The organism is Mycolicibacterium obuense, from assembly GCF_055397605.1.
The window spans coordinates 2,669,061-2,784,403 of sequence record NZ_AP043663.1 but is presented as its reverse complement, the minus strand read 5'-3'; the positions used below and the strand labels follow the sequence as shown (position 1 = coordinate 2,784,403).

The window sequence follows — 115,343 nt, the reverse complement described above, 5'->3', positions numbered from 1 at the left end:
GCGACCACGATGTCGGTGGCCTGCGGCACCAGTGTGCTCGACGAGTACAGCGCCAGCGTCAGCACCGCCGCCGACAACGCCACCCCGAACATCGCCGGCATGAACACCCACGCGATCGCTGCAGGCAGGCCCTGCTCGAACCGGAAGCCCAGCGCGAACCCGACGCCCATGACGACGAGCGTGATCACCACGATGCGAACCCACTCGGCCAGCATCCGCGACAGCAGTCCGGCCGCGCGGTGCATCGGCACGACCCAGAACCGCGACAGCAGACCGGTGTCGCGTTCCCGCATCACGCTGATCGCCCCGATGATCGCGCCGGTCATGCCGCCGACGAGCGCGACGAGAGGAACCTGGCCGTACAGGCCGCTCTGCCCGCTCACCTGTTTGATCACATCGCCGAAGACGACGTCGAGGGCGGCGAGGAAGCCGGCGGGCATCACGAACGACTGCACCAGCGTCGCCGGGTCGCGGCTCCAGCGCCGCAGGATGCGGAAGGTCAGCAGCAGCACCTGTGGCACCAGCCGCCTCGGCGAGTTCTCCCACACCCGCGCGTCACGGTGCCGGCCGCCGGGGCGGTACGGCGCCTTCGCCACGGGTTCCTGCGCGGCTGCCGAGCGGGCCATCAGCGTCTCCTCCTGCTGACGATGCGGTGCAGCACGACCGCGACGACCCCGGCGCCCAACGCCCACGCCAACCCCGGCGCGAGGACCGCCCAGGTGACCTTCGGCGCCGCGTCGGTGGTGTCACCGGCGAACGCCTGCAGCCCGTACACCCACTGCGAGAGCGGCTGGTTGCGTACGAAACCCTGAATCCAGTCGGGGAACTGCTCGACCGGCTGCAGCCCCACCGACGCCAGCCCCAGCGTCAGCTGCGGCACCAGCATCATCGGCGCGGTGGCCTCCGATTCTGGGTGGCGATCCCGATGAGGTCACCGATGATGGCCAGCGTCGCGCCGATCAGCAGGACCAGGCCGGCGAAGCCGAGGATGTGCCACACGGGTCCGTGGAACCGAAAGCCGATGACGTGACCGCACGCCACCGAGACGACCAGCGCGACGACGCAGCGGTACATGCTCGCGGTCAGGCGGGACGCCAGCGGCATGATCGCCGGGATCGGCATCGCGCGGAACCGGCGGTTGATGCCCTGGATGGAGTCGGTCGCCGAGCGGAACGCGGCCGACACCGCGGCGAACCAGATGGCCTGCAGGATGATCAGCGGCGTCAGGTACTGCGCGTAACTCGACAGCGGCTGGACCGCGCCCATCATCTGCTTGAGCGGCAGGTAGTAGCCGATCGTGAACACGATCGACCCGATGATCTGCGTGGCCAGTTCGCCGTTGCGCAGCGTCGGGGTGATCATCCGGACCGTCAGCACCCACCACTGCTGCAGCGCGCGCACCGGCGGCCGCGACGCCGCCGGCACGGTGGACCGGGCGGGCGCGGTCGAGACGGCCCCGCTCACGCGTAGGCGCCCGCCGCCGGGACTTCGGTGCGCTCGGCCGGATCACGGGCGTGGTCGCCGGTCAGCGCCAGGAACACCTCGTCGAGCGACGGGCGACGCAGCGCGATGTCCATCAGCTCGATGTCGGCCTCGTTGAGCTTGGTCAGTGCCGCCATCAGCGTGCGCGGGCCCTCCGGCGCCGGCATCGAGATGCGGTCCGAGGTCTCGGTCAGCGCGGCGCGGTTGGCCTGCGGCAGCAGCGGGCCGAGGACACGGACCACCTCCGGGAGGTCCTTGATGTGGCGCGGCACGATCTCGCAGTACGTTCCGCCGGTGCGCTCCTTGAGCTGATCGGCGGTGCCCTCGGCGATCACGGTGCCCTTGTCGATCACGATGATCCGGTCGCTGAGCAGGTCGGCCTCTTCCAGGTACTGCGTGGTGAGCAGCGTGGCGATCCCGGCTTCCTTGAAGTCGGTGACCAGCTCCCAGATCGCCTGGCGGCTGCGCGGATCCAGCCCCGTGGTGGGCTCGTCGAGGAACACCACCTCCGGGCGCACCACCAGCCCGCACGCGATGTCGATGCGCCGCTTCATCCCGCCGGAATACGTGCTCACCGGACGGTCGGCGGCCTCGACCAGATCGAACTGCTCGAGCAGCTCCAGCGCGCGCTCCTTGGCGACCTTCTTCTTCAGACCCTGCAGCCGGCCGAACATCAGCAGGTTCTCACGGCCGGTCAGCATGTCGTCCAGGGCCGCGTACTGCCCTGTCAGCATCAGTGACCGCCGCACACCGGCCGGATCGGCGACTACGTCGTGCCCGGCGATCAGGGCACGCCCGCTGTCGGGCGTGATCAGCGTCGACAAGATGTTGACCGTCGTGGTCTTGCCCGCACCGTTGGGGCCGAGCAGACCCAGCACCTCGCCGCGGCCGACCTCGAAGCTGACGTCGCGCAGGGCCACCACGGAGCCGAACGACTTGCGGATACCGGCGACGACGACCGCCTTGTCAGAGCGAGACATGTGCTCCTCCTGCCCGGTTGCGTCGTGTCACGAGAGGTCGACGAGCGCGAGCTCGTCTCCGGCCGCGTCGGCGTCCTCGGCGGCCTGTGCCTCCCGCGTGATCTCCAGCAGCGCGCTCGAGTACTGCCGGGCAAAGGATTCCACATCGGTGGGTCCCAGCCGCCGGCTGTCGTACCACCAGTCGAGGTAGAGCACCCCGGCCGAGCGATACACCCGCAGTTCCAGCGCATGCCCCAACCCGGGCAGCGCGTCCCGGATCGGCATCGCGGTGTCGGCGTCGAACCGGACCGCGGCGTCGTCGGGCTGTTCGGCGGGCACGTCGGGGATGGTGCCGACGTGGGTGAACAGGATGTCCGCCGAGCGGGTGTCGGCCAGCGCCCGGGCGGTCGGCGCGTACAGGTAGCGCAACAGCCCGTAGCCGATGCCGTAGTGCGGCACTGCCTTCAGCGTCTCCCGCACGTCATCGAGCAGCGCCGGCGCGCTCGTCTGCTGCGCGGCGGGCAGCGCCACCGGGTACAGGGTGGAGAACCACCCGACGGTGCGCTGCAGGTCGACGTCGGGTTTGAGCACCGACCGGCCGCGGCCCCCGAGGTCGACGGCCACCGTGCCGTCGCCGACCGTCGCGGCCACGGTCCGGGACAGCGCGGCCAACAGGATCTCCTCGACGGGCAGCCGCAACCGCCGCCGGGTGTCGTCGATCTCGCCGGTCTCGGCGGGTGATAGCGCGCTCGACAGGCGCACCAGATCGTCGGCGCCGGGTCGCTCGCTCGGTTCGGGTCCGGCCACGGTGACCGTGGCCGCGCGGGCGACCTGCAGCCAGTAGTCGCGGCTGTCCAGCACCGCCGGGTGGGTGGCCAGCCCGGCGCAACGCTGCGACCACTCGCGCCACGACGTGGGCACCGGCGCGAGGGTGATCTCCTCCCCCGCCATCCGCTGTGAGAACGCAGTGACCAGATCGGTGAGCAGGACGTCGCGGGACGTGCCGTCGTCGCCCGGTCCGCTCGCCACCCCGTGCAAGGTCAGCGCCAGGTGGCTCCGGCTCCCATGCGCGCCACGCAGGAACGTCGCGGTCAGCGGCGCGGTGAGCAGCTGATGCTCGCGCACCTGCTCGTCGAGCGCCGCGTGGACGGCCTCGCGCTCCTGCGGGCTACCTGCTGCCACCCCGTCGGGCAGGGCGCGCACGATCAGCTCGGTGAACTCACCGGGTTCGGCGATGTGCTGCTCCCACGTACCGGACCGCTCCACGAGGTGCACCCGCAGCGCATCGTGGGCCGCGCTGACCGCGGTCAGCACCGCCCGCACGTCGTCCTCGCCGATGTCGGCACGCAGGCCCAGGACCACAGGGGTCCGCCAGCGGCCGACGTCGCGCAGGCCGTGCTCGAGGAAGTACGCGACGTTCGGCGGCACCGGCGGGGTGACGACGTCGTCGAGCGACTGCCGGGCCAGGCCACCCTCGGCGTAGCGGGCGGACAACACCTTCGCCAGCGACGACACCGTCTGGTTCTCGTACAGATCCTGCGGGGTCAGGTCCAGTCCGCGGTGTCCCGCGGTCATCGCGACGCTGATCGCGATCAGCGAGTCACCGCCGATCTCGAAGAAGTTCGCGTTGCGGTCGATGTCGGGCAGGCCGAGGCACTGCGCCCACACCTGCGCCAGCACGGTCTCGACCGACGACGCACCGCCCGCCGCGGCCGGTGCGGCCGCGGGGGCTGCGCCGTCGAGGGCGACTCCGTTGGGCGAGCCATTGAGCCACGCGGCATTCGCGTTGTGCTCGACCCAGTGCCGCTGCTTGGCGAACGGATAGCCGGGCAGCGTGACCAGCTGCGGCTCGGCGTCATCGTTGGCCCCTGGGGTCCAGGCCGGCGTCCAATCCACGTCGACGCCTGCGGCCCACAGCTGACCCAGCCCGAGCAGGAACGTGTCGCCGTCACTGCGGTTCTGCGCCTGGTGTCGCATCATCCGCACCGCGCGGTGGCGTTCCGACCAGCGCGGGTGCCGGCCCGCCGACGACGTCAGCGTGCCGCCGGGACCGACCTCCACCAGCACCCGGTCCGGGGCGGACAGCAGCAGGTCGAGCTCGTCGGCGAAGCGCACCGTGGCGCGGATCTGACGCGCCCAGGCGTTCGGATTGGTGGCCTCGGCCGTCGACATCGTCGTGCCGGTGATGTTGGACAGCAACGGAATTCGTGGTTCGTTGAGCGTCACGCCGGACAGGAAGGAGCTGAACTCGGCGACCACCGGGTCCATCAGCCGGGAGTGGAACGCGTGCGAGGTGCGCACCCGCCGCGCCGCGACGCCCTTCTCGGCCAACGCGGCCTGGAACGTGCGGATCGCCTCGTCGCTTCCGGCCACCACGCAGCTGCCCGGATCGTTGATGGTCGCGACGTCGACGTCGCCGGTGAGGTAATCGGCGACGGCCTGTGGGCTCAGCGGGACCGCGACCATGACGCCGCGCGGGGCGGCGTGCATCAACTGGGCGCGCTTGGCGACGACCTTGATCGCGGTGTCGAGGTCGAACACCCCGGCGATCGTGGCCGCGGCGTATTCGCCGATGCTGTGGCCCGCCATGATCGCGGGCTCCACGCCGTACGACTGCAGCAGCTTCGCCAGCGCGTACTCGACGGTGAACAGCGCGGGCTGCGCGCGGTCGGTGTGCTCGAGGTTGCGGCCCACGCCGTCGAAGATCTCGGCGCGCAGGTCGTAACCCATCAGCTCGTTGAACCCGGCCACGCACTCGTCGAAGTGGCGGGCGAACACCGGCTCGGTGTCGTAGAGGCCGCGGGCCATCCCGATGTGCTGAGCGCCCTGGCCGGGGAACAGGAACGCCACCCGGTCGCCGGACTCCTCGGCATCGGTGACTCCCTGGCCCTCGAACACGTTGTCCGTCTCGGTCGCCGAGAGCACCGTCGCGGCGTTGGCCTGGTCGTGCACCACTGCGGCAAGCCGGAACGGATCCTTGCGGCGGCGGGTCAGCGTGTAGGCGGCGTCGGGCAGGCTGACGTCGTCGCTGTCGGCCAATTCGATCGCCAGGGCTGCGCGTGACTGCGCCAGCGCCTCCTGGGTGCGCGCCGAGAGCACGAGCACCTGCGGCTTCGCGCTGGGCGTCGGGGCCGGCCGCAACGGCGCCTCTTCCAGCACGATGTGGGCGTTGGTGCCGCCCACGCCGAACGAGCTGACGCCGGCGCGGCGAATGCCGTCGGATTCCCACGGCCCGTCGGCGTTGCGGATCCGGAACGGCCCGCGGTCGATGTGCAGCTCCGGGTTCGGGCTGGTGTAGTGCAGCGTCGCCGGGATCGCCTTGTGCTCCAGGCACAGGATCGCCTTGATCAACCCCGCGATACCGGCCGCCGTCTCCAGGTGGCCGATGTTGGACTTGACCGAACCCAGATAGCACGGCGCACTGCGGGTCTCTTCGGCCAGCTCGAACGCCTGGCGCAGGCCCTCCACCTCGATCGGATCGCCGAGCGGGGTGCCGGTGCCGTGCGTCTCGACGTAGGTGATCGACGAGGCGTCCACCCCGGCGATCGCGTGCGCCTCGGCGATGACCTCGGCCTGGCCCAGCGCATTGGGCGCGGCGTACGTCATCTTGGTCGCGCCGTCGTTGTTCAGCGCCGACCCGCGGATCACCGCGTGGATGCGGTCGCCGTCGTCGATCGCGTCGGGCAGCGCCTTGAGCGCCAGCACACCGACACCGCTGGCGAAGATCGTGCCGTCCGAGCGCACGTCGAAGGGCCGGCACTGCCCCGTCGGGGACACCATCGCGCCCTGCTCGTACCAGTAGCCGACGTGGTGCGGGATGCGCAGCGACGACCCGCCGGCCAGCGCGATGTCGCACTCGCCGTTGAGGATCGACTGGCACGCGAGATGCACCGCCACCAGCGACGACGAGCACGCGGTGGCCACCGACAGCGCGGGGCCGCGGAAGTCGAACTGGTGCGCCACCCGGGTGGCCAGGTGATCCTTGTCGTTCTGCAGGCTCAGGTTCACCATCTCGAAGCTGGCGCCCTGGCCGATCACCATCATCGGGTCGAAGTTCGACATCAGGTTGTGCAGCAGGTAGCCGCTGGAGCTGCTGGTGCCGAACACGCCGACGGTCGACTGGAGACCGTGGGGGTCGTAGCCGGCGTCCTCGAGCGCGTGGAACACCGCCTGCAGGAACAGCCGGTGCTGCGGGTCGAGCATCCGCGCCGCGTACGGCGTGAACCCGAAGAAGTCCGCGTCGAACTCCTCGATGCCCGGCATCAAGCCGGCCCGGCGGACATAGCCGCGATTGGCCAGCGCGCGCTCGGTGACGCCGTTGGCCAGCAGCTCGCTCTCCGACAGGTCGACGATCGACTCCACCCCGGCGCGCAGATTGCGCCAGAACGCCGACACCGAATCCGCACCGGGGAACTTCCCGGCCATGCCGATGACGGCGATCGCGTTGTCCGGGATTTCCTGCTCGCCCGTACTGCTCGTCACGATCGTGGTCCTACCTTTCGCCGCGATGCGGCACGTTGACGCGCGGCGGCGCGCTGCTGAGCACGCTCGCGCAGGGCGTTGGGACGCTCGGCGGACTCCTGCTCCTCCAGGCCGAGCTGACGGATCAGGTCCACCGCGAGGTCGGTCAGCGACGCGCCCTGCAGCAGCAGCGCGACGGGTGGTTCGACGCCGAAGTCACCGCGGATGGTGTTGCGCATCCGCACCGCCATCAACGAATCGAGTCCCAGCTCGGTGAGCGGCTGCGCGACGTCGACCGCGCTGTCGTCGGAGTACCCCATGATGGCCGAGATGCGGCGGCGCAGCCGGGCCACGACGACCCGGTGCACCTCGGCGGCGTCCATCGACTTGAGCGCCTCGGCGCCACCCCAGTCCTCGTCGATGTCGTCGGTCTGCAGCTCGCCGACCATGTCGGTGAAGAACCCGATCTGGTGGATCTCGGGGAACGCGGCGGCGGCCCGGTCCAGCCGCAGCCGGGCGATGCCGACACGGGGCAGACCCGCGGCCATCACCCCGCCGAGCGCGTCGACGCCCTCGGCCGGGCTGATCGGGTCGAGCACCGAGAACCGCAGCGTGCTGGCCAGACCCACATCGGCCCACTGACCCCAGTTGACCGCGATGGCCGGCAACCCGGCCGCTTGCCGCGCCGACACCAGACCGTCCAACCAGGCGTTGGCCGCCGCGTAGGCCGCCTGCCCGGGCGAGCCGAGCAGCGACACGATCGAGCTGAACCCGACCCACCAGTCCAGGTCCTTGCCCACGGTGGCCTCGTGCAGGCGCAGCGCACCCAGGGCCTTGGGCGCCCAGATGGTGTCCAGGCTCTCCCGGGTCATGCCCACGAAGATCTCGTCCTCGAGCACCGCAGCCGAGTGGATCAGCCCGCGCAGCGGCTTGCCCGTCTCCTCGGCGGCCGCGACCAGACGTCCGGCCACGCCCGCGTCGGCGATGTCGCCGGTGACGACCTCGATCTCGGCCCGCTGGCGCAGGGTGTCGAGTTCGGCGGCCACCTCCTCGGAGGGTCCGTTGCGACCGTTGAGCACGAGCCGGCCCGCGCCATGGCCGACCAGCCAGCGCACGACGGCCATACCGACACCGCCGAGCGCGCCGGTGACCACGTAGCTGCCGTCCTTGCGGACCGTCAGCTGCCCGGCTGTGGCCGGCAGCGCGGCACGTGCCAGCCGCTCGACGAGGCGGGTGCCGCCCCGCCACGCGACCACGTCGTCGGCCGAGTTGCCCTCGATCTCCGTGCTCAGCGCCCCGGCCGGATCGTCGGCGCCGACGTCGAGCAGCGTGGTCTTCAGGTCGGGATGCTCGTAGGCCAGCACCCGGACCAGCCCCTTGAGGCTGTTGGCGGCCGGGTTGCCGGGACCGTCGGCCGGCGCGGTGACCAGACCACCCTGGGTGACCAGCCACAGCCGCGGCGCCTTGCCGTGCCAGCTGCCCACGATGGCGCGCACCGTGCCAGCCACGCCCCAGATCACGTCGCGGGCGTGCGCGAGGCCGGTCTCGATCTCGGTCGCGGTCCCGAAGTCGCCGAACACGATGACGCCGGCCGGCGGCAGATCCGGGTCGGCCGTCGCGGTGGCGAACGCCTCCCGCACCGCCGACTCGTCGCCGAGGTCGGCGGTGACGACGCGTCGCGTCGGGCCGCCGAACCGCTCGGTGAACTCCTGCGCCGCCGCCTGGCCCGCGGCGCCGTCGGCCAGCGCGAGCCAGCTGCCGGTGACCGCCTGCGCGGCGGGTGCGGCGGACTCCACCCAGCGGGAGTCGAAGATCTTCTGCGACAACGGAAGTGGCACCGTGCGGCGCTGAATGCGCTTGAGCGCCACGTCGTCGACACGAGCCAGTACGGTGCCCGTGTCGTCGGTCAGCGTGACCCGGCCGGTGGCGTCCCCGCTGTCGGCGACACTGACCAACTCGGCGCGGCAGTGCGCCCGGCGGCCCACGTCCCCGAACACCCGGATCGTGCCGAAGCCGACCGGCAGGTAGGTGTCCTCGCCCGAATCGGCCAGCGTCGTATCGCTCATCGCGGCGGCCAGGCCCTGCAGTGCGGCGTCGAGCAGCACCGGATGCAGCGTGATCCCGCGCTGCGGCGTCACCGACTCCGGCAGCTCGATCTCGGTGTCGGCAGCGTCGGCAGCACGGGCGATCCGGGTGAGCGCCTGGAACGCCGGGCCGTGGTGTGCGCCGGTGCGCCGCAGTGCGGTGTAGAAGTCCGACGGGGACACCGGGGTGGCGCCCGCGGCGGGCAGCACCTTGGCCGGTGTCTCGGGCTCGGCTGCGGCGACGGTGCCGACGGCGTGCCGGGTCCAGCCGCCCGCTTCGGAGCGGGAGTGGATCTCGACCCGCGCCACCCCGTCCTCACCGGTGCTGACCTGGGTGGTCAGCTTCGTCTGCGGATCCAGTGGCAGCATCGCCTCGACCTCGACCGAGACCGCCACGCCGGTGGCGGGCAGGCCCAGCGCCTCTTGCGCTGCGGCGAGAGCGATCTCGGCGAAGCCGGCGCCCGGCATCACCGGCAGGCTGTGCACGACGTGGTCGGCCAACCACGGATGCGCGTCGGTGCCGACATCGGACTGCCACACGTGCCCGTTGCCCGACGGCAGCTCGACGTGCACGCCGAGCAACGGGTGCGCACCCGCGTACTGCGGCGCGCCGGCGCGGTCACTGAGCCAGAACGGCACGTGCTGCCACGCCGTCGGCGGGACGTCGACGAGCCGGCCGGCCGCGCCCTCGGCGCTGACCGCGGGCGGGCGGATCGCTGCGAGCTGCGCGTGGAAGGCGAGCGTCTCGGGGTTGTCCCGGTTCACCGTGGACCCGACATGGAACCGCTTGCTGACCGACTGGGCGGCCAGCGTGTCGCTGATCGCGTGGGCGAGCAGCGGATGGGGGCTGATCTCGATGAATGCGCTGTTCTCGGCGCTGGCCTCGTGCACGGCCTGGCTGAACCGGACCGGGTTGCGCAGGTTGGCCGCCCAGTAGTCCGCGGTGTACATCGGCGCATCGCCGGTGTAGGCGACCGTCGAGATCAGCGGGATCTTCGGGGCGGCCGGCGTCAGCGACGCCAGCGCCTCGCGCAGCTCCGGCAGCACCGGGTCGATGGTCGGGTGGTGCGACGCGACGTCCACCTCGACCCGGCGGGCCAGCCGGCCCTGCGCGTCGACGGTGGCGACGAGCTCGTCGACCTGCTCGGGCGGACCGGCGACGACGACCTGCTTGGGAGAGGCGTACACCGCGATCGTCACGTCGGGCTTGTCGGCGATCAGCTTCTCCGCGGCGGCGGGGTCGAGCTCCAGCAGCGCCATCGCGCCCTGGCCGGACAACCGCTTCATCAGCCGCGTGCGGGTGGCGATGATGTCGAAACCCTCGGCAGGGGTGAGTACTCCGGCGACGACGGCGGCGGTCGCCTCCCCCATCGAGTGACCGATCACCGCGTCGGGTTCGACGCCGTAGGAGCGCCACAGCTCGGTCAGCGCCAGCTGCATACCGACCAGCACCGGCTGGATGCGGTCGATGCCGACGACCGGCTCCCCCGCTTCCAGGGTCTGGCGCAGCGAGAAGCCGACCTTGTCGACGAACGCGGGTTCCAGCTCGTCGACGGCCTTCGCGAACGCGGGCTCCTCGGCCAGCAGCGTCTTGCCCATGCCGGCCCACTGCGCGCCCTGCCCGGAGTACAGGAAGACGGTGCCCTTACCGAGGCGAGCGTCGTGCGCGCCGATCACGCCGGGCGCCGGCGTACCCGCAGCCAGCGCGCGCAGACCGGTGACGGCCTCGGCGTGGGTGCGTGCGCACACCGTGGCGATGGTCGAGTAGCGGCTGCGGTGGTGGTTGACGGTGAAGGCGACGTCGGTGAGCGGCACCGAAGCACCGTCGCCGGCCAGCCAATCGGCCAGCGACTGCGCCGAGGCGGCCAGCCGCGCCGGGGTCTTGCCGGACACGACTAGCGTGGTCACCGCCGGGGCGGGGTCGACGGCCGACGGCGCCGGTTCCGGGCCCTGCTCGAGCACGATGTGGGCGTTGGTGCCGCTGAAGCCGAACGACGACACCGCCGCGCGGCGCGGGTGATCGCTGGCCGGCCACGGCGTCGACTCGGTGGGCACGTAGAGGCGCGTCGGCTTCGGATCGATCTGCGGGTTCCACTTGTCGAAGTTCAGGTTCGGCGCGATCGTGCCGTGCGCCAGCGTGAGCACGGTCTTGATGAACCCGGCCACGCCGGCGGCCGCCTCGAGATGGCCCATGTTGGTCTTGACGGTGCCCAGCGCGCAGGGGACGTCGCCCTTGCCGTAGATCGCGGCCAGCGCGTCGAACTCGATCGGATCACCCAGAGCCGTTCCGGTGCCGTGGCATTCGACGTAGTCGACGGTGCTCGCGGCGACGTCCGCCGACTTCAGTGCGCGGGTCAGCACGTCGCGCTGCGCGGGCGCATTGGGTGCGGTCAGGCCGTTGGAGCGGCCGTCCTGGTTGACTGCCGAGCCGCGCACGACGCCCAGCACGCGGTCCCCGTCGCGCACCGCGTCGGTGAGGCGCTTGAGCACCACGACACCGGCGCCCTCGCCGCGCACGAACCCGTCGGCGCGTGAATCGAACGCGTAGCAGTGCCCGTGCGGCGAGAGCATGCCCCACTTGGCAAGCGCCAGTTGGGTTTCCGGACGCAGGTTGAGATTGACGCCGCCGGCCAGCGCGAGGTCGCTCTCGCGCATGCGCAGGCTCTGGCAGGCCAGGTGGATCGACACCAGCGACGACGAGCATGCAGTGTCCACCGCGACTGCCGGGCCCTTCAGGCCGAGCAGGTAGGCGATGCGGCCGACGGTGACGCTGTGCGCGTTGCCGGTGGCCGAGTAGGCGTCGATCGCGTCGGCGTTCTCCGGCGATGCGTTGTGGTACTCGCTGTAGTACACGCCGAGCATCACCGCGGTGCGGGTCTCACCCAGCTGATCGGGGGCGTAACCGGCGTTCTCCAGCGCCTCCCACGCCACCTCGAGCGCCACCCGCTGCTGCGGATCCATCGACATCGCCTCACGCGGGGTGATGCCGAAGAAGTCGGCGTCGAAGCCGGTGATGTCGTTCAGGTAGGCGCCCCACTTGGTGGGCATCCGGCCCGGCACGCTCATGTCGGTGTCGTAGAACGCCTCGGCGTCCCATCGGTCGGCGGGCACCACGGTGACCGCGTCGGTGCCGCTCTCCAGCAGCTGCCAGAAGCTGTCGGGCCCGGTGACCCCGCCGGGGAACCGGCAGCCGATGCCGACGACGGCGATCGGCTCGGCCCCGGCGACCCGCGACGCCTTCTCGAACTGTTCCGCCAGCTTGTCCCGCTGCTCGGCGGACATCGCCGAGATCCGGTCGAAGGTGGTCTTGATGGTGGGGGTTTTTGGCTTGGGGGTCGTCATCAGATGGTGCCCTCACTGCCGGCGTTGGCCGACTCGACGGAAGATTCGATGCTGTCGAAGAGGTCGTCGAGGCTGAACTCGTCGGAGTCGTCGGCCTCCTCGGGCTCCTCCTCCGGCTCGGGTGCGGCCTGCTGTGTCGGGGCCAGCAACTCGGCCACGAACTGCGACAGCTGCGCGATCGACGGGTGGTTCCACAGCATGGTCGCGGACAGGTCGATGCGCACCAGCGCCTTGGCGTCACGCAGCAGGTTCATCGCCATCATCGAATCCAGGCCGAGCTCGGGGAACGCCGAGTCGACGTCGACCGCGGCCTCGGGCATGCCCAGCTCGCGGGCCAGGATGGCGCGCAACCGCACCCGCAGCGTCTCGACCGTGTCCTTGGCCGACATAGTCGACCAGTCGATGAATTCCGTTGCGGCAGCCACATTTTCGTTGGCTGCGGGCGCCGGTGCGGATTCCACGGGCGCGAACGTCAACCCGCGCACGTCGACCCAGACGGTGCCGTCGGGGCCGGTGACCTGGGCGTCGACGACCAGAACAGGCCCGTCGCCGCTGCGCCGGAACACCTCGATCGTGGCCGTGCCCGCCGCCGCGTCGTCCGACTCGGCCAGGCTCTCCGCACCCGCGGGCAACAGCAGGGCGGCGTTGTCGGCGTCGGCGAGGCGCGCCACGTGCACGGCCGCATCGAGCAGGGCTGCGGCGGGCGACTCGATGTCGGGCACCTCGACGGTGCCGCGCGACCCCGCCGTGGTTGCCGTGGCGTCGGCGACGGTCCAGGTGAACGGCCGGCCCTCCACGCCCCAGGCACGCTGCATCTCCTCGATCGCCGCACCGTCGAACACCGTGCCGACCGGACTCTGATCACCGTGGGGCGGCTGCTGCGGGGCGGCCGTCAGCGTGGCGCTCGCGTGCCGGGTCCAGCGCTGCGGGGCGGCGTCGGCGGTGGCGCTCGACCAGATGGTCAGCGCGTCGCCGTCGGCGACCGCGTGGATCACCTTCGGGGCATCGGCGAGGATCGGGTACTCGAACCGGACGTCTCCGGGAACCCTTCCGGCACCGATGTTCTCGGCCAGTACGGCCAGCGTGTGCAGCACCACCGAGACCGGCACGACCTCGACGCCGCGCACCCGGTGCGCGTTCGCCCAGGTGCGTTCGCCGGGCAGCAGGCGGGCCTGCCACAGGTGCTCGTGGTCTGCCGATTCGGCCGGCTCACCGAGCACCGTGCCCCACTGCGGCGCCGCGACGGCGGACAGATCGGCATCCTCGCCGGGTCCGCTGACCAGCCGATCGAGCACCTTGACCGCGGCCCGCATCCGGTAGGCCTCGGCCAGCCGCGGCCAGTCGGCCCCGGCGAGCACGATCTGCGTACCGGCCTGCGGGCTGAGCACCGTCGGCAGCATGCGGATCGCGACGTCGTTGGGCATCGGTTCCAGCCCGGCGGCCTTCATCTGCGGCTGGGCGTCCGACCACGACTTCCACAGCCCCCAGTCGACGACCGTGGCCGGCAGACCGAGCGCGCGCCGCGCGTAGGCGAACGCATCGGCGAACGCGTTGGCCGCCGTGTAGTGGGCGACCGCACGGGAACCGAGCAGCCCGGTGATCGAGGAGAACAGCACGAAGCGCCGCACGGGCGTGGTCAGCGTCAGCTTGTGCAGCACCGCGGCGGCGTCGACCTTGGCCCGGAACATCGGCCGCAGGTCGTCGTCGGTCATGTCGGTCAGCAGCGCTTCGCCGCCGGCGAGTGAGGCGAGGTAGACGCCGTCCAGCGGCGGCAGGTCACGGCCGAAACGCTCGAACACCGCGGCCATCGCCGCGTCGTCGCCCGCGTCGGCGGCGACCTCGACCAGCGTGGTGCCCGTGGCCGCCACCTCGGCGGCGAGATCGGCCAGGCCGCTGCCACGCCGTGACACGGCGACCACGGTCGCCGCGCCCATGTCGGCGAGCTGGCGGATCAGGTACGGGCCGACGTTGCCGGTGGCACCGACGACGATATGGCTGGTGTTGCTCTCGAGCCGGTTCACCGCGACGGCGGGCAGGGCCCGCGGCTGCAGCCGTGGCACCCGCCGCTCACCGGCGCGGTAGACGACCTGATCGTCACGATCGGTGCCGGTCGCCACGAGGGCTTCCGCGGCCTCGGTGCGCACATAGGCAGCCAGCAGTTCGGCGGGCAGCGTCTCGTCGACGTCGAGCAGCCCGCCCCAGAACTCGGGGTGCTCCAGGGCCAACGTGCGGCCCTGACCCCACAGCACCGCATGCGCCGGGTTGGCCCGGTCGCCCTCGGCGACCGGCTGGGCGTTGCGGGTGACCACGAAAAGCTTTGGCGCGGAATCCATTCCGACGAGCGCGACGACGATCCGGCGAAGCTCGTCGAACATCTGGTACGCGGCAGCAGCGTCGAAGCGCCGCGCCGGGACAGCGGGTGCATAGACCACTGCATCGGCGGCACCCACACCGGTGACCTCGTCGAGACCGAGTGCCCGAGCACCCAGCGCGGCCGCCAGCTCGGTGTCGTCCGAGATGACGGCGAAGGTGGCGTCGGAACGCTCGCCGCCCAGGTCGCGTACCGGCCAGGCCAGCTCGTGCAGCCACTCGTGGTGGCCGCCCTCGGCGGCGGCGGCCGGCGGCTGGACCGGCGCACCGTCGGCGGCACGCATCGCCTTCGTCTGGATCCAGTGATGCGCGTGATGCCACGGCGTGGTCGGGATCTGCACGCGCGGACCCGGCCGCACCGGCGTCTTCGGCGGCCGCGTCGTGTGCGTGGCGTTGAGGTTGGTACGGAAGGTCAGCGTGTCGTTCGCATCGCGCTGCAGCGTGCCCAGGCTGTGGTGGTGCTGAGTCGCGAGCGTGTCCTTGATCGCATGCCCCAGCAGCGGATGCGGGCTGACCTCGACGAACAGGCTGTGGTCGGCGCCCGCCGTCGCGACTGCACGGGCGAAGCGCACCGGGTTGCGCAGGTTGGCCACCCAGTGATCGGCGTCGAAGACATTGGTGCCGTCGGTCGGCCTGCCGTCGGTGGTGACGAGCACCGGGATGGTCGGCGTACGCGGTGCCAGCGTGGCGAGCTCGCTGCGCAACTCGTCGAGGATCGGATCGATGATCGGGTGGTGTGAGGCCACGTCGACATCGACGCGGCGCGCCAGCTTGTCCTGCGCGTCGACCACCGCGATCGCGGCGTCCACCTGATCGGGCGGGCCGGCGATCACGGTCTGGTTCGGCGACGCGTACACCGCGACGGTCAGCCCGTCGTAGCCCGCGATCAGCTCTTCGGCGGCCGCCGCGTCGAGCTCGAGCAGCGCCATCGCCCCCTGCCCGGAGAGCCGCTTCATCAGCCGGGAGCGGGTGGAGATCACCTTCAGCCCGTCGGCCGGGCTCAGAGCGCCGGCCACGACGGCGGCGGTCACCTCACCCATCGAGTGGCCGATCACCGCATCGGGCGTCACGCCGTGAGACCGCCACAGCGCCGTGAGCGCCAGCTGCACCCCCACCAGCACCGGCTGGATCCGGTCGATGCCGACGACCGTCTTCCCGGACTCCAGCGTCTGACGCAGCGAGAAACCGGCCTGGGCCACGAAGTCGGGTTCGAGTTCGTCGACCGCCGCGGCGAAGGCGGGCTCCTCGGTCAGCAGGCGGCGGCCCATGCCGGCCCACTGCGAGCCCTGCCCGGAGTACAGGAACACGGTGCCGGGCGTGGCGCCGGTTCCGCAGGCGCCGTCGTGCACCGGCACGACCCCCGGCGCCGGGTAGCCCTCGGCGAGCGCGCGCAGGCCGGCGACGGCCTGGGTGCGGTCGGTCGCGGCGACGGTGGCGAAGCGCGGGTGCTGGGCGCGGCGGTGGTTCAGCGTCTCGGCGACGTCGGCCAGGCTGACCCCGTCGGCCGCCGGGCTGCCCAGCCAGTCGGCCAGGGCGCCGGCCAGCGACGCGATCCGCGCCGGGCTCTTGCCGGTCACCACCAGTGTGCTGACGGGCGGTTCCAGCTGCGGCTCAACAGCATTCGGCTCGGGCGCCTGCTCGATGACGATGTGGGCATTGGTGCCGCTGACCCCGAACGACGAGACGGCGGCGCGGCGTGGCCCGTCGTGGGCCGGCCACGGCATCTCCTCGGCGGCGATGTGGAACTTCTTCGCACCCTCGCCGGCCTGCGGGGTGAGCGCAGAGAAGTGCAGCATTTTCGGGATGTGGCCGTGCTGAACACTCAACACGGTCTTGATGAAGCCGGTGACGCCTGCCGCGGACTCCAGGTGGCCGAGGTTGGTCTTCACCGAACCCAGCACCAGCGGGGCGGCGTCCTTGCGGTCGCCGTAGACCGCCGAGAGCGCGTCGAGTTCGATCGGATCGCCCAACCCGGTGCCGGTGCCGTGCGCTTCGACGTAGTCGACGTCGGACGGATTCAGCCGGGCGTTCTTGAGCGCCGTGCGCATCAGCTCCTGCTGGGCCGGGCCGTTGGGCACGGTCTGGCCGCTGCTGGCGCCGTCCTGGTTGACCGCCGACCCGCGCACGACCGCGAGGACCCGGTCGCCGTCGCGCTGCGCGTCGGACAGGCGCTTGAGGACCACGACCCCGCAGCCCTCGCTGCGCACATAGCCGTCGGCGCCGGCATCGAACGTCGCGCACCTGCCCGCCGGCGACAGCATGCCCCAGCGCGAGCACGCGATGTTGTTCTCCGGACTCAGGATCAGGTTCACCCCGGCGGCCAGCGCATGGTCGCTCTCGCCGCGGCGCAGGCTCTGGCAGGCGAGGTGGATCGACACCAGCGAGGACGAGCACGCGGTGTCGCTGACCACGGCCGGACCGCGCACGCCGAGGAAGTAGGAGAGCCGGCCCGCCGCGAAGTTCGGCGCGTTGCCGAACGGGATGTAGGGGTCGATCTCGTCGGGCTCGAGCGTGCCGATGATCGAGCGGAAGTAGTCGTTGGCGGTGAGGCCGACGAACACACCGGTCGACGAGCCGCGCAGGCTGCGGGGGCTGATGTTCGCGTTCTCCAGCGCTTCGACCGCGACCTCCATCAGCAGCCGCTGCTGGGGATCCATGCCTGCGGCCTCACGCGGCGAGATCGCGAAGAACTCGGCGTCGAACTCGTCGGGCGCCCACGTGGTGAGGAAGCCACCCTCGCGGTTGCAGATGGTGCCGGGGACGCTGTGGTCGGGCGAGTAGTACTCGTCGGCGTCCCAGCGGTCGGCCGGCACCCGGATCACGCCGTTGCCACCGTCGAGCAGGAACTGCCAGAACTGGTCGGCATCGGCGACGCCGCCGGGCAGGCGCGCGCCGATGCCGACCACGGCGATCGGCTCGGTCTCGGCCTTCTCGGCCGCCGCCAGCTTCGCGGTGAGGTCGTCGATCTTGCGCAGCGCCTCGGTGATGATCGCCCGACGGTCCGGCGCGGCGCCCGAACCGGGCGATCCTGAGCTTGCGGTCATCACACTCAATTCAATCGTTCCGAGAGCCTGGCCAGCAGTTCGTCCTCGGCCAGGTCGTCGTAGGCATCCTCGTCATCCCCGTCCAGGTCACCGTCCTGGCGGGCACCGGCGACCTCGTCGTCGTTACCGGCGGTCTCGATTATCTCAGGCAGCACCGACGCCAGATAATCGGTGAGCGCTTCGATGGTCGGATAGTCGAAGACGACCGAAGCGGGCAGCACCTCCCCCAGACTTTCGCTCAGCGAGCGCTGCAACGTTACGCTCATCAGCGAATCCATGCCGAATTGGAAGAAGCCCACCGTCGGGTCCAGCGTGTGGGCCGAGGCCAGGCCCATCGCCGCCGCGACCTGCGCTCCGACGTGGTCGCCCAGCAAATCCTTGCGCTGCTCGGGCGGTGCGTCACGCAACGCGGTCCGAAACGCGGTGTCCCCGGTCAACGCCGTCGTCGTGGCGTCGTCGGCCAGCAGGTCGTCGAGGATGTGCAGCTGCGCACGGGTGTGATAGGCCGCCGCCAGGCGCGGCCAGTCGGCGGCGACCACCGTCGCCCGGGCGGGTGCGCCCGGCCCGGTGAACAGCCGCAGCGCCGAGATCGCCACGTCGTCGAGCATCGGCTCGAGACCGGACTCGGCGGTGGCCTGCTTCTCGAAACCGGTCTGCACGTCGGCCAGCGACTTCCACAGCCCCCAGTTGATCGCGCACGCCGGCAACCCCGCGGCGCGCCGTGCGAACGCGAACGTGTCCAGGAACGTCGTCGTCGCCGCGTAGTGGGCCAGCCAACGCGAGCCCAGGATGCCCGAGATCGAGGAGAACAGCACGAACTGCTCGACCGGGTGGTCCAGCGACAGCGTGTCGAGCAGTGCGACCGCGTCGATCTTGGAGCGGAACATCGCGACGACGTCGTCGTGGGTCATCTCCGCCAGCGTCACCGGTCCGCCGCTCATCGCGGCGAGGTAGATGCCGCCCAGCGGGGGCAGATCCTTGCCGAACCGGTCGAACAGTGCGCGCAGCGCCGCCTCGTCGGCGGCGTCGGCGGCCGCGGTGACCACGGTGGTGCCCGCCGCCGCCAGCCGCGCGGTCAGCGCGTCGAGCCGGCCGCCGGGGTTCCGGGACACGGCGACGACGGTCTTCGCGCCCATCCGAGCGAGCTCCTCGATGAGCCGCGGCCCGATGTTGCCGGTGGCGCCGATCACCAGGTGCGCCACGTCCGGGTTCAGTCCGGCGCTCGCCGGGGCGGTGGGCAGCTGGTGCACCAGCCGCGCGACCCGCCGTGCGCCGGCGCGGTAGACCACCTGGTCCTCGCCGTCGCCGGCGTGCGCCTCGGCGAGCAGCCAGCGGGCGGCCACCGGGGCCGGAACGGAGGCGTCGACGTCGATCAGGCCGCCCCAGATGTCGGGATGCTCGAGGGCCAGCGTGCGGCCGAGCCCCCAGAGCACCGCCTGGGCGGGATCGGCCCGGTCACCCTCGTTGACGGGCTGGGCGTTGCGGGTGAGCAGGTACACCGCCGGCGGCGTCGGGCTCGCCGCAGCGGCCGCGGCGATGGCACGCCCGGTCTCGAACAGGCCGTAACCCAGGTCGCCGGCGTCGCCGGCGTCCGGCGCGTAGAGCACGTGGGTGGCCGCGGCCATGGCCTCGGCGAGACCGTCGTCGGCGGCGGCACGGGTGGTGACCGGGCTGCCCAGCAGGTGGGCCATCGCGTCTCCGACGCGAACGTCACCGACCACCAACCACCGGGCCTGCTCGGCCGTATGGGGTTGCGCGACAAGCGGTTTCGCCGGCCAGGTGAGATCGCAGAACCACTCCGCCGGCACCGTGGCGTCGGCGGGGAGGGTGCCCTGGACCCCCTCGGTGGCGCGCCGCAGCGGCCGCACGTCCACCCAGTGCCGGGTGTGCTGCCACGGGGTCGCGGGCAGCACCACATGCGGCTCGCCGTGGTGCGGGGTCTGCGGCGGCCGGGAGGTGTGGGTCGCGTTGAGGTTCGTGTGGAACGTGACGGTGTCGTCGGCGTCGCGGGCCAGCGTGCCGATCGAGAGGATGCCGGCCTCGTCGGCCAGGGTCGTCGCGATCGGCTGACCCATCGTGGCGTGCGGGCTGATCTCCACGAACGTGCCGTGGTCGGCGGCCGCGGCGGCGACGGCGCGGCTGAACCGCACCGGCTGACGCACATTGGCCACCCAGTAGTCGGCGTCGAGCGTCGGCGTCTGACCGGGATCGGTGACCGTCGACAGGAACGTCAGTGTCGGCGCGGCGGGCGTGATGTCCGACAGCGCGGCCTTGATGTCGGCGAGCACCGGGTCCATCAGCGCGGTGTGGGAGGCGACGACCATGTTGACGCGGCGCGCGAACGCGTTCTGCGCGCCGACGGCGGCGATCACGGCGTCGACCTCGTCGGGTAGGCCGGCGACGACGGTCTGGCGCGGGGACAGATAGCCGGCGATCTCGACGCTCGGATGGGCCGCGATGTGGGCGGCCGCGGTGTCCTCGTCGACAGCGAGCAGCGCGACGGCGCCCTGGCCGGCGAGCCGGGACATGATCGACGAGCGGGCCGCGATCACCGTCAGACCGTCGGCCAGACTCAACGCCCCCGCGACGACGGCCGCGGTGACCTCGCCCATCGAGTGCCCGATCACCGCATCCGGATGCACGCCGTAGGACCGCCACAACTCGGTCAACGCCAGCTGCAGACCCATCAGCACCGGCTGCACCTCGGCATCCCCGCTGACCGCACGGCCCTCGGCAATCACCTCGTGCAGCGAGAAACCGACCTTCTCCACGAACACCGGCTCGATCTCGGCCACCGCCGCGGCGAACGCCGGCTCATCGGCCAGCAGCTGCCGACCCATCCCCGCCCACTGCGACCCCTGACCCGAATACACGAACACGGTGCCCGGCTTCGGGACGGCGGCGCCGGCGAGGACCACCCCCGCGGCGGACTGACCGGCAGCCAGCGCCTGGAGGCCCGCGATCGCATCGGCGCGAGTGCGCGCCGCCACGGTCGCGAACGTCGGATGCTGGGAGCGGTGATGGTTCACCGAATGCGCGACCTCGGCCAGCGACGCCTCCGCGCCGGCACCGGTCATCCACTCGGCCAACATCTCCGCCTGGGCGGCAACCCGCTCGGGCGTACGGCCCGACACGACGAGCGTGGTCACCGCAGTCTCGGCCGGGGGCTCGACGGGCGCGGCAACCGGCGGTTGCTCGATGACGACGTGGGCGTTGGTGCCGCCGAAACCGAACGACGAGATCCCGGCCCGGCGGGGCCGGCCGGCCGGCGCCCAGTCCGTGGGCTCGGCGACCACGGCCAGCCGCAGCTTGTCGAACGGGATGTGCGGGTTCGGGGTCTCGTATCCGCGGTTGGCGGGAATCGCGTTGTGCTGCAACGACAACACGGCCTTGGCGAATCCGGCGATACCGGCCGCGGCCTCCAGGTGCCCGAGGTTCGACTTCACCGCGCCCACCAGCAGCGGGCGGTCGGCGGGCCGACCCTTACCGAGCACCGTGCCCAGCGCGCGCGCCTCGATCGGATCACCCAGCAGCGTGCCGGTGCCGTGCGCCTCCACGTAGTCCACCTCGCGGGGATCCACCCCGGCGGCGGCATACGCGGCGCGCAGCACGGCCATCTGCGCCGACGGGTTCGGCGCCATCAGCCCGTTGGACCGGCCGTCCTGATTGACCGCCGACCCCCGGATCACCGCCAACACCCGGTCGCCGTCGCGTTGCGCATCCGAGAGCCGCTTGAGCACCGCCACCCCGCAGCCCTCGCCGCGCACGAACCCGTCCGCGGAGGCGTCGAACGCATGGCACTGCCCGGTCTTGGACATCGCGTCGGCCTGGTCCAGGCTGCGCGTGCCCGCCGGCGACAGCAGCAGGTTCACGCCCGCGGCGAGCGCCACATCCGAATCGCCGGTTCGCAGGCTCTGGCACGCCAGGTGGATCGCGACCAGCGACGACGAACACGCGGTGTCCACAGTGACCGACGGGCCGCGGAAATCGAAGAAGTAAGAGACGCGGTTGGCGATGATGCTGATCGACCCGCCGGTGCTGTACCAGGCGTCGATCGCACTCAGGTCCGCGGCGCCGAGCTGCGCGTAGTCCGCGGCGCTCGCACCCGCGAACACACCGGTGCGGGTCTCGGCCAGCGTGTCGGCGGGGATGCCGGCGTTCTCCAGCGCCTCGTGGGTGACCTCCAGCAGGAGCCGCTGCTGCGGATCCATCCGCATGGCTTCGCGCGGTATCACCTCGAAGAACTCGGCGTCGAACGCGTCGACGTCGCGCAGATAGGAACCCCAGCGGGTGGTGTTCGCCAGCGCCGAGGCGCCGTCGGCGGTGCCGTCGTCGAATGGCGCCCAGCGCTCGGCGGGCACCTCGACCACCGAGGACCGGCCCTCGGTCAGGAAGTCCCAGAACGCGTCCGGGCCCTCGATGTTGCCGTCGGCCTCAGCGCCGCCCGGGAGCCGCAGCCCGAGCCCGACCACGGCGATCGGCTCGTCCGTGGAGATTCCGGGGCCGCTCGTCCCCACGCCGACAGCGCCCTCGACCGGCTCGACCTCGCCGCCGGTGAGGAACTTCGCCAACGCGTCGACGGTCGGGTACTGCCAGAAATCCACCGGGGACACCGGCCTGCCCAGGTACTCCGACAGCACGCCGGTCAGCACCACGGCGTCGCGCGAGCCCACCCCCAGGTCGTGCATGGAGGCGCCGCGCGCGATGTGCTCAGGACTGCAACCGTTGTTCTCAACCAGGTAGTCGGTCAACCAGCGACGAACAGCAGCCTCGTCGAAAGCAGAGGTCATCTAGTGGCGTCCAACCGGTTGAACTTGTTGTCGCGGTACAGGTCGGCGCTCATCGCGCGGCGGACCTTGCCGCTGGTGGTCAGCGGCAGCGAACCCGGCGGTACCAGCGCGAAGTCGGCCAGCCGCACGCTGTGGGTCATCGAGATCGCCGAGGTGACCTGCTGGGTGACGGCATCCAGCTGCGCCGGATCGACCTGCTTCTTCAGCTCGGCGATCACCACCAGCTTCTCGCTGGCGCCGTCGGGCACCGAGATCGCTGCGACGCGGCCCCCGGTGAACTCCGCGACCGTGCCCTCGATGTCGTCCGGGTAGTGGTTGCGGCCGTCGACGATCAGCAGGTCCTTGATGCGACCGACGATGAACAGCTCGTCGTCGAACATCACGCCGAGATCGCCGGTGCGCAGCCACGGGCCCTTCGGGGTGTCGGCGCTCGGCTCGGCCAGCTGCCCGGAGAACAGCTTCTGGGTCAGCTCGGGGTTCTGGTAGTAGCCGCCGGCGACGTGCTCACCGTGCAGCCACACCTCGCCGATCGTGCCTGCCGGGTTCTCCGTCAGAGTCTCCGGATCGACCACCCGTACCGTGGTGGTCCGCGGAACGCCCAGCCCGATCTGCTCGGTACCGTCATCGGCGACCTCGCTGCGCACGGCCTGCCCCGCGGCCAGCTTCTCGTAGTCGAACCGCACCGACGTCGGCGGCCGCCCGCCCGCCGTGGCCACCACGTAGACCGTCGCCTCGGCCAGACCGTACGACGGGCGCATCGCGGCGTCGGACAGCCCGAACGCGGCGAAGCGCTCGTTGAACCGTCGCACGGTGGTGCCGTGCACGCGCTCCGCGCCGTTGATCATCACCGCGACGGTGCTGAGGTCCTTGCCGGCCATGTCGTCGTCGCTGGTCCGCTTGACGGCGAGCTCGAACGCGAAGTTCGGGGCCGCGGTGAACGCGCTGGGGTGGGAGCCGAGCAGCTGCATCCACCGGGAGGGCTTCTGCATGAACGAGATCGGGCTCATCAGCGCGGCGGGGGTGCCCAGCATGATCGGGATGAACACGCCGACGATCAGGCCCATGTCGTGATAGAAGGGCAGCCACGACACCACCGTGGTGTCCTCGGGCGCCCGCCCGTCCGGGTAGGCCTCGTAGTAGTCGGTGAGCAGCTCGGCGACGTTGACCAGCACGTTGCGGTGGCTGACCACCACACCGGCGGGCAGCCGGGTCGAGCCCGACGTGTACTGCAGGTAGGCGGTCTTAGGCAGGGCGACCGGCGCGGCCGGCCGCAGCGGCGAATCGAAGTCCAGCGTGTCGACCTCGAGGAACTTCGGCGCGCGCTGGCGGTCGAGCTGACCGTAATGGCGGATGTCGTCGACGACGGCCGAGGTGGTCAGCACGGCGACGGGCTGAGAGTCCTTCATCGCGCCGGTGACACGTTCGTCGTGCTGACGCAGCTGCGGCATGGTCAGCGGGACCGCGATGAACCCGGCCTCGATCGCGCCCAGGAAGCCGATGATGTACTCCAGGCCCTGCGGCGCGAGGACCACGGCGCGGTCGCCCGGGGAGCCGAGGGTGGCCAGCTTCGCGGCCACCACGCGGACGCGGTGGTGCACCTCGGACCAGGTCAGCGTCTCGGCGATGCCCGCGGGGTCGGCCTCGTAGTCGAAGAACGTGTACGCGTCATCGTCGGGCTGCTGCTGCGCACGGTCGGCGAGGAGCGCGGGAATGGTCGTCACGGTGGGCGCCGTCAGTGCTGGCATCAGTGATCCTTTCGCAAACATCTCCCGACATGGTCTCGCGTGTCGGGTCGATCCGGGAAATTCTGGTGGTTCGGTCGCATCGGCACGCTCGTGCGGTCAGTTCGACTCGACGCTGTCGAACAGCGAGTCCAGCAGGCTGTCCTCGTCGTCATCGTCGTCGGCCGCGGCGTCCTCGGCGACGGCCTCGGGGTTCAGCTGCTGCGCCAGATAGCCGGCGAAGCTGTCGATCGTCGGATGGTTGAACAGCATCGTCGCCGACAACTCCAGCCCGACCAGCCGCTCGATCTCCCGGCGGATCGACATCGCCATCACCGAGTTCAGCCCCATCTCGGCGAACGGCCGATCCGTCAGCACGTCGCTCTCCGGCAGCCGCAGCTCGGTGGCGAGGATGCCGCGCAGCCCGTCGCGCAGCTCGGCGAGCAGCTCGTCGCGGTCCAGCGCCGCCCAGTTCCGCGTCGGCGCGGCAGGACGGTGGTCGCCGGTGACCGCGGCGGCATCCTGCGCCGAGTCCATCGGGGCCATCACGACCTGGTCGATGTCGAAGCGGGTGACGTGGTCCCACGCCGCGAACGCCTCGCCGGCTGCGACGGGACGCGAGCCCACGCGCTCCAGTTCGGACACCACGACCTGCGCCTCGCTGCCGAACCCGAGACCGCGCCAGGCCACCCAGTCCAGGCTGACCGTGTTGTCGCCCTGGGCGTGCCGGGCGCGTGCCAGCGCGTCGAGGTAGGCGTTGCCGGCGGCGTAGGCGCCCTGACCCGGGACACCGAACACCGCACCCGCCGAGGCGGCCAGGTACAGGAAGTCGAGAGCCTGGGGCGGGAAGAGATCCGCGAGCACCTGGGCGCCGGCGATCTTCGGCCACACCGTGCGGTGCACGCGCTCCGGTTCCAATTCGGTGAGCAGCTGCGCCTCGGTCATACCGGCGGCGTGGATGACGCCGCGGATCGGCGGCGCGCCGTCGGCGTCGCGGCGATCCAACACCGCGGCCACCGCATCGCGATCGGCGATGTCGACTGCGACGGTGTCGACGCTGACTCCACGGCGCTCCAGCGCTCGGATCGCGTCGATCTTGTGCCTGACCTCGGTCTCAGCCACCGTGTCGGTCTGAATGGCCCACTCGCGGCGCGGCGGTAGCGCGGTGCGGCCGGCCAGCACGATGCGGCGCGCGCCCCGGTCGGCGAGCCAGTCGGCCATCAGCAGACCCAGCACGCCCATGCCGCCGGTGATCAGGTAGGCCGCGTCGGGCCGGCAGTGCAGCGGCTCGCGCGTCGGCTTTTCGGCGATCTCGGCCAGCGTCGGGGTCAGCAGAGCGCCGTCGCGCCATACTGCCACGGACTTGACCGGGCTGGAGAGCAGCCCCGTCAGCGCACTGGCGTCGATGTCGGCGTCAGGCATGTCGATCAGCCCGCCCCACAGCTGCGGCTGCTCGGCGCCGATGACACCGGCCAGCCCCCACAGCGGGCTCTGACACAGCGCCGACTCGGTGGCCGACTCGAAGACACCGTGCGTGACCAGCCACAGCGTCGCGGGGTTGCGCGGCTCCCGGTTGGCGAGCTCGGCGACCAGCTGCCCCACCTCGGTGGTGAGCCGGACAGCCGTCTCCTGCGCCGACGGACCGTCGGAGTCGGCGACGAACACGACCGTGCGGGCCTGCGCCACGTCCGTCCCGGAGTGTGTGTCGGAACCGACGGCCTGGCGCAGTGCTGCGGCGAGGGTGCCGGAGCCGACGACAGCGACCGGCCCCGTGTCGGTGCCCGCCGATTCAGTGGTCACGGGCTGCCAGTCGAGCCGGTGTGCGATGCGACGCGGTTCGGCGGCCGGGGCCGCCTCGTCGACGTCGACGGCGGTGTAACGGATGCCGCGCAGATCGGCGACGACGGCGCCGCCCTCGGATTCGACGGACAGGTCGATGACGAGATCGTCGCCGGTGCGGGCGCGGTGGCGGGTCACGACGGTGCCGCGACCCGCGTGGGAGTCGCCGACGAGGACGTACTCGATCGCAGCAGGCACCAGCAGACCGGGTGTGGACGCGTCGACCAGGCGCCCCAGGTTGACGGCGGCATCGAGCGCGGCGGCCAGCGGCGCCTCGGGAGCGTCGGCGAACGTCACCTCGGTACGCGCTTCACCGTGCGCCTGAGCGTGTCCGCTGACCGTCCAGGGATACGCCAGCCCGTCGATACCCCACGCGTGGTGGAGTTCGGCCAGTGCGGTGGGGTCGTACCCCGCCACATCGGAGTCGGCCGGCTCGGCGGGACCGATGGGTTCCCGGTGGATCCGCGCGCTGACATGCCGGACCCACCCGCCGGCCCGAGTGTCGTCACCGGTGGCCGACGAGATCGTCACGACGTCCGCGTCGGCGTAGACCTGCACCACGCGGGGTGAATCGAGGGCGATCGGGAACTCGAACCGCACGTCGGCGAGCGTGGCGGCACCCGCCTGCTCGGCGGCCAGCGCGAGCGTGTGCAGCAGCACCGACAGCGGCACGATCTCCACACCCGCGAACCGGTGCGCGGCCGGATACGGCCGAGCCTGTGGCGTCAGCCGGGCCTGCCACAGATGTCCGGGCTGCGGACCGGCGACAGCGGTGTGGCCGCCCAGCACGGTGCCCGGGCGGGGTGCGGTGGCGCCGGAGGACGACGGTTTCCGGATCGCCCAGTGCCGGGTGCGGTGCCACGGTGTGGTCGGCAGCGCGACCTGCGCACCGCCCGGATGGGCGGGATGCTCCGTCTCGGGGGGATGCGTGGTGTGGGTGGCGTTCAGAGCGGTGTGGAACGACACCGCGTCGTCGCCGTCGCGCACCAGCGTGCCCAGCGCGTGATGGTGCCCGGTGGTGAGCGTGTCGGCGATCGCGTAGGTCAGGACCGGATTGGGGCTGATCTCGACGAACGTGCCGATCTCCTGCGCGGCCGCCTCGATCGCCCGGCTGAACTGCACCGGCCGGCGCACATTGGCCACCCAGTAGTCGGCGTCGAGCGTCGGATCCTCGGCATCGACGACGGTGGACAGGAACGGGATCGACGGGGTGCGCGGTGTGATGACGGCGAATGCCTCGCGCAGATCCGGCAGCACCGGGTCCATCAGCGCGGTGTGGGAGGCGACCTCCATGTTGACGCGGCGGGCGAACCGGTCCTGCGCGCCGACGGCGGCGATCACGGCGTCGACCTCGTCGGGCAGGCCGGCGACGACCGTCTGACGCGGCGACACGAGGCCGGCGATCTCGACGCTCGGATGATCGGCGATCAGCGCCTCGGCCGCATCGGGATCGAGTTCCACGAGTGCGACAGCACCTTGGCCGGCGAGCCGGGACATGATCGACGAGCGGGCCGCGATCACTGTCAGACCGTCGGCCAGACTCAAGGCCCCCGCGACGACGGCCGCGGTGACCTCGCCCATCGAGTGCCCGATCACCGCATCCGGATGCACACCGTAGGACCGCCACAGCTCGGTCAACGCCAGCTGCAGACCCATCAGCACCGGCTGCACCTCGGCATCCCCGCTGACCGCACGGCCCTCGGCGATCACCTCGTGCAGCGAGAAACCGACCTTGTCGACGAACACCGGCTCGATCTCGGCCACCGCCGCGGCGAACGCCGGCTCATCGGCCAACAGCTGCCGCCCCATCCCGGCCCACTGCGACCCCTGACCCGAATACACGAACACCCGGCCCGGCGTGCAGGCCCCGACGTGGGGGCCGACGACGCCGGGGGCGGATTGGCCCGTGGCCAGCGCCTGCAGACCTGCAATGGCCTGCGCGTGGTCGCGGGCGGCCACGGTCGCGAACTTGTTGTGGTGGGAGCGGTGATGGTTGAGCGCATGCGCGACCTCGGCCAGCGAGGTCTCTGCGCCGACGCCGGCCATCCAGTCGGCCAACATTCCCGCCTGCGCAGCGACGCGGTCCGGCGTGCGGCCGGTCACGACGAGCGTGGTCACGGCCGGGTCGGGCTCGGATGCGGTCTCGGACGCGGGTGACGCTGCCGCCCGGGGCGCCTCCTCGATGACGACGTGGGCGTTGGTGCCGCCGAAACCGAACGACGAGATCCCGGCCCGGCGGGGCCGCGCGCCCGGCGCCCAGTCCGTGGGCTCGGCGACGACCCGCAGGCGCAGATTCTCGAACGGGATGTGCGGGTTCGGGGTTCGATAGCCGAGGTTGGCCGGGATCACGTTGTGCTGCAGCGACAGCACCGCCTTGGCGAATCCGGCGATACCGGCCGCGGCCTCCAGGTGCCCGAGGTTCGACTTCACCGCGCCCAGCAGCAGCGGGCGTTCCGCAGGCCGGCCCTTGCCGAGCACGGTGCCCAGCGCGCGCGCCTCGATCGGATCACCCAGCAGCGTGCCGGTGCCGTGCGCCTCCACGTAGTCCACCTCGCGGGGCTCGACGCCCGCGGCAGCGTAGGCCGACCGCAGCACGGCCATCTGGGCGGCCGGGTTCGGTGCCATCAGCCCGTTGGACCGGCCGTCTTGGTTGACCGCCGAGCCGCGAATGACCGCCAGCACCCGGTCGCCGTCGCGTTGCGCGTCCGAGAGCCGCTTGAGCACCGCCACCCCGGCGCCCTCGCCGCGGACGAACCCGTCCGCGGAGGCGTCGAACGCATGACACTGCCCGGTCTTGGACATGGCCTCGAGTTGGTCGAAGCTGCGGGTCACGGCCGGCGACAACACCATGTTCACACCCGCAGCCAGGGCGACGTCCGAATCGCCGGCGCGCAGACTCTGGCACGCCAGGTGAATCGTCACCAGCGACGACGAACAGGCGGTGTCGATGGTCATCGACGGGCCGCGCAGGTCGAAGTAGTACGACACCCGGTTCGCGATGATCGACAGCGCACCGCCGGTGCCCGACCAGGAGTCGACATCGCCGAGGTCGGTGGTCGACAGGTAGCCGTACTCCCCCAGGCACGCCGCCGCGAAGACCCCGGTCTGGGTGTGCCGCAGGCTGTGGGCCGGGATACCGGCGTGCTCGAGCGCCTCGTGGGTGACCTCGAGCAGCAGCCGCTGCTGGGGGTCCATCTTGTCGGCTTCGCTCGGGGAGATCTCGAAGAATTCGGCGTCGAACGCGTCGACGTCACGCAGGAACGATCCCCACCGGGTGGTGCCGGCCAGTGCTGCGGCCGCCTCGGGCGAGTCGATCCGGAACGATTCCCAGCGGTCGGCAGGCACCTCGCGCACGGCGGACCGGCCCTCGGTCAGGAACTCCCAGAACTGCTCGGGTCCCTCGATGTTGCCGTCCGCCTCAGCCCCGCCCGGGAGCCGCAGTCCCAGACCGATCACAGCGATCGCGTCGTCGTGGTCGGCCCGGCCACTGTCCCGGGCGGCGGCCATCGCACCGGCGGCACCGTCGAACGGATCGACCTCGCCGCCGGTCAGGAACTTCGCCAGCGCGTTGATCGTCGGGTACTGCCAGAACTCGACCGGCGACACGGTGCGACCCAGCAGTTCGGACAGCTCGCCGGTCAGCACGACGGCGTCACTGGACCCGACGGCGAGGTCGTTCAGCGGAGCATCGAGATCGATTTCGTCAGGGCTGCATCCGATGTTGGTGACCAGGTAGTCGACCAACCAGTGCCGGAGTGCATCCTCGTCGAAAGCAGAGGTCATGTAGTGACGTCCAACCGGCTGAACTCGTCGGAGCGATAGCGGTCCACGCAGGCCGAGCGCCGGATCTTGCCACTGGTGGTGATCGGGATGGACCCGGGAGCGACGAGAACCAGATCGGACACCCGCACGCTGTGGGTCTTCTTGATCGCCGAGGCGACCTCACGCTTGACGGCCTTGAGCTTGTCCAGCGCTTCGGCCTCCGAGGTGCCCTTCTTCTTCAGCTCGACCACGGCGACCAGCTGCTCGCTGGTGTCGTCGAGCACCGAGATCGCGGCGACGCGGCCGCCGGTGATCTCCTGGATGGTGGCCTCGATGTCGTCCGGGTAGTGATTGCGACCATCGACGATCAGCATGTCCTTGATGCGGCCGATGATGAACATCTCGCCCTCGCTCATGACGCCGAGGTCGCCGGTGCGCAGCCACGGACCGACGGGCGTGCCCTCCGACGGGTTCACGAGCTGGCCGTTGAAGGTGCGCTCTGTCTTGACCGGGTCGCGCCAGTAGCCCATCGCGACCTGTGCGCCGTGGATCCAGATCTCGCCGACCTTGCCGTCGGGGTTCTCGACACACGTCTCCGGGTCGACGATGAGAACGTTCGACGACCGCGGCGCGCCGTAGGTGACCAGCTCGGTGCCGGACTCGGTGCCGCAGCGTTCGGCATGGCCGGCGGCGAGCTTCTCGTAGTCGAAGCGCACCGTCGCCGGCTTGTGCCCGACGGGTGCGGAGATGACGTACAGCGTGGCCTCGGCCAGACCGTAGGACGGCAGGACCGTGGTGTCGGGCATGCCGAACTTGGTGAACCGCTCGTTGAAGCGGCGGATGGTCGCCGAGTGGATGCGCTCGCTGCCGCTGATGATGCCCAGCACGCCGCTGAGGTCCATGCCCTCGAGGTCGGCGTCGGTGGTGCGCCGCACCGACAGCTCGAACGCGAAGTTCGGCGCGGCCGACCAGGCGCAGCTGTTCAGCGCGAGCTGCTGGATCCAGCGGGCCGGCTTCTGCAGGAACGCCACCGGGCTCATCACGATCGCGGGGCGGCCGTGCAGCTTCCCGCCGTCGTCCTCGTTCGGGGTCAGCAGCGAGGCGAAGACACCCTGGATGAGGCCCATGTCGTGGTAGAAGGGCAGCCAGGACACCATCGTGATGTCGCGGGGCGGCACGCCGTTGCGGTGCTCCATGTAGTCGTCGAACACCTGCTTGACGTTCGCGATCACGTTCTGGTGGGTCATGATGACGCCGGCGGGCGCCCGGGTGGAGCCCGAGGTGTACTGCAGGTAGGCGTTCTTGGGCAGCGGGCCGACGTTGACCTCGGGGGTCACCGGCGAGTCGAGGTCCAGCGCGTCGACCTCGATGACGGCCGGCGGGTTGCCGCCGGGCAGGTTGCCTACGTAGTTGAGGATCTCGCCGACGACGGCGGAGGTGGTGAGCACAGCGGTGGGCTGGCAGTCGCGCAGCGCGCCGTTGACGCGCTCATCGAGCTGACCCATCGCCGGAACCGGCAGCGGCACCGCGATCATCCCGGCGGCCATCGCGCCGTAGAAGGCGACGATGTACTCGAGCCCCTGGGGGGCGAGGATGGCCGCACGGTCGCCCTTGCTCCCGTGGCGCAGCAGCTCCGCGGCGACGACCTGCACCCGATGGTGGACCTGCGACCACGTCAGGGTTTCGGCGAACCCGTTGGGGTCGATGTCGAAGTCGAGGAAGGTGTACGCCGCGTCGTCGGGCTGCTGCCGAGCGCGCTCGGCGAGAAGGCCAGGAATGGTCGACTCAAGCAAAGGCATGGCGACGTCCTTTCATCGTTAAGATCCTGCGTCCCGGCCCCAGTGCCGTGTGGCAAACCGGACGCCAGCTCGTGGCCGCGCATCCCCCGCTTGGCCGAAGGCTAACACCGACCTGTCACAAATGTCGTGTAATCCGACCAAGGATTAGACCACGAAGTGCTTGCCAGAGGGAAGTTGCGCAATCGGCCGCAATTTCGCCCGAATTGCGATGCACACATGGCGGATTTTATTCCCGAGGCAACCTCGTGGGTTTTGCCAGTTCAGCAAACGTCCACCTCACTCACCGGCGGCCGGTTGCTCAGCGGAGACGCGGTTCGGCATGCGAATCGAGTGGTAGGGCAGCGCAGCGGCATGCACAGTGTGCGTTGACGCATGCGTAAACAGTTTGCGGTATCTGCACGGCTGCGTCGAGTACGCTCCTGACTCGCCGGTAAGTTGCAGGTCCGGCCAGCCTCGCGAAGTGCACACACACGTATCCCGATAGCCGACCTGGTGTGCTCCGTGGATCGACGTCGACGACCGGTACGAAGTACTGGTGTGGCCAAAGCCACACCAGCCGCTCGACGCTACTCGGCGATCCTGGCCTGGATCTTCGCCTCGATGTCGGGGACCACGATGCCGAGTTGCTCGTTGAGATAGAAGTGATGGCCGGGCAACTCCCGTGCGGAGAACTCGGCGCGGGTGCGGTCCGCCCACGGCGCGACCTTCTGCGCGGTCGCGATCTCGTCCTCGTCGCCGAAGTACGCATCGATCGGGCCGGTCAGCGTCACCTCCGGCGGGCAGCTGTACGACGCGATCGCCTTGAGGCCCCGCAGCGTCGGCAGGATCGCGGCCGCGAACTCGGGGTTCTTCATAAACTCCGGGTTGGCCCCCGTCATCGTGCTCACCGCACCCAGCAGGCCCTCGTCGTCGTCGGGAATGTCCTCGTAACCGACATGCCCGGGCGCGGCGACGGCGGACACGAACAGACCGCTGATCGGCCGGCCGGCCGCCTCGAACCGGCGCGCCACCTCGAAGGCCAGCAGTCCGCCCATGCTGTGGCCGAAGAAGAACACCGGTCCCCCGTGGTCCTTCTCCGGAGACACCATCGTCACGATCTCGTCGGCGAGGGCCGGCAGACTCGTGAACGACGCGAAGTCCTGCTTGCCGCGCTGTCCCGGATACTGCACCGCGGTCCGCTTGACGTCGATCGTGAAGGTCTTCGCGAACGGCACGTAGTACTGCGCGGACCCGCCGGCGTGCGGAAAGATGAACAACCTGGGCTGTGTCACCGGGACACCTTAACGACTAGCTGAGCACCTCAGGCGAAAGCCTCCACGGGCGGGCACGAGCACACCAGGTTCCGATCGCCATACGCACCGTCGATGCGTCGCACCGGCGGCCACACCTTCGGCCGGAACCCGTGACCCAGCGGATAGGCCGCCTGCTCCCGGGTGTACGGGTGCTGCCAGTCGTCGACCAGCAGGCTCTGCGCGGTGTGCGGGGCGCCGCGCAGCGGGTTGTCCTCGGCGGGCCACTCGCCCGAGCCCACCTTGTCGATCTCGGCACGAATCGCGATCATCGCCTCGCAGAACGCGTCCACCTCGGCCAGCGACTCGCTCTCGGTCGGCTCCACCATCAGCGTGCCCGCCACCGGGAAGCTCATCGTCGGTGCGTGGAAACCGAAGTCCGCCAGTCGCTTGGCCACATCGTCGACCGTCACGCCGGTCGCCTTGGTGATGCCGCGCAGGTCCAGGATGCACTCGTGGGCGACCATGCCGTTCTCGCCGGTGTAGAGCACCGGGTAGTACTCGTCGAGGCGACGCGCGATGTAGTTGGCCGACGCGATCGCGACCAGCGTCGCCGAGCGCAGCCCGCGGGCCCCCATCATCCGGATGTAGGCCCACGTGATCGGCAGGATCGACGCCGAACCGTAGGGCGCCGCGGACACGGTGTAGTCCTCGCCGAGCTCGGAGGCCAGCGGGTGCCCGGGCAGGTACGGCGCGAGGTGCGCGCGCACCGCCACCGGGCCGACGCCGGGGCCGCCGCCGCCGTGCGGGATGCAGAACGTCTTGTGCAGGTTGAGGTGGCTGACGTCGCCGCCGAACTTGCCGGGCCGGGCCAGCCCGACGAGCGCGTTGAGGTTCGCGCCGTCGACGTAGACCTGGCCGCCGGCGTCGTGCACCGCGGCGCAGATGTCGGCGACGTCGTGCTCGTAGACGCCGTGCGTGGACGGGTAGGTGATCATCAGCGCCGACAGGTGCTCGGCGTGCTGGGCGATCTTGGCGCGCAGATCGTCGAGGTCGACGTCACCGTTCTCGCGGCAGGCGACGACGACGACCTTCATGCCGGCCAGCGCCGCCGACGCGGCGTTGGTGCCGTGGGCGCTCGACGGGATCAGGCACACGTTGCGCTCGGCTTGCCCGGCGGCGATGTGGTACGCCTGGATCGCCAGCAGGCCGGCGTACTCGCCCTGCGAGCCGGCGTTGGGCTGCAGTGAGATCTCGTCGTATCCGGTGATTCCGGTCAACCACGCCTGCAGATCGGCGATCAGGCGGCGCAGCCCCGGGGTGTCCGACGCCGGGGCGAACGGGTGCTGGCGGCCGAACTCGGGCCACGTGATGGGCTCCATCTCGGCGGCCGCGTTCAGCTTCATCGTGCAGGAACCCAGCGGGATCATGCTGCGGTCCAGCGCGATGTCCTTGTCGGCCAGCGAGCGCAGGTAGCGCATCATCGCGGTCTCGGTGCGGTAGGAGGTGAACGCCGGGTGGGTCAGGAACTCCGAGGTCCGGTTCGCGATGGCGTCGATTTCACCGCCCGCGGGCGGAACCGGCGCCGCGGTGGCACCACCGGAGAATGCGGCGAGCACATCGGCGACGTGCGCCTCGGTGGTGGCCTCGTCACAGGCCACCGACACGTGGTCGGCGTCGACGGACCACAGGTTGATGCCCCGGCGTTTCGCGGCGTCGACGACCTCGCGGGCGCGGCCGGGCACCCGGGCCAGCACGGTGTCGAAGAACGCCGGATGCACGACGTCGACCCCGGCCTCGGCCAGACCGCCGGCCACCGCGCGCGCCCGCTCGTGCACGCGTGCCGCGATCGCGCGCAGCCCGTCGGCGCCGTGGTAGCTCGCGTACATCGCGGCCATCACCGCGAGCAGCACCTGTGCGGTGCAGATGTTGCTGGTGGCCTTGTCGCGGCGGATGTGCTGCTCGCGGGTCTGCAGAGCCAGGCGGTAGGCAGGCGCCCCGTCGGCGTCCACCGAGACCCCGACCAGCCGGCCGGGCAGCTGTCGCGCGTGCTGTGCGTGCACGGCCAGATAGCCGGCGTGCGGGCCGCCGAAGCCCATCGGCACGCCGAAGCGCTGGGTGGTGCCGAACGCGACATCAGCGCCGATCTCCCCCGGCGGGGCGACCAGCGTCAGCGCCAGCAGGTCCGCGCCGACGGCGACGAGCGCGCCGCGTTCGTGCGCCTCGGTGACCAGCGGGCTCCAGTCGTGCACGACACCGCTGGCGCCGGGCAGCTGCACGATCACGCCGAAGAAGTCCCCCTCGGGCAGACCGTCGCGCAGGTCGGCGGTCACGATCTCGATGCCCAGCGGCTGCGCGCGCGTGGAGAGCACCGCGGCGGTCTGGGCGTAGACGTCGACATCGACGGCGAGCCGGCGGCCGGAGCCGCGCACGGCGCGCTGCATCAGCGTCATCGCCTCGGCCGCGGCGGTGGCCTCGTCGAGCATCGAGGCGTTGGCGACCTCCAGCGCGGTCAGGTCGGTCACCATCGTCTGGAAGTTCAGCAGCGCCTCGAGACGGCCCTGGCTGATCTCCGGCTGATACGGCGTGTACGCGGTGTACCAGGCCGGGTTCTCCAGGATGTTGCGCAGCAGCACCGGCGGGGTCAGCGTGTCGTAGTAGCCCTGACCGATCATGGACACCGCGACGGTGTTCTCCTCGGCCAGCGCCCGCAGTTCGGCCAGCGCCTCGGCTTCGGTGGCTGCGGGCGGCAGATGGTCGAGGCCGGGCGCGATCCCGTCGCCGGCTTCATCGAGGATGCCGGCGGGCAGCGCCTTGGCGGCGAGCTCGTCGAGAGAGGAGACACCGATGGTCTCCAGCAGCGTGGCGACGGCGGCGGCATCGGGGCCGATGTGGCGGTCGACGAAGGTGAGTTCGCGGGGGGCGGGCTTGTTCGACACTGGGTCAGACACGAGGGTCTCCCGACGTTCGGGCGCGAGGCGCGCAGGACTGCGGCGCCTCCCCCTCTGTCGTCCGCCCGGTCCGGGCTGCCTGAGAGATTCGGCGGCCGACCGCGGTGATCACGGACGGGCTGCCTTTCCCCATGGGCGGGTGCGATGCACCGCTTTCCAGAGGCATCGGGGCCTGACGCGGTCCGGGGGCCTGAGAGGTTGACGGAGAGGTGTTGCTCCTTCGGCGCCCGTGGCTGGCGGCCACGGATCTCTCCCGCGTGAGGGCGATGCGCGGTCGAGTCTACCGGCCGCCGTGGACAGGTGCGCTGTCAGCCGATCTTGCGGTCGCGATGCTTGCGCCGGGAGGCGAGCTCGTCCTCGGGTGCGGAGATCGATTCCCCGCCGTCGGCGCGTTCGCCGGGGAAATCGGCGATCGCACCCGTCAGTTCCCGCATCGCGCCGGAGACTGCGATGCCGAACACGCCCTGACCGCCCTGCAGGAGGTCGACCACTTCTTCGGCGGAGGTGCACTCGTAGACCGTGGTGCCGTCGGAGAACAGGGTGATGTTGGCGAGATCGGACACGCCGCGCTGGCGCAGATGGTCGACGGCGACGCGGATGTTGTGCAGGGAGATGCCGGTGTCGAGCAGCCGCTTGACGATCTTGAGGACCAGGATGTCCTTGAAGGAGTACAGCCGCTGGCTTCCGGAGCCCGCCGCGCCGCGGATCGAGGGCACCACCAGCGAGGTGCGCGCCCAGTAGTCGAGCTGGCGGTAGGTGATGCCGGCGATCTGGCAGGCGCTGGGCCCGCGATAGCCGACGAGTTCGTCGGGCACCGAGTCATCGGGGAACAGGCCGGCCTGCACGGGTTCCGCGGCGACCCGGGGCAGGGTGTCCGCGGACGCGCCGGTGTTCAGGTCCAGCTGCTCCTGGCGTGGCGTGTCTCCCACGTGTCGAATCCTCTCGCCGATCGAAACTCGCGTCGTCTCGTGGGCGCACGTTATCCCAGCCCGAACCAGGTTCGAGCATACGCTTGGACGCCTGCTGTGACTGCCCGTCGGAAGCAAGTATCGCCGCCGTTTCGGCTCCTGCCGGACACGCGCCGCGCGTGTCGAACACGACGAGACGCATCCGTGACCAAGAGGTCGGTTTAGGTTGCCTCGCTCAGGTGGCTGACTCAGGTGGCCTTGAAGTCGTCGGGCGACACCGAGTCGAGGAACTCCTTGAACTTCTCGACCTCGTCCTCACGCACGGCGCCGGGGGCCTCGTCGTCGTTCTCGTCGGGGATCAGCAGCCCGGCCTCGGCCAGCACCGCCTCTTCGACGTAGATGGGCACACCGACGCGCAACGCGATGGCCACCGAATCCGACGGCCGTGCGGAGACCTTGATGTCGCGGTCGAAGATCAGGTCCGCGTAGAAGGTGCCCTCCTGCAGATCGACGATGCGCACCTCTTTGAGCGAATGTCCCAGCGCCGCAATGACATCGCGGAACAGATCATGGGTCAGGGGGCGCGCCGGCTCGACACCCTGCTGTTCCAGGGCGATCGCGGCGGCTTCGGACTGGCCGATCCAGATCGGCAGGTAGCGGTCACCGGCGGCCTCGCGGAGCAGCAGGACGGGCTGGTTCTGCGGCTGCTCCACACGGATTCCGACCACGCGAACCTCGCCCATCTGTGCCTACCCTCCGCACCGGTGTTGCGCTGTAGCCGCCCGGCCCGAAGGGGCCGGAGGAGACGGAAAAACCGTCACGGCGAGTCTAGTCCTCAGCGATCCAGAACGTCGCGTACGGCCGATTTGATCAGTGACGTGTGCAGAGTGATCGCAAGCGCCGCGACTTCGCGTGCGAGATCGTCCGCGCGGTCACGCGCGCCGGCCTTGCCCGCCTTCACCACGGGTCCGGCGATCTGGGCGATCAGGTCGGACTGCCGGTCGGCCGCGGACCGGAAGGCGCGCAGATGGCGCGGCTCCACCCCGTAGTCGGCCAGCGCACGAGCGCACTGTGCGATCACCACCGAGTGTTCGTCGAAGAACGCGGTGCCCGCGCCTTTGAAGATGGGCGTGATCACCCCGGACTTCACCAGCGAGGTGAGCAGTTCGTCGCTCACCCCGGACCGCTCCAGCAGGCTGTCGCGGCTCAGCCGCGCCTGCGCGGGCCCGGCCTGCTCGCCGTCGTGGTCGGCGTCGGTCGCGCCGACGGGCACCAGGCGCGTGGCGTACGCCGACGGGCTCTGCGGCAGTTCACCGTCGGGCTGCGCGTCGAGCTGGGCCTTGATGACCTTGAGCGGCAGATAGTGGTCCCGCTGCGCGGTCAGGATGAACCGCAGCCGCGCGCAGTCGTAGGCGGTGAACCTGCGATAGCCCGACGCCGTGCGCTGCGGCGTCACCAGACCCTCGGCTTCCAGGAAGCGGATCTTGCTGATCGTGACGTCCGGGAAGTCGCCGCGCAGCGTGTCGAGGACGACGCCGATCGACATCCCGGGCAGGGCATGCCCCGAGGTCTCGGGTTGGGTCATCGCAGGTCGCCGCGGTCGAGGGTGGAGTCAGTTCCGGGTCAGTCGGAGCTGCCGTCGGCGCCCTTGGGGCCGGTCAGGAACACCAGGCGGAACTTGCCGATCTGCACCTCGTCGCCGTTGGCCAGCACAGCCGAGTCGACGGGCTCCCGGTTGACGTAGGTGCCGTTGAGGCTGCCCACGTCGACGACTTGGAACTCGCCGCCCTCGAGGCGGAACTCGGCGTGCCGACGGCTCACGGTGACGTCGTCGAGGAAGATGTCGCTGTCAGGATGGCGGCCCGCCGAGGTGGTGGGCTGGTCCAGCAGGAAGCGGGAGCCGGCGTTCGGCCCGCGCTTGACGACGAGCAACGCCGACCCGACGGGCAGTCCTTCCACGCCCGAGACCGCACTCTCACCGCCGGCGGCGGGTGGAGCGTCGAGCTCGTTGAGGAAGTCGGCCCGGAACACCGATGTGGTCTCCACGGTGACTTCGTCAGAGTCGGCCCCCGAAGTGAAGTCTTTTTCCGTCACCCGCTGCTCCTCACTGGCTGCTGTGGCGATCTCCGGCCGGGACCTCCAGCGCTCTCGCCGCTGGTGTCGACCGTACCGCGCGGCAGACCCCATTGGGTCCACCACGGCCGGATCCGCTCAATGGTCGACTGCGACCCTAACAACCCTCACTCGGTCACGTGGGCGCGGTAGGCCTCCGCGTCGAGCAGGGCACCGAGCGCGTCGCTCAGCGCACCGCCCTCGGCCTGCAGTTCCACCAGCCAGCCGCCGCCGTACGGATCGGAGTTCACCAGTTGCGGATTGGCGTCCAAATCGGTGTTGACCGCAACGACTTTCGCGGTGACCGGCGCGTAGAGGTCCGACACCGACTTGGTCGACTCGACCTCACCGAACGACTCCCCCGCACTGATCTGCGCGCCCACGTCGGGCAGCTGCACGAACACCACGTCGCCGAGCGCCGACTGCGCGAAATCGGTGATGCCGACGCGCACCGTGTCGTCGCCCGTCTTCGCCACCCACTCGTGCTCTTCGGTGTAGGACAGGTCGGCGGGGATCTCGGTCACAGTGCTCCTCGGCTCCTTGGTTCTCGGGTTCTCATTTGACGGGCTGAGCGTATTGGCGAGGTTTCGGTTGCCGCAAGGCGGTCACGTCGACCCGGTCGGACTGTTGTATCACCATCGATCCGCCGACGCGTTCGATGCTGTCCATCGCTCCGCCTGGAATGTTCATCGCCGCGGCGAGAGTCGGCGGATCTCCAATGGCGACAATCGAATACGGCGGGTTGAGCGTGGTGGAGTCCACCACGAGTGCGCCGGCGGGGCCGACGACCCAGGTGTCGACACCGATGCGCACGCTCGACTGGTCACCCCCGCCGCTGCCGCGGATCTCCATCGCCTCGGCGCCGGCGGCCCGCAGCTCGTTGATCACGTCGAGCATGGTCTCTGCGGCCACCCCCGACGAGGGGTCGCCGATGGTGAGCGTGACACCCGGCCCGGTCGCCGGCACGGTGCCGATCAGGATGGACAGGGCGGCCAGCCGCGCGCGGGCGTTCTCGATCGCGGCCTGGTCACTGCTGCCCGAGGCCTGCAGTTCGGCCAGCGTGCGCTGTAGGTCGGTGACTTCGCGGTTCAACGCGGCCTCGCGCTGCTGCAGCGAGTCGAGCAGCACCAGCAGGTCGGCCGGTCGGGCGGTGTCCAGGGCGTCGCCCGAATCGGTCTGCCGGACCTGGGTGGCGATCGCGATGCCCAGCACCAGGCACAGCAGGACCGCCAGCACCCCGAAGACGGAGCTTCGGGGACCGTGGCGAGGGATACGGCGCCATCTGTCGAGCCCCCCGCCGTGCGGCGGGGGTGGCATCTCGTGGCGGCCGTGATGATCGACCGGATGATCGGCCGGCTGGTCCGTCGGCTCCTGCGCCGGACTCCGGTCAGGCACCGAACAGCCTTCGCCGCAGTGCGGCCGCATTGCCGAAGATGCGGATGCCGAGCACCACGATGATCGCGGTGGACAGCTGCGTCCCGACCCCGAGCTGATCGCCCACGTAGACGATCACCGCCGCCACGACCACGTTGAACACGAAGGACACGACGAAGACCTTGGCGTCGAAGATGTTCTCCAGGTAGGCGCGCAGCCCGCCGAACACGGCGTCCAAGGCGGCGACGACGGCGATCGGCAGGTAGGGCTGGATCACCTCCGGCACGCTGGGACGGAACACGACACCGATCACGATGCCGATGACCAGGGCGACGATTCCGATCACGGGAGTCCTTTGGCGAAGGTGAGGTCGCGGACCGAGCCGGCGGGCAGGGTGAGGCCGTCGCCGGCCGCCACCGTGACGCGCACGCCGTAGGACGATTCGAGCAGGCGCAGCCGCTGCAGACCCGAGCTGCGGTCGAAGGCGTCGGCCATCGCGTGTGGCGGTCCGACCGCGACGACGGCGTACGGGCTGCTGATGGGTTGATTGTCGACCAGGATGCCGCCGCCCGCCTGACGGATCGTTACGTTGGGGCCGATGCGGACCCCGCCCACCGAGATCGCCTCGGCGCCGGCCAGCCACAGCGAGTTGACCACCAGCTGCAGGTCGCGGTCGAGGATCACCTGCCTGCTGCCTTCGACGCGCTGTTTGGACACGTCGGTCAGGTCGCGGGTGACGCCCGGATCGGTGACGGTCACGGTCAGGCCGGGCCCGATCACCGGGGTCGCGGCCGCGGCGAACGCGGCCTGGTCGAGGTCGCTCAGCAGCTGCCTGCCGGTCGCATCTCCGGCGAGTCGGCTGCGCCGCAGCGCATCGGCATCGGCGGTCAGACTGGTGCGGCGCGCGGTCAGCTCGTCGGTGGCTGCCTCGGCGGCGCGCACGCTGGTCACCAGGACCTGTTGGGATTCACGCACGCCGGGAGCCGTCGCGCGCGCCTGGGACCAGGCCAGCGCGAACACCGCCGCCACCAGCGCCGCCGCCACCAGCTGCCACAGCCAGTCGGTGCGGCCGCGGGGCGTCTGCGCCGCGGCGGCGTACCCCGCATCGAGGTGCTCGGAGAGCAGGGAGCGCAGCAGCGACGGGACCGGGATCAGCGTCGGCGCCCCTGCCCGGTGCGCGTTGCGCCCCGACGCCGGGTCGAAGCCGCCCAGCTGTGTCACGGGGTCAGCACCCCGGTTCCCCCGGAACCCGGGCGTGGCATCGACCGCGCGACCATGCCGACCTGGATGAGGTAGAGCACCCCGGACCACAGGTACATCGCGGTCCCCCAGATCACGAAACCCCACCCGAACGCCAGCACCGGCGGCTGCCAGGCGGCGTCGCCCTGCCCGAGCAGCACCAGTGGCAGGCCCGACATCAGGGCGAACGTCGCGGCCTTGCCGATGTAGGTGACGGGCAGCGCGGTCAACCCGCGGCTGCGCAGCAGCGGCAGCGTCGTCGCGAGCACGAGGTCGCGGCCCAGCAGCGTGATCACCAGCCACCACGGCACGACGCCGGCCAGGGCCAACGCGATCGGGATGACGACCATGTAGATGCGGTCCACCGCGGGGTCGAGCAGCGCGCCCAGCCGCGAGGACTGGTTGTCGAACAGCCGGGCGATCTTGCCGTCGGCCCAGTCGGAGGCGCCGCTGAACATCAGCACCGCCACCGCCCACCCGGTGTGGTGGGAGACCAGCAGCAGCACCAAAAACACCGGGACGAGGACGAGCCGTAGCACCGACAGCACGTTCGGGATCGTCAACACCCGGTCGCGCGGTGCCGGGGTGTCCCCCGGTTCGGACCCGCGAGCCATGCGTAGAACCTAGCGGAACACCCCGGGCAGGCTCAGCGCCGACAGGGTGTCGTCGTTGAGCGGGTTGTCGTGGACCATGTAGGTCCACGTCGATGTCGGGCGTGCCAGCTTCGACAGATCCACGCCGGGCTCGTCCTCGATCGAGGCTGCGGTGTCGAAGGTCTGTTGGGCGGCCTCGATCGCGTCGGCGGCCAACGAGCCGAAGGCGTCGACGGCGAGGCGGTGGAATTCGTCGAGCGGGTTCTGCCGGCCGAGCGCGCGCAGGTGGATGCTCTCCCGGATGTCGGCGAGGTAGGCCAGGTGATCGGCCCACCCGCGGTCGAGGTGGTAGAGCATGATCAGCCGGCAGATCTTCTCCAGCTTCGCTTCACCCTCGTCGCCGAGCTCCTCCAGCAGACTCTCGTAGCGCTCAGGAGACAGCGCGGCCAGCTCTTCGCGGGCAGTTGCGGTGCGCAGCAACGCGTCTCGCCGTTCGACCAGGATCGCGCGCTGCTGGGCGATCAGCTGGTTGTAGCGCCACGTGTTGGCATGCACGTCGAGCAGGCGTCCCTCGGCGACGCGCTGGGCGTGTTCGAGCAGAGTCGCGGCTTTGGTGCTGAGCACCTTGCCGTCGGAGTCGCAGTCCAGCGGCAGCTTGCCCGCGTCAAGGTGCGAGACCACCACGTCGTCCTCCCAGCTGGAGAAGAACACGGTGGAGCCGGGATCACCCTGGCGGCCGGCGCGCCCGCGCAGCTGGTTGTCCAGCCGCTCGGTGTGGTGGCGGCCGGTGCCGATGACGTGGAGGCCGCCGAGTTCGGCCACGGCGTCGTGCTGAGACTCGTCGGAACCGCCCAGCCGGATGTCGGTACCGCGGCCGGCCATCTGCGTCGACACCGTGACGGCACCGAGCTGGCCGGCCTCGGCGATGACGGCCGCCTCCTCCTCGTCGTTCTTGGCGTTCAGCACGACGGCGGGGATGCCGGCTTTGACCAGCCGCCGGTGCAGGTCCTCCGATTCCGCGACGTCGCGGGTGCCGACCAGGATGGGCTGGCCGCTCTCGTGGATCTCGGTGATGTGTTCGAGCACCGCGTCGTTGCGCGCCGCGGCGGTGACGTACACGCGGTCGGGTTCGTCCTCGCGGATGTTGGGGGTGTTCGGCGGGATCGGTGACACGCCGAGCTTGTAGAACTGGCGCAGCTGCTCACCGGCGGCCAGCGCGGTGCCGGTCATCCCGCACACCGTCGGGTAGCGGTTGATCAGCGCCTGCACGGTGATCGTGTCGAGCACCTCGCCGGTCTCGGTGGTCTCGATGCCCTCTTTGGCCTCGACGGCGGCCTGCAGGCCGTCGGGCCAGCGCTGCAGCGTCGCGATGCGGCCGCGGGAGGCGTTGATCAGGTGTACGGCGTCGTCGCGGACGATGTAGTGCACATCGCGCTGCAGCAGCACGTGCGCGTGTAGCGCGACGTTGATCTCGGTCAGCGTGGTGGCGACGTGCTCCTCGGAGTACAGGTCGATCCCGCCCAGCTTGGCCTCGATCTTCTGGGCGCCGGACTCGGTGAGGTGGACATTGCGTCCCTCGGCGTCGGTGGCCCAGTCGACGCCGTCGACGAGCTCCCCGACGTAGCGGATCAGGTCCAGGCGCGGCGCCTCGCGGTGGCTGGTCCCGGCCAGCACCAGCGGGACCAGCGCCTCGTCCACGAGGACGGAGTCGGCTTCGTCGATCAGGGCGACGTCGGGGTTGGGCGACACCAGATCGGCGACGTCGGTGACCAGCTGGTCGCGCAGTACGTCGAAGCCGATCTCGTTGACCGAGGCGTAGGTGACGTTGCACTGGTAGGCGGTGCGGCGTTCTTCGGCGGTGGAGTCCGCGGTGATCCAGCCGACGCTCAGGCCCAGCGCCTCGATCAGCGGCGCCATCCACTCGGCGTCGCGGCGGGCCAGGTAGTCGTTGATCGTGATGACGTGCACGCTGCGGCCGGCCAGCGCATAGCCGGCGGCGGCGATAGCGCCGGACAGTGTCTTGCCCTCACCGGTGGCCATCTCCACCACGTCGCCGGCGAGCATCCGCTGCGCACCGAGCAGCTGGACGTCGAAGGCGCGCAGGCCGGTGGTGCGTTCGGAGGCTTCCCGCGCGATCGCGAGGAACTGCGGGATGTCCGCCGACTCCGCGAGGTCCTCGAGCTGCAGCAGGGTGGCCGCCTTGGTCAGCTTCTCGTCGTCGAGTTCGGCGGCCTTGGTGTCGAAGTCGGCGGCGGCGTGAACCTGCTCCATCGAACGGTTCTGATTGCGGTCGGTGCTGGCCCCGAGCATTTTCCAGAAGCGCCCCGACAGGCGCCCGCTCGGCTTCTTGCCCTGCGCCGATGCGGGGGCCGGGGCCGACGTTTTCGAAGAGGTGCGTGCCACACGATCACGGTACGCGGACGAGCTGGCGCGACGACGGACTGCCACGCGACATTCGGCGCCGGCGGTCTCGGACGTCCCCATCGGGACGGGGGTGCTGGGGTAACTTCGCCGCAGACCGGGCCGTGCCGAAGGGGGGTGCGCCGCGTGAACACCGAGACGTTCGGGCAGACGTTCGCGCCGACACTGGACTGGAGCCGGGAATGGCTCAACTCGGGGATCTGGGTGTTGACGGCGTTCGTGGTGACGGCGCTGTGCCTGGCGGTGGTCCTCGTCGCGCTGGGCCGTTTCACCGAGTGGGGTCGGCAGTTCTGGCGGGTCACGGGCGGGTATTTCACCGGTCGCGCCAGCGTCGGGGTGTGGGCGTGTGTGGCTCTTCTCCTGCTGCTGGTGATCGTGTCGGTCCGCATCAACGTGCTGCTGACCTACTACGTCAACGATCTGTTCACCGCGCTGCAGATCGCGTTCTCCTCGGGGCCGGACCGGTCCAGCGGGATCGCCGGGTTCTGGGCCACGATGGTGATCTTCGCCGTACTGGCCGGCTGCTACATCGTGCGTCTGCTGCTCGACATGTACGTCACCCAGCGGTTCATCATGCGGTGGCGAATCTGGTTGAGCAGGAACTTCATCGACGGCTGGCTGGGCGATCTGGCGTACTACCGGGCGCAGTTCGGCGCCCGGCCGATCGACAATCCCGATCAGCGCATCCAGCAGGACGTCGACGTGTTCACCACCGGGGTCGGCGGGGACACCAACAATCCGATCTTCACCTCGGGCAACACGTTGCTGTTCGGCGCCGTCGAAGCGGTGCTGTCGGTGTTGTCGTTCGGGGTGATCCTGTGGCAGCTGTCCGAGCCGCTGACTGTGGGCGGGGTGACGCTGCAGCGTGCCCTGTTCTGGATCGTGCTGGTGTACGTGCTGGTGGCGACCGTCGTCGCGTTCGCGATCGGGCGGCCGCTGATCCGGCTCAGCTATCTGAACGAAATGCGCAACGCCGCATTTCGGTACGCCCTGGTGCGCGTGCGCGAAGGCGGCGCCGCGATCGGGCTCTATCGGGGCGAGGCCGCGGAGCGCACGGTGCTGAGCCGGCGTCTGGACGCGGTGATGGAGAACTACCGGCACTGGCTGAACCGGATGATGCTGTTCTTCGGCTGGAACGTGTCGATGAGCCAGGCGATCAATCCCCTGCCGTGGCTGGTGCAGGCGCAGGGGCTGTTCGCGCAGCGGATCTCGTTCGGCGGGGTGTGGCAGTCGTCGAACGCCTTCGCCGCGATCCATGACAACCTGTCGTTCTTCCGCAACGCCTATGACCAGTTCGCGAGCTATCGGGCGGCGATCATCCGGCTCGACGGTCTGGCCGACCAGAACGTACGGGCGGGCCGGTTCACGCCGGTGCGCCCGTCGGACTCCCTTGACGGCCGCCTCGAGGTGTCGGGGGTCGCGGTGCGCCGGCCCGACGGCAGTCCTCTGCTGCATCCGCTCGACGTCGAGCTCGCACCCGGCGAGTCACTCGTCGTCACGGGCCCGTCGGGCATCGGGAAGTCGCTGTTGATGGCGAGCCTGGCCGGGGTGTGGCCGTACGCCTCGGGCGAGGTCCGGCTGCCCGGGGGGTGCGATGCGGTGATGTTCGTCCCACAGCTGCCCTATCTGCCGCTGGGCGACCTGCGCACGGCGGTGGCCTATCCGCACCCGCCGGAGACCTACGACGACGCCGCGATGCAGTCGGCGCTGCGCGATGTGGCGTTGCCGCACTTGATGATCCGCCTCGCCGAGGCCCAGGACTGGGCCAAGACGCTCTCGGTGGGCGAACAGCAGCGGATCGTCTTCGCCCGGGCGCTGCTGGCAGAGCCGAGCGCGGTGTTCCTCGACGAGTCCACCTCGGCGCTGGACGAGGGCCTGGAGGAGATGCTGTACCGCCTCCTGCGTGAGCGGCTGCCCGACACGATCGTGGTCAGCGTGAGCCATCGCGCCACGGTGCACCCGCTGCACGACCGCCGGCTCTCGCTCGTCGGCGACGGCGAATGGCGGCTGGAGCGACTCGCGTCTTCTGGTTGACGCCTCCGCGACGCCGCGGGCAGGTTGGCGCGGTACCTTGCCCGCATGGAGGATTTGTTCGTCCCGACGCTGGACTGGGGCAGCGAACTGTGGACCTCGCTGGTGTGGGTCGGCAAGGCGTGGATCATCGCCGCGGTCGCGACGCTGGTGGTGCTGCTGCTGATCGGGCGGTTCACCAACTGGGGTCGACAGTTCTGGCGGATCTCGGGTGGCTACTTCACCGGGCGCGACAGCATCAAGGTCTGGTTGTTCCTGGCCGTGCTGCTCGCGTCGGTGATGATCAACGTGCGCCTCGACGTGCTGTTCACCTATCAGAGCAATGACCTGCTGACCAGCTTCCAGGTGGTGGTGCAGGGCCTGACCTCGGGCAACGACGAGGTCAGGCAGTCCGGCATCGACGGGTTCTGGTCGACGATCCTCATCTTCAGCATCCTGGCGGCGCTGTCGATCACCCAGCTGCTGTTGGACATGTATCTGTTCCAGCGGTTCTGCCTGCGGTGGCGCGCCTGGCTGACCGACCGCCTGACCGGTGACTGGTTGACCGGCCGCGCGTACTACCGAGCCCGGTTCATCGACGAGACCATCGACAACCCGGATCAGCGCATCCAGTCCGACATCGACATCTTCACCGCGACCAACGGCCCGCAGCCCAACCTGCCGTACTACGGCTCGAGCAACTCGCTGCTGTTCGGGGCGATCTCGGCAGTCGTCTCGGTGATTTCGTTCACCGCGATCCTGTGGAATCTGTCGGGACCCCTGACCCTCGCGGGAATCACGCTGCCGCACGCCATCTTCTGGATCGCGATCGGCTACGTGCTGTTCGCCACGATCATCGCGTTCTGGATCGGCCGCCCGATCATCGGGCTGTCGTTCCTCAACGAGAAGTACAACGCGGCGTTCCGGTACGCGCTGGTGCGGCTGCGCGACGCGTCGGAGGCGGTGGCGTTCTACCGCGGTGAGGTCGCCGAGCGCACGGGGCTGCGCAAGCTGTTCGCCCCCGTTGTCACCAACTACCGGAGGTACGTGAACCGGTCCCTGCGGTTCAACGGCTGGAACTGGTCGATGGGTCAGCTCATCGTGCCGCTGCCCTACCTGGTGCAGTTCCCGCGGTTCGCTTCCGGTGAGATCCCGCTCGGCGCGCTGAACCAGTCGGCGTCGGCGTTCGGCGCCATCCAGGGTGGCCTGTCGTTCTTCCGCAACGCCTATGACCTGTTCGCCGGCTACCGCGCCGCGATCATCCGTCTCGACGGCCTGGTCACCGCCGACGAGCAGGGCCGCGCGCTGCCGCATCTCGACGTCGCCGACTGCACCGGCCAGAACGTCACGCTGGAGAAGGTCGAGGTGCGTACCCCCGACGGCAAGCAGCTGCTCGACCCGGTGGATCTGCGTCTGGAGCCCGGTGAGTGCCTGATGATCACCGGCAAATCCGGGAGCGGCAAGACCACGCTGCTGCGCAGCCTGGCGCAGTTGTGGCCCTTCACGTCGGGCCGGTTGACCTACCCGATCAACGAGAACGAGACGATGTTCCTGTCGCAGATGCCCTATGTCCCGCTGGGTGACCTGCGCGCCGTGGTGTCCTATCCGAACAAAGAGGGCACGATCGGTGACGACGCCGTGGTCGAGGCACTGCGCAAGGTCGCGCTGCCGCATCTGATCGAGCGGCTCGACGAGGTGCAGGACTGGGCGAAGGTGCTCTCCCCCGGCGAGCAGCAGCGGATCGCGTTCGCCCGCATCCTGTTGACCCGGCCCAAGGCCGTGTTCCTCGACGAGTCGACCTCGGCGCTCGACGAGGGCCTGGAGTTGACGATGTACGAGCTGGTGCGCACCGAGCTCCCCGCCACGATCCTGGTCAGCGTGAGCCACCGCAGCAGCCTGCAGCGCCACCACACCCGGGAGCTGAAGCTGTTGGGCGGCGGCGCATGGGAGCTCGGCGTGATCGGCGGAGAGCCCGTTCGAGTCTGAGGGCTCTAGACGATGGCCGCCGCCGCGCGTGCGGCGGCGTGCCTGCCCGCGCGGCGGCCGAAGAAGGATCCTTCGCCCAGCTGGGTTCCGCTGGCATAGCCCCTGCCGTCCTGGGCGATGTTCGACGCGCAGGCCCCGGCGGCGTACAGGCCTTCGATCGCGCTGTCGTCCTCCCGCAGCACCTCGCCGTCGATCGAGACCTTCAACCCGCCCATCGTGAAACCGGAGTACATCGCCCTGCCCAGGGACAGGTCGAACGCGGCCCACGGGCCCGTGTCCTGGGCGGCGACGTAGTCGGGCTGCTTGTGGAAGTCAGGGTCCTCACCGCGGGCGGCCCCCGCGTTGTAGCGGTCCAGCGTGGCGGCCAGGTTCCCGGCCGGGATGCCGAGCGCCTCCTCCATCTCGGCGACGGTCTCCCAGCCGTCGATGAACTTGATCAGCGGCATCTCGGGCATCTGCATGTGCGCCTCGTCGACGATCAGGTACGCCACCTGGTCGGGCTGGTCGAGGACGAACGCCGACGTCCGGGCGTGGTAGGAGTCCTCGGCGACGAACCGCTGGCCGTCGGCGTTGACGATGACGCCGGTGAGCAGGATCTCGGGTGGGTAGGCCGCGGCGGTGATGAACAACTGGTCCATGTGGGTGGCGACGCCGCCGGCCGAGACGCCGAGCGCGATGGCCAGACCGTCGTCGTTGGGGTTGCCCAGGATGTAGGGGGCGACGGTGCCGTGGTGTTTGGTCTTGCGTTCGGCGCCCAGCGCAGGCGTGTACTCGGCGACGAGCTCGGCGTTCATCGCGAATCCGCCGGCCGCGATGACGACGGACGCGGCCTTGATGTGGCCGGTGTCGCCGAAGTGCTTCCACGCCACCCCGGCCACCGCGCCGTCGTCGTCGAGCACCAGCGCGGTGGCCCCGGTCTCGTAGCGGAACTGCACGCCCAGTTCCTCCGCGCGGGCGACCAGCAGGTCGATCACCATCCCGGCGCCGCCGAGTTCGCCGGGCACCGGGACCGAGTGTCCGCGTGGCGCCGGGACGGCCTGCTCGCAGAACGGCCACACCTTCTCGTTGCCGGTGTAGGACAGCCCCTCGGTGCCGGGCGGTACGACGACCTTGCCGGGGTAATAGCTGCGCTCGAACTGGAAGCCGAGGGCCTCCAGCCAGTCGAAGTGCTCGACGCTGCCGTCGCAGTAGGCGCGGATCTTGTCGTGTTCGGGGTCGCGCGACTGCGAGACCAGGTACTTGTACATCTCCTCGGCAGAATCCGGGTGACCGGTGGCCTGTTGTACCGCGGTGCCGCCGCCGAGGTAGAAGTGGCCGCCGGCCATCGACGTGGTGCCACCGGCGGCGGCTGCCTTCTCCAGCACGAGGACCCGCGCGCCGGATGCGGCGGCGCTGACGGCGGCGCAGCCACCGGCGATGCCGAAGCCGATGACGACGACGTCGGCCTCATCGGACCAGGAGGTGACGTCGGCGGCCTTGACGGTGTCGGGGGTGGGCAAGCTCACTTCTGCTCCTGTTTGATGTGGTCGAAGAATGCGGCGAGTTCAGTTGGTATGTAGGCGATTTCGAGGTAGGGCACGCCGGCGCCGGGCGCTGTGAGATAGGCGAACCGCATGCCGGCCATCGTGCCGGCCATCGCGACCGGGGTGCCGTCGCGTTCGGCGGCGTCGACCGCCGCGTCGAACGACTCGAGGTCGGGTGCGGCGCGGCACACATGGTGCAGGCCGGGTCCGCTGCGGTCGAGGAATTCGGTGTAGATGCTCTGCCCGCGCACCGGTGCGATCACCTCGAGCTGGATGTCTCCGGCATAGCTCAGCGCGACGTCGGCCACATGGTCGGCCGGCTGCCCGCGGTAGGTGCAGGTGTCCGGGCCGAAGTGCACGCCCGGCATGCGCACCCAGGTGCGGGCCCCCATCAGTGCCGTCAGTGCCGCCTCGGTCGCGTCGAGGTCGCGCGTCACCCAGGCAATCTGGACAGGTGTCTGGTCAAGCATCGAGTCGAGAATATCGTTCGCCGTCCACGCGTGCTAGAACGTGTTCTATTTTTGCCTCGGCTCCCCGGAATAGCCGCCGCGAGTCCGGCGTTGCGCGACGGGTTCGACACGACACATTCTCGAGGAGGCACGATGCGGATCGGAATCATCGGAGCAGGTCTGATCGGTGGGACGCTGACCCGACGCCTGAGCGAGCTCGGCCACGAGGTCAGCATGGCGAACTCGCGCTCGCCGGACACACTCGCCGACCTGGCGAACGAGACGGGGGCCACGGCGGTGTGGGCCCGCGAGGTTGCGGCCGACGCCGATCTGGTGATCATCAGCATTCCCCAGAAGAACGTTCCGGATCTCGCCGACGGCATCGTCGACGCGCGCAAGCCGGGCGCTCCGGTGATCGAGACCAACAACTACTACCCGCAGCAGCGCGACGGTGAGATCGCGGCGATCGAAGACGGTCAGGTCGAAAGCGCGTGGGTGGCAGAGCAGATCGGCGCACCCGTGTTCAAGGTGTTCAACGGCATCTGGTGGAAGCATCTGCTCGAGAGCGGAAAGCCCCGCGGCGCGGCCGATCGGATCGCGCTGCCGGTCGCCGGTGACGACGGCCCCGGTCGCGATCTCGTGCACGACGTCGTCGACCAGTTGGGCTTCGACCCGGTCCATGCCGGGCCGATCGCCGAGTCGTGGCGCCAGCAACCGGGATCCCCGGTGTACGGCAAGGATTTCGACGTCGAGAAGACCGTGCAGGCGTTGGCCGAGGCCTCGCCCGAACGAACCGCGGAGTGGACCGCCCGCTAACGGGATCCCCGACCGCCGCGATAGTCCTGACATGCGCATCCCGGCCGTCTCCGACGTCTCCGCTGCCGCCACTGCCGTCGTCCTGGGCGTCGCCGGCCTCCTGGCCGGCGCGGCGCCCGCACAGGCTGCACCGCCCGAGGTCGACCTGACTGCCTATCCGGCGGTCGACCCGGCGCCGTATCAGGTGTTCGGCGCACATCCGAGCACTTCGGGGTGGATCTTCGAGACGCCGGGGGGCGTGCGCTGCCAGGACAGCCTGATCCCCGATCTCGGAATCGTCTGCTCCGGCCCGCTGGCGGGCACGGACGCGACGATGGTCTCGGTGTCGCTGACCCACGAGGCGATGTTCACCGAATCCGACATGCCCGAGTCGGGGCCGGAGTCTGCCCCTCCTGTGCTGCCGGTCGGTTCGCGGTTCGATGCCGGCAACGGCGTGGTGTGCGCAGTCCCCACCGTCGACACGTTGGCCTGCCACGCGGCCAAGCCGGCCTCCTGGCCGGCCGACACCGTGGATCCGCCGGACCGCCACTACGGCGAACACGGCTTCGTCACGTCGCCGGACGGCAGCGGCGGTTACTGAGCCAGCATCTCGGTGAGCAGTCGCACCTGGGCGTCGAATACCAACCCGGGGTCGGTCAGCGTGTCGGCGCCGTACTGGCCGAACACCTCCAAGCTCACGGCGCCGACAAGCGCAGCCCAGAGCACGAAGCACCGGGCAAGGGTGCCGTCGTCGAGGGTGATCCCGAACTCGGCTTTCAGCCTGTCGAAATCTGCTGAGAGTTGCTGCGGCACAGGAATATCGGATTCGCGGAGTGCGCCGGCGGTGACGGCGGTGTCGACGATGCCGAACAGCGTGCCGATCACCCGCGTCCCGGGCCCGACGGTGCGTTCCGCGGGGGCGTGATAGCCGGGCACCGGGCTGCCGTAGAGCAGCGCCCAGCGCGCAGGTTGGTCGCGCGCCCATGTTCGCGCCGCATGGGCGACAGCGGACAGCTGGCTGTGCCAGTCGGGCTCGGCGGCACGGTGCGCGTCGTCGACGGCGTCGGCGAGCTCGGTGTAGGCGTCGATCAGCAACAGCGTGAGCAGCTCGTCGCGGCTGGCGACATAGCGGTAGACCGCCGAGGAGACCATGCCCAGATCGCGGGCGATCGCCCGGAGCGACAGCCCCGCGGCGCCTTCGGTGACGAGATGGCGCCGGCCGATCTCGATGATCTGCCGCTCGATGCGCGCTCTGCCGTCCTGACGTGTGCCCACGGCGATCAGTCTGACATATCCGAGAGCACTGCTCTTGCATTCCCGGTGACGTCGTGCCACAGTTGCGAGAGCAGTGCTCTCGTTTCACCTACCGAGGAGATCAGACCATGACCGACCACTCCATCGCCCGCTACGACGTTCCGGGCCCCGCCGCACGCCTGTTCAACACCGCGATCCGGTGGCTCGCCGAGCGCGGGGTCAGCATCCAGGGCAGCACCGCTCTGCGGGTGCGGGGACGCACGAGCGGTGTGGCGCGCCAGGTCGTGATCAATCTGCTGACCGTCGACGGCAGGGACTACCTCGTCTCCCCGCGCGGCAACACCCAGTGGGCGCGCAATGTCCGCGCCGCGGGCACTGTCGAGACCGGATCCCGCCGGCGCTCGCGGCGGCGCACCGCGGTCGAGCTCGCCGATGACGCGAAGCCCGCTGTGCTCCGGCCGTATGTCGACCGGTGGTACTGGCAGGTCAAGGGGCACATCGGAGGCTTGACGCCGACGTCGACCGACGAGCAGCTGCGCGCCGTGGCGCCATCGATTCCGGTGTTCGTGCTCTCGGATTAGGGCTGGGCGGAGACCGGCGTGATCTCGGCGGAGGCGGCCGAGATGGTGTCCGCGCGGGCCTCGGAGCTCGCGGTCTGCCAGGAGACGGCGGCCGGGTAGGTGCCCCACGTGCTGTTGAACACTCCGATCAGCACGGTGCGGCCGTCGGCAGTGGTGGTGTACACGGGTCCGCCGGAGTCGCCCTTGCGGCTGACCACGCCATTGGCCATCGTGAACCAGCCGTTGTTGACCGCCTCGACGGTGCCGCAGCTCTCCCCCGTCACGACGCCGAAGTGACACACCGGCATTCCGGCGACGGGCACCACCGCGGGATCGGTGACCAGCGCCTTGCCGCTGGGCAGCACGTTGTTGACGGTGGCCGTCGGCAGCAGATGGATCACCTCCCAGTCGGCGATCTGATGGTTGGTGTCGACGGTCATGCCGTCCGGGGTGTTGTCCCGGTAGGAGCCCTGGGTGCCGATCACGGTGCCCGTCTTGTCGGTGACGGTGCCCGATGCGCGGCAGTGCCCTGCGGTGAACGCGGTACGGGTGGTGGGGTCGACGTACCCGAGTGTGCACAGCACAGAGTCCTGGTGGATCTCCATGCCGGGGTAGACGAGTGGGTCGGGCTGGGCGCCGGCGGGCACCGCGGGAATCACCACCGCCAGCAGGGCGAGAACAGCGGCTGACATGCCAAAAGACATGCGGTGGCGCGACGACGAGCGGTTCTGCAGTCGGTTGAGCACGGCCCCTCCACTCTCCCCGGGTGAGTTCTCGGCGACCGCCGTGCTCACAGTGGGGAGGTGATTACCCCCGTGCGCCGACGGTGTAACTGGCTCATCGCAGGTCGATAACGGCGCGTTACACGCGGACGGGCCGGTACAGGAGGGGCCAGGAGGGGTGAGCCGTCAGGAATCGAAGCCGAGGCCCACCGCGTCGAGCGTGCGAAGCAGTAGGTTGCGGCGCCCGCCGTTGTGGTCGGCGCGGTCCAGTGACCAGCGGGTGGCCTGGATCCCGGCACTGGCGAGCGGTTCGGGCGGGAACGGCAGCGGCTTCCTGCGCACCATCTCGAGACGGGTGCGGGGCGTGGAGAGACCGTCGAGCAGGTCCAGGCACACGTCCGCGGCGAAGCGGGCCGCCCCGACGCCGAGCCCGGTGAACCCGTTGACGTAGGCGACGCGGCCGTCGCGCGCGGTCCCCCAGTGCGCGCAGAAGCGCGTGTTCGTGTCGATCGCGCCCGCCCATCGGTGGGTGAAGCGGACATCGTCGAGAGCGGGGAACGTGACGAAGAAGTGCGCTGCGAGCCGGCGGTAACTCTCGGCGCGATCCTCGTAGCTCGACTTCACCTTGCGGCCGAAGTGGTACACCGCGTTGTAACCACCCCACACGATCCGGTTGTCCATCGTCAGGCGGTAGTAGTGGAACTGGTTGGCCGAGTCGCCGATCCCCTGCCGGTGCCGCCACCCGATGCGGTCGAGCTGAGCGTCGGTGAGCGGCTCGGTGGCCAGCACGTAGTCGTAGACCGGCACGGTGTGGAGCCGGTTTCGGCGCAGCAGACTCGGAAAGACGTTGGTGGCCAACACGATCTGTCGGCATGTCAGGGCGGGGCCGTCGGTGTCGACGCGCAGCGCCGCCCCGCCGGAATGGATGCGGCGTGCCGTGGTGTGCTCGAAGATCTCCACACCGGCCTCCCGGCAGGCGCGCGCGAGTTCGAGTGCCAGCTTCCCCGGGTTGACGATCGCGCAGTCCTCGCTGCTGTAGAGGCCGGCCAGATAGGTCGGGGAGGCCACCTCGGCGCGCACCGCCTCGGTGTCGAGGAACTTGCCGTGATTGTCGGCGGCCGCCTCGGTGAGCCACTCCACCTGGTGGGGTTCGGTGGCCACCGTCATCATCCCGGTGCGCTGCCACTCGGTGTCGAGGCCCAGTTCGGCGATCTCGGCCTGCATGCCGTCGAGGTTCTCGATGCCGAGGGCCTCGAGCGTGTCGATCTCGTCGGGCCAGCGCGACTTCCCGTTGTCGTAGCCGTGGGTCAGGCTCGCCTCGACGAAACCGCCGTTGCGGCCCGAGGCGGCCCACCCGATGCGGTCGGCTTCGATGAGGACGACCCGGCGGTCCGGGTGGCGGCGCGCGGCATGCAGTGCACTCCACAGCCCGGTGTAGCCGCCGCCGACCACCAGCAGGTCGGCGGTCAGCGGGCCCGACAGGACCGGGTGGTCCGGGCGGTCGACGGAGCCGGGGTCCAACCAGACCGAGCCCAGCGTGCTGCCGGCCAGGGACCGGTCCACCAGGGCGGAGTCGACGGGGGCATCGAAGACGGTGTGCACACCGCGAAGACTACGGGTTGACATGGGCGCCGGCGACGGGCTCGGCCTTCCCGATCGGTCGCCCGGCCGGCTGCCAGCCGGGCGGGCCCACGATGTAGCCGAGCTTGTCGCGCAGCCGCCGCGCCGAGCGGACGTCGCGACCGATCGCGGCGTATTCGCGGGTCTGCAGCCGCCAGATGTTGAAGGTGTGCACCGGCTTGGTGAGTCCGTAGCGCGGCCGGAACACCTCGGGTTGGAAGGTGCCGAACAGTCGGTCCCAGATGATCAGGATGCCGCCGTAGTTGCGGTCCAGATAGAGCTGGTCCATGCCGTGGTGCACACGGTGATGCGATGGGGTGTTGAACAGGAATTCGATGGGTCGCGCCAGGGTGCCGATCCGCTCGGTGTGGATCCAGAACTGGTAGACGAGGCTGACCGAGAAGCTGAAGAAGACCATCCACGGCGGAATTCCCAACAGCGGCAACGGTAGCCACATCACGATCTCGCCGCTGTTGTTCCATTTCTGCCGCAGCGCCGTCGCGAAGTTGAAGTACTCGCTGGAGTGGTGCGCCTGGTGGGTGGCCCAGATCAGCCGAACGCGGTGCGCCGTGCGGTGGTAGGCGTAGAACAGCAGGTCGACCCCGAGGATCGCGATCACCCAGGTGTACCACTGCGTCGGCGAGAAGTGCCACGGCGCCAGATAGGTGTAGATCGCGGCGTATCCCAGAAGGGCCAGGAATTTCCAGGCGCCCATGGTCGCGACCGACACCAGTCCCATCGAGATGCTCGCCCACGCGTCGCGGGTCAGGTAGGCGCCGGTGCCTGGCCGATCTTGTGAATCCTGTTCTGCCACAACATGTTCGAGCTTCCGAGCGGCGACCCATTCGATGACGAGCAGCAGCAGGAAGAACGGGATCGCGAACAGCACCGGGTCCCGCATCGCGGGTGGCAGCACGGTGAGGAACTCCGCTGATGCCATTGCCGTCTCCTACCGGAAGCTCAGCACGTCGTCGCCCCACGCTCGGCGCACCGGCGCATCGAGATCGTCGACCACGCTGTCGTACCGATCGATGACCAGGGTGGCGCGGGCGTCGTCGTAGGGGCGCCAGTGCGGTGCGGCCGCCGGGGTGCCCGGCACGCCGTCGCGGGCGAAGCTGGTCCAGCGGGCACGCATGCGCCGGGACACCTCGGTGCCGGCCGCGCGGCCCCCGAGCGCGAACATCGGATCCTTGCGCCCCGAACCGAGATTTCCCCACACGAACGGCAATTCGGTGGCGTGCGCGGCGGCCATCCGCACCGCGCGCAGCATCGGGGTGGCGAAGTCGAAGCGGTACAGGTACACGGGCGCGGTGGCGCGGTGCCCGTCGGCGAACCAGATCGACGGCATCCGGAAACCGAGGTCGCTGGCGAGGCCCAGCCCCTTGCCCGCCCGTCGTCCCTGATACATGCCCTCGAGCTGCGCCCGCTCGGGCAGTGTCAGTTCTGGTTGTTCGGCGGCGATCTGGGCGAACATCGCTTGGATCGCTTCGGCCTTGATCGGCAGCAACGGCAACTTCATGTAGCGGAACAGCGCCGCTTCGTTCCGGTTGGTGCCGATGATCAGCGGCACCGGGTGTGTCTGACCGTTCTGTGCCAGCCGGATCGGGTAGTCCGGCACGAGGTCGCGGTCGACGATCGGCGCGAAGGCGAGCCTGCCCGGGGTGCGCACCGGCACCTCGTTGAACACGGTGCGCGACGCCTCCACGATCGCCCCGATGGGCAGCTGGGCGAGCCGGGACAGCTCGTCGCGGCCGACCCCGACGACGTCGAGGAACCGGGCCGCGATGCGGCCGGCCTGTTCGATGTCGTAGGAGGACGTGACGGGAGAGCTCTGTGCGATCGCGGCGTGGAACAGCCCCTTGGCCGCGGGCGCGCCCAGCAGCGTGGTCACCACACCGCCGCCGGCGGACTCGCCGAACAGCGTCACCCGGCCGGGATCTCCGCCGAACGCGGCGATGTTGTGGCGCACCCAGTGCAGGGCGGCGAGCACATCGCGCAGTCCGACGTTGGTGGCGAACCGTTCGGATTCGGCGCCGAGCGCGGCGAGTTCGAGGAAGCCCAGCGCACCGAGGCGGTAGTTGATGGTGACCACGATGACGTCACCGTCGGCAGCGAGCCGCCGGCCGCGATAGAGCGGCTGGCTGGCCGCACCGAGGAGATAGGCACCGCCGTGCACCCACACCATCACCGGCTTGCCCGCGCCGGGTTCGGTGCCCGACGGGGCCCAGACGTTGAGGGTGAGGAAGTCCTCGCCCTGGGGAGCGCCGAGCGGGAGCGGAATGCGCGGGTCGGTCGGCTGCGGGCAGGCCGGCCCGACGCGGGAGGCGTCGCGCGGCTCGGTCCAGGCACTGGGCGGCACCGGCGCGCGCCATCGCAGGTCGCCGACGGGCGGGGCGGCGTACGGAACGGCCCGCCACGACGCGACCGTGCCGTCGTCGACGCCGCGGACCGGCCCGTAGGCGGTGTCCACCACCGGATGACCGCCGGCGTTGCCACGGGTCTCCTCGAAGCGGGGTTCCGCGGTCATCTCAGTAGATCTCCTTCGATCGAAGGGCCGGCACGCCCGGCACGTCCCCGGTACGCCACTGTACCAGCGCAGGTCCGGCTCACCGCCGGGCTTTTCCGGCCAGCACCCTGCCCAGGGCGAGCAGGCTGAGCCCGGCCACCACGACGATGAGCAGCCCGACCCGCAGCCCGGCGGCGTCGGCGACGACGCCGACGAGCAGGGGGGCGCCGAGGAAGCCGACCCGCATCAGCCAGGTCAGGATCGTCAGACCGGTACCGGCGCGCAGCCCGGGGAGTTCGTCGGCGGCGCGCATCGCCGCCGGCACCGCCGTGGCCACACCCAACCCGGCCGCGGCGAACCCGGCGATGGTGCCCGGCACCGACGGGAACGCCAGCGCGGCAGCCATCCCGGCCGCGGTGATCACCCCGCCTGTCCGCACCACGGCACATTCGCCGAACCGGTCGACGAGACGGTCGCCGACCAAGCGTCCGATGCACATCGATCCGACCAGGGCGATGTAACCGAACGCGGCCACCGAACCCGAGGCACCCAGGCTGTCCCGTAGGTACAGCGTCGACCACGAGCTTCCGGCGTCTTCGACGGTGGCGCCCGCGATCGCGATGCCGATCAGTGCCAGCAGCACGAGGTAGACCGCGGTGCCGGCCGAGATGCCGCTGCCGTCCCGGGTGGGGTGGTCATCGTGGTCGGGACCATGCAGCAGGAACGGGTACGCGGCGGCGGCCACCACGCCGAACAGCACCGCCGAGAGGCCGAGGTGCAGCGTCCGAGGCAGGTGCACCGCGATGGCGCCGGCGGCCATCAACCCGCCGAGCATCGCACCCACCGCCCAGACGGCGTGCAGCGAGTTGATGATCGAGCGACCGTATTGCCGTTGCAGGCGTAGGGCGTTCACGTTCTGCGCCACGTCGGTGATCGCGTCGGCGGCACCGGCGACGAAGAGGGCCGCGGCGAGTGTGACGGCGCTCGGCGCGGCGGCGGCCGCGAGGATGAACACGGCGAGGATCAACGTCGTCGCCAGGTTCACGCGGGCGGACTGGAAGCGCCGGATCAGCGCCGCGGCGGCGGGACCGGCGATCAGGGCACCCGCCGAGAACGAGGCCACCGCGCCGCCCAGCATCGCGTTCGACAGCCCCAGATCGGTCTTGACCTCGGGCAGCCGCGGCAGCAGGTTGGCGAAGATCGCGCCGTTGGTGAGGAAGACGGCGCCGATCGCGATCCGGGCCCGCCGGTCGCGCGCCTGGCCGCCGTCGAGCGGGTGGGGCGCCATGATGCGTGCGACCCTACCGTCGCGCCGGACGGTCGCTGCGACGGCGCGGCCACGGGACGGCAAGATGACGCCCATGCCCACGGACCGCTCGTCGCTCATCGACCTGGCCGCCCGCTACGGCGTGTCCACCGACTATCAGGACTGGTCTGGTCGCCACGTCACCGTGCCCGACACGACGCTGGTGGCCGTCCTGGGCGCGCTGGGCGTGCAGGCCGGGACCGACGCCGAGCGGACCGACGCGCTCACCGCGCACGAGGCCGCCTACTGGGCGCGGTCGTTGCCCGCATCGATCGTCGCGCGGGAAGGCGCCGCGACGCCGTTCTGGGTGCACGTCACCCACGGCGATCCCGTCGATGTCTGGCTGCAGCTCGAGGACGGCACCCGCCGAGATCATCTGCGGCAGCTCGAGAACAACCGGCCGCCCTACGATCTCGACGGCCGCCTCGTCGGCGAAGCGAGCTTCGAACTGCCCGGCGATCTCCCCCTGGGATATCACCGAGTGCATCTGCGGGTCGGCGCCTTCGACACGAGCGCCACCGTGATCGTGACGCCGTCGCACATCGCCACCCCGGTGCGGATGGGTGCCCGCCGGCTGTGGGGCCCGTCCACCCAGCTCTACAGCGTGCGGTCCGAGGACTCCTGGGGCGTCGGCGATCTGACGGATCTGACCGATCTGGCCGTGTGGTCGGCAGGCGAGCACGATGCCGGCTTCATCCTGGTCAATCCGCTGCACGCGGCGGCACCGATCCCGCCGATGGAGCCGTCGCCGTATCTGCCGACCTCGCGCCGATTCGTCAATCCGCTGTACCTGCGGGTGGAAGCGGTGCCGGAGTATGCCTATCTGCGCCATCGCGGCCGGGTGCGCAAAGCGCACGCGCGGCTGCAGGCCCGCGCAGCCCGCTCGCAGCGCATCGACCGCGACCGCGCGTGGGAGGCCAAACGTGCTGCGCTGCAGAGCATTTACCTCGTCCCACTGCGGCGCGGCCGGGAACTCGCGTATCAGGGGTACTGCCACCGTGAGGGCACCCCACTCGACGATTTCGCGACCTGGTGCGCGCTGTCGGAAGAGTACGGCTCGGACTGGCGTCAGTGGCCCGCGGAGCTGCGGCACCCGCGCAGCGAGGCGGTCGCCGCCTACGCCGCCGAGCACTCCGCCGCAGTCGATTTCCACCGGTGGTTGCAGTGGTTGCTCGACGAGCAGCTGGCCGCGGCCCAGGCCGGCGCGGTGGGCGCGGGCATGGAGGTGGGTGTGATGGCCGACCTCGCGGTCGGGGTGGATCCCGCCGGTGCCGACGCGTGGGCGCTGCAGGACGTCCTGGCGCTCGGCGTCACCGCGGGCGCACCGCCCGACGAGTTCAATCAGCTGGGGCAGGACTGGTCACAGCCGCCGTGGCGTCCCGACCGGCTCGCCGAGGCCGCCTACGAACCGTTCCGCGCTCTGGTCGCCGGCGCGCTGCGCCATGCCGGCGGGGTGCGCATCGACCACATCATCGGCCTGTTCCGCCTGTGGTGGATTCCGCGGGGCGTCGCGCCGACCGAGGGCACCTATGTGCGTTACGACCACGAGGCGATGATCGGGATCGTCGCGCTGGAGGCCCACCGGGCCGGTGCTGTCGTCGTCGGGGAGGATCTCGGGACCGTCGAGCCGTGGGTGCGCGACTATCTGCGGGACCGCGGCCTGTTCGGCACCTCGATCCTGTGGTTCGAATCGGGCCCCGACGGTGCGCCGCTGCCGGCCGAGCAGTGGCGCCAGGCCTGCCTGTCGGCCGTCACCACCCATGACCTGCCGCCGACCGCCGGCTACCTGGTCGGTGAGCATGTCCGGCTGCGCGACGAGCTGGGTCTGCTCACCCGCCCGGCCGAGCAGGAGTGGGCGGCCGATCGCGCGCATCGCGACGCCTGGCTCGCCGAATTGCGGCGGGTCGGCCTGCTCGCTGACCAGTCGGACAGGGACCCCGATGTCGATGAGGTCGTCATCGCGTTGCACCGCTATCTGGGCCGCAGCCCGTCGCGACTGCTGGCCATGTCGCTGGCCGACGCCGTCGGCGAGACACGGACCCAGAATCAGCCCGGGACCACCGACGAGTACCCGAACTGGCGGGTGCCGTTGGCCGGGCCCGACGGCCGCGCGGTGCTCCTCGACGCCCTGTTCGACGATGCGCGTGCCGCGGCGCTCTGCGATGTCATGCGCGCAGCGGCCGAGCTGCCGTGACCTCGCCATGACACCGCCGAAGGTGGCCGGCTGTAACGCCGGCGGCGTCTGCAGCGGTTTCACATTCGTCACCGCTGCGATATGTTCGCACCGCGTTGCCGACCCGAGGAGAGAGTTGCTGTGAAGAAGCTCGTCGTGTTCAGCGGTGGCCTGGTGGCCGCCGGAACGATTGCCCTGGTCGGGGCCGGTGCCGCGCTGTCGCAGCCGGCGGGTGCGCCCAGCCCGTACAACGTCACCGGTGAGCAGTACGGCCGCGCGCTGGCCATCCTCAAGAGCCAGGGCATCAAGGCCTACTTCGGCGGTTCCCGCGGCAGCGTGCTGCCGCAGTCGGCATGCCTGGTGGACCAGCAGAAGGTCACCAGCGGTGGCCGCATGCTGCTCTCCTTGGATTGCACGCAGGCGGCAGCCGACCAGATCAAGGCGCAGGGCCCGGTGGGCGGGCCCACCGTCGGCGCCAATGGCGTCACCACGGTGACCCCGACGCCGGTCGTGCCGATCGCCGGCGCCCCCGGTGCGGGCGCTCCGGTCGCCGGTGCACCGCAGCAGATCCCGGGCGGGCCGGCGATTCCCGGTCAGCCGCTGCCTGCCGGCTGACCCGATTACCCGGGACCCGCGGTCCCGGTTATCGCGAACTTCGTCGTAAACTCTTCGTCATGCTGCAATCCCGCCGTGCCGCCGTGACCGCCGATGACGTCGATCCCGGACCCGTGCAGATCCAGGCGCGCAAGGTCAGCTTCGATGTCAGCGATGTTCCGCTGCACTGGATTCCAGGGCACCCGGCCGCCTCCCATGTGATCAGCGTCCTGAACCTGGTGTTGCCTGCCGGGGAGCGCTGGTTCGTGGAAACCTTCGACGAGGCGCTGCCGATGGTCACCGATCCGCACCTGGCCGACGACATCCGCGGGTTCATCGGCCAGGAAGCCACCCACGCCGACGTGCACGACACGATCCTGCACGACTTCATGGTCGAGCGCGGCGTCGATCCGAGCCCCATCCTCGCGCAGGTCGAGCACGTGTTCTCCCGGGTGCTGGCGCCGATCGACTCCCCCGACCCCGCCGTCCGACTCAACCACCTCTGCGAGCGGCTGTGGCTGATCGCGGCGATCGAGCACTACACGGCGGTGATGGGCGATTTCGCGTTGAACTGCACCTGGGACGATCACGGCGCCGACCCCACGCTGACCGACCTGTTCCGCTGGCACGGCAGTGAGGAAGTCGAGCACCGCAGTGTCGCCCACGATGTCGCGACCTACTTCCACGACAGCTATCTGGCCCGTATCCGGGCGATGACGGTCGCGGCGTCGATGCTGTTCGTCTTCTTCCAGCGCACCGCGTGGTACCTGGTCAAGACCGACCCGGACGTCACGGCGTCGTGGTGGCGCTTCAACCGGATGCGGATGCGCGACTCCAAGCTGGGTCTGCTGCCGCGCTACAGCTCGCTGTTCGGGTCGAGCACCCTGACCTACTTCCGGCGCGGCTATTCGCCGGAGCAGTTCGGGTCCACCGCGCAGGCGGTGGCCTACCTGGCGAGCTCGCCGGCGGCGCGCGCGGCGCACCTGTGAAGGTGCCCCACTACCGGCACACCCCGCCGAGTGCGTCGGGCCGCACCCGGCACGATCCGGTGCTGGCGCTGGCAAGCGCGGGGATCGCCGGTCTGTTCACCGCGACCGCGGCGGTCCGCCGCATCCGCCCACCCGTGACGCGGGAGCCGGCGACGCTGGCGCTCACGGTGCGGGGGCGCCGGGTGGTGGCCCACGATCAGGACGTCGTGCAGCTGACGTTGGCCGCGGCCGACGGCGCCGCGCTGCCTCGCTGGTATCCGGGCGCACACCTGGATGTGCACCTGCCCAGTGGCCGGATCCGCCAGTACTCGCTGTGCGGTGACCCGACCGCTGCCGGTGAGTACCGCATCGCGGTGCGACGCATCCCCGACGGCGGCGGTGGCTCGGTCGAGTGTCACGACGCACTGCCCGTGGGCGCGGTGGTGCACACCCACGGGCCCCGCAACGCGTTTCCTCTGACCGTGCCCGGTCACGGATCCCCTACGCGGCGTGTGCGTTTCATCGCCGGCGGCATCGGCATCACACCGATTCTGCCGATGCTGCGGGCGGTACGCGGCCTCGGGGTGGAGTGGTCGATGATCTACACCGGCCGGAGCCGAGACAGTCTGCCCTTCGTCGACGAGGTGGCGGGCCTCGGCGAGACGGTGCAGATCCGCACCGACGATGTCGATGGATTGCCCTCAGCGGCAATACTTCTCGGAGACTGCCCAGCGGGCACCGCGGTGTATGCGTGCGGCCCGGCGCCGATGCTGACCGCGGTGCGTGCGGCACTGGTGGACCGCGCCGACGTGGAGTTGCACTTCGAACGGTTCGCCGCACCTCCCGTGCAGGACGGCAGCCCGTTCGACGTGAGCGTGGCGTCGACGGGCACGACCGTCGCCGTGGGTGCGCAGGAAACGCTGCTGGCGGCGCTGCTGCGGGCGGGGGTGGCGGCGCCCTACTCGTGTCAGCAGGGGTTCTGCGGGACGTGCCGCGTCCGGGTGCTCGCCGGCGAGGTGGACCATCGCGACACGCTGCTCACAGATCCCGAGCGCGCCGCCGGCATGATGCTGACGTGCGTGTCGCGCGGCCACACAGGACTCGCGCTCGACCTCTAGCCCAGCGCCTCGACGAGCGCATCGAGCAGGGGCCGTTGGCCTTTCAGGAGTTTGACGCGTGCCGTGTCCAGACCCCACCAGGCGACCCGGTCGAGTTCGGGGAACTCTGCCATGCGCCCCGACCGGGGCGGCCATTCCATCGTGAACGTGTTGCTGACGGCGCCGTCGACGTCGAGGTCGCCCAGCACCGCGAACGCGGTCACGACCTTGCCGCCGGCCTGACGCACCGGCGGGAGATCGATGCGCGGCCCGTTCGGCGGCGGAAGACCGATCTCCTCGGTGAACTCCCGTTGCGCGGCCACCCACGGCTCCTCCCCCTCGGTGTACTCGCCTTTCGGGATCGACCAGGCACCGTCGTCCTTGCGGGCCCAGAACGGACCGCCGGGATGGCCCAGCAGCACCTCGAGTTCGTCATTGCCGTGGCGGTCAAGGCGGTGGCGGTAGAGAAGGAGTCCGGCACTGCGGGAAGGCACATCCGACGATAGCCCGTGTAAGGATGGAGTCGATGACCCGTCCCACGCGGCGCATGCTCAGCTCGCTGTGGTCGGCGACCACCATGGTGCCGGTCAACAGCGGCGCTGCGGCCGCCTACCGCACGCTCTTCGTGACGGTCCGCCGCCTCGTTCTCGGTCGGCGCGTCACCGTGCGGCTCGACGACGGCGATCTGACCTTGACCGTCACCCGCGTCGATTCCCGGCTCGACGTGCACGGTCTGTCGGTCGGCCAGCTCACCGACGTGCGCGTGGAGGTGTCCGACATCCGTTGGCAGGGAGGCGTTCTCAACAACGCAACCCTGATCCTGCACAACGTTCACGTCCGGCCCGGCGCGCCGCCGCTGGTGGTCGCCGCGCCGGTGGAGGTGACGCTCGAGGTGCCGGCGCCGATGGTCGACGACATGTTCGGCCGTGCCGCGCCTCGACTGGCGGGCGGCGTCGGCGAGGACGGGGTGGCCCGCATCCGGTTCGCGCGCCGTCCGCGCCTCGGACATGTCGAGGTCGACGTCAGCGTCGACGGTTCGACGCTGTGGCTACAGGCTCACACGGTGGCGCTGGGCGCGCGGCGCTGGCGGCTGCCGGCGCGCACTCCCGCCTACCCGGTGCGGCTGCCCGAACTCGCGCACGGTCTGACGCTGACCGGCGTCGAATTCGCGCCTCAGGTGGTGCGGGTGACGGGGACGCTGCCGCAGTGGCGGGCCGAGTTGGATCGGAAACGACTGGAGGACACCGTCACCGGGCTCAGTGTCGGCATGGTGCTCAACCTGACCCGGTTGGGCCGGTCGCGTTAGAGTCTGCTGTCGTGGTCGGTCACACCGGGTACGCCCGCTACGTCGCCCTCGGTGACAGTCAGACCGAGGGCCTGTGGGACGGCGACGACGCAGCGGGCCTGCGCGGTTTCGCCGACCGGCTGGCCGAGCGGCTCGACGCGCTGTTCCCGGGGTTGGAGTACGCCAATGTCGCGGTGCGCGGCAACCAGATTCGCGACGTGGCCGACGTCCAATTGCCTGCCGCACTGGCCATGGATGCCGACCTGATCACGCTCTGCATCGGCATGAACGACATGACCCGTCCCGGGCGGGGTTTCGACCGGGCGTTGGCCCAGCTGCAGGACGTGCACCGGACGCTCGCCGCGTCCGGTGCGACGGTGGTGACGACGACGTTTCCCGACCTGGCCCGAATCCTGCCCATCGGGCGTGTGCTGGGTGCCAGGGTCCTGGCGATCAACGAGCTGATCCGCGCGGCGGCCGCACGGCACGGCTTCGCGCTGGTCGACCTGTACGCGGCACCGTCGATGATCCAGCCCGACACCTGGAGTCCCGACCGGGTGCACGGCTCCCCGCGAGGCCATCAGCGTTTCGCCGAGGCGGCCGCCGAGGCTCTGGGTCTGCCGGGCAGCTCGCACGCGTGGGCCGTCGCTGACCCGACGGCTGCGCCCCCGTCGCTGCGCTCGCGCACGTACTCGCAGGTGCTCTGGACGCAGAACATGCTGATGCCGTGGCTGTGGAACCACCTGCAGGGCAGGCCGGTGGGCGGTACGCGTGGTCCCCGGCGCCCGGCACTGGCTCAGCTGGTCGGCTGAACCGGGCTCAGATCCCCGGCTCAGATTCCCGTCCACGTGGTGTCGAGCTCGTTCGCGACGTCGATGACCTTGGCCTTCTGTGACTCCGGGCTCTCGATCTCGCCGGCGACGTGCGCGGCGATGAACCGTCTGATCTCGGCGTCCACACCGCCGATGATGCGCACGAGTTCTCCGCGCAGCGATTTCGACGTCACGTGGATGGCGATGTCGCTGGCGCGCGGCTTCTCGACGTCGATGATCAACAGCAGCGGTTCGGCGGCGCGCGCCACGGCGCGCAGCGAGATCTCGCCGAACACCATGAACTTGGGTTTGTCGATGCGCAGGTCGACGACCATGTCGATCTCGAGCGGAATGCGGATGGAGAACGTGATCTGCTCGGCCACATGCCGGTTCACCCGCGGCGTCTGGATGCGTACCTTGGCCGTCACCTTGGCGAGCTTGCCCGGCCCCTGAGCGATCGGGCCCATCTCGAAGGCCTCGCCGGCGATCTGCCCGATCGCTTCGCCGACGCGCTCCTCGGTCACCGCGACCTCGAAGAAGCGGCGGCCGAAATCTTCATAGCTCATATAGGTCGCGGGAGCACGGGAGGTGGTGTCCATGGTCCTGCTACGTTCTCACGTCCGCCCTGCCGCAGGCGACAACACGGCCGTTCTCACGCCCGGTCGGCGTCGGTATCGGTGTCGCTGAAGACTCGCAGCCGACTCAGAGCCGCGCGGTCGGCGCCGCGCGTGCGGTACTCCCCGATCACGATGGCGCGCTGATCGGAGGTGTGCACCCGGGCCGCGACCGAGCGGCCGGAGCGGATCTGCTTGTCCCAGCGCCCCCCCGAGAGCAATCGGACGACGTCGGAGGCGGTGCGGGGTTCGTCGTCCCCGGCGGTGATGACCGCACCGGCGGTGCGCCGCCGAACCCCGATCTCGTCACCGTCGCACGCATCGCCGAGGAGCCGCGCGAACGCCTTTCCGGTGCCGGTGCCGGTGCCGGCGAACCCGCGCAGGAACCCCGTGCTGCCGCGCAGCCCCTGGTGGATGACCATGGCTTGGCCCAGAGCCAGGCCGGCGGGCACCGCGCCGACACCACCACCGAGGAACCGGCGCACCATCGCGGGCAGTTCCCAGTACGCGGACAGCGCGGCGATGCGGAGTCCGTCCGCGGTGTCCTTCAGGTCGTAGCGGATGTAGGCGGGCACCTGCATCGTCAGCGTCGCCGACATCTGGATCGCCAGGGTGAGATCGCGCAGCACCGTCGCGCCGACGACCAGATCGGCATCGAGGTCGTAGGAGATCTCGCGCGGGCCGATGAAGGTGTCGTAGAAGCTCCCGATCGCGGCGCGTCCCCGGTGCGGCGAGGATCCGACGGGATCTTCGACCCGGCCGTCGGCGGTGAACAAATCCAACCACCCTGCACGGTCGTGCTCGCCTGCCGCGGCGAGGGATCGGTGGGCGGCCGACAGCGCGTCGGCACGCGGAGAGGTCATACGGTTGCCTACCACCCGGACCCGCAGACAGTCGACTGGCCCCGCCGACGAAGGCACACTGGAGGCATCTGCTGTGTGTGCCGTGCGGATCACGGCCAGCGAGGAGGCCATCATGAGCGGTAACGGACCTTTCGGCTTCGATCCGGAGGACTTCGACCGGGTGATCCGCGATGCCGGCGACGGGTTGCGCGATGCTCTGGGCAAGTTCATGACGACCTCAGGCGAGCGTGCCGGGTGGTCGGTGCTGTTCGACGACCTCGCGCGCGGTGGCCGGCCGCGCCGCCCGGAGACGGCCGGTGAGACCGGGGACGGGGTGTGGGCGATCTTTACCGTCGACGGGTCCGGTGGCGCGCACATCGAGCAGGTGTTCCCCACCGAGCTCGACGCGCTGCGGGCCAACAAGGACAACACCGACCCCACCCGTCGGGTCCGCTTCCTTCCCTACGGCATCGCGGTGAGCGTGCTGGACACCGCACACGAGGACAGCTCGCACGAGGGCACTGACCAGACCCCGCAGTAGGCCCGGCTTCGCATCTGTGACGCAGGACCCACCGGCGACGAAGTAGTTAGCGGCACCACACTGACTTGATCTACTGTGTGTCCGGTGAGAAGTTATACCGGCTAAGTTACTATCGGCGAAACATCGGACGAGGCCAGGGGTTACAGTGCGCGGCACATGCCGGGGGCAGATCGGGAGACGCGTGTCGTGAAGGTTGCCAGGAAGATATGGCTGCCCCTGCTGATCATCGTCGTCGTCGTGATCGCGGGTCTGACCGTGTCGCGGATCAGGACGTTCTTCGGCTCCGACGGCATCATCGAGACGCCGCGGAACTTCGCCGATCTGCCCGAGCCGTTCGACCCCAAGGTGGTCCGGTACGAGATCACCGGAACCGGCAGCTACGCCGACATCAACTACCTCGATCTCGACGCCAAGCCGCAGCGGGTCGACAACGCGGCGCTGCCGTGGTCGCTGACGCTGTCCACCACCGAGCCGTCCGCCGCCCCGAACATCGTGGCGCAGGGTGACGGTGGTTCGATCACCTGCCGGATCCTGGTGGACGACGAGCTGCGCGACGAGAAGACCACTGACGGGCTCAATGCCCAGACCTTCTGTTTCGTGAAGTCGGCATGAGCGCACCCGTCCACGACGCCCCCACCGAACCCCAGCCGCCCCAGCGTCCACACCGGCCTCTGATTCCCCGGACGATTCGGGCACTGGCACTGCCGATCGTGCTCGGCTGGATCGCGGTCATCGTCATCCTCAACACCGTCGTGCCGCAGCTGGAGGAAGTCGGCCAGTTGCGGGCGGTGTCGATGAGCCCGGACGAAGCGCCGTCCGTGGTGTCGATGAAGCAGGTCGGCGAAGCGTTCGAGGAAGGCACCTCCGACAGCTCGGCGATGATCGTGTTCGAGGGCGACACACCCCTCGGCGACGAAGCGCACGCCTGGTACGACCAGATGGTCGCCAAACTGCGGGCCGATCCCATCCACGTGCAATCGGTGCAGGACTTCTGGAGCGATCCGCTCACAGCCGCGGGTTCGACCAGCAACGACGGCAAAGCCGCGTACGTGCAGGTGAAACTCGCGGGTAATCAGGGCGAGGCGCTGGCCAACGAGTCCGTCGAGGCGGTTCAAGGAATCGTCAAGAGCGTGCCGCCACCGCCTGGTGTGAAGGTCTATGTCACCGGACCCGCCGCCCTGGCTGCCGATCAGCACATCGCCGGCGACCGCAGCATGCGGTTGATCGAGGCCGCGACCTTCACCGTCATCATCATCATGCTGCTGCTCGTGTACCGGTCGATCGTCACGGTGCTGATCACGCTGGTGATGGTCGTGCTGTCGCTGGCGACCGCGCGCGGACTGGTCGCGTTCCTGGGCTACCACGACATCATCGGGCTCTCCACCTTCGCGACCAACCTGCTCGTCACGCTGGCGATCGCGGCCGCCACGGACTACGCGATCTTCCTGATAGGGCGATATCAGGAGGCGCGCAGCGTCGGTGAGGACAAGGAAACCGCGTTCTACACGATGTTCCACGGCACTGCACACGTGGTGCTCGGCTCCGGCCTGACGATCGCCGGTGCGACGTTCTGTCTCAGTTTCACCCGCCTCCCCTACTTCCAGACGATGGGCGTGCCGTTGGCCATCGGCATGGTGATCGTGGTGTTGGCCGGCGTCGTGTTGATGGTGGCGATCATCTCGCTGGCCACCCGATTCGGACTGCTCGAGCCCAAGCGCGCCATGCGCATCCGCGGGTGGCGCAAGATCGGCGCCGCGATCGTCCGCTGGCCGGGGCCGATCCTGGTCGGCGCGATCGCACTATCGCTGGTGGGCTTGCTGACGCTGCCCGGCTACAAGACCAACTACAACGACCGGAACTATCTGCCCGCCGACATCCCCGCCAACGAGGGCTACGCCGCGGCCGACCGGCACTTCTCCCAGGCCCGGCTGAATCCGGAACTGTTGATGGTGCAAAGCGATCACGACATGCGCAATTCCGCGGATTTCCTGGTGATCGACAAGATCGCCAAGGCGCTGTTCCGGGTGGAGGGCATCGCCCGCGTGCAGGCCATCACGCGCCCCGACGGCAAGCCCATCAAGCACACGTCGATCCCGTTCCAGATGAGCATGCAGGGCACCACCCAGCGGCTCAACCAGAAGTACATGCAGGACCGGATGGCCGACATGCTGGACCAGGCCGCCGAGATGGACAAGACCATCGCCACGATGACGAAGATGTCCAGCCTCACCAAGCAGATGTCGGAAGTCACCCATTCGATGGTGACCAAGATGAAGGGGATGTACGTCGACATCGAGGCGCTGCGCGACAGCATCGCCAACTTCGACGACTTCTTCCGGCCGATCCGCAACTACTTCTACTGGGAACCGCACTGCTACAACATCCCGGTCTGCTGGGCGATCCGGTCGGTGTTCGACACCCTCGACGGCATCAACGTGATGACCGACGACTTCTCGGCGATCATCCCGGAGATGGAGCGGCTCGACACATTGATGCCGCAGATGGTGGCGTTGATGCCCGAGATGATCTCCACGATGAAGACGATGAAGACCATGATGCTGACGATGTACCAGTCGCAGAAGGGCATGCAGGACCAGATGGCGGCGCAGCAGGAAGACGCTGACGCCATGGGTGAGGCGTTCGACAACTCCATGAACGACGACTCGTTCTATCTGCCCCCGGAGATCTTCGACAACAAGGACTTCCAGCGCGGACTCGAGCAGTTCCTGTCCCCCGATGGGAAGTCCGTGCGGTTCATCATCGCCCACGAGGGTGATCCGCTGACACCTGAAGGCATCGCCCGGATCGACAAGATCAAGAACGCCGCGAAAGAGGCGATCAAGGGCACCCCGCTGGAGGGTTCCAAGATCTACCTGGGCGGTACCGCGGCCACCTTCAAAGACATGAAGGACGGCAACAACTACGACCTGTTGATCGCGGGGATCTCTGCACTCGGGCTGATCTTCATCATCATGCTGCTGTTGACCCGCGCCGTGGTCGCGTCGGCGGTCATCGTCGGCACGGTGGTGATCTCGTTGGGCGCCTCGTTCGGTTTGTCGGTGTTGTTCTGGCAGCACATCCTGGGCCAGCCGCTGCACTGGATGGTGCTGGCGATGGCGGTGATCATCCTGTTGGCGGTCGGCGCGGACTACAACCTGCTGTTGGTCTCCCGACTGAAAGAAGAGATCCACGCGGGCATCGGCACCGGCATCATCCGCGCGATGGGCGGCAGCGGTTCTGTCGTCACGGCCGCGGGACTGGTGTTCGCGCTTACGATGATGTCGATGGCGGTCAGCGAGCTGACCATCATCGGGCAGGTCGGTACGACGATCGGGCTGGGACTGCTGTTCGACACGCTGGTGATCCGAGCGTTCATGACGCCCGCGATCGCCGCGCTGATGGGCCCGTGGTTCTGGTGGCCGCAGCGGGTGCGACGGCGTCCCGTTCCGGCCCCGTGGCCGAGACCTGGTGGCTTGCAGAGTGATCCGGCAGAAGGAGTGAGGGCATGAGACGAGTTCTGATGGGGATCGCTGCGGCGGCGCTCACGGTGGGAGCGTTGGGCACTGCGGCGCCCGCGATGGCCGACCCGGACACGGACTTCGCCAACGAGTTGCACGTCTACGGCATCTACGGGCAGAAGGACTACAACGCCTGGATCGGCAAGATCATGTGCAAGCGGCTCTACACCGGTGTCGACAAGGACGTCTTCGCGACGGCGCGCTTCATCCAGATGAACATGGAGAAGGGCACCACCACCGAGCAGACCTACCAGTTCATTGGCGCGGGTCTGCGCACGTACTGCCCGGAGAAGCTGCCGGTTCTGGACGCCGCCCGCCAGTCATGACATCAGCCACCCGCAGACGGTTCAACGAGGCCGTCACGGGGTTCTGGGGCTTCGCGGCGCCGGTGTACGACACCGCCGTGGTGCAGCGGTGGGTGTACCGGCCGGCGCAGGACGAGATGATCGCCCTGCTGCAGGCCCGCGGTTCTCGCCGGATTGCCGATATCGGTTGCGGCACAGGGATTCTCGCCGATCGGATGGCCCGGGAAGTGCAGGGGGCGCACGTCACCGGGGTCGACATGTCCGACGGCATGCTGGCCGAGGCGCGCCGCCGATCCAGCACCGTGGAGTGGGTGCGCGCGCCGGCCGAGCAGCTGCCCTTCGCCGACGGCAGCCTCGACGCGGTGGTGAGCACATCGGCGTTCCACTGGTTCAATCAGTCTGCGGCGCTGCGGGAGTTCCATCGGGTGCTGCGCCCCGGTGGGGTCGCCGCGGTGGCGACGTTGAGCCCGCGTCGGCTGGTGCCGGTCGACCTGCTGCCCGCGGTGCGGTTGCCGGCGTACGACGCGCCGGACCCGGCCGCGATGCGGCGGCTGTTCACCGACGCCGGGTTCACCGTCGCCGATCAGCATCGCGTGCGCCGCCCGCTGTGGACTCAGCTGTTCTCCGATCTCATCACCGTGGGCGAGGTATCCCCAGAGCCGAATTGATCCCCAGCTTCTCGGTGGGGTACGGCGAATTGTCGGTGCTGGCGAGGAGATTGGGGTCATGCCCCCGGTCAGTTCTCTCGCCATCGACGAGCGGTTGTCGGTGCTGCATGAGGAGTTGGCGGAGCTGACCGGGCAGCGGAATGCGATCGATGCACGGATCGTGGAGATCGCTGCGGAGATCGACCGCGACGAGTTGTGGGCGGCCGCCGGAGCGCGCTCGACGGCGGGGTGGTTGGCGTGGAAGGCCGGGGTGTCGCCGTCGCGGGCGCAGACGATCGCCGCGATCGCGCACCGCTTCGACGAATTCCCGCAGTGCATCGAGGGTTTGGCGCAGGGTCGGTTCTCGGTGGATCAGGTCGGGGTGATCGCCGAGCGCGGTCTGCCGGGCTCTGACGAGCACTTCGCCACGATGGCCCGGTGTGCGACGGTGTCCCAGCTGCGGACCGCGCTGAAGATGCAGCCCAAACCCACCCCGGAACCGCAGCCCGTTGACGAGGCAGACGACGAGGACGACGACGGGGAGGCCGTCGCCGATCCGGGGCCGCAGGTGTCGATCACCTCGACGTCGGATGAGCAGTACACGTACTGGCACATCGCGCTCCCGCACGTGGAGAACGCAGCGTTCGAAGCCGCGCTGGCGTCGCACCGCGACGCACTCGTCACCGAATGGCAAGCCGCCGACCCTGACGGGCGGGCATCGATGCCCGGCACCGCCGCGGCGTTCCTGCGGCTGGTCGACGCCAGCTGGGACGCCGAAGCCGCGGCCCGCCCGCACGGGCAGCGCACCACCGTCGTCGTCCACGTCGACATCCAAACCCGCCTGGCAGCATTACATTTGGGGCCCGTTCTGCCCGATAGCGACCGCCGCTACCTGACCTGTGATGCCACCTGCGAGGTGTGGTTTCACCGCGACGGGCAGGTGATCGGCGCCGGCCGATCGACCCGCACGGTCAACCGGCGGCTGCGCCGGGCGCTCGAGCATCGCGACCGGGCGTGTGTGGTCCCCGGCTGCGGCGCGACCCGGGCGCTGCACGCCCACCACCTGGTGCACTGGGAAGACGGCGGCCCCACCGAACTGTGGAACCTGGCGCTGGTCTGTCCGTATCACCATCGGGCCCACCACCGCGGCCTGATCACGATCACCGGCCCCGCCGACCAGCTCGTCGTCACCGACGCCGCCGGCCGCGCCCTGACCTCAGCCTCGCTGGCCCGACCACCCACCCAACCCCTGCCCGATGTCGCACCATGCCCCGGCCCGACCGAGGAACGCGCGAACTGGTGGTGGTACCAGCCCTACGAAACCCGCCCGCCGGATGACTGAGTCAGAGCCCGAACTGGTCCTCGACGATTCCCAGCCACACCTGGGCGGCGTCGATCGCGACCTTCTCGCTGATGAAGGCGTGCTGGGTGCCGGTGTAGATGTCGCGGAAGGCGCGTTCGAGGCGGCTGCCCTCGCGGATGGCCGTGGTGCCGGCGGCCAAGTGCGCCCACTCTGCACACTCCCTGGCGGTGTCGGTGGCATGTACGGCAGCCACCCGCATATCGGCCCGCATCGTCGGGGTCAGCTCGTCGCCCGCCGCGACGGCGGCCTCGGCCGTGCCGAACGCGTCGAGCACCAGCAGTCGCGCCGCACGCCATGCGGCAACGTGCCGGGCCAGGCCCTTCTGGAATGTCGGCCGCGTCGCCAGCGCGGCCATGTCGCTCATCCGGTACTTGGTCGCGGCGAGTTCAGCGACGTCGTCGAGCATGCTCTTGGCCACGCCGAGCGCCCACGCCGCGTGTCCGGCCGCGGTCACCGGCATCATTCCCATGCGCGTCGCGGGTGACGCACCCCGCAGCGGCTCCCGGGTGAACAACGCGAAGGTGCGGGCATGCGGGACGAACACGTCGTCGATGGCGTAGTCGTAGGAGCCGGTGGCCTTGAGTCCCTGCACGTGCCAGCCATCGTGGAACGCGACATCGGCGCGAGGCACAATCGCCACCCGCATGTCGGGCACGCCCTCGCTGATCCACTGCATCTCGCCGTCGACCATCGGCAGGAAGCCCGCTGCGACGTACTCGGCGTGCCCCGTACCCGAACCGAAACTCCATGAGCCGGTGAGCCGGTATCCGCCGTCGACGGCGACGCCCTGGCCGTTGGGGAAGAACTGCCCACCCATCGTGACGTGATTGTCGTGCGCGGTGAACACCTCGGCGAAGCCGTCGTCGGGCAGGTACGCCGCCGCCGCGAACGACGACGGCAGGTTGGCAATGCCGACCCACCCGAAAGAGCCGTCCTGCCAAGCCATTTCGATCCAGGTCTCGATCATCTGGGCAAACGACGGCTCCACCCCGCCCGCGGGCTCGGGATTGAACGCCGACATCAGACCCGTCGACCACATCGTGTCGACGACGCTGCGGCTGAGCGTGCGCTGGCTCTCCGACGCGGCCGCCTGCTCGCGCACCAACTCCCTCATGCCACGAGCCAGGCCGACCACGTCACCACACGTCACCTGCGAAACCGCTGTCACGGCCTCGACGGTAACCCCTCAGGGCAACGCAGTGAACACATTCACCGGAACTGTCATCTCCATGTCGGGCAGCGCGGGTGCCGCGGCCCCGGCCTCGGGGCCGGGCAGCGGAGCGACGAGCGGCTCCGCCCCGGGCAGGTGTTGCTGCGCGGTGACCGGGAGATGCGGTTCGGCCGACGGGGCCGCCGCGGCGGCGCCGGTGTTCGTCGCTTCGGCCGCCAGCGCCGCGGGGGCCGGGCCGGGCTGCGCGTCGGGTGCCGGCAGGGTGGCCGCGCCCGGCAGGGTCGCGGGGCCCGACAGAGCCGCGGGCGCGGGCGCCGCGACGGCGGCGGGCACGGGAACGGCGGCGGGCACCGGAACGGCAACTGGCGCGGCGACGCGGACGGGTGCGGCAGCGTATTGGGGCGCCGGCGCGGTGACGACTTTGCGCAACGGCTCGGCTGCGGTGTCGACGGGGGCGGTGACACTGACCCACCCCGGATCGGCGGCGGCGGGCGTCGCGGCCGCGGTCGCTGCCGGCTCGACGTGCGGCACCGATCCCGCGGTCAAGAAGATCGCGCCGACGGCAGCCGCGGCGGCCACTCCCATCGCGGCCGCGAGCACCCGGACCGGCCTCTTCCGACGTCGCCCGGCGACGCGGGGCAGCGCGACCGTGATCGCCTCGGCGGGGTCGACCTCGGCCAGTGCCGCGCCGTACGCCAACGCCACCAGCGGCGGCATGTCGCAGTCTTGCGGGTCGATGAGCACCCGGGTCGCGCACGCCAGCGGCACCGCGTCGACCGTCACGCCGAGCGAGCGCAGATCGGTGCGCAATTGCCGTCCGCACGCCTCGGCTTCGGGGGTCCACACCAGCCGCAACCGGTCGACATCGAGCCCGCACGCCCGAGCCAGACCGTGACCGCCGCGGGCGGCGAGTCGGGCGACATCGACACCCGTGTCGATACCGTCCTCGAGTTCCACTGAATCGTGGTCGACGACGGTGCGCTCGGCGTCGTCCACCAGCGCCCAGGTCACCTCGGTGCTGGTCAACGACAACCCCAGAACTGCGCCCACGGCATCTCCTTCGGGTGTCGAAGCCGGTGTCTGTGGTTCATCGGGCGACCCGGAACCGGTGTTACACCGGCCACACGAAGCCGCCGACGGGGAGCCTAATGCCAGCGACGCGATCTCGCGCGTCATGCGTATGACCAGGGCTTTCGCCCCAGGTGACCTGCCGGCCGCTCGGGACCCCGCTCACCCACCTCGCCTGAGTCGGATTTGCTGGGCACCGTTCATGTCGCGGTAACGTGCGGGTCCGTGGGCAGACATCGCTTAGCCACCAAGCGCCGTCCTCGGTGGGCGGCGCCGGCCGCTGTAGCGCTTCCAGCGCTGGCGCTGCTGTGCTCGGGGGCCGATTCGATTCACACCCCGCATTCCGCACCCGCCGAACCACTGACCGCCACGCCGTGTTGCGCCTCGGTGGTCGCGGCCAGCTCACCGACCGCCCAGTACCGCAGTGTCCCCGCCGACGACGGTCTGCGGCTCGCCGCCTCGCGGTCGATGCACCGCACTCTCGACGCCGCGCTGCCGACCACCGTCGGCTCGGAGACCGGTATGCAGGTGAAGACCATCCTGGTCGCCCGCGCCGTCAGCGCGATCTTCCCGGAGATCCAACGCATCGGCGGGGTGCGCCCCGATGCACTGAGGTGGCATCCCGACGGTCTCGCCGTCGACGTGATGATCCCCGACTACAACTCCCCCGCGGGCATCGCTCTCGGAGATGCCATCGTGGCGTTCGCGCTGAGCAACGCCGAGCGATTGGGCGTGGCACACGTGATCTGGCGGCAGACGATGTACCCGACGCACGGCGCCCCGCACGGCATGACCGATCTCGGCTCGGACAACGCCAACCACTACAACCACGTGCACATCGCCACGCTGGGCGGCGGGTATCCCGCCGGCCCCGTCTACCTGGGCTGATCGACCGGGCTGACGGGGCGCCGGCTCACCGTCCGAAACCGGCGGCCCGCAGCGCGTCGGCCATCGACCCTCCCGCACCGCCGCTCCCCCGCCGGTCGGTAGCGGCATCGCGGCGGGGACGCTGATCCGACCCTCGCCGCGGCGCCGACCGCTGGGCCGGTTCCTTGCGCGGTGCGCGGGTTTTCTCGTCGAGCCGCAGGCTCAACCCGATCCGCTGCCGCTCGACGTCGACAGACACCACTTTCACCCGCACCACCTGGCCGGACCGCACCACCTCATGCGGATCGGACACGTAGCGGTCGGACATCGCCGAGACGTGGACCAGACCGTCCTGGTGCACACCGACGTCGACGAATGCGCCGAAGGCGGCGACGTTGGTGACCACGCCCTCGAGGATCATCCCCTCTTTCAGGTCGGCGACCTTTTCCACGCCGGCGGCGAAACTCGCCGTGGTGAACCCCGGCCGGGGGTCACGCCCCGGCTTCTCGAGTTCGGCCAGGATGTCGGTCACGGTGGGCACACCGAAGCGTTCGTCGGCGATCTCGGCGGGCCGCACCGATCGGAGTGCGCGCTGGTTGCCGATGATCTCGGCCATGGTCACGCCGGCCCGATCCAGAATGCGGTGCACCACGGGATAGGACTCCGGGTGCACCCCGGAGCTGTCGAGGGGATCCTCCCCGTCCCGGATGCGCAGGAAGCCCGCGCACTGCTCGAACGCTTTGGGGCCCAGCCGCGGTACTTCCAGCAGCGCACGGCGGCTGCGGAAGGGGCCGGTGCGGTCGCGATGCGCGACGATCGACTCGGCGAGCGTCTCGGTGATGCCCGACACCCGGGCCAGCAGCGGCACCGAGGCCGTGTTCACGTCGACCCCGACCGCGTTCACGGCATCCTCGACCACTGCGCCGAGACTGCGGGCCAGGATGCCCGGGGTCACGTCGTGCTGGTACTGGCCGACGCCGATGGACTTCGGTTCGATCTTGACCAGCTCGGCCAGTGGGTCCTGCAGGCGCCGGGCGATGGACACGGCGCCGCGCAGTGTGACGTCCAGGTCGGGCAGCTCGTGCGCGGCGTAGGCCGACGCCGAGTACACCGAGGCGCCGGCCTCGCTGACGACTGCTTTCGTGGGTGCCGCGGCGCCGGCCGCGCGAATCTCAGAGATCAACTCGGTGGCCAGCGCATCGGTTTCGCGGGAGGCCGTGCCGTTCCCGATCGCGATCAGCTCGACACCGTGACGCGCGACCAGCGCGGCCAGCGTGGCCTTGGCGGCGTCCCATTGCTTCTGCGGCTGGTGCGGGTAGACGGCGCAGGTGTCGAGCACCTTGCCGGTGCCGTCGACGACGGCCACTTTGACCCCGGTACGGAAGCCGGGATCCAGTCCCAGTGTGGTGCGGTTGCCGGCCGGGGCAGCGAGCAGCAGGTCTTTCAAGTTGCGGGCGAAGACGGTCACCGCGTCGGATTCGGCGCGCAGCCGCAACCGGACCCGCGCGTCCACCGATGCCGACACCGACAGCCGGGTGCGCCAGGCGAACCCGACGACGCCCGCCAGCCACGGGGTGGCAGCGCCGCCGGCGGTCAGGTCCACCTCCAGTGCGCGCGCGATCATCGCCTGGTACTCGGCGTCGTCCTCACCGCCGTCGACGCTGAGCGCCAGCACCTCCTCTTTCTCGCCGCGCAGGACCGCGAGGACGCGGTGCGACGGCATCTGGGTGAGGGGTTCGCTGAAGTCGAAGTAGTCGGAGAACTTCTGGGCCTTCGGTGTCGCGGCCACGGCATCGGAGGCGGCGCGCGAGCGCACCGTGCCGTGCTGCCAGAAGTGCTCGCGCACCTGTCCGACCAGCTCGGCGTTCTCGGCGGCCCGCTCGACGATGATGTGCCGTGCGCCGTCGAGTGCCGCGGCGGCGTCGCTCACCTCGGTGCCGATGAATTCGGCGGCCACCTGGTCGGGGACCAGCGCGGGATCGGCGAGCAAGCGGTCGGCCAGCGGTTCGAGCCCGGCTTCGCGCGCGATCTGCGCCTTGGTCCTGCGCTTGGGTTTGTACGGCAGGTAGATGTCCTCGACACGCGCCTTCGTGTCGGCGGACATCAGCACGTCGACCAGTTCGTCGGTCAGTTTGCCCTGTTCACGGATCGAGGTGAGCACCGCGTCGCGGCGCTCGTCGAGCTCGCGCAGATACGTCAGGCGATCGGCGAGCGTGCGCAGTTGACCGTCGTCGAGGCTGCCGGTCACTTCCTTGCGGTAGCGGGCGATGAACGGCACGGTGGCGCCCTCGTCCAGCAACCGGACAGCGGCGGTGACCTGCCCCTCCCCGACGGCCAGTTCCTCAGCGAGACGGGCGGTTACGGGTTTCGGGCGGCGAATCGACGCGGAGCTCGTTGTCACGGCGCAGACCCTACCGAACCGGACCGACAGCGCCGCGGCGCGCGGCGAGGGCGTGTCCCGCCGGGTTTGGCGACGACGAGGCGGGGTATCGCCCGTTCGCGAGGTGACCATGCGCAACGAATTCCACGACACACTCGACACTCTCGTGGCAGATCTCGCCGAGATGTGCGAGCGAGCGTCGGACATCATGCGGTTGGCGACCGCAGCTCTGCTGGAGGCTGACGTCTCCCAGGCCGGGCGGTTGCGCGGCGATCTGCGGGAGCTGACGGCGCTGGCGGTGTCGGTCAACGACCGCACCTACCGGCTGTTGGCGCTGCAGGCGCCGGTCGCCCGCGATCTGCGCACGCTGGTGGCAGCCCTGCACATCGGCGCCGACGCCGACCGGATGGGTGGGCTGGCGTCGCATGTGGCTCGCATCGCGGCGAAGGTTCACCCCCACCGTGCGACGCCGGCGGACACCGCCGATCTGTTCGCCGAGATGGGCGCGACGGCTGTTCGGATGGCGGACGAGGCGCGCGACGCCGTCCGTTCGCTCGACCCGGCGCTGACCGAACGGATCTGTGCCGATGACGAACGGATGGATGAGCTGCACCGGCGGTTGTTCACGCAGGTGATGGGGCCGCAGTGGCAGCACGGCTCCCTCGTGGCCGCGGACCTCGTGCTGCTGGCCCGGTTCTACGAGCGCTTCGCCGATCATGCTGTCGAGATCGCCCGGCGGGTCTACTTCCAGGCCATCGGGCACTCCCACACGACGAGAACGCCCACACCGTCGGCATAGCAACGGTGTGGGCGCTCATCGGCTCACGACGCCGGCGAACCGGCGCAGACGGTGTTACCGCAGATCGAACCGGTCGTTGTTCATCACCTTGACCCAGGCGGCGACGAAGTCCTCGACGAACTTGCCCCTGCTGTCGTCCTGGGCGTAGATCTCGGCGATGCCCCGCAGGATCGAGTTCGACCCGAACACCAGATCGTTGGCGGTCGCGGTCCACTTGATGTCACCGGTGGCGCGATCGCGACCCTCGTAGACGTTCTCGGTGTTGGTCGACGGCTTCCACTCCGTGCCCATGTCGAGCAGGTTGGTGAAGAAGTCGTTGGTCAGCGCACCCGGGGTGTCGGTGAACACCCCGTGCTTGCTGCCACCGTGGTTGGCGCCGATCACCCGCAGGCCGCCGATGAGTGCGGTCATCTCCGGTGCGGTGAGATCGAGGAAGTACGCCTTGTCGACGAGCAGCTTCTCGACCGAGGTCTTCTCGCCGGGCCGCACGTAGTTGCGGAACCCGTCGGCGCGGGTCTCCAGCACTGCGAACGACTCGACGTCGGTCTGCTCCTGGGACGCGTCGGTGCGGCCGGGGGCGAAGTGGACGTCGATCTCGAATCCGCCGTCCTTGGCGGCCTTTTCGATCCCGGCAGAGCCCGCCAGCACGATGACGTCGGCCAGCGAGATCTTCTTCCCGCCGGAGGCCGAGGCATTGAAGTCCTGCTGGATCTTCTCCAGGACGGGCAGCACCTTGCCCAGCTCGGCAGGCTCGTTGGCCTCCCAGTTGCGCTGCGGCTCGAGGCGCAGTCGCGCACCGTTGGCGCCACCGCGCTTGTCGGTCCCGCGGAAGCTGGCCGCCGCCGCCCAGGCCGTCTTGACCAGCTGAGGCACTGACAGGCCGGAGGCCAGGATGGTGGACTTGAGCGACGCGATGTCCGACTCGTCGACCAGTTCGTGATCGACCGCGGGCACCGGGTCCTGCCAGACCTGCGGCTCGGGCACCCACGGTCCGAGGTAGCGGCTGACCGGGCCCATGTCGCGGTGCATCAGCTTGTACCAGGCCCGGGCGAACGCATCGTTCATCTCTTCGGGATGGTCGAGCCACCGGCGCGTGATCTGGCCGTAGATGGGGTCGACCCGCATCGAGACGTCGGTGACCAGCATCGTGGGCTTGCGCGGCGCTCCGCCGAACGGATCCGGGATGGTGGCCTCGGCGTCCTTGGCCTCGAACTGCCAAGCGCCGGCGGGGCTCTTGGTCAGCTCCCACTCGTTGCCGTAGAGGATCTCCAGGTAGCCGTTGCTCCACTGGGTCGGGGTGCCGGTCCAGACGACCTCCAGACCGCTGGTGATGGTGTCGCCGGCCTTGCCGGAACCGAACGGGCACTTCCAGCCCAGGCCCTGCTGCTCGATCGGGGCGCCCTCGGGCTCGGGCCCCATGCCCTCGTCAGGGCCGGCGCCGTGGGTCTTGCCCAGAGTGTGGCCACCGACGATCAGCGCGGCGGTCTCCTCGTCGTTCATCGCCATCCGGCCGAACGTCTCACGGATGTCGTGCGCGGCGGCCAGCGGATCCGGCTTGCCTTCCGGCCCTTCGGGATTGACGTAGATCAGGCCCATCGTGGTGGCGCCGAAGGGTTCGGCGAGCTGACGATCGCCGTCGTTGGTGCCGTCGTAGCGCTTGTCGGTGCCCAGCCAGGTGTCCTCCTGGCCCCACAGCATCTCCTCGGGCTCCCAGATGTCCTCGCGGCCGAACGCGAAGCCGAAGGTCTCGAAGCCGGCCGATTCCAGCGCGGCGTTGCCGGCGTAGGCGATCAGGTCTGCCCAGGAGATCTTGTTGCCGTACTTGCGCTTGATCGGCCACAGCAGCCGGCGGGCCTTGTCCAGGTTGGCGTTGTCGGGCCAGCTGTTCAGCGGCGCGAACCGCTGCGCGCCCTGACCGGCGCCGCCCCGCCCGTCGTAGATGCGGTAGGTGCCCGCGGCGTGCCAGCTCATCCGGATGAACAGACCGGCGTAGCTGCCGTAGTCGGCGGGCCACCAGTCCACCGAGGTGGTGACCACGTCACGGACGTCACGCTTGAACGCCTCGACATCGAGCTTGGCGAACTCTTCTGCGTAGTCGAAGTCCTCGCCCAGCGGGTTGCCCTTCCCGTTCTGCTTGTGCAGCAGCGAGACGTCGACCTGCTCGGGCCACCAGTCCTTGTTCGTCAGCGGCGCATGCGCTTTGGGCTCCGGCGCATCGATGACAGGGTTTTCCGACTCGCTGTTGCTGTGGGTCTTGGTGTCTGACTGCGGCGGGCGGGCATCGGAGGTATCAGAGGACACAACATTCCCTTTCGGTGGTGGATGACGAGCTAATCACGGATGTGATCGGGGCTGCACGGTGCAGTCGGGGCACAGGCCCCAGAAGATGACTTCGGCTTCGTCGACGTCGAAGCCGAGGTCGTCGGACGCGGTCAGGCACGGCGCCTCGCCCACGGCGCAGTCCACGTCGGCCACCACACCGCACGACCGGCACACGATGTGGTGGTGGTTGTCGCCCACTCGGGCTTCGTAGCGGGCGAGATGACCGGCCGGCTGGATTCGCCGCACCAGCCCGGTGGCGGTGAGGGCGTTGAGCGCGTCGTAGACGGTCTGGCGGGAGATGTCGGGCTGCTGATCGCGGGCGGCGGCGATGATGTCCTCGGTGTCGGCGTGCGCGTGGTGCTCGACGGCGTGCATGACGGCCATGCGCGGACGGGTCACCCGAAGGCCCGCTGACTTCAGCGCGTCTGCGTAGTCTCCCTCTCCGGTCATCCCCTCGATCTTGGCCCGTTTTCTGGATCAGATCAAGATTTGCGCGAAACTTTTTGCATGGAGTTTCCCGACTCGTCGCTGTGCGCCCGCTCAAGGCGCCCGTCGCCCGGCCCCGCACTGGTTCGCGCCGCGACCACCGCGGCGACGAACACCGCCAGCGCCACCCAGCCCGAGCCGGTCAGACCCAGTTTGGCGGTGAACACGAGGGCCACCCCGGCCGCGCACACCAGCGCGCCGGTGACGGTCGCGCGTACGCCGCCGGCATGGACCGGCCGGTCCCACCACGGCAACGGGTGGTGCTCGATCGGCGACAGCACCGTGAAGAACACGGCCATCACGACGGCGAACACCACCGCGCGCAGCGCCAGTAGGCCCCAGAACCCCGGCGCATGCACGTCGTAGGCATCGAGGCCGACGGGGTGCAACGCGAAGGCGGTCACCGCGATCGCCGGGATGTGCCAGAGGTAGAGCGTCATCGCGCCGCCGTTGCCGGTGCTGACCACCCGCCACACCCGCGGCCGCTGCGCCCACCGCTGCAACGCCGGCGCGGCGAGCACGAACGCGCACGACATCCATGTGCAGTGCAGGGCGAGCAGCAGCGTCGGCGGAGCGACATTGGACACCCGCTCGGCGCCGGTGACCACCAGTGACACGTCGTACGGACCCACCGCGGCGAGGCCCAGCTGTGCGGCGAAGGCGACGATGCCGAGCACGGCCGCCCACCGTGCGCTGGTCAAGCGTCGCGCGTATCCGACGCCGATCGCGACCGGGATCAGCCAGACGACGACGAAGTTGGTGACGCCGGCGGTGGGCGTGTTCGCGGCGACCCGGGCCGCGTCGCCGAGCGCGGCGGCCGCGAGCAGGCCGGCGACGACGATGGTGACCGTGCGCGCCGCGGCCATCCGGACCAGGGCGGGCACGAAGGCGAGCGTCACCAGGTAGACCCCGAGGAACCACAGCAGTGCAACGCTTTCCCGGCCGAGCCGGGCGGCCGAGTCGGCGCCGAGGGTGAACTGCACTGCCAGCAAGCCCACCGACCACACCGCGAGATAGAAGAACACCGGCCGACACAGCCGCTGCGCTCGGGTGAAAAGCCATGCGGCCCAGGCTGTTCCCGTGCGGTACCCATAGCTGCCCGCAGCGCCCCCGGCCAGGAAGAACAGCGGCATCACTTGCACGATCCACGTGACGGGCGCGATCGCGGGCAACGCGCCGATCAAGTTGGCCACATGGAGGCCGCGTCCGTCGATTGTCGCGAGCAGCAGCGCGCAGTGGCCGAACATGACGACGACGAGAGCCGCGAGTCGGGCGACGTCGACGGCGCGGTCGCGGACGGGGGTCGACACGGTCATGGGACCAGCATGACGTCGGCCGGCGTCGAACGCTTGAGTACTTCTACGCCCGTCGACCGGCGTTCACCGTCAGGGCAGCGCTTCGAGGAAGGCGCTCAGGGGACCCTCTGATGTCGTCTGCGATGCTCCACCCGCTGTGGCGGTGCTCGCCGGCACCGGCTGCGCGGACTGCACCGGCGCCGGGGCGACGACGGCTTGCACCGGCCCGGCGGCCAGCTGCGATCCGGTGAGATGCGGTTCGCCGATCATCGTGTCGATGGTCTGGGGATCGCTGGGCGTGATGCCGACCGCCGCGACGCTGGCGCTGCTGGGCTGCTGGAATTCCTGCACGGTCGTGATCGGCACCTGGCCCGTCTGCGTTCCGGTGGCACTCTCGGCCGATCCGACGGTCGTGTCGGCGGTGGCCGCAACCGGGGTGGCCGTCGGCGACGTCTGTTCGTCCTGCGCCGAAGTCGACGCTGCGGGCGCCGAGAAGGATTGGGCCGGCTCCACCGGGGTGAATGTCTCCGGAGCGGATTCGGCGACCGGCGCAGCCTCGGCGACCGGAGGTGCGACGGGCGCCGGTGCGGCGATCGGCGCGGGTGCCGGGACGGCAGGCGGCGCCGCGGCGGGCGCCGGGGCCGGCGCGGACGCCTCCACGACCGGCGTGCTCGTGGTGAATCCTCCTGTCAAGGCATAGATGCCGACGCCGGCGACGGCGACCACGCCGGCGGCCGCCGAGACGGGTAGCGGCACGCGGGACACCAGACGCGAGAGCACGTTGCGGTGCTCGTCACCGTGCAGGTCCGCGCGGGCCGCGCCGTAGGCGAGCACCAGGTGCGGAGCGATGTGGCGGGCCGTGCGGTTGCGCCCCTCCCGGGCCGCCTCCGGCGTCACCGTCTCCACGGTGTCGAAACCGAACAGGCGCAGCTTGGTCCGCAACCGGATGCCGTGCGCCCGCGCATCGTCGCTCCACGTCAGACGCACCCCGTCGATATCGCGTTGGCTTTGCAGGGCGAACGTCTGGATGCTGCGCGCCGTGGCCCGGGCAATCTCGTTCGCCGAATCGAGGGCAACCACCTCGTCGGCCAGGATGGTGCCGTCCTTGACGTCGACCAGCGCCCACACCGCACTCTTGGCGGTCAGCGAAAGACCCATAACCACGCGCATAGCTACCCCTGACGACGGCCGGTGATGGCCCTATATCGGCGTGTCCAGGTCGGATGTTACGCACACCACACCGAAATGTCGCCGAACGTGGCGAAACCGCAATTAACCACAGCGGCGAATTGCAGGGTTTAGCTGAGCTGGAGCTGGCTGAGCTCAGCCCTGCAGGGTCTCCAGGGCCGCGTTGAACGTCTTGCTGGGCCGCATCACCGCGGTGGTCTTCTCCCGATCCGGGTAGTAGTAGCCGCCGATGTCGACGGCCTCGCCCTGCACCGCGTTGAGTTCGGAGACGATGGTGTCCTCCTGCTCGGCCAGCGTCGTGGCCAGCGGACCGAAGTGTTCGGCGAGCTCGGAGTCCTCGCTCTGGTTCGCGAGCTCTTGCGCCCAGTACATCGTCAGGTAGAACTGGCTGCCCCGGTTGTCGAGTTCACCGGTCTTGCGCGACGGGCTCTTGTTGTTGTCGAGCAGCTTGCCGATGGCGGCATCGAGCGCCTTGCCCAGGATCGAGGCCTTCTTGTTCCCGGCCTTGTCGCCCATGTCTTCGAAGCTGGCCCCGAGTGCGAGGAACTCGCCCAGTGAATCCCAACGCAGGTGGTTCTCCTCCACCAGCTGGTTCACGTGCTTGGGCGCCGAACCGCCGGCACCGGTCTCGTAGAGGCCGCCCCCGGCCATCAGCGGCACGATCGACAGCATCTTGGCGCTGGTGCCGAGCTCGAGGATCGGGAACAGGTCGGTCAGGTAGTCCCGCAGGATGTTGCCGGTCGCCGAAATGGTGTCCTTGCCGCGGATCAACCGCTCCAACGTGTACCGCATGGCCCACACCTGCGGCAGGATCGTGATCTCCAGACCCTCGGTGTCGTGGTCGCCCAGGTACTTCTTCACCTTGGCGCGCAGCTCGTTCTCGTGCGGCCGTTCGTCGTCGAGCCAGAACACCACCGGCATGCCCGACGCACGCGCCCGCGTCACCGCGAGCTTGACCCAGTCCTGGATCGGGGCGTCCTTGACGATCGGCATGCGCCAGATGTCGCCGGCCTCGACGTTCTGGCTCAGCAGCACCTCGCCGGTCTCGTTGTCGACGATGTCGGCGACGCCGTCTTCGGCGATCTCGAAGGTCTTGTCGTGGCTGCCGTACTCCTCGGCCTTCTGCGCCATCAGCCCGACGTTGGGCACGGTGCCCATCGTGGTGGGGTCGAACTGGCCGTGGGTCTTACAGAAGTTGATGACTTCCTGGTACATCCGGGAGAACGTCGACTCCGGGTTGACGGCCTTGGTGTCCTTGGTGCGGCCGTCGGCGCCGTACATCTTTCCGCCGAGCCGGATCATCGCCGGCATCGAGGCGTCGACGATGACGTCGCTGGGCGAGTGGAAGTTGGAGATGCCCTTGGCCGAATCGACCATCGCGAGCTCCGGCCGGTGCTCGTGGCACTTGTGCAGATCCTCGATGATCTCTTCGCGCTGCGAGGCGGGCAGCGCCTCGATTTTGTCGTAGAGATCGGACAGGCCGTTGTTGACGTTGACGCCCAACTGGTCGAACAGTTCCTGGTGCTTGGCGAACGCGTCCTTGTAGAACACCTTCACCGCGTGACCGAACACGATCGGGTGGCTGACCTTCATCATGGTGGCCTTGACGTGCAGAGAGAACATCACGCCGGTCTTGTAGGCGTCCTCGATCTGCGCCTCGTAGAACTCGATGAGGGCCTTCTTGCTCATGAACATGCTGTCGATGACGTCGCCCTCGTCGAGCGTGACCTCGGGCTTGAGCACGACGGTCTCGCCACCCGCCGTCTTGAGCTCCATGCGAACGTTGCGTGCCTTGTCCAGCGTCATCGACTTCTCGCCGTGGTAGAAGTCGCCGCCCTTCATCGTCGCGACGTGCGTGCGTGACGCCTGCGACCACTCCCCCATGCTGTGCGGGTGCTTGCGTGCGTACTCCTTGACCGCCTTGGGGGCGCGACGGTCTGAATTGCCCTCCCGCAGAACAGGATTGACCGCACTTCCGAGAATCTTGGCGTAGCGCTCCTTGATCTTGCGCTCGTCGTCGGTCTTCGGCTCGCCCGGGTAGTCGGGCAGGTCGTAGCCCTTGGCCTTGAGTTCCTTGATGGCGGCGAGCAACTGCGGCACCGAGGCGCTGATGTTCGGCAGCTTGATGATGTTGGTCTCGGGGAACTGGGTCAGCTCACCGAGTTCGGTGAGGTTGTCGGGTACTCGCTGGTCCTCGCTGAGCCGGTCGGAGAACTCGGCGAGGATGCGTGCGGCCACCGAGATGTCACTGGACTTCACATCGATGTCGGCGGCACCGGCGAACGCACGGACCACGGGCAGGAAGGCGTAGGTCGCGAGCAGCGGCGCCTCGTCGGTCAGGGTGTAGAAAATGGTGGGCTGCTCGGCGCTCATGTGGTGGCCTCCCGGCGTTGAGGTGCGGTCAGTGATCTGTCAGATTCGGGGCGGTTGAAGCCTACCGAACCGGGGTCATCGCCGGTCCGGTCACATCCATGGTTGACCGTCGGGCGTCGCAGGCATCCAATGGCAGCTATGCAGAAGGTGTCGATCGAGGCCTTGGCCCGCCAACAACTCGAGCGGGCGGCATCGACCGGCCGCAACGCCGCCGACACGGTGGTGGGCGGTCACGAACGGATTCTGCGCCAGACCGTGGTCGGGATGACGGCAGGCTCGGAGATGAGCGAACACGCCAATCCCGGCGAGGCCACCATCTTCGTGCTCAGGGGATCCGTGCGGCTCATCGCCGGCGACGATCAGTGGGACGGCCGAACCGGGGATCTGTTGGTGATCCCCGATGCACACCACTCCCTGCTCGCGCTGGAGGATGCGGCGATCCTGCTGACGGTGGCCAAGCGGCCCTGACCATCAGCCGGCGCGGATCGACCCGTCAGCGTCGGCACGGTGGCGCCTGTGCACGAACACCCCGAGCGCGACGATGACGACGGCCGAGATCACCGAGAGGGCGATCGCCTGCTGCTGCTTGGGATCGAAGGCCATCAGCACCAGCACCGCGACGATCAGTCCGATGACCACGACGGTCAGATAGGGGAACAGCCACATCCGCACCGGCGGTCGCTCGCCGGCGGCCCGCATCTTGCGCCCGAGGACGAACTGGCTGATCGCGATCACCAGGTACACGAACAGCGCGACCGCACCGCTGGTGGCCAGCAGGTAGCCGAAGATCTTCTCCGGGAGCAGGTAGTTGCCGATGACGGCGAGGAAGCCGACTGCGGTCGAGAGCAGGACCGCCACCCAGGGCGCCCCGTTGCCGGCGATCTTGCGGACAGCCTGCGGGGCATCCCGACGCTCGCTGAGCGAGAACAGCATTCGGGAGGCGGTGTAGAGCGCGGAGTTCAGGCACGACGCCACCGCGGTGAGGATGACGATGTCCATGATGAGCTTCGAGCCGGGGATGCCGATCGCCTGCAGCGTGGACTGATAGGACCCGTCGGGCAGCTCGTTGTAGGGCATCAGCGAGACGATGATGAAGATCGAGCCGATGTAGAACAGCGAGATGCGCCAGATGACGGTGCGCACCGCCTTGGTGATTCCCTTTTCGGGGTTGGGCGATTCGGCGGCGGCGATCGTGACGATCTCGGTGCCCATGAACGAGAACATCGTGATCAGCATGCCGGCGATGACGGCGCCGAACCCGTTGGGCAGGAAGCCGTCGGGCTGCCACAGGTTGTCGATGCCGCTGACCTGGGAGTCGGGGATGAGGCCGAAGATCGCGGCCACGCCGACGCCGATGAACGCGATGATCGCCACGACCTTGATCAGCGCGAACCAGAATTCGAATTCGCCGTAGTTGCCGACGCTCGCGAGGTTGGTGATGGTCAGCAGCGCGGTGACGGCGAGCGCCCAGATCCATTGCGCGCCACCGATGAGACTGGTGAGGATGTCTGCGGCGGCGGTGGCCTCGACGGGGATGACCAGCACCCAGAACCACCAGTACAGCCAGCCGATGGAAAAGCCGGCCCAGCCGCCGAGCGCGCGGTCGGCGTAGACGGAGAACGAGCCTGTGTCCGGGTTGGCGGTCGCCATCTCCCCCAGCATGCGCATGACGAGCACCACCAGGGTGCCGGCCATGATGTAGGAGAGGATGACCGCGGGCCCCGCCTCGGCGATCGCATTCTTGGAACCGACGAACAACCCCGCGCCGATGATGCCGGCGATGGAGATCATCGTGATGTGCCGGGATTTGAGGCTGGTACCCAGCTTGCGCTCGGTGCCCGTCGACCCTGCAGATCCTGTCCTGACTTCGCTCATCGAGCTCGCCTTTCTTCCGGGCACCGGATGCCCGCCCCACGAACAGGAACACAGCGTGCCCAACCGGCCGCTTCTTCAAACGCGCCGTCACACGCGCGGGAGACCAACCTTGCCCGCAACGACCGCGTGCGGCGTTACAGTGCACGTCGTGCGCACAAATCTGTTAGCCAACGGCCGTGGCCGATGGCTGGCGATCGCCGCGTCGCTGGTGGTGTCGGCCGGCATGTTCTACGCGCAGGACTCCGAGAAAGCGGCGTCCCCCGCCACCGCGCCGGGGATCGCCGCGCCGGCGGGGCCGTCCGCCGCGCCTGCGGCACCGCCACCGGACAAGGCGGAACTGCTGGCCGCCAGCGCACCCATCGACGCCCGGGTGTTCGATCTGTCGCTGCCGCGCGGCGTCGCGCCCGAAGGCGGCTTACAGGTCAAGACGATCTGGGCGGCCCGTGCGATCAGCGCGATGTTCCCCGAGATCACCACGATCGGCGGATACCGGCAGGACCCGCTGAAATGGCATCCGAACGGACTGGCCATCGACGTCATGATCCCGAACTACCACTCCGAGGAAGGCATCGCCCTGGGCAACCAGATCGCCGGCTATGCCCTGGCCAACGCCAAGCGCTGGGGTGTGCTGCACGTGATCTGGCGTCAAGGTCTCTACCCCGGCATCGGGGCACCGAGTTGGACCGCCGACTACGGCAACGAGACGGCCAACCACTTCGACCACGTGCACATCGCCACCGACGGCGGCGGCTATCCGACCGGCAAAGAGTCCTACTTCATCGGGTCGATGCAGCGCTAGACGTACCGGCTAGACCGCGATGCTCGGTGCGCCGCACTGCAGGAAGCTCGCCGAGGCCGGATCGTCACCGCACACCGCGAACAGGTCGACCAGTGTGGTCGTCTCGTCGGGCTGGGGTTCGATCGCCGGTGGTGCCGGCGGCCACAGCGGGAAGATGCTCGCACCCTCGACCCCGGTGAGCTTCGCGACGATCTGCGCCGCCAGGTTGGTCACGACGTAGAGGAGATCGCCACCCAGTTGCACCGGGATGATCGCGATCTTCGCCGCCAGGCTGACGATCGGGATGCCGAGGTCGACGAGATCCTGCAGACCGCCGGTGAGTTGGTTGGTCGCGCCGAACACGAAGTAGGGCACCGATGTCACGATGGTGCGCAGGCTGAGCCTGGCCTCGGTGGCCCGGTCCGGATAGCCGTACTTGGCGATGATGTCGAGTAGTCCGGCGCGCAGGGCACCGTCGTCGTTCACCGGGTAGACGTTGCTGTCGTCCTGCTCGGTCAGCGACGTCCCGTCCGAGCTCGCGGACGGCGTACCTCCGAACAGGGTGAGCACCGTGGGGGTGACGTCGACGATCGAGTAGGTCAGGTTGATCGCGCCGGAGTCGAAGCCGCCGCCGTTCGCAATCACGAAAGTGGATGTCTCCGGCGGGGATTGGAAGCCGTGGCCGATGCCCTTCTGGGGCTGGTGGCCGTGGTCGGTGACCACGATGATCGTCCACTCCTGGCCGCTGGCCTCGATCGCGGCGAGGATCTCCCCGATGTTGCGGTCGACGTTGGTGATGGCCGCGGCGTACTCCGGTGAGTCGCCGCCGTGCATGTGTCCGTTCTCGTCGACCCCGACGAAATAGCTGAAGACGAAGTTGCTCACGTTCGCGTCCGCGCCCAGGATCGCGGCCTCGGTGGCGTCGCCGACCCGGTCATCGGTCTTCGACCAGTCGGTGTCGCCGGCTACCTGGGTGAAGTAGATGTTGTTGTCGACCTTGTTCGCACCACCGGTTCCGGCGATGCCGGCGATCACGTCCCAGTCGGAGATCGCGGTGGTCTCGATGCTGCTGTTGAACTGCTCGAGCTGGGTGAACAGCGTCGGCCACGTCGAGTAGGTCCACGGGGTGAAGACGTTGTTGATGACGCCGGTCTTCTCCCCCCATGCCCCGGTCAGGATGGATGACCACGACGGGTTGGAGATCGTGGTGTGCCCGACGATCGTCGAGGCCGCCGTGGTGCCGGTCTGCATGAGGCTGAACAGGTTGCTGTTCTGCTGGTTGGCCAGGATCTTGCTGAGGTTGGTGCCGTCGATGCCGATCACCAGCACGTTCGGGGTGTCGTCAGCGGCCAGTGCGCTGACCTGCGGCGCGACGGTGCTGCGCTGCGTTGCCAGCCGCTCGTCTCGCTTGGCTGCCGCGGCTGTCAGCAACGTGGTGAGCGCAAGCGGGGCGGCCGGGGGCGGATCGGCCGGTGCGTCCGCGCGCGACGATTCCTCGTCTGTGGTGTTTTCGGTGACCCTGACCGAGGTGCGGCCCGGGCTGTCGGTGTCGCGGTCGGCGGCGCGGGCGAGCCGAGCCTCCTGACGCTCGGCTCGCCGAGTCGCCGCGGCTTCGCGGGCCTCCTGACGACGTTGCTGAGCAGCGGCGCGGCGCTCGGCTGCCCGGGATGTCCCGGTCGCGCTCTGCGACGAGTCCGGTGACACCGACGCAGACGCCGACGTGTCGCTGCCGGTGTCGTCGGCGTAGGCCACACCCGGAGCAGCCGTGGCCACTGCCCAGCCGACGCCGAGCGTCACGGCCAGCGCCCCGACTCGTCCGATGGTGGTTGCCTGAACCTTGACCTGACCCATGAAGCGTCCCTTCGCCGACCCCCGTGGCGTGTGTTACGCCAAAATTACGCTCCCGTCAGCGGATCGCGTCGCTGATTCGCTGAGATCGTCGTCGTGTCGGCCCTCGTGACCGGCTAGCCGGTTTACAGTCAACGACGGTCGAGCTGACGGGGGGCGAAGTGAGTCAATGGTTGGTCACCCATGTGCCCTCGTGGTTGTTGCTGCTCCTGATGGTCCTGGTCACCGCGGGTGCGGCCGTCGCGATCCAGATGGTGGTGCGCCGACGATTCCCGAATCTGCGCGGCGACGAGCACAACGACGTGACCAAGTTCGCCTTCGGTGTCGTCGGGTTCGTGTTCGCGTTCTTCATCGGTTTCGTCGTCTCGGCCATGTGGGGGCAGATCAGCCACGCGGACTCGGTGGTGCGGACCGAGGGGGCGGCCGGGGCGCAGCTGGCCCGTGATTCCGGTGTGTTCGACGAGCCGGACCGCGACCGCATACGTGAAAGCCTGCTTGCCTACGAGCAGGCCGCGCTGAAAGAGTGGGACGAGTCGAACGCCGGACGCTTCTATCCCGAGGCGGATCAGGCGTTGGACCGGCTCTATGCCGCGTACGAGGGTGTGACTGCCCGGACCGACGCGCAAAAGACTTTGCTGTCAACGTCTTTCAGCAACCTCAACGATCTGAGTAAGAACCGCACGGAACGGGTGCTGCAGGCCCGCACCGACACCGGCCCGCCCTGGTCACTGTGGGCGGTCATCTTCGTCACCAGCGGCCTGCTGCTGGGGTGCGCGATCATCTACGGCGTCGAGAAGCCGGCCAATCACTATGCGATGGTGGCCATCATCGGCACGCTCGTCGGGGCACAGCTCTTCCTCGTCGTCGAGCTCTCCCATCCCTATTTCGGTGCCGTCTCCACCGTGTCGGATCCGTTACAGCAGGTCGTCGACATCCTGCAGAGCCAGCGGTAACAGCTACTGGGTGGGGAGGAACGGCCCCGTGTACTGAGGTGACGGTGTCGGATCAGAGATCCCACCGTAGCTGCTGACCTTCGGGTAGGTCCCGGTCAGGTCGTGCGGATCGTCACCGCCGACGGGCACCATGTTCGCGACAATCGTCTGCGGCTTGATGTCGCTCTTGGGGCCGCCGCCACTGGACGGGCAGCTGACCGGAGCACCGCCGTCACTCTGCACATCCATCTCTTGACCGCTGCAACTGACGGCGTGGCGCACCGGATTGGCGCCGATGTTGCCGCCCGCGTGCGCAATTCCCGATGTGGTCAACGCCAAGGCAGCCAGGAACAGCGCCATCAATCCACGCACCATCGTGAAATCCTTTGTCAACGAACGACTTCGGCTAGACCTTGACGTCCGTCCGGGCACCGCCGACTGCGACATTGCAGAACTCGCCGCGGTGATGAGGCTTCACTCGATGAAACGCGCTGCGCGAGAGCACGTAAAGCGTTCGCGGCAGGTCTGCAGGAGACTGCTTGCCCGCCGCAAGGATTCGCTCAGTGGGCGAATCCTTGCCGAGGGCTGCGGTGGGGCTGAAAACGCCAGGCCGGTGAGCCCGTCAGACACCCAGGTCAGCGGCGAGCGCGCGGACACGCCGGGCGATGTCGTCGCGGATCAGCCGCATGCGTTCGATGCCGTCGATGCCGCTCTCGGAGGGTTCGACAGTGTCCCATGATTCGAATCGAGGGCCGGGCACCGGTTCCACCCGGGCTTCGCGGCCAAGTGTGACGACCACGTCGGCCTCACGAATGATGCTGTCGTCGAGCGGCTTCGGCATTTCACCGCTGATGTCGATGCCCTCCTCGGCGAGGGCTTGCGCGGACAGCGCGTTGACGTGCTCGCCCGGTCGCGTGCCGGCGGAATGCACGATCACGGAGTCGCCCGTGAGCGCACGCATGAGGGCGGCCGCCATCTGCGACTTGCCGGCGTTCTTCACGCACACGAACACCACCGAGGGCGTCATGCCCGTGTCGCCTCCAGTCGGGGCCCGGCGAAACGCGAGCGCAGGGCGAGTGACACGTAGACCAGACCGACGAGTACGGGAACCTCGATGAGGGGTCCGACGACGCCCGCGAGGGCCTGCCCCGAGGTGGCGCCGAACGTCGCGATGGCGACGGCGATCGCAAGTTCGAAGTTGTTGCCTGCGGCGGTGAAAGCCAGTGTCGTCGTGCGCTCGTAGCCCAGCCCGAGTGCGGCACCGAGCAGATATCCGCCGCCCCACATGATCGCGAAGTAGGCCAGCAGCGGCAGCGCGATGCGCGCGACGTCGAGTGGCCGGCTGGTGATCTGGGCGCCCTGCAACGCGAACAGGACGACGATGGTGAACAGCAGCCCGTACAGCGCCCACGGGCCGACTCTCGGCAGGAAGGTCCGTTCGTACCAGTCTCGCCCCTTCGCCCGCTCCCCCAGCCGACGCGAGAGATATCCGGCGAGCAGCGGGATTCCGAGGAAGATAGCGACGGATTTCGCGATCTGCCAGGGCGAGACGTCGATGCTCGTCTGCTCCAGCCCGAGCCATCCCGGCAGGATCGAGAGGTAGAACCAGCCCAGGGCGGCGAACATGATGACCTGGAAGACTGAGTTCACGGCGACCAGGACGGCGGCAGCTTCCCGGTCACCGCAGGCGAGGTCGTTCCAGATGATGACCATCGCGATGCACCGGGCCAGACCGACGATGATGAGACCGGTGCGATATTCGGGGAGGTCGGGCAGGAGCAACCAGGCCAGCGCGAACATCAGCGCGGGCCCGATGAGCCAGTTCAGCACAAGGGAACTCGCGAGCATCCTGCGGTCGCCGGTCACGGTGTCGAGCCGGTCGTAACGCACCTTGGCGAGCACCGGATACATCATGATCAGAAGACCCAGGGCGATCGGCAGCGAGATGCCATCGACCGCAATGTCGTTGAGAACCCTGTCCAGACCGGGCACCAGCCGACCGAGCAGCAGTCCGCAGGCCATGGCGACACCGATCCACAGCGGCAGGAATCTGTCGAGAAACGAGAGCCTGTCGACGACACGGGTGTCGGCTGAGTAACCGGTCATCAGCAGCGCGCGCCGAACGTGTCGGAATCGGCGAGCACGGTGTAGACCTCCCAACGCTCTCCGGCGGGACCGCTCACCCACACCTTGTCCTGGGTCGCGAAGCAACAGGTGGTGTTGATCTCTTCGTCGGTGAACAGCCCTTTGCCGGCGAGCCGGGCGATCTCGCTGTGTACGGTGTCGCTCGAATCCACCTCGACACCAAGGTGATTGATGGTGCCGCCGTGGCCGGGATTCTCGATCAACACCAGCTTGACGGGCGGGTCGGCGACGGCGAAGTTCGCGTAGCCGGGTTTGACCTTGGCCGGGGTGGTGTCGAAGAGCGCGGAGTAGAACGCGATGGCCTCGTCGAGGTCGTCGACGTTGAGTGCGAGTTGGATGCGAGACATCGCGTGCTCCCTACCTGTACGACGTATGTCGAAGTCCTGACGACGCCCACCTTGCCACCTTTGCGATGAATGTCAAGATGGTGGCACTATGAGCGGGTGCCCAAGAGCTTGCCCACCATCGACATGTCCGGTCCGGTGTGTTGTGCGCCGGTGGCCTCGGGCCCGATGAGCGATGCCGATGCGCTGCAGGTGGCACTGCGTCTGAAGGCCCTGGCAGATCCAGCTCGGGTGAAGATCATGTCGATGCTGTTCAGCTCGACAGCCGGTGAGGAGAACAGCGGCGCGCTGGCGGCGGCGCTCGGGTTGACCGAGTCGACCGTCAGCCATCATCTGGCGCAGCTGCGCCGGGCCGGGTTCGTGGCCTCAGATCGCCGGGGCATGAACGTCTTTCATCGTGTCGCGCCGGATGCGCTGGGCGCCCTGTGCGCGGTGCTGGACCCGAATTGCTGCCGCTAGCTCGCTGCAGCTTCACCCGAAGAGCCACCGCACCTCGGTGGTTTCCGAGCGCCAATCCCGGTATTCGAACAGCAGGTTGATCAGGATGGTCAACAGCGCCACGACCAGAGCGGAGGAGATCCGTTCGCCGTGACCGCGGATCACATCGGGCCAACTCAGCGAGATCGGGTGGAGGTGGGCCAGCCACAACGACGTCACGAACGTCGCCGCGAGGAGGCCCGCGAGAACGCAGACCAGCGCGAACTCGCGAGGCCGCTCGGTGCGCACGTATTTCGGGAACCGCAACCTGTGCGGGGTGACGATCTCGCCCTTTGCCACGGCGATGCCGCCGTGGCGCTGGCGGATCTCGATGTCCGTCTCCAATCCGAGATCGTCGTTGCCGGTGGCCGCTTTGAGCGCGTCCGGTAGGTGGCGGGCCAGCGTGTGGACGGCGGCCTTGATCGCGGAGACGTCGTTGCCGTCGTGAACCAGGCGGATCATCACTGCGCCGTGACGCTCCAAGCTGACCAGCCCCTCGACCGTCAGTCCGACCTGGATGTAGATCACTCCGGCCTGCTGCAACTGAACACGCAGACTCTCCGGGAACTCCTGCACCAACGCATCCACCCGCGCCTTGATCCACGGCTCCTCCGGGTCGGCCGAGGGGAGCCAGGTGGTCGGCGCCAGTGCTTCCCTCAGCTCGACCACGTCCAACTCCGGAGAAATCGGCAACGTCAACACCGCACGCATCGGACACCCCGGCTCCTGCGAAAACATCAAGGACCGCATGACCGTACGAAATTTGCACCCGCTGCGCGAGAGATCAAGATCACCACGGAAGGGACGTCGGCGAAAGAAGCCCGTCCGGTACTGCGGGCGCCTCTTGACCGCCCCGCATGCCAGCCCGTAGCTTCTCCACTTAATCAAGATTAAAAACATGCGCGCAGTCGCGGCTCGCGCATTGGGAGAGTGGGGAATCGTGAATCCTCGCGTGCTGACACTGTGTGCACTCGGCGGGCCGGCTGCTGTGGTGGTCACCCTCGCGGGTTGGCTGATCGCCGGGATGTTGCCCCTACCGCTGGGTCCGGGTGCGCCGATGTCCGAGGTGCGCGCGTTCTATCTCGAGCACCCCACCCTGACCGGGGCGGGCTTCGTCCTCGCGTCCCTGGGCATCGTCCTCTATGCGCCGCTGGTGGCCACGATCAGCATGCATCTGCTGCGGATCGAAGGGCGTCGCCCAGTACTGGCGTTGACCCAGCTCGCCACCGGAACCGCCACGCTCCTGCTCAACCTCTTGCCGATGTTGTTGTGGGCCATGGCCACTTTCCGCACCGATCGATCCGATGACACGGTGCTGCTACTGCACGACATGGGCTGGCTCATTCTGTTCCCCGCGATCATGCTGTTCTGTCTGCAGAACCTGTCCATCGGCATCGCTGTTCTGAGCGGCCAAACGGTGTTTCCCCGCTGGGTCGGTTACGTGAACTTCTTCGTCGCCGTGTCGTTCATCCCCGACATCTTCGCGTACTTCTTCCACAGCGGCCCCTTCGCATGGAACGGGGTGCTGGTGTTCTGGTTGGCGCTCACCACCTACTGCATCTTCCTGTTCACGATGTCGTGGGCATGCCTGCAGGCCAACAAGGCCAACACAGCCGCCGTACCTGTCGCTGCGTGAGAATCGTCGGCTATGCCGTCCTGTTGGCCGACTGCGCTCCCCCATGCTCGGCCTCGAAGGCGTCGTAGGCCGCTGCGACGGCGTCGGCTTCGGCGTCCGGATGGTCGTAGGCGATCGCATTGATCGCTTCGACGGTGGCAGGGCCCAGACCGCACTCACGTGACGCCGCCCGGCCGTGCGTGAGGGCGCTGTTGAGCAGAACTTGGAAGTTGACGCGCAACTCGTCCTGCGGCGACGAAGAGGTAGGCATTTCCGCCAGCTTAGAGGCCGATGCCCGGCGAGGCGGCCGCCGACAGCGGAGTTTTCGCAGTGTTCATGCGTCGGCAATGACGGCTCGCCCGGCGGGAACCACCCGGCACAGCAGGCCGAAATGGTCGGACGGGAAGACTCTCGGCGTCGTCTGCGAGATCGGTTCGGTACCCAGGAGTCGAATGTCTGCCGGGACCCACCCGTCACCCTTGACCAGGATGCGGTCGAATCGCACCTTTCTGGGCTTGCCCTTGCTGTCGTTCAGCATGAGATTCACCGACGTGTCCTCGGTGAACCCCTCATCGCTGGGGTGCAGCGCCGGCCATGCGTCCACCCAGGTCTCCGGGAGCCTGCTGCCCTCGGCGTCGCGAAGGTTGAAATCCCCACACAGCACGGCGTTTTCGGCGGTGTCGACGGCGCGAAACACCGTGGCCAGCTGGTGCGCGCGAATCTCCGACGCCGATTTGCCGCTTTCCAGGTGCAGTGAGCAGATCGTCAGCGCGCGGCCGTTGACCGTCAGGCTCGCCTGGAGCAGGCCGCGCCCGACACTGCGCGGCAGATGGGTGTAGACAGCGTGCGACATCGGCAGGCGCGAGAGAAGCAGCAGCCCGTTCCTGCCGAAGGCGTGACCCGTGGCCGCCGCGCGGTGGTAGTGCTGCCGAATCCACGGCCTCGCGAGGAACACCTCGAGTGCAGGGGGCGTGACCTCTTGTAACGCGATGACATCCGGGCTGTGCGCCTCGAGCAGGTCCGCGATGGCGTGATAGCGCGCTGTCGCGTGGTGATCGCTGAACCAGATGTTGAAGGTGGCGAAGGTCAGCTCGTCGCGCTGCACGGGAATCGCTGTCTCGACGTCGACCCACCGATTCGCATGGGCGTCGAACTCTACGATGCCGACGTCCCGACGCGGGCGCATCATCCATGTCAGCCGCCGTCGCTGACGAGACAGGAAGGCGCGCATCACGCCATGGTGTCATCACCGCCACAAAAACCGGGTGGCTGAGCTGCAGATGCGGGAGGAAGTCGGATCCGCCGTCTACCATTCCACCGATCGGCGCCCACCTGATGGAAAGGACGAGACGTGAGTTACACCGCCGCTGACATCACCGAGCTCGACGATGTCCAGCACACCCGCCTGCGGCCGGCGGTCAACCTCGGTCTGGACATCCTGAACACCGCGTTACGCGAGCTGATCGACAACGCGGTGGAAGAGGTCGCCGACCCCAGCCACGGCGGGTCGACCGTGACGATCACCCTGCACGCCGACGGGTCGGTCAGTGTCGCCGACGACGGCCGCGGCCTGCCGGTCGACACCGACCCGGCCACCGGCAAGAACGGCATCGTCAAAACCCTCGGCACCGCCCGCGCCGGCGGAAAGTTCTCCGCGCACGCCGACGCCACCAGCACCGGAGCCGGTCTGAACGGAATCGGCGCCGCGGCCGCAGTCTTCATCTCCGCCCGCACCGACGTGACGGTTCGCCGGGGCGGCAAGACCTACCTGCAGAGCTTCGGCGGCGGCTACCCCGGCGTGTTCGAGGGCCAGGACTTCGATCCCCATGCGCTTTTCACCCGCGCCGACACCCAGGAACTGCGGGGCGTCGGAAACCGGAAGCCGAACGCTCACGGCACGACCGTGCGCATCCTGTTCGACCCGGCCGTCGTCCCCGATTCCACGATGGACATCGCGGAGGTGCTGTTGCGCGCTCACGCGGCCGCGCGGATGTCCCCCGGCGTACACCTGTCGGTCGTCGACGAGGGGTGGCCGGGTGAGGACGTGCCGTCGGCGCTGCTCGAGCCCTTCGGCGGCCCCTGGGGCACCGACACGCTGCTGGAGCTGATGTGCACCGCGGCGGGTAACCCCGCTCCCGCCGTGCGGGCTGTCGTCGAAGGTCGCGGCGAGTACACCACCGGTCGTGGCCCGACACCGTTCCGCTGGTCGCTGACCGCCGGCCCGGCCGAGCCGGCGACGGTGGCCGCGTTCTGCAACACCGTGCGCACGCCCGGTGGCGGTTCCCACCTCACCGCGGCGATGAAGGGGCTCTCCGAGGCGCTGGCCGACCGGGCTTCCCGTATCCGCGATCTCGGCCTGGCCAAGGGCGAAGAAGGCCCGGAGGCACAGGATTTCGCGGCGGTCACCGCCCTCGCGGTCGACACCCGTGCCCCCGACGTGTCGTGGGACTCCCAGGCCAAGACGGCGGTGTCGTCGCGGTCGCTGAACCTGGCGATGGCACCGGATGTGGCGCGCAGTGTCACCATCTGGGCGGCCAACCCCGCCAACGGTGAGACTGTCTCGCTGTGGACCAAGCTGGCGCTCGAGTTCGCCCGCGCGCGGCGCAGCGCCGAAGGGGCCAAGGCCCGGTCGCGGGCGGCGTCGAAGGCCAAGGGGCTCGGCACCAATCTGTCTCTCCCGCCGAAACTGCTGCCCAGCAGGGAAACCGGCCGCGGATCGGGAGCCGAACTGTTCCTCTGCGAGGGCGATTCGGCGCTGGGCACCATCAAAGCCGCACGCGACGCGACTTTCCAAGCCGCCTTCCCGCTGAAGGGCAAGCCGCCCAATGTCTACGGCTTCGCCCTGACCAAGGCCCGCGCCAAGGACGAATTCGATTCGATCGAACGGATTCTCGGCTGCGGCGTGCGGGACAGCTGCGATCCCGAACAGTGCCGGTACGACCGCATCCTCTTCGCCTCCGACGCCGACCCCGACGGCGGCAACATCAACTCGAGCCTGATCTCGATGTTCCTGGACTTCTACCGTCCGCTCGTCGAAGCCGGCATGGTCTATGTGACGTTGCCACCGCTGTTCGTGGTGAAGAACGGTGACGACCGGATCTACTGCCAGGACGAGTCCGAACGGGACGCGGCGGTGGCACAACTGAAGGCCACCTCCAAGAAGCGGGTCGAGGTGCAACGCAACAAGGGTCTCGGCGAGATGGATGCCGACGACTTCTGGAACACCGTGCTGGATCCGCAGCGCCGCACGGTGATTCGAGTCCATCCCGACCACGACGAGGCGAAGCTGCACCACACGTTGTTCGGCGGGCCGCCCGAGGGGCGTCGCACGTGGATGGCCGAGATCGCCGCCCGTGTCGACACCTCCGCGTTGGACCTCGACTAGGAGTACTGAAGTGTCTGCCACCCTGGACATCCCCGAACAGAATCCCGACCTGGTGCTCGACCAGAGCGCCGACGACTACTGGAATCACTACCAGCTGACCTTTGCGCTCTACAGTGTCAGCGACCGGGCCATCCCGTCGGCATTCGACGGGCTCAAACCCGGCCAGCGGCGTCTGCTCTATCAGATGCACGACTCACGGCTTCTGCCCGGCAACAAGCCGCAGAAGTCGTCGAAGGTCTGCTCGGCGGTCACCGGCAACCTGCACCCCCACGGCGGCGCATCGATGTACGGCGCGGCGGCGCTGATGGCCGCGGAGTTCCAGCGCGTCAAAGTCATTGACGGACAGGGCGCATTCCCCCGCATCCAGGGAGACATCCCTGCGGCCGACCGGTACACCGAGATGCGGCTCTCGGCGCCGGGTGCGGCGCTGACCGCGGAGCTCGACGACCACGCTGTGCCGATGGTGCCCACGTTCGACGGCGAATGGACCGAGCCGACAATGCTGCCGGCGCAATGGCCGGTGCTGCTGTGCAACGGTGCCGTCGGCATCGCCGAGGGGTGGGCCACCAAGGTGCCCGCGCACAACCCCCGCGAGGTGATGGCCGCCTGCCGGGCGTTGCTCAAGACCCCGAACATGACCGACGACCGGTTGGTCAAACTTATTCCCGGGCCCGACTGGGGGTGCGGCGCCACCGTCGTCGGCACGGCCGGACTGCGGGAATACATCACCACAGGCCGGGGTGCGTTCACCGTCCGCGGCACGATCCATGTCGACGGCAAGAACTGCGTCATCACCGAGCTACCCCCTGGTGTCGCGAGCAACACTGTGCAGGAGCGGATTCGGGCGCTGGTCGAGTCCGGCGAGATGTCCGGCGTCGCCGACATGTCCGACCTCACCGACCGGCGCAACGGTCTGCGCATCGTGGTCACCGCCAAGCGCGGCCACAACGCCGAGGACATCCGCACGCAGCTGCTGGCGCTCACTCCGCTGGAATCGACGTTCGCCGCCAGTCTCGTCGCGCTCGACGAGAACCGGGTGCCGCGGTGGTGGTCGGTTCGGGAACTGATCGCCGCGTTCCTGACGCTGCGGGATTCGGTGGTGCTGCACCGCAGCGAGTACCGGTTGGAGAAAGTCACCGCGCGCCGTCACCTGGTGGCCGGCCTGATGACCATCCATCTGGACATCGACGCGGCGGTCGCGGTCATCCGCGGTTCGGAGACGGTCGACGAGGCGCGGCAGGGATTGCAGGAGCGGTTCGGGATCGATGCCGTGCAGGCCGATTACGTTCTGGCACTGCAGCTTCGACGGCTGACCAAACTGGACGTCATCGAGCTGCGTGCCGAAGCGGAGAAGCTGGACGCCGAGTTCGCCGCGTTGACCGAACTGGTGACCGACCCGGATGCGCGCCGAAAGGTGATCGATCAGGAGCTCGTCGAGACGGCGAAGCTGTTCAAGGGTCCGGAGTTCGACCGCCGCACCGTGCTCGACGCCGAAGCCACCCCCGTGACGGCGGGCAGTGACGAGGACGGCCCGCGCGAACGCAAGGTCAACACCGCGTGGCGCCTCGACGATCGCGGGGTGTTCTCCGACAGTCACGGTGAGCTGCTCACCTCCGGCCTCGGCTGGGCGGTGTGGAGCGATGGACGCGTGAAGTTCACCAACGGAGGCGGTCTGCCGTTCAAGATCCGCGACATCCCGGTGGCACCGGACATCACCGGGCTGGTGCGCTCCGGTGTGCTGCCGGAGGGCTATCACCTGGCACTGGTGACGCGGCGCGGCAAGATCCTGCGAATCGATCCGGCCGCGGTCAACCCGCAGGGTGCGGCAGGGAACGGCGTCGCCGGCGTGAAGCTGACCGGTGACGGGGACGAGGTGGTCGCCTCGCTGCCGGTGTCATGTGCCAACGGTGAGGCGATCCTGTCGCTGGCCGAAAAGAGCTGGAAGGTCACCGAAGTCGCCGACATTCCCGTCAAGGGCCGAGGCGGCGCCGGTGTCGGGTTCCACCCGTTCACTAAGGGCGAGGACGCGCTGCTGGCCGCGTCGATCTCACCGACCGGTTATGTGCGCGGCACCCGGACGGTGCGCGCAGAGAACCGTGCCAAGGCGTCGATCAAGGGGTCGGGAAGCGACGTCATCCCGGCGGGGTGATCAGTCGCCGTACTGCCACGACCGTGTGCGCACGGGCGTCACGTAGATGTAGGCGGAGCCCGGTCGCGGCTCGGTGGGCAGTTCGTCCTCCGGCACGCCGCGTCTGCGGGCGCCGTGCCGCGCGAGCTCGACCGCTTCCTCGGCCCGGACGATGCGGCCGTGGCCCTGGATCATCACGCCCCGGATGTCGGACATCGTGGACCCGTCTTCGAGCATGATGCTCACCTTCGGATCACGCTCTACGTTGGCGACTTTGCGCGTGTTGTCGCGCACGCCCATGACGATGTCATCGCCGAGCCGGAAGTAGCCCAGCGGCACGGTGTGGGGAAACCCGTCCTCGTCGAGAGTGGTCAGTGCCGCCCAGCCGGGACGGCTGTCGAGGAAAGCGGTGATCTCGTCGTCAGTGAGTGCGCGTGGCATGAGTCGAGGTTACTGGTGTCGTCTCCGAGGAACCCGTCAGATTGCCCGGCTGCAGAATGGTCTCCAATTCCGAGGCGGTCAACAGTCCGCGATCGAGCACCAGTGAAGCGATGTCGGAGTCTGAGTTCAATGCGTCGGCGGCGAGGCGGCTCGCCGCCTCGTAGCCGATGTAGGGGTTGAGCGCGGTGACGAGTCCGATGGAGCGGTCCACCGTGGCCCGCATCCGGGCGACATTGGCGGTGATGCCCACGACGCAGCGGGTGCGCAAGGTGTCACACGCGGCCGTCAGATGTGCCAGCGACTCGAACAGGCTGTGCGCGATGATCGGCTCGAAGGCGTTGAGCTGCAATTGCCCACCCTCGGCGGCCATGCTGATCGCGATGTCGTTTCCGATGACCTCGAACGCAACCTGATTGACGACCTCCGGGATGACCGGGTTGACCTTGCCGGGCATGATGCTCGAACCCGCCTGCACGGCTGGGAGATTGATCTCGCCCAAGCCTGCCCGGGGACCCGAAGACAGCAGGCGCAGATCATTACAGATCTTCGACAACTTCACCGCGGTCCGCTTCAGCACTCCCGACAGCTGCACGAAAGAACCCACGTCCTGTGTGGCCTCGACCAGGTTCGACGCGGTGACGAGCCGTAGTTCGGTCGTGGCGCATAGCTCCTGGCACACCGCCTCCGCATAGCCGTGGTGCGCGTTGAGTCCGGTGCCGATTGCCGTACCGCCGAGGTTGATCTCCGAGATCAACGTCACGGCCTCGCCGAGTCGGTCGCCATCCTCGCCGACCATCACGGCGTAGCTGCCGAACTCCTGACCAAGCGTCATCGGCACCGCGTCCTGCAACTGTGTGCGGCCCATCTTGAGACACCCACCGAACTCGAGGGCCTTGTCCGCGAAAGCCGTGACCAGCTCGGTCATGGCCACCCGCAAGCGGTGCACGGCGAACTGCAACGCGATCTTGAGCGCCGTCGGGTAGACGTCGTTGGTGCTCTGACCGAGGTTGACATGCTCCAACGGATGCAGGTGCAGGTACTCCCCACGCCGGTGCCCGAGAAGTTCGAGGGCCCGATTGGCGATGACCTCGTTGGCGTTCATGTTCGTCGACGTCCCCGCGCCACCCTGGATGACATCCACGACGAACTGGTCGTGCAGCTTGCCGGACCTTATCTCACCGCAGGCCGCGGCGATGGCGTCGGCGCGTTCTGTGCTGAGCAGTCCGAGCTGGTGGTTCGCCCGGGCCGCAGCGTGTTTCACACACGCGAGCGCCACGATCAGCTCCGGATAGCGGGAAATCGGGGTACCCGTGATGGGGAAATTCTCCAGTGCGCGCACGGTGTGCACGCCGTAGTACGCCGCGTCCGGCACGTCGAGGTCACCGAGCAGGTCGTGTTCCACACGAACGGTCATGCCGTGCTCTCCGCATCGAGCAGCCGCTGCCGTGTACCGGAATCGGAAGCGGCATCGAGCAAGGTCAGCGCCAGGGCGAGCGCACCGTCGACCGCGGCACGGTCAGCTGCCGGGGAGGCCGCGGCCGCAGCGAACTCGGGCTGATGATTGACGGCGGGTAGAGAGTCGATCCCGATGTACGGGTGGATGGCCGAGATGCGTAACGACACGTTACCCATATCGGTAGAGGCGCGGTTCATCAACGAGTCGGAGCCTGCGCTGAACCGCCTGCCGAGTTCCCCGGCCCGCCGCACGTACCGCTCGAGAAGGGCTTCGTCGGTGCGGAACTCGGCGTACGGCTTGCTCTCTGGGGTGATCGTCAGCTCGCAGCCCGTCGCGTGCGCGCCCGCTTCGAAGCACCGCGTCACGCGGTCTTCGAGCTCGCCGAGTTGGGCGAGTGTGCCGGCGCGGACGTACCAGCGGCCCTCGGTGCGCTGCGGGATGGCGTTGGGCGCCTCTCCCCCATTCGTCACCACACCATGGACTCGAACATCGTTCGGGAATTGCTGGCGCAGCAGCCCGATGGCCACCTGGGCGATCGTGAAGGCGTCGGCTGCGTTGATGCCGCGGTCAGGATAGGCGGCCGCGTGCGCAGACTTGCCGTCGTACTGAATGTGGCTGTGCGACACGGCATATGGTTCAGCACGGGCGACGTCGACTGGGCCGGGATGGACCATGGCGGCCGCGTGCACCCCTGCGAATCCGCCCCTGTCCAGTATCTCGATCTTTCCGCCGCCGCCCTCTTCGGCGGGAGTGCCGAACACCGAGAGCGTGATGCCGAGGTCGTCCACGTAGGGCGAGAGCGCCAGCGCCGCCCCGGTCGAGATCGCCGAGATGACGTTGTGCCCGCAGGCGTGACCCATACCGGGCAGCGCGTCGTACTCGGCGCACACTGCGAGATGCAGTGGACCGGTGCCGCACGTTGCGAGGAACGCAGTCTCGAGTCCGGTGAACCTCTCCTCGACTGCGAAGCCGGCGTCGGAGAGCTCTCCGGCGACCCGCGCGCAGGATCGCACTTCTTCCCACGCGATCTCGGGGTGCGCATGCAGGTCGTGTGACAGCGCGAGGATTCGGTCGGTGGCGCGGTCCACCCCGGACCGAATGGCGTCGTCGATGCTTGCGGTCACAGGTCCCCCGGTACTCCGTAGGACGGCGCGGCGGTGGGATCGATTCCGCGCGTGCGGTAGTCGGCCTTCTGGGGTTCCCACACGGCCCAGAGCCGCTCCAGTTCGGCGATCGGGTCGTCATGCCAGTCGACGCGCAGATCGGTGACGGGCCATGGCACGTCCTCGACCACCTGGAGACCGGCGGAGTGCACGGGCCCCGCCTCGCCGCCTGCGGCGAAGGCGGCGGCGAGACCGTCGAGCAGCCGACGCTCCACTGTTGTCGCCGTCGAGGTCAGATATCCATCCAGCAGGGCGTCGATGACGTTCGCACGGGCCAGCATGTTGCCTGCGGCGGCAGCGTTCTCGGTCCGCTTCTCGTGCCGGGTGCCCAGTGCGTTGGCGCCGGTGTGGATCGCCGTGCCGCCGGCGGCGTCGACGACGATGACCTGTCTGTAGTCGGCGTGCGCCTCGCCGGCGATCGTCTTGTCCAGTGCGACAGAGGCATCCGCGCCCGCCGCCAGCGCATCGAGCGCCACCGCGCCCAGTCCGGGGTTGGTGACGTTCTGGCTTGCGACTGCACCGATGCCCGCGCGCAGATGCACGCAGCGCGCCGCAACCGCGGGACTCGACGAGCAGACCACCATTCCAAACGACGAATCGCTGCGCACGACGAGGGAGAACGTCACGATCCGACCCCGCTCAGCACCGCGGTGGCATCGATCTCGACGAGCCACTCGGGGCGGGCCAATGCATCGACGACGAGTCCGGTGGAGACGGGGTGAACGCCCTTGAGCCACCGGCCCATGACGCGGTACACGGTTTCCCGATAGCGCACGTCGACGAGGTACACGGTGACCTTGACGATGTCCTTCAGGCTGCTGCCCGCTTCCTCGAGCAGCATCACGATGTTGGCCATCGCCTTCTCTGCCTGGGCTTCGACGTCGCCGATGCCGACGGACTCGCGGGTGTCGAGATCCTGCCCGATCTGGCCGCGCAGATAGACCACGCCACCCGCGACGACGGCCTGACAGAGGTCGTTGTCGAGGTTCTGCTCGGGGTAGGTGTCCTTGGTGTTGAACGGTCGGATCCTGGTGTGGGTGGCTCCAGCCGGTGTCGCGTCGTCCATCGACGGGACTCCTTTCGTGTCGGGGACGTCAGTGATGTGCCAGCGCGGACGCCTCGTAGGCGAGATAGGAGCGCTGGATCGCGATCTGGTCGGCGAGGTATTTCGCGTCGTGCCAGACCCCCCAGATGAAGCTCGACCCGCGGCGGGACTGCCACGGCAGCCCCAGGAAGTAGATGCCGGGCTCGGTCGACACCCCACGCTGATGTCGCGGTCTGCCGTTGTCGTCGAACGCGTCGACCTGCAGCCATCCGTAGTCGAACGCGAAGCCGACGGCCCAGATGATCGACGTGATGCGGGCGTCGGCCAGGTCGATCGATTCGACAGGGTCGGTCACGCAGTCGGGGTCGGGGCCGAACACGCGAGCCTGTGGTTCCTCGGGGAGGTCGAGACCGTTGCGGGTGACATAGGCGTCCGCCTCGTCCAGCATCGACAGGTAGTTCGCGTCACCACTTTCGATGTTCTGGCGCAGGTCTTGGGCGAACGTCATCACTCCGTTCTCGTACGGCCCGGCCATGCCGAGCAGCGTGATTCCGGTGGCCGCCAGACTCCGGAAATCGACGGTGTGACCACCGTGAGCTCCACTGACCGCGATCGTCACGTGCTCGGCGCCGCGCGGTGGAGCGGACATGTCCCACTTGCCGAGAACACCGAGCCACCAACAGAAGTCGCGGCCACGATAACTGCGAGGCGGACGGTCGTGAGGTCCGACGGCCAAGTACACCTCGCGCCCCGATTCCCGCAGCTCATCGGCGATCTGCACACCTGAGGACCCTGCGCCGATCACCATCACCGCGCCCTCCGGGAGCTGTTGCGGATTCTGGTACGCGCTGGAGTGAATCTGATGGATGCCCGCGGACTCGGGGACGACGGGCGGGATGACCGGCTTCTGGAACGCCCCGGTGGCCGCGACGACGAAGCGCGCGTCGACTGTCCCCTCGGAGGTCTCCACCCGAAAACCCGCCTGGCGTGGCAGTTTGCGCACGGACGTCACGGTCACGCCGGTGCGGATCGGCGCGTCGATCTTGTCGGCGTATGCGACGAGATAGTCCGCGACCTGCTCCTTGCTCGCGAATGCGTCAGGGGCGACGTCGAATTCGAGGCCCGGAAAGCGATCGTGCCAGGCGGGTCCGTTCGCGACCAGCGAGTCCCAGCGCCACGATCGCCAGCGCTCGGCGATGCGGTCGCGTTCCAGAACGAGGTGAGGAATGCCCTGCGCGCTGAGATGCTCGCTCATCGCGATGCCGGCTTGTCCGGCACCGACGACGAGGACCTCGACCTGTTGGTTGGACACCTGACCTCCACTGCGTTGGGCGGAACTGCTCGCCCCCATGGTTCAACCGCCCACTACATCTGTCCAGCTCGTAGATTCGATGTCCGGCATCGGTAAAATCGATCTACGATCGCCCTCCGGGTGGATTGGAGAACAGACTCCGACAGAGCTCCGCGATGACGCTGGCACGGCGCGTGGACTTCGCCGCCACCGCGTCGAGAAGGACCACCGTCAACGCCGGTGGATCACCCGCGATGGGTACAGGGGCGACGGCGTGACCGTCGAGCGCCGTCGGCACCGCCGCGCGCAGGTTGAGCACGGTGTACGCCAGGCCCCGGCCCACCAGAGCCCGGCACGTCTCGACCGTTGTCGACCGGAAGCGCACGTCGGGTCGGACACCCGAGGCGGCGAAGACGCTCTGGAAGTAATCCCGGCTGTGCGGCAGGTCGAGCAGTGCCATCGGCTCGTCAGCCAGGTCGGCCAGCCGCACCTGCTTGCGCGTGGCCAACCGGTGGTCGCCTGCCACCAGCACGTATGGCGGGAGCTGGAACAGCGGCCAGCGCTTCAGCCGCGGGTCCTCCACGAGGTCGTAGCCGATGCCGAGCTCGAACGTACCGTCGGCCACGCCCTCCGCGAGGTCGGCGAGGTCCACCTCTGTGGTCTGAAGGTGCAGGTTGGGAAGCTTCACCGCGGCCGTCGCGAGCAGTTCTGGCAGCAAATAGGGCGCCACCACCTGGAAGCAACCGATCGACAGCGTGCCGCTCAACGACGTGCCCAACCCGTGCGCGACGGTACGCAGATCCGCCGCCGAGGCCAGTAGTTGCCGACTCGCGACCAACAGCTCCTTACCGGCCGGCGTCAGGCTGATACCGCGTGCGTGGTGCCGGACCAGGAGCTGCACCGACAACGCCGCCTCGAGGTCGGCGAGCGCCGCCGACATGGCCGACTGCGACAGGTGAACGGCCGCGGCAGCATGGGTGACGCTGCCCGCCTCGGCGACGGCCACGAAGTACTCCAGCTGCCTGAGCGTGTAGTCCGCCATCCGCACCTCCACATTGGGAAAACCGATCTTAAGGTTCGGAAACCCCGGCTGTACAGATGAATAGACCCGCTGCACTGTGATCACATCACCCCGCTTGAGCTAGCCAGGAGTCACCCGATGGGATCAATCTCGTTGCCGGACGACCACATCTCGTCGCCGACGTCGAAGCTCCGCTACACGCGTTCCCTGCGGCGCCTCGACGTTCCGGTCATGATTCTGTCCGCGCTCATCAGCCTCGACATGGTCGGCGAGATCTCGTCGTTCGGCGCCGAGACATTCACCTGGCTCCTGGTGCTGGGCGCGCTGTGGATGGTTCCGTACGGCCTCGTCACCGCCGAACTCGGTAGCGCCTTCCCCGCCGAGGGCGGGCTCTACGAGTGGGTCACGCGGGCTTTCGGCCGACTGCCCGGCTCACTGGCGACCATCATGTACTGGTCCATCAACCCGCTGTGGATCGGCGGCTCACTGGCGTTCATCAGCGCCGAGGCGTGGAGCACGTTCATCACCCCACTCGAGCCCGGCGGCGCGGGCGATTACCTGTTCAAGATCGCGTTCGTCGTCGGCGCTGCCGGAATCACCGTGATGTCCCTGCAGCGATGCCGACTCGTCTTCAAAGTCGGCACCTACGCCAAGCTGCTTCTCGCCGTGTTCTTTCTCGGGACCACGCTGTTCTACGGATTCCAGAACGGGTTCAACGGTGTCGGCACTCTGACGTGGTCGCCCACGCTGATCGGCTTCCTCGGCCTGGTGCCCCTGCTGCTGTTCTCCCTTGTCGGATTCGAGGTGCCCAGCCAGGCGGGTGACGAGATGGAGAACCCGCAGCGCGACGTGCCTCGCGGGATCGCCATCAGCGGCGTGGTCGGACTGCTCGCATACGCCCTTCCCGTGCTCGCCCTGCTGCTCGTCCTCCCTCCGGACAAGATCACCGGCATCGCGGGGTTCATGGCCGCAGTCGAGACCGTGTTCGGCATCTACGGTTCCGCCGCCCCGATCCTCGTCCAGATCGCGGTCATCGCCTTCGTCGTGACGCTCGCGATCACCGGCGCCACGTGGGCGACGGCCGCCAACCGGGCGCTGGCCGTCGCATCCGCCGACGGCGCGTTCTTCCCCTACTTCGCCACATTCGACGAGCGTCGGCAGACGCCGGTTCGCGTGGGCGTCTTCACGGGCATCGTGTCGCTCGCCTTCATGTTCGCCGGAATCGCCTTCTCCCAGGGGGATAGTGCAGCCACCTTCGGGGTCGTCCTGTCGATCACGATCTCGACGTCACTCATCGCCTACTGCTTCGTCTTCCCCGCGGCGTACCGCCTGCGGACAACGCACCCGGATGTGCCACGGCCCTATGCCGTTCCGGGGGGACGAACCGGCATGGCGGTCGCCGCCGGGCTCACCACCTTCTGGGCGCTGCTCGGCACCTGGGTCGCGGTGTTCCCCGGCACGCTGGAACCGCTGTTCGGACTCGAGTACGACTTCCTCGACCACTGGGGTGTCACGCACCTGCGCTTCGAGGTGTTCACTCTCGGCACGCTGGCGGTCTTGTCCGCCATTGCGGTGGCGGGGTATGTCGCCGGCAGAGCCGGGCGGACGACGACCACAGACGACGCCGTCGTCGCCCGAGTCAATGGCTAGGCCCCCAACGCTTCCCATACTGAAACCAGCCGACGTCCCGAGCACCCGCCACAGGAGAACGCCATGAGAGATCCCCGCTACGACATCCTCTTCGAACCCGTGCAGATCGGACCGGTCACCGCACGCAACCGCTTCTACCAGGTGCCGCATTGCAACGGCATGGGATACCGCGATCCGTCGGGTGAAGCCGTCATGCGTCAGGTCAAGGCCGAGGGCGGGTGGGCCGTCGTGTGCACCGAACAGGTGGAAATCCACCCGACGTCCGATATCGGCCCCTTCATCGAATTGCGCATCTGGGACGACCAGGACATGCCTGCCCTCGCGCGCATCGCCGACAAGATCCACGAAGGCGGCGCGCTGGCCGGAATCGAACTGGCACACAACGGTCTCAACAGTCCCAACTTGATCAGCCGCGAAACGCCGCTCAGCCCTCAGCACCTTCCGGTAGCGACGTTCTCCTATGACCCGGTGCAGGCCCGCGCGATGACGAAGGCGGACATCGCCGATGTGCGCCGGTGGCACCGCCAGGCGGTCCGCCGCTCGATCGACGTCGGCTACGACATCGTCTACGTCTACGCCGGCCACGCCCTCGGCGGTTTGCACCACTTCCTCTCCCGCCGCTACAACAACCGCACCGACGAGTACGGCGGCAGCCTCACCAACCGGATTCGCTTTCTCCGGGAAGTGCTCGAGGATTCGCGGGAGGAAGCCGACGGCAAGGCCGCGATCGCATGTCGCATCACCATCAACGAACTCCTCGGTGAGGATGGCATCACGCGCACCGAGATCGAAGACACCATCGGGGAGATCGGCGAGCACCCCGATCTGTGGGATTTCGTCCTCGGCAGCTGGGAGGACAACTCCGTGACCTCGCGGTTCGGCCCCGAAGCCGAGCAGGAACCCTACGTTCGGGGATTGAAAGATCTCACCACCAAACCCGTTGTGGGCGTTGGCCGATTCACCTCGCCCGACACCATGGTGCACCAGATCGAGAGCGGCGTGCTCGACCTCATCGGAGCTGCACGCCCATCGATCGCCGACCCCTTCCTGCCGCGCAAGATCGAGACAGGCAACCTCGAGGACATCCGGGAGTGCATCGGCTGCAACATCTGCGTGTCCGGTGACTTCACCATGTCGCCGATCCGCTGTACCCAGAACCCGACCATGGGCGAAGAATTCCGGCGCGGCTGGCATCCGGAGCGCATCCGGGTGAAGTCGTCCGACGCGCATGTTCTGGTCGTCGGCGCCGGACCTGCCGGCATGGAGGCGGCCCGCTCACTCGGCCAACGCGGCTACCGCGTGAGCCTCGCCGAGTCGACACGTGTTCTCGGCGGCCGCGTCGAACGGGAAGCCAAGCTGCCCGGCCTCTCGGCATGGATCCGCGTCGTCGACTATCGCCAGCAGCAGTTGCGCAAGCTGGACAACGTCGATGTCTTCCTGCAGAGCGAGATGACGGCCGACGACATCATCGACAATGACTTCAACCACGTGGTACTGGCCACCGGATCACATTGGCGCAGCGATGGTGTCGGCCGGTGGCACACGCACCCGATCGAGATCGCCGATGGGGCCGACGTATTGACCCCCGACGCCATCCTGGCCGGCCTGCGGCCCCGTGGTGAGCGCGTCGTGCTGTTCGACGACGACCACTACTACCTCGGAGGTGTGGTGGCGGAGCTGCTCGCGAAAGAGAACTTCGACGTCACACTGGTGACCCCAGGTGCGCATGTCTCTGCGTGGACGGTCAACACCATGGAGGTCGCACGCATTCGCAAGCGCATCATCCGCGCCGGCATCACGGTCGAGACCAACACCACGCTCAACCGCATCACCGCTGACAGCGTCGACACCGGTTGCGTGTTCACCGGCGACGAACGCACGTTCTCGGCTGACTCCGTGGTGCTCGTGACCAGCCGGCTACCCGAGAACCGGTTGTTCGACGAGCTGAACGCTCGCGAATCCGAATGGGCGAAAGCCGATCTGAGGAGTGTCCGGGCCATCGGCGACGCCTGGGCGCCGTCGACCATCGCCGCCGCGGTGTGGGCGGGCCACCGCTACGCCGAGGAGCTCGACGAGCCGACGTCCGCCGACGTGCCGTTCCTGCGGGAGGTCACCGAACTGAGCGCCCAACCCGGACGACTGCTACCCCTGGCCGTCGAACCCGCCCACGCCTGACAAAGGAGAATCGATGACCCATACACAGAGCCCGGCGGTGCAGCGCGTACCCAGCGGTGCCGCGGCGCGCGACGCAATGTCACCGTGCGCGTATGTGACCCCCGAATCGCTGCGCACGGGTGACCCCAACGAACACGACCTCGTCCACCTGTCCAGCGCCGACGCCAGATTCACGGTCGGGTCGTGGCGGGCCGAACCGTACAGCGAGTACATCGACGCCTACCCCGGCGACGAGTACGCGCGCGTGCTGGAGGGATCGGTCACGCTCACCGGCGAAGATGGTGTCGCTCAGACGTTCTCGGCTGGTGAGGCCTACACCATGCGACGCGGATGGCGCGGCGAGTTCCGTGTCGTCGAGACACTGACCAAACAGTTCGCACTCTACATCCCCTGAACCTCTGAGGAGGGCCACGTGATCAGCACAGCCACCACCGACCCGGCGACGCTCGACGACTGGAAACGACACGCCGCCGAGATCGCACCGCGCGAGGGCATCTACATCGACGGCGCTTTCCGCAATGCTGAATCGGGTGAGACTTTCGACTCCGTCAACCCGGCCACCGGCGAGGTGCTCGCCGCGGTGGCGTCGGCGCAATCGGCCGACGTCGATGCCGCCGTCGTCTCCGCCCGCGGGGCCTTCGACGCGGGCGACTGGTCCCGGAGCTCCATCGGCGACCGCAAACGGGTGCTGCTGCGCCTGGCCGAGTTGATCAACGAGAACAGCATCGAGCTGGCGTTGCTGGACTCGATGGACATGGGCAAGCTCGTGTCCGAGGCGTTCACGGTCGACGTGCCCTCGGCCGCAGGGTTGTTCGCCTACTACGGTGAGGCGCTCGACAAGGTCAACGGCGAGATAGCGCCGACAGAACCGGGGAATCTCGCTCTGGTGACCCGCGAGCCATTGGGCGTCGTCGGCGCCGTCACGCCGTGGAACTTCCCCCTCGACCTGGCCGTGTGGAAGGTCGCGCCCGCCCTCGCAGCGGGAAACAGCGTGGTGCTCAAGCCCTCCGAGCGCGCGCCGTTGTCGTCACTTCGGCTGGCGGAACTGGCCACGGAGGCCGGCCTGCCCGCGGGCGTCCTCAACGTCGTACCCGGCCTGGGCGCGAGTGCCGGTTCCGCGCTCGGCCTACACCCCGACGTCGACGTACTGGCGTTCACGGGTTCGACCGCCACCGGTAAGCAATTCCTGCGCTACGCCGCGGATTCCAACATGAAACAGGTATGGCTGGAATGCGGCGGCAAGAGCCCCAATGTGGTGTTCGACGATGCCGATCTCGATGAGGCCGCCGAGAAGGCGCTGTTCGGCGCGTTCTACAACCAGGGCGCGGTGTGCTCCTCCAATTCACGTCTCCTAGTACAGAAATCGATAGCAGACCGGTTCGTTTCCGATCTGGTCGAACGTGCTGCGGCGATGCGCCCCGGCAACCCTCTCGACCCTTCGGTCGCACAAGGCGCGCTCGTCGATGCAGCGCATACCGAAAGCGTGCTCGGTTTCGTGGAGCGGGCACGGGCGCACGGGGACATCCGCGTGGGTGGACAGCGAATCGACGGTGGTTGCTTCGTCGCACCGACGGTCGTCACCGGGCTGGGCCCGAGTGCCGAACTCGTCACCGACGAGGTGTTCGGGCCTGTGCTTGCCGTACAGACGTTCGACG

General features: G+C 69.1%; 86 protein-coding genes, 1 pseudogene and 2 riboswitches (2 of these 89 cut by a window edge). Of the genes and pseudogenes, 30 read left to right on the top strand and 57 right to left on the bottom strand.

Annotated features, from left to right (window positions below; genetic code table 11):
* The 22 genes and pseudogenes from ACZ50N_RS13210 to secA2 form a co-directional block, all read right to left on the bottom strand.
* On the bottom strand, positions 1-626 hold the 5' portion of the coding sequence (locus ACZ50N_RS13210; RefSeq protein WP_046362904.1) for an ABC transporter permease. The gene continues 235 nt to the left of window position 1, outside the view; 626 of the gene's 861 nt are visible here — the first part of the coding sequence; its start codon is at positions 624-626; the stop codon falls past the left edge of the window.
* Positions 626-1,464: pseudogene (locus ACZ50N_RS13205) on the bottom strand (ABC transporter permease). The gene ACZ50N_RS13210 and the pseudogene ACZ50N_RS13205 overlap by 1 nt, the downstream one beginning before the upstream one ends.
* Positions 1,461-2,462, bottom strand: coding sequence for an efflux ABC transporter ATPase subunit, DrrA-related (locus tag ACZ50N_RS13200; protein ID WP_046362902.1), 1,002 nt, complete (start codon positions 2,460-2,462; stop codon positions 1,461-1,463). Before ACZ50N_RS13200 ends, ACZ50N_RS13205 begins: the two are co-directional and overlap by 4 nt.
* A gap of 27 nt (positions 2,463-2,489) precedes the next feature.
* Positions 2,490-6,923: a type I polyketide synthase gene (locus ACZ50N_RS13195; protein WP_464475564.1), complete on the bottom strand. Its 4,434-nt coding sequence runs from the start codon at positions 6,921-6,923 to the stop codon at positions 2,490-2,492.
* The gene (locus ACZ50N_RS13190; protein ID WP_464475563.1) at positions 6,920-12,328 is read right to left on the bottom strand and encodes a type I polyketide synthase; all 5,409 of its coding nucleotides are present in this window, start codon (positions 12,326-12,328) and stop codon (positions 6,920-6,922) included. The genes ACZ50N_RS13195 and ACZ50N_RS13190 overlap by 4 nt, the downstream gene beginning before the upstream one ends.
* A complete protein-coding gene (locus ACZ50N_RS13185) occupies positions 12,328-17,742 on the bottom strand; it encodes an SDR family NAD(P)-dependent oxidoreductase (protein WP_464475562.1) in 5,415 nt (1,804 codons plus the stop codon). The genes ACZ50N_RS13190 and ACZ50N_RS13185 overlap by 1 nt, the downstream gene beginning before the upstream one ends.
* Before the next feature lie 5 nt (positions 17,743-17,747).
* A complete protein-coding gene (locus tag ACZ50N_RS13180; protein ID WP_464475561.1) occupies positions 17,748-22,532 on the bottom strand; it encodes an SDR family NAD(P)-dependent oxidoreductase in 4,785 nt (1,594 codons plus the stop codon).
* Positions 22,529-24,277, bottom strand: a complete 1,749-nt coding sequence (locus tag ACZ50N_RS13175; protein ID WP_464475560.1) for an AMP-binding protein — start codon at positions 24,275-24,277, stop codon at positions 22,529-22,531. Before ACZ50N_RS13175 ends, ACZ50N_RS13180 begins: the two co-directional genes overlap by 4 nt.
* Before the next feature lie 96 nt (positions 24,278-24,373).
* Positions 24,374-29,875 carry a type I polyketide synthase gene (locus ACZ50N_RS13170; RefSeq protein WP_464475559.1) on the bottom strand — a complete coding sequence of 1,834 codons (5,502 nt, stop codon included), beginning with the start codon at positions 29,873-29,875 and terminating at the stop codon, positions 24,374-24,376.
* The gene (locus tag ACZ50N_RS13165; RefSeq protein ID WP_046366640.1) at positions 29,872-31,653 is read right to left on the bottom strand and encodes an AMP-binding protein; all 1,782 of its coding nucleotides are present in this window, start codon (positions 31,651-31,653) and stop codon (positions 29,872-29,874) included. The genes ACZ50N_RS13170 and ACZ50N_RS13165 overlap by 4 nt, the downstream gene beginning before the upstream one ends.
* Before the next feature lie 566 nt (positions 31,654-32,219).
* A complete protein-coding gene (locus tag ACZ50N_RS13160; protein ID WP_464475558.1) occupies positions 32,220-32,924 on the bottom strand; it encodes a thioesterase II family protein in 705 nt (234 codons plus the stop codon).
* A gap of 29 nt (positions 32,925-32,953) precedes the next feature.
* The gene (gene gcvP, locus ACZ50N_RS13155; RefSeq protein WP_464475557.1) at positions 32,954-35,833 is read right to left on the bottom strand and encodes an aminomethyl-transferring glycine dehydrogenase; all 2,880 of its coding nucleotides are present in this window, start codon (positions 35,831-35,833) and stop codon (positions 32,954-32,956) included.
* A 57-nt stretch (positions 35,834-35,890) separates the two neighbouring features.
* Positions 35,891-36,003: riboswitch (glycine riboswitch) on the bottom strand.
* A 2-nt stretch (positions 36,004-36,005) separates the two neighbouring features.
* Positions 36,006-36,099, bottom strand: a riboswitch (glycine riboswitch).
* Positions 36,100-36,141: 42 nt separating this feature from the next.
* Positions 36,142-36,762 carry a MerR family transcriptional regulator gene (locus ACZ50N_RS13150; protein WP_046365292.1) on the bottom strand — a complete coding sequence of 207 codons (621 nt, stop codon included), beginning with the start codon at positions 36,760-36,762 and terminating at the stop codon, positions 36,142-36,144.
* Between the two features lie 227 nt (positions 36,763-36,989).
* On the bottom strand, positions 36,990-37,484 hold the full coding sequence (locus tag ACZ50N_RS13145) for a bifunctional nuclease family protein (protein WP_046365293.1): 495 nt from the start codon (positions 37,482-37,484) through the stop codon (positions 36,990-36,992).
* Positions 37,485-37,576: 92 nt separating this feature from the next.
* Complete coding sequence (ftsR, locus tag ACZ50N_RS13140) at positions 37,577-38,326, bottom strand: transcriptional regulator FtsR (protein WP_464475556.1); 750 nt, start codon at positions 38,324-38,326, stop codon at positions 37,577-37,579.
* Positions 38,327-38,364: 38 nt separating this feature from the next.
* Positions 38,365-38,835 (bottom strand): glycogen accumulation regulator GarA, encoded by a 471-nt coding sequence (gene garA, locus ACZ50N_RS13135; protein WP_046365295.1) that lies wholly within the window; start codon positions 38,833-38,835, stop codon positions 38,365-38,367.
* Between the two features lie 146 nt (positions 38,836-38,981).
* The gene (gene gcvH / locus ACZ50N_RS13130) at positions 38,982-39,377 is read right to left on the bottom strand and encodes a glycine cleavage system protein GcvH (RefSeq protein ID WP_046365296.1); all 396 of its coding nucleotides are present in this window, start codon (positions 39,375-39,377) and stop codon (positions 38,982-38,984) included.
* Between the two features lie 31 nt (positions 39,378-39,408).
* Positions 39,409-40,170: a DUF881 domain-containing protein gene (locus ACZ50N_RS13125; RefSeq protein ID WP_048424511.1), complete on the bottom strand. Its 762-nt coding sequence runs from the start codon at positions 40,168-40,170 to the stop codon at positions 39,409-39,411.
* Between the two features lie 70 nt (positions 40,171-40,240).
* Positions 40,241-40,573, bottom strand: coding sequence for a small basic family protein (locus ACZ50N_RS13120; protein WP_046365297.1), 333 nt, complete (start codon positions 40,571-40,573; stop codon positions 40,241-40,243).
* Positions 40,570-41,448 (bottom strand): DUF881 domain-containing protein, encoded by an 879-nt coding sequence (locus tag ACZ50N_RS13115; protein ID WP_046365298.1) that lies wholly within the window; start codon positions 41,446-41,448, stop codon positions 40,570-40,572. The genes ACZ50N_RS13120 and ACZ50N_RS13115 overlap by 4 nt, the downstream gene beginning before the upstream one ends.
* Complete coding sequence (locus tag ACZ50N_RS13110) at positions 41,445-42,080, bottom strand: CDP-alcohol phosphatidyltransferase family protein (RefSeq protein WP_048424489.1); 636 nt, start codon at positions 42,078-42,080, stop codon at positions 41,445-41,447. Before ACZ50N_RS13110 ends, ACZ50N_RS13115 begins: the two co-directional genes overlap by 4 nt.
* Positions 42,081-42,089: 9 nt before the next feature.
* The gene (gene secA2 / locus ACZ50N_RS13105) at positions 42,090-44,390 is read right to left on the bottom strand and encodes an accessory Sec system translocase SecA2 (protein ID WP_464475633.1); all 2,301 of its coding nucleotides are present in this window, start codon (positions 44,388-44,390) and stop codon (positions 42,090-42,092) included.
* A gap of 216 nt (positions 44,391-44,606) precedes the next feature.
* On the opposite strand from secA2, the gene ACZ50N_RS13100 reads away from it, so the two are divergent.
* A complete protein-coding gene (locus ACZ50N_RS13100) occupies positions 44,607-46,514 on the top strand; it encodes an ABC transporter ATP-binding protein/permease (protein ID WP_048424491.1) in 1,908 nt (635 codons plus the stop codon).
* 45 nt (positions 46,515-46,559) lie between these two features.
* On the top strand, positions 46,560-48,476 hold the full coding sequence (locus ACZ50N_RS13095) for an ABC transporter ATP-binding protein/permease (RefSeq protein ID WP_464475555.1): 1,917 nt from the start codon (positions 46,560-46,562) through the stop codon (positions 48,474-48,476).
* 5 nt (positions 48,477-48,481) lie between these two features.
* Here the strand turns inward: ACZ50N_RS13095 and ACZ50N_RS13090 are convergent, their stop codons facing one another.
* Positions 48,482-49,981, bottom strand: a complete 1,500-nt coding sequence (locus ACZ50N_RS13090; protein WP_073684729.1) for an FAD-binding protein — start codon at positions 49,979-49,981, stop codon at positions 48,482-48,484.
* A complete protein-coding gene (locus tag ACZ50N_RS13085) occupies positions 49,978-50,469 on the bottom strand; it encodes a VOC family protein (RefSeq protein ID WP_133414010.1) in 492 nt (163 codons plus the stop codon). Before ACZ50N_RS13085 ends, ACZ50N_RS13090 begins: the two co-directional genes overlap by 4 nt.
* A 132-nt stretch (positions 50,470-50,601) precedes the next feature.
* Here ACZ50N_RS13085 and ACZ50N_RS13080 point away from each other — a divergent pair, with 132 nt between their 5' ends.
* Together ACZ50N_RS13080 and ACZ50N_RS13075 are read left to right on the top strand one after the other, a co-directional pair.
* Positions 50,602-51,264, top strand: coding sequence for an NADPH-dependent F420 reductase (locus tag ACZ50N_RS13080; RefSeq protein WP_464475554.1), 663 nt, complete (start codon positions 50,602-50,604; stop codon positions 51,262-51,264).
* A gap of 145 nt (positions 51,265-51,409) precedes the next feature.
* Entirely contained in the window at positions 51,410-51,844 is a 435-nt protein-coding gene (locus ACZ50N_RS13075) for a hypothetical protein (protein WP_464475632.1), read from the top strand.
* Here ACZ50N_RS13075 and ACZ50N_RS13070 read toward each other — a convergent pair.
* Positions 51,838-52,518, bottom strand: a complete 681-nt coding sequence (locus ACZ50N_RS13070) for a TetR/AcrR family transcriptional regulator (RefSeq protein WP_464475553.1) — start codon at positions 52,516-52,518, stop codon at positions 51,838-51,840. The two genes, ACZ50N_RS13075 and ACZ50N_RS13070, sit on opposite strands and share 7 nt — an antisense overlap.
* Before the next feature lie 107 nt (positions 52,519-52,625).
* Here ACZ50N_RS13070 and ACZ50N_RS13065 point away from each other — a divergent pair, with 107 nt between their 5' ends.
* The gene (locus ACZ50N_RS13065; RefSeq protein ID WP_464475552.1) at positions 52,626-53,078 is read left to right on the top strand and encodes a nitroreductase/quinone reductase family protein; all 453 of its coding nucleotides are present in this window, start codon (positions 52,626-52,628) and stop codon (positions 53,076-53,078) included.
* Here ACZ50N_RS13065 and ACZ50N_RS13060 read toward each other — a convergent pair.
* The 5 genes from ACZ50N_RS13060 to ACZ50N_RS13040 form a co-directional block, all read right to left on the bottom strand.
* On the bottom strand, positions 53,075-53,749 hold the full coding sequence (locus ACZ50N_RS13060) for an Rv1815 family serine proteinase (RefSeq protein ID WP_172835707.1): 675 nt from the start codon (positions 53,747-53,749) through the stop codon (positions 53,075-53,077). The genes ACZ50N_RS13065 and ACZ50N_RS13060 overlap by 4 nt on opposite strands.
* Positions 53,750-53,965: 216 nt before the next feature.
* Entirely contained in the window at positions 53,966-55,381 is a 1,416-nt protein-coding gene (locus ACZ50N_RS13055) for an NAD(P)/FAD-dependent oxidoreductase (protein ID WP_464475551.1), read from the bottom strand.
* Between the two features lie 10 nt (positions 55,382-55,391).
* Positions 55,392-56,339, bottom strand: a complete 948-nt coding sequence (locus tag ACZ50N_RS13050) for a sterol desaturase family protein (protein WP_464475550.1) — start codon at positions 56,337-56,339, stop codon at positions 55,392-55,394.
* Between the two features lie 9 nt (positions 56,340-56,348).
* On the bottom strand, positions 56,349-57,926 hold the full coding sequence (locus ACZ50N_RS13045; protein WP_464475549.1) for a carboxylesterase/lipase family protein: 1,578 nt from the start codon (positions 57,924-57,926) through the stop codon (positions 56,349-56,351).
* 79 nt (positions 57,927-58,005) lie between these two features.
* On the bottom strand, positions 58,006-59,193 hold the full coding sequence (locus ACZ50N_RS13040; protein WP_464475631.1) for an MFS transporter: 1,188 nt from the start codon (positions 59,191-59,193) through the stop codon (positions 58,006-58,008).
* Between the two features lie 73 nt (positions 59,194-59,266).
* On the opposite strand from ACZ50N_RS13040, the gene malQ reads away from it, so the two are divergent.
* The 4 genes from malQ (at position 59,267) to ACZ50N_RS13020 (ending at position 64,064) form a co-directional block, all read left to right on the top strand.
* Positions 59,267-61,405, top strand: coding sequence for a 4-alpha-glucanotransferase (gene malQ, locus ACZ50N_RS13035; RefSeq protein WP_464475548.1), 2,139 nt, complete (start codon positions 59,267-59,269; stop codon positions 61,403-61,405).
* Positions 61,406-61,525: 120 nt separating this feature from the next.
* Positions 61,526-61,999 (top strand): hypothetical protein, encoded by a 474-nt coding sequence (locus ACZ50N_RS13030; RefSeq protein ID WP_048424500.1) that lies wholly within the window; start codon positions 61,526-61,528, stop codon positions 61,997-61,999.
* 59 nt (positions 62,000-62,058) lie between these two features.
* Complete coding sequence (locus tag ACZ50N_RS13025) at positions 62,059-62,967, top strand: metal-dependent hydrolase (protein WP_464475547.1); 909 nt, start codon at positions 62,059-62,061, stop codon at positions 62,965-62,967.
* Positions 62,964-64,064, top strand: a complete 1,101-nt coding sequence (locus tag ACZ50N_RS13020) for a PDR/VanB family oxidoreductase (RefSeq protein ID WP_464475546.1) — start codon at positions 62,964-62,966, stop codon at positions 64,062-64,064. The genes ACZ50N_RS13025 and ACZ50N_RS13020 overlap by 4 nt, the downstream gene beginning before the upstream one ends.
* On the opposite strand, the gene ACZ50N_RS13015 is transcribed toward ACZ50N_RS13020, so the two are convergent.
* Positions 64,061-64,537: an NUDIX hydrolase gene (locus ACZ50N_RS13015; RefSeq protein ID WP_464475545.1), complete on the bottom strand. Its 477-nt coding sequence runs from the start codon at positions 64,535-64,537 to the stop codon at positions 64,061-64,063. The two genes, ACZ50N_RS13020 and ACZ50N_RS13015, sit on opposite strands and share 4 nt — an antisense overlap.
* Positions 64,538-64,569: 32 nt before the next feature.
* Here ACZ50N_RS13015 and ACZ50N_RS13010 point away from each other — a divergent pair, with 32 nt between their 5' ends.
* Together ACZ50N_RS13010 and ACZ50N_RS13005 are read left to right on the top strand one after the other, a co-directional pair.
* The gene (locus tag ACZ50N_RS13010) at positions 64,570-65,349 is read left to right on the top strand and encodes a hypothetical protein (protein ID WP_046366173.1); all 780 of its coding nucleotides are present in this window, start codon (positions 64,570-64,572) and stop codon (positions 65,347-65,349) included.
* 11 nt (positions 65,350-65,360) lie between these two features.
* Positions 65,361-66,140 carry an SGNH/GDSL hydrolase family protein gene (locus ACZ50N_RS13005; protein WP_464475544.1) on the top strand — a complete coding sequence of 260 codons (780 nt, stop codon included), beginning with the start codon at positions 65,361-65,363 and terminating at the stop codon, positions 66,138-66,140.
* Positions 66,141-66,160: 20 nt separating this feature from the next.
* Here ACZ50N_RS13005 and ACZ50N_RS13000 read toward each other — a convergent pair whose 3' ends face one another.
* Together ACZ50N_RS13000 and ACZ50N_RS12995 are read right to left on the bottom strand one after the other, a co-directional pair.
* Complete coding sequence (locus ACZ50N_RS13000; RefSeq protein WP_073683827.1) at positions 66,161-66,739, bottom strand: hypothetical protein; 579 nt, start codon at positions 66,737-66,739, stop codon at positions 66,161-66,163.
* Positions 66,740-66,792: 53 nt separating this feature from the next.
* Complete coding sequence (locus ACZ50N_RS12995; RefSeq protein WP_464475543.1) at positions 66,793-67,617, bottom strand: nuclear transport factor 2 family protein; 825 nt, start codon at positions 67,615-67,617, stop codon at positions 66,793-66,795.
* Between the two features lie 112 nt (positions 67,618-67,729).
* Here ACZ50N_RS12995 and ACZ50N_RS12990 point away from each other — a divergent pair, with 112 nt between their 5' ends.
* The 6 genes from ACZ50N_RS12990 (at position 67,730) to ACZ50N_RS12965 (ending at position 73,949) form a co-directional block, all read left to right on the top strand.
* Positions 67,730-68,137, top strand: a complete 408-nt coding sequence (locus ACZ50N_RS12990; RefSeq protein WP_464475542.1) for an Rv0313 family protein — start codon at positions 67,730-67,732, stop codon at positions 68,135-68,137.
* Between the two features lie 156 nt (positions 68,138-68,293).
* On the top strand, positions 68,294-68,749 hold the full coding sequence (locus ACZ50N_RS12985) for an MmpS family transport accessory protein (protein WP_046366167.1): 456 nt from the start codon (positions 68,294-68,296) through the stop codon (positions 68,747-68,749).
* The gene (locus ACZ50N_RS12980) at positions 68,746-71,646 is read left to right on the top strand and encodes an MMPL/RND family transporter (RefSeq protein ID WP_073683825.1); all 2,901 of its coding nucleotides are present in this window, start codon (positions 68,746-68,748) and stop codon (positions 71,644-71,646) included. Before ACZ50N_RS12985 ends, ACZ50N_RS12980 begins: the two co-directional genes overlap by 4 nt.
* Positions 71,643-71,981, top strand: coding sequence for a DUF732 domain-containing protein (locus ACZ50N_RS12975; protein ID WP_046366165.1), 339 nt, complete (start codon positions 71,643-71,645; stop codon positions 71,979-71,981). Before ACZ50N_RS12980 ends, ACZ50N_RS12975 begins: the two co-directional genes overlap by 4 nt.
* Complete coding sequence (locus ACZ50N_RS12970) at positions 71,978-72,628, top strand: class I SAM-dependent methyltransferase (protein ID WP_133413998.1); 651 nt, start codon at positions 71,978-71,980, stop codon at positions 72,626-72,628. Before ACZ50N_RS12975 ends, ACZ50N_RS12970 begins: the two co-directional genes overlap by 4 nt.
* A gap of 58 nt (positions 72,629-72,686) precedes the next feature.
* Positions 72,687-73,949, top strand: a complete 1,263-nt coding sequence (locus ACZ50N_RS12965) for an HNH endonuclease signature motif containing protein (RefSeq protein ID WP_464475541.1) — start codon at positions 72,687-72,689, stop codon at positions 73,947-73,949.
* Between the two features lies 1 nt (position 73,950).
* On the opposite strand, the gene ACZ50N_RS12960 is transcribed toward ACZ50N_RS12965, so the two are convergent.
* Positions 73,951-75,084: an acyl-CoA dehydrogenase family protein gene (locus ACZ50N_RS12960; RefSeq protein WP_464475630.1), complete on the bottom strand. Its 1,134-nt coding sequence runs from the start codon at positions 75,082-75,084 to the stop codon at positions 73,951-73,953.
* 72 nt (positions 75,085-75,156) lie between these two features.
* Positions 75,157-76,191 (bottom strand): hypothetical protein, encoded by a 1,035-nt coding sequence (locus tag ACZ50N_RS12955; protein ID WP_464475540.1) that lies wholly within the window; start codon positions 76,189-76,191, stop codon positions 75,157-75,159.
* A 243-nt stretch (positions 76,192-76,434) separates the two neighbouring features.
* On the opposite strand from ACZ50N_RS12955, the gene ACZ50N_RS12950 reads away from it, so the two are divergent.
* The gene (locus ACZ50N_RS12950) at positions 76,435-77,097 is read left to right on the top strand and encodes a VldE C-terminal domain-containing protein (protein ID WP_464475539.1); all 663 of its coding nucleotides are present in this window, start codon (positions 76,435-76,437) and stop codon (positions 77,095-77,097) included.
* A 25-nt stretch (positions 77,098-77,122) separates the two neighbouring features.
* On the opposite strand, the gene ACZ50N_RS12945 is transcribed toward ACZ50N_RS12950, so the two are convergent.
* Positions 77,123-79,477, bottom strand: a complete 2,355-nt coding sequence (locus ACZ50N_RS12945; protein ID WP_464475538.1) for a Tex family protein — start codon at positions 79,475-79,477, stop codon at positions 77,123-77,125.
* 109 nt (positions 79,478-79,586) lie between these two features.
* Between ACZ50N_RS12945 and phoU the strand changes: the two genes are divergently transcribed.
* Positions 79,587-80,255 (top strand): phosphate signaling complex protein PhoU, encoded by a 669-nt coding sequence (gene phoU / locus ACZ50N_RS12940; RefSeq protein ID WP_464475537.1) that lies wholly within the window; start codon positions 79,587-79,589, stop codon positions 80,253-80,255.
* 54 nt (positions 80,256-80,309) lie between these two features.
* On the opposite strand, the gene katG is transcribed toward phoU, so the two are convergent.
* The 5 genes from katG to ACZ50N_RS12915 form a co-directional block, all read right to left on the bottom strand.
* Complete coding sequence (gene katG / locus ACZ50N_RS12935; RefSeq protein ID WP_464475536.1) at positions 80,310-82,556, bottom strand: catalase/peroxidase HPI; 2,247 nt, start codon at positions 82,554-82,556, stop codon at positions 80,310-80,312.
* 33 nt (positions 82,557-82,589) lie between these two features.
* On the bottom strand, positions 82,590-83,027 hold the full coding sequence (locus ACZ50N_RS12930) for a Fur family transcriptional regulator (protein WP_046366363.1): 438 nt from the start codon (positions 83,025-83,027) through the stop codon (positions 82,590-82,592).
* Positions 83,028-83,059: 32 nt separating this feature from the next.
* The gene (locus ACZ50N_RS12925) at positions 83,060-84,379 is read right to left on the bottom strand and encodes an acyltransferase family protein (RefSeq protein WP_464475535.1); all 1,320 of its coding nucleotides are present in this window, start codon (positions 84,377-84,379) and stop codon (positions 83,060-83,062) included.
* Positions 84,380-84,448: 69 nt separating this feature from the next.
* Positions 84,449-85,516 carry a hypothetical protein gene (locus ACZ50N_RS12920; RefSeq protein ID WP_464475534.1) on the bottom strand — a complete coding sequence of 356 codons (1,068 nt, stop codon included), beginning with the start codon at positions 85,514-85,516 and terminating at the stop codon, positions 84,449-84,451.
* Between the two features lie 165 nt (positions 85,517-85,681).
* Positions 85,682-87,919, bottom strand: a complete 2,238-nt coding sequence (locus tag ACZ50N_RS12915; RefSeq protein ID WP_046366714.1) for an NADP-dependent isocitrate dehydrogenase — start codon at positions 87,917-87,919, stop codon at positions 85,682-85,684.
* A 138-nt stretch (positions 87,920-88,057) separates the two neighbouring features.
* Between ACZ50N_RS12915 and ACZ50N_RS12910 the strand changes: the two genes are divergently transcribed.
* On the top strand, positions 88,058-88,387 hold the full coding sequence (locus ACZ50N_RS12910) for a cupin domain-containing protein (RefSeq protein ID WP_048424341.1): 330 nt from the start codon (positions 88,058-88,060) through the stop codon (positions 88,385-88,387).
* Positions 88,388-88,390: 3 nt separating this feature from the next.
* On the opposite strand, the gene ACZ50N_RS12905 is transcribed toward ACZ50N_RS12910, so the two are convergent.
* A complete protein-coding gene (locus ACZ50N_RS12905; RefSeq protein WP_464475533.1) occupies positions 88,391-89,794 on the bottom strand; it encodes an amino acid permease in 1,404 nt (467 codons plus the stop codon).
* A 148-nt stretch (positions 89,795-89,942) separates the two neighbouring features.
* On the opposite strand from ACZ50N_RS12905, the gene ACZ50N_RS12900 reads away from it, so the two are divergent.
* Positions 89,943-90,593, top strand: a complete 651-nt coding sequence (locus ACZ50N_RS12900) for a VldE C-terminal domain-containing protein (RefSeq protein ID WP_142240056.1) — start codon at positions 89,943-89,945, stop codon at positions 90,591-90,593.
* A gap of 9 nt (positions 90,594-90,602) precedes the next feature.
* Here ACZ50N_RS12900 and ACZ50N_RS12895 read toward each other — a convergent pair whose 3' ends face one another.
* Positions 90,603-92,423, bottom strand: coding sequence for an alkaline phosphatase family protein (locus ACZ50N_RS12895; RefSeq protein WP_464475532.1), 1,821 nt, complete (start codon positions 92,421-92,423; stop codon positions 90,603-90,605).
* Positions 92,424-92,581: 158 nt separating this feature from the next.
* Here ACZ50N_RS12895 and ACZ50N_RS12890 point away from each other — a divergent pair, with 158 nt between their 5' ends.
* Positions 92,582-93,373 (top strand): bestrophin-like domain, encoded by a 792-nt coding sequence (locus ACZ50N_RS12890; protein WP_464475531.1) that lies wholly within the window; start codon positions 92,582-92,584, stop codon positions 93,371-93,373.
* Positions 93,374-93,376: 3 nt separating this feature from the next.
* Here the strand turns inward: ACZ50N_RS12890 and ACZ50N_RS12885 are convergent, their stop codons facing one another.
* From ACZ50N_RS12885 to ACZ50N_RS12870, 4 genes are all read right to left on the bottom strand, one after another.
* Positions 93,377-93,727 (bottom strand): hypothetical protein, encoded by a 351-nt coding sequence (locus tag ACZ50N_RS12885; RefSeq protein WP_046363543.1) that lies wholly within the window; start codon positions 93,725-93,727, stop codon positions 93,377-93,379.
* 247 nt (positions 93,728-93,974) lie between these two features.
* Entirely contained in the window at positions 93,975-94,379 is a 405-nt protein-coding gene (locus ACZ50N_RS12880) for an arsenate-mycothiol transferase ArsC (protein ID WP_046363542.1), read from the bottom strand.
* Positions 94,376-95,458: an ACR3 family arsenite efflux transporter gene (arsB, locus tag ACZ50N_RS12875; RefSeq protein WP_464475530.1), complete on the bottom strand. Its 1,083-nt coding sequence runs from the start codon at positions 95,456-95,458 to the stop codon at positions 94,376-94,378. Before arsB ends, ACZ50N_RS12880 begins: the two co-directional genes overlap by 4 nt.
* The gene (locus ACZ50N_RS12870) at positions 95,458-95,844 is read right to left on the bottom strand and encodes an ArsI/CadI family heavy metal resistance metalloenzyme (RefSeq protein ID WP_046363540.1); all 387 of its coding nucleotides are present in this window, start codon (positions 95,842-95,844) and stop codon (positions 95,458-95,460) included. The genes arsB and ACZ50N_RS12870 overlap by 1 nt, the downstream gene beginning before the upstream one ends.
* Before the next feature lie 96 nt (positions 95,845-95,940).
* On the opposite strand from ACZ50N_RS12870, the gene ACZ50N_RS12865 reads away from it, so the two are divergent.
* Complete coding sequence (locus ACZ50N_RS12865) at positions 95,941-96,300, top strand: Rv2640c family ArsR-like transcriptional regulator (protein ID WP_046363539.1); 360 nt, start codon at positions 95,941-95,943, stop codon at positions 96,298-96,300.
* Between the two features lie 12 nt (positions 96,301-96,312).
* On the opposite strand, the gene ACZ50N_RS12860 is transcribed toward ACZ50N_RS12865, so the two are convergent.
* A complete protein-coding gene (locus ACZ50N_RS12860) occupies positions 96,313-97,029 on the bottom strand; it encodes a hypothetical protein (protein WP_464475529.1) in 717 nt (238 codons plus the stop codon).
* 229 nt (positions 97,030-97,258) lie between these two features.
* Here ACZ50N_RS12860 and ACZ50N_RS12855 point away from each other — a divergent pair, with 229 nt between their 5' ends.
* The gene (locus ACZ50N_RS12855; protein WP_464475528.1) at positions 97,259-97,954 is read left to right on the top strand and encodes a hypothetical protein; all 696 of its coding nucleotides are present in this window, start codon (positions 97,259-97,261) and stop codon (positions 97,952-97,954) included.
* A 10-nt stretch (positions 97,955-97,964) separates the two neighbouring features.
* Here ACZ50N_RS12855 and ACZ50N_RS12850 read toward each other — a convergent pair whose 3' ends face one another.
* Entirely contained in the window at positions 97,965-98,204 is a 240-nt protein-coding gene (locus tag ACZ50N_RS12850; protein ID WP_052765233.1) for a hypothetical protein, read from the bottom strand.
* A gap of 63 nt (positions 98,205-98,267) precedes the next feature.
* Positions 98,268-99,164: an endonuclease/exonuclease/phosphatase family protein gene (locus ACZ50N_RS12845; RefSeq protein WP_464475527.1), complete on the bottom strand. Its 897-nt coding sequence runs from the start codon at positions 99,162-99,164 to the stop codon at positions 98,268-98,270.
* A 120-nt stretch (positions 99,165-99,284) separates the two neighbouring features.
* Here ACZ50N_RS12845 and ACZ50N_RS12840 point away from each other — a divergent pair, with 120 nt between their 5' ends.
* Together ACZ50N_RS12840 and ACZ50N_RS12835 are read left to right on the top strand one after the other, a co-directional pair.
* The gene (locus tag ACZ50N_RS12840) at positions 99,285-101,318 is read left to right on the top strand and encodes a toprim domain-containing protein (protein WP_464475526.1); all 2,034 of its coding nucleotides are present in this window, start codon (positions 99,285-99,287) and stop codon (positions 101,316-101,318) included.
* 10 nt (positions 101,319-101,328) lie between these two features.
* The gene (locus ACZ50N_RS12835; protein ID WP_464475525.1) at positions 101,329-103,467 is read left to right on the top strand and encodes a DNA gyrase subunit A; all 2,139 of its coding nucleotides are present in this window, start codon (positions 101,329-101,331) and stop codon (positions 103,465-103,467) included.
* On the opposite strand, the gene ACZ50N_RS12830 is transcribed toward ACZ50N_RS12835, so the two are convergent.
* The 7 genes from ACZ50N_RS12830 to ACZ50N_RS12800 all read right to left on the bottom strand — a co-directional run bounded on the left by ACZ50N_RS12830 (position 103,468) and on the right by ACZ50N_RS12800 (position 109,884).
* Complete coding sequence (locus ACZ50N_RS12830; RefSeq protein ID WP_052765232.1) at positions 103,468-103,887, bottom strand: pyridoxamine 5'-phosphate oxidase family protein; 420 nt, start codon at positions 103,885-103,887, stop codon at positions 103,468-103,470.
* The gene (locus tag ACZ50N_RS12825) at positions 103,868-105,301 is read right to left on the bottom strand and encodes an aspartate ammonia-lyase (protein ID WP_464475524.1); all 1,434 of its coding nucleotides are present in this window, start codon (positions 105,299-105,301) and stop codon (positions 103,868-103,870) included. Before ACZ50N_RS12825 ends, ACZ50N_RS12830 begins: the two co-directional genes overlap by 20 nt.
* Complete coding sequence (locus ACZ50N_RS12820; protein WP_464475523.1) at positions 105,298-106,467, bottom strand: M20 family metallopeptidase; 1,170 nt, start codon at positions 106,465-106,467, stop codon at positions 105,298-105,300. Before ACZ50N_RS12820 ends, ACZ50N_RS12825 begins: the two co-directional genes overlap by 4 nt.
* Positions 106,464-107,132, bottom strand: a complete 669-nt coding sequence (locus ACZ50N_RS12815) for a DUF1028 domain-containing protein (protein WP_464475522.1) — start codon at positions 107,130-107,132, stop codon at positions 106,464-106,466. The genes ACZ50N_RS12820 and ACZ50N_RS12815 overlap by 4 nt, the downstream gene beginning before the upstream one ends.
* Positions 107,129-107,572 (bottom strand): RidA family protein, encoded by a 444-nt coding sequence (locus ACZ50N_RS12810; protein WP_464475521.1) that lies wholly within the window; start codon positions 107,570-107,572, stop codon positions 107,129-107,131. Before ACZ50N_RS12810 ends, ACZ50N_RS12815 begins: the two co-directional genes overlap by 4 nt.
* Before the next feature lie 28 nt (positions 107,573-107,600).
* On the bottom strand, positions 107,601-108,863 hold the full coding sequence (locus ACZ50N_RS12805; RefSeq protein ID WP_464475520.1) for a flavin-containing monooxygenase: 1,263 nt from the start codon (positions 108,861-108,863) through the stop codon (positions 107,601-107,603).
* 103 nt (positions 108,864-108,966) lie between these two features.
* The gene (locus ACZ50N_RS12800) at positions 108,967-109,884 is read right to left on the bottom strand and encodes a LysR family transcriptional regulator (RefSeq protein ID WP_464475519.1); all 918 of its coding nucleotides are present in this window, start codon (positions 109,882-109,884) and stop codon (positions 108,967-108,969) included.
* Between the two features lie 117 nt (positions 109,885-110,001).
* Between ACZ50N_RS12800 and ACZ50N_RS12795 the strand changes: the two genes are divergently transcribed.
* From ACZ50N_RS12795 to ACZ50N_RS12780, 4 genes are all read left to right on the top strand, one after another.
* Positions 110,002-111,513: an APC family permease gene (locus ACZ50N_RS12795; protein WP_048424327.1), complete on the top strand. Its 1,512-nt coding sequence runs from the start codon at positions 110,002-110,004 to the stop codon at positions 111,511-111,513.
* A gap of 63 nt (positions 111,514-111,576) precedes the next feature.
* Positions 111,577-113,688: an oxidoreductase gene (locus tag ACZ50N_RS12790; protein WP_464475518.1), complete on the top strand. Its 2,112-nt coding sequence runs from the start codon at positions 111,577-111,579 to the stop codon at positions 113,686-113,688.
* A 13-nt stretch (positions 113,689-113,701) separates the two neighbouring features.
* Complete coding sequence (locus ACZ50N_RS12785; RefSeq protein WP_133413975.1) at positions 113,702-114,082, top strand: cupin domain-containing protein; 381 nt, start codon at positions 113,702-113,704, stop codon at positions 114,080-114,082.
* 18 nt (positions 114,083-114,100) lie between these two features.
* Positions 114,101-115,343: the 5' portion of an aldehyde dehydrogenase gene (locus tag ACZ50N_RS12780; RefSeq protein WP_464475517.1), read on the top strand. It continues 254 nt past the right edge of the window; 1,243 of the gene's 1,497 nt are visible here — the first part of the coding sequence; the start codon lies at positions 114,101-114,103; the stop codon falls past the right edge of the window.

What these genes read in the sequence shown, in the direction of transcription:
- ACZ50N_RS12830 (WP_052765232.1), bottom strand. Translation starts at nt 103,887, where the DNA reads ATGCCACGCGCACTCACTGACGACGAGATCACCGCTTTCCTCGACAGC.
- ACZ50N_RS13040 (WP_464475631.1), bottom strand. Translation starts at nt 59,193, where the DNA reads ATGGCGCCCCACCCGCTCGACGGCGGCCAGGCGCGCGACCGGCGGGCC.
- ACZ50N_RS13190 (WP_464475563.1), bottom strand. Translation starts at nt 12,328, where the DNA reads ATGACGACCCCCAAGCCAAAAACCCCCACCATCAAGACCACCTTCGAC.
- ACZ50N_RS13000 (WP_073683827.1), bottom strand. Translation starts at nt 66,739, where the DNA reads ATGGACACCACCTCCCGTGCTCCCGCGACCTATATGAGCTATGAAGAT.
- ACZ50N_RS13085 (WP_133414010.1), bottom strand. Translation starts at nt 50,469, where the DNA reads ATGCTTGACCAGACACCTGTCCAGATTGCCTGGGTGACGCGCGACCTC.
- ACZ50N_RS13110 (WP_048424489.1), bottom strand. Translation starts at nt 42,080, where the DNA reads ATGGCTCGCGGGTCCGAACCGGGGGACACCCCGGCACCGCGCGACCGG.
- ACZ50N_RS12905 (WP_464475533.1), bottom strand. Translation starts at nt 89,794, where the DNA reads ATGAGCGAAGTCAGGACAGGATCTGCAGGGTCGACGGGCACCGAGCGC.
- ACZ50N_RS13200 (WP_046362902.1), bottom strand. Translation starts at nt 2,462, where the DNA reads ATGTCTCGCTCTGACAAGGCGGTCGTCGTCGCCGGTATCCGCAAGTCG.
- ACZ50N_RS12930 (WP_046366363.1), bottom strand. Translation starts at nt 83,027, where the DNA reads ATGACCGGAGAGGGAGACTACGCAGACGCGCTGAAGTCAGCGGGCCTT.
- ACZ50N_RS12895 (WP_464475532.1), bottom strand. Translation starts at nt 92,423, where the DNA reads ATGGGTCAGGTCAAGGTTCAGGCAACCACCATCGGACGAGTCGGGGCG.
- ACZ50N_RS12915 (WP_046366714.1), bottom strand. Translation starts at nt 87,919, where the DNA reads ATGAGCGCCGAGCAGCCCACCATTTTCTACACCCTGACCGACGAGGCG.
- ACZ50N_RS12925 (WP_464475535.1), bottom strand. Translation starts at nt 84,379, where the DNA reads ATGACCGTGTCGACCCCCGTCCGCGACCGCGCCGTCGACGTCGCCCGA.
- ACZ50N_RS13025 (WP_464475547.1), top strand. Translation starts at nt 62,059, where the DNA reads ATGCTGCAATCCCGCCGTGCCGCCGTGACCGCCGATGACGTCGATCCC.
- ACZ50N_RS12995 (WP_464475543.1), bottom strand. Translation starts at nt 67,617, where the DNA reads ATGACCTCTCCGCGTGCCGACGCGCTGTCGGCCGCCCACCGATCCCTC.
- malQ (WP_464475548.1), top strand. Translation starts at nt 59,267, where the DNA reads ATGCCCACGGACCGCTCGTCGCTCATCGACCTGGCCGCCCGCTACGGC.
- ACZ50N_RS13080 (WP_464475554.1), top strand. Translation starts at nt 50,602, where the DNA reads ATGCGGATCGGAATCATCGGAGCAGGTCTGATCGGTGGGACGCTGACC.
- ACZ50N_RS12975 (WP_046366165.1), top strand. Translation starts at nt 71,643, where the DNA reads ATGAGACGAGTTCTGATGGGGATCGCTGCGGCGGCGCTCACGGTGGGA.
- ACZ50N_RS12800 (WP_464475519.1), bottom strand. Translation starts at nt 109,884, where the DNA reads ATGGCGGACTACACGCTCAGGCAGCTGGAGTACTTCGTGGCCGTCGCC.
- arsB (WP_464475530.1), bottom strand. Translation starts at nt 95,458, where the DNA reads ATGACCGGTTACTCAGCCGACACCCGTGTCGTCGACAGGCTCTCGTTT.
- ACZ50N_RS12880 (WP_046363542.1), bottom strand. Translation starts at nt 94,379, where the DNA reads ATGACGCCCTCGGTGGTGTTCGTGTGCGTGAAGAACGCCGGCAAGTCG.
- ftsR (WP_464475556.1), bottom strand. Translation starts at nt 38,326, where the DNA reads ATGACCCAACCCGAGACCTCGGGGCATGCCCTGCCCGGGATGTCGATC.
- ACZ50N_RS13010 (WP_046366173.1), top strand. Translation starts at nt 64,570, where the DNA reads ATGACCCGTCCCACGCGGCGCATGCTCAGCTCGCTGTGGTCGGCGACC.
- ACZ50N_RS12965 (WP_464475541.1), top strand. Translation starts at nt 72,687, where the DNA reads ATGCCCCCGGTCAGTTCTCTCGCCATCGACGAGCGGTTGTCGGTGCTG.
- ACZ50N_RS13180 (WP_464475561.1), bottom strand. Translation starts at nt 22,532, where the DNA reads ATGACCTCTGCTTTCGACGAGGCTGCTGTTCGTCGCTGGTTGACCGAC.
- ACZ50N_RS12985 (WP_046366167.1), top strand. Translation starts at nt 68,294, where the DNA reads ATGCCGGGGGCAGATCGGGAGACGCGTGTCGTGAAGGTTGCCAGGAAG.
- ACZ50N_RS12980 (WP_073683825.1), top strand. Translation starts at nt 68,746, where the DNA reads ATGAGCGCACCCGTCCACGACGCCCCCACCGAACCCCAGCCGCCCCAG.
- ACZ50N_RS12870 (WP_046363540.1), bottom strand. Translation starts at nt 95,844, where the DNA reads ATGTCTCGCATCCAACTCGCACTCAACGTCGACGACCTCGACGAGGCC.
- ACZ50N_RS13060 (WP_172835707.1), bottom strand. Translation starts at nt 53,749, where the DNA reads ATGTCAGCCGCTGTTCTCGCCCTGCTGGCGGTGGTGATTCCCGCGGTG.
- ACZ50N_RS13175 (WP_464475560.1), bottom strand. Translation starts at nt 24,277, where the DNA reads ATGCCAGCACTGACGGCGCCCACCGTGACGACCATTCCCGCGCTCCTC.
- ACZ50N_RS12810 (WP_464475521.1), bottom strand. Translation starts at nt 107,572, where the DNA reads ATGGACGACGCGACACCGGCTGGAGCCACCCACACCAGGATCCGACCG.
- ACZ50N_RS12790 (WP_464475518.1), top strand. Translation starts at nt 111,577, where the DNA reads ATGAGAGATCCCCGCTACGACATCCTCTTCGAACCCGTGCAGATCGGA.
- ACZ50N_RS12795 (WP_048424327.1), top strand. Translation starts at nt 110,002, where the DNA reads ATGGGATCAATCTCGTTGCCGGACGACCACATCTCGTCGCCGACGTCG.
- ACZ50N_RS13145 (WP_046365293.1), bottom strand. Translation starts at nt 37,484, where the DNA reads ATGGGCGAGGTTCGCGTGGTCGGAATCCGTGTGGAGCAGCCGCAGAAC.
- ACZ50N_RS13125 (WP_048424511.1), bottom strand. Translation starts at nt 40,170, where the DNA reads ATGCCACCCCCGCCGCACGGCGGGGGGCTCGACAGATGGCGCCGTATC.
- ACZ50N_RS13045 (WP_464475549.1), bottom strand. Translation starts at nt 57,926, where the DNA reads ATGACCGCGGAACCCCGCTTCGAGGAGACCCGTGGCAACGCCGGCGGT.
- ACZ50N_RS12850 (WP_052765233.1), bottom strand. Translation starts at nt 98,204, where the DNA reads ATGCCTACCTCTTCGTCGCCGCAGGACGAGTTGCGCGTCAACTTCCAA.
- ACZ50N_RS12885 (WP_046363543.1), bottom strand. Translation starts at nt 93,727, where the DNA reads ATGGTGCGTGGATTGATGGCGCTGTTCCTGGCTGCCTTGGCGTTGACC.
- ACZ50N_RS12785 (WP_133413975.1), top strand. Translation starts at nt 113,702, where the DNA reads ATGACCCATACACAGAGCCCGGCGGTGCAGCGCGTACCCAGCGGTGCC.
- ACZ50N_RS12845 (WP_464475527.1), bottom strand. Translation starts at nt 99,164, where the DNA reads ATGCGCGCCTTCCTGTCTCGTCAGCGACGGCGGCTGACATGGATGATG.
- phoU (WP_464475537.1), top strand. Translation starts at nt 79,587, where the DNA reads ATGCGCAACGAATTCCACGACACACTCGACACTCTCGTGGCAGATCTC.
- ACZ50N_RS13165 (WP_046366640.1), bottom strand. Translation starts at nt 31,653, where the DNA reads ATGCCTTTGCTTGAGTCGACCATTCCTGGCCTTCTCGCCGAGCGCGCT.
- ACZ50N_RS13170 (WP_464475559.1), bottom strand. Translation starts at nt 29,875, where the DNA reads ATGACCTCTGCTTTCGACGAGGATGCACTCCGGCACTGGTTGGTCGAC.
- ACZ50N_RS13050 (WP_464475550.1), bottom strand. Translation starts at nt 56,339, where the DNA reads ATGGCATCAGCGGAGTTCCTCACCGTGCTGCCACCCGCGATGCGGGAC.
- ACZ50N_RS13185 (WP_464475562.1), bottom strand. Translation starts at nt 17,742, where the DNA reads ATGACCGCAAGCTCAGGATCGCCCGGTTCGGGCGCCGCGCCGGACCGT.
- ACZ50N_RS12825 (WP_464475524.1), bottom strand. Translation starts at nt 105,301, where the DNA reads ATGACCGTTCGTGTGGAACACGACCTGCTCGGTGACCTCGACGTGCCG.
- ACZ50N_RS13065 (WP_464475552.1), top strand. Translation starts at nt 52,626, where the DNA reads ATGACCGACCACTCCATCGCCCGCTACGACGTTCCGGGCCCCGCCGCA.
- ACZ50N_RS12860 (WP_464475529.1), bottom strand. Translation starts at nt 97,029, where the DNA reads ATGCGTGCGGTGTTGACGTTGCCGATTTCTCCGGAGTTGGACGTGGTC.
- ACZ50N_RS12910 (WP_048424341.1), top strand. Translation starts at nt 88,058, where the DNA reads ATGCAGAAGGTGTCGATCGAGGCCTTGGCCCGCCAACAACTCGAGCGG.
- ACZ50N_RS12990 (WP_464475542.1), top strand. Translation starts at nt 67,730, where the DNA reads ATGAGCGGTAACGGACCTTTCGGCTTCGATCCGGAGGACTTCGACCGG.
- ACZ50N_RS12970 (WP_133413998.1), top strand. Translation starts at nt 71,978, where the DNA reads ATGACATCAGCCACCCGCAGACGGTTCAACGAGGCCGTCACGGGGTTC.
- ACZ50N_RS13095 (WP_464475555.1), top strand. Translation starts at nt 46,560, where the DNA reads ATGGAGGATTTGTTCGTCCCGACGCTGGACTGGGGCAGCGAACTGTGG.
- ACZ50N_RS12960 (WP_464475630.1), bottom strand. Translation starts at nt 75,084, where the DNA reads ATGAGGGAGTTGGTGCGCGAGCAGGCGGCCGCGTCGGAGAGCCAGCGC.
- ACZ50N_RS12920 (WP_464475534.1), bottom strand. Translation starts at nt 85,516, where the DNA reads ATGGGTCTTTCGCTGACCGCCAAGAGTGCGGTGTGGGCGCTGGTCGAC.